Genomic DNA, 115,343 nt, shown 5'->3' on the forward strand with positions numbered 1-115,343 from the left:
CCTGACAGCCGGGGTGCAGACCTTCACCCTGCTGGTGAGCGATGCGACCACCCCTGCCAGCCAGACCCTCTCGGCCTCGGTGAGTGTGACGGTGAGTGAGGCCAACACCGCCCCTACCACCACCGGCATACCCAATCAGACCGCTACCGTAGGACAGGCGTTTAGCTTGGATCTGGCTACAGCCTTCTCTGACGCCCAGACGCCCAATAGCTTGACGCTCTCAGCCAGTGGTCTGCCTCAGGGGCTGAGCCTGACAGGCAGCACCCTCAGCGGGACGGCTAGCCAGACAGGCACTTCAACGGTGACCCTCACGGCTACTGATCCGGGCAGCTTGTCGGTAAGCACCAGCTTCACCCTCACCGTGCTGCCTCAGTCAGGTACAGCTACATCACCGTTCGCCATCACCGGTGTGAGCACTATCAGCTGTACACCCGTGGGTGATCGGATTAATCTGAGCTTCACCCCTCAGTACGCTGGCCTGAGTGGAGCACCGGTGAGCTTCTCAGTGGTCAATGAGCTCTTGCCTACCACCCAGCCCGGGCCTTACAGCCTGAGTCTGTACTCCGACAATCCGGTCATCACCTTGCAGGCTCAGCAGGCAGGGGTCACTACCAGCTTTGTCTACAACTGGCTAGCAGCTTGTCAGAACAATCAAGGTGGGCAGAACACCCCTCCAACGGTAGCCACGCCAGTGGCCAACCAGACGACCACCCAAGGGCAGTTCTTTAGTCTCAACCTGGGGGCTACCTTCACCGATGCTCAGACGCCCAACAGCCTGCTGCTTTCGGCCACAGGCTTACCAGCAGGGCTGAACCTGACAGGCAGCACCCTCAGCGGGACGGCTAGCCAGACAGGCACTTCAACAGTGACCCTCACGGCTACTGATCCCGGCAGCTTGTCAGCGAGCACCAGCTTCATCCTCACGGTGCTACCTCAGTCAGGTACGGCTACATCACCCTTTGCCATCACCGGCGTAACCACTCTGGGCTGCACCCCCGTGGGTGATCGGATCAATCTGAGCTTCACTCCTCAGTACGCTGGCCTGAGTGGAGCACCGGTGAGCTTCTCGGTGGTCAACGAGCTCTTGCCTACCACCCAGCCCGGGCCTTACAGCCTGAGTCTGTACTCCGACAATCCGGTCATCACCTTGCAGGCTCAGCAGGCAGGGGTCACTACCAGCTTTGTCTACAACTGGCTAGCAGCTTGTCAGAACAATCAAGGTGGGCAGAACACCCCTCCAACGGTAGCCACGCCAGTGGCCAACCAGACAGCCACCCAAGGGCAGTTCTTTAGTCTCGACCTGGGGGGCACCTTCACCGATGCCCAGACGCCCAACAGCCTGCTGCTTTCGGCCACAGGCTTGCCTCAAGGCCTGAGCTTGACAGGCAGCACCCTCAGCGGTACGGCTTCTGTGAGTGGGGTGAGCACTGTAACCCTCACGGCTACTGATCCCGGCAGCTTGTCGGTAAGCACCAGCTTCACCCTCACGGTGCTACCTCAGTCCATGACCAGCACGGCTCCCTTTGCCATTACGGGAGTAACCACCCTCAGCTGTACACCCGTGGGCGATCGGATCAATCTGAGCTTCACTCCCCAGTACGCTGGCCTGAGTGGAGGGCCGGTGAGCTTCTCGGTGGTCAATGAGCTCTTGCCTACCACTCAGCCCGGGCCTTACAGCCTGAGTCTGTACTCCGACAATCCGGTCATCACCTTGCAGGCTCAGCAGGCAGGGGTCACTACCAGCTTTGTCTACAACTGGCTAGCAGCTTGTAACAGTCAAGCTCGTGTAGGGGCTAAGGCGGAGGTTCCGCTCACAGTCACACTGCTAGGCAATCCGGTTGAAGATGAGTTTGTCGTTCGTTTGGAAGGAGCAAAAGGCCACCGAGTACAGTTATTGCTAACTGATATGAGCGGTCAAGTGGTGACCGAGCGATCTGTTGACGTAACCAGCACGAAACATCAGGAGCAATTCAACCTGGGTAAACGTTCGGCAGGACTATACCTGCTTCGAGTAAGTACAAAGCAGGAAACAATAACGGTGAAGGTTGTTAAGCAGTAAGTCTGATTGATCGGACACTTACGAAAGCAATCATTCATTAAGTAAAAAGCCGCGTTTTGGAATCGAACGCGGCTTTTTTATAAGAATATTCTTAAGCTAAATTACTAATTGACCGTCACCACTTGCAACTTATCAGTGACTCACGAGCTAATTTGAGTAAAAATTAGGGCAAAAAAAGCCGATTTGTCGCTTAGATAGTTGTGATAAAAGAACCAAAACAGTGCATTAACTTCTGTCATGAATATCACGAAACACAAAGTAGCGGCCATCCATTATACTCTGCGCGACAGCAACGGTAACGTATTGGACTCCAGCCAGGGCCGCGACCCATTGTACTACCTTCACGGTGAGAACAACCTTATACCAGGCATGGAAGAAGGGCTGGAAGGCCGTGCTAAAGGCGACAAGCTTCAGCTGAATGTTTCTCCCGAAAAAGGCTACGGTACCCGTGACCCTCAACTGGTTGAAGAAGTACCACGGCGGGCCTTTGGTGGACAGAATATCGAAGTTGGGATGCAGTTTGAGGCTAACGATGGTCAAGTTATTACTATAACTAATGTCGGGCCCGAGACGGTTACGGTGGATGCTAACCATCCGCTGGCTGACCAGAACTTACATTTCGACGTGGAAGTAGTAGACGTTCGCGATGCGACTCCCGATGAGTTAGCTCATGGTCATGTTCATGGTCCCGGTGGCCATCATTAATAAATAGTGCACACCGGCTGTTTAGAGCTAAATAGCCGGTGTGTTTAATTCCTACGTATCTTCGCGCCATACAATTATGGCACAGATCGGCACGGATAAGCAGGCAGCAAAGTCGTTTCTCGAAGCAGGTAAGGTGGTTGGGATCCCTACCGAAACGGTATACGGCCTGGCCGCCAATGCTCTCAGCCCCGACGCTGTTTTAACAATTTTCCGGGTAAAACAGCGTCCGGTCTTCGACCCCCTTATTGTTCATACCCATTCACTCGACAAGGTCCCACAGTTTGTCACTGACATCCCAGAGCCTGCCCGTAAGCTTGCCGAAGCCTTTTGGCCCGGTCCATTGACCTTATTGTTGCCTAAGCGCGATTTGATTCCCGACCTTGTCACATCGGGTCTGCCAACCGTTGCGGTGCGCATTCCTGGTCACCCAATGACGCTCGATCTCTTGCGTTCGATTGACTTTCCATTGGCAGCTCCAAGCGCGAATCCATTCGGGTATATAAGCCCAACGACAGCTCAGCACGTCGCCGATCAGTTAGGCGACCAAGTTCCTTACATTCTGGATGGCGGTCCATCTTCCGTTGGTCTGGAATCGACTATCGTTGGTTTTGAAGCCGGAAAGCCAACTGTTTTCCGGCTTGGAGGAATGGCGCTGGATCAGCTGGAAGCGGTTATCGGGCCAGTCGACGTACGCAATCACTCAACGTCCAACCCCAAAGCGCCGGGCATGTTAAGCAGTCATTACGCTCCGCGCAAATCACTTATCTTGTTAGCCCCTGGACAAAGCCCTCAGCCGGGCGAACGCGTTGGTGCGTTAGCGTTCCGCGAGCCGTTTGGCGGTATTAACGTCAATTTTCAGCGCATCCTGTCCCCCACTGGCGATCTGAACGAAGCGGCTAAGAATCTATTTGCCCACCTTCGATCGCTGGATGCGATCGACGTGGATGTCATCTACGCTGAACCATTGCCCAACCAAGGTCTGGGTTGGGCGATGAATGACCGGTTAAGACGGGCAAGTACCCGGTAATTAGAGCCTCCCCTGCTCAATTGAACGTACCGCTTTGGTAGCCAATTCAATAATCATGGGTAGCAGGTGGCCAAAACGAGCGTCCTGGCTATGGCCTTGTTTCCAACGGGCGTAGATCTGCTGGGCAATCACGGCATTTTTGTATAGCCCAAATACGTAATAGAACAGAATGTTCGACACATCACGGCCACTTCGTTCGGCGTAGCAGGTCACCACCTCTTGCCGGGCAAAATTACCAGGAAGCCACGTCAAGTTGAAGTTTTTGTACGCTGGGCTATCCGAATCCTCTGACCAGTAAGCCAGAGTAGCGCCCAGATCCATCAGCGGATCGCCAACGGTCGCCATCTCCCAATCCAATACCCCTTTAATCATTGGCGTTGGCTGACCACTAACTTCATCAGGAGCAAATAGTACGTTGTCAAATTTGTAATCATTATGTAAAAAGGCCGGGGCCTGCTCAACCGGGTAATTGGCAGGCAGCCACTCACCAACCTCGTCCATAGCCGGAATTGAGTCGGTTTCAGCAGCGCGATACCGTTTCATCCACCCCTCCACTTGGCGTTGTACGTAACCTTCTGGTTTACCTAATTCAATAAGTCCGATTGTTGTAATATCCAACCTATGAATAGCCACTAAATTGTCTACCAGCGCTTCGGAGAGTTGCCGCATCAACGGAGGAGAGATCGCCAGTTTAGGAGCCATCGCTGCCCGCAAGATCAATCCCGGCACTCGCTCCATGATATAGAACGGCGCACCCAGCACGTCTGGCGTTTCACAGTATACGCGTGGAGCCGGAATTTTATCGTAGTGACCTTTCAACAAGGATAGCACCCGAAACTCACGGCCCATGTCGTGCCCGCCTTTGATATTGGCCCCGAATGGTGGGCGACGTAATACGTACTCTCGTTTACGTGTTTTAAGCAGATACGTTAGATTAGAAAAACCACCCGGGAATTGCTGAATGTCCAGCACTGTGCCTATTTCAGGTGCGTTTTCACGCAGGTATGCGTTGAGTATGTGTATATTGAGTTCTTCGCCCGTGCGAACCGGACGGGCAGCGTCAAGTGCAATCATGTACTTTTGAAATGTATACGGTATGATAGAGAGTGCATATTGCCAGAAAATTCATGTATTCACTATCAATGAGACGCTAATTTTTATGAACCCTATGATTTTCATGTTTGAATTCAATCATCCAAACCTATTCCCCTTCAAAAACACAAAAAATCACATCAATCTTAATGACCATAAAAATCAGCGTTCTATTGCTCCATCATACTTCTCATAGAACTCAGACTTGTTCGGCAGCCATCATCCGACGGAACTCCTGTAGTTCACGAGCTTTCTTCTTAATATCCAGGCCGTATTTCTTTAGAATACTGGCCGCCAGATTCTGCTTATGCACTTCGTCGGCGCCATCCCAAATACGGGCGCCCCGCTCGTGGCGATAGACCGCCGACAAGATCGTATCGTCGGTAACGCCTAAAGCACCGTGTACCTGAATCGCCCGGTCCAGCACGCGCAGAAACGCATTAGCTACATAAAATTTAATAGCCGAAACTGCATCGCGGACGTTAACGACCCCGACCATATCAATCATGTGAGCTGTGTTCAGGACATACAACCGGCTAGCATCAATTTCGGCCCGGCTTTCGGCGATAAAGTCCTGAATAAATTGCTTCTCGCCCAGCATCACATCATCCTCGATCTCGCGGGTAGCCGCCCGTTTGCACATGAGATCCATGGCCCGTTCGGCATTTCCAATCCACCGCATGCAATGGTGAATCCGCCCTGGCCCAAGTCGTTCCTGTGCCAGTCGAAAGCCCATTCCTTCGCCCCCAATAATGTTGGAAGCAGGAACCCGGCAGTTGGTGTATGTCACTTCAGCGTGGCTAAACCACCCGGCCCCTACTTCGCCGAAGATGGGTATGTTCCGCTCGATGGCAAACCCCGGCGTATCCGTTGGCACAACAATCATAGTGGCTCGTTGATGGGGAGCGGCATCAGGATTTGTGACCACCATCACGATAGCAAAGGCAGCGCCATCGGCCGACGACGTAAACCATTTATGCCCATTGATGATGTACTCGTCTCCATCGCGCACCGCCGTAGTCGCCATTCGAGTTGGGTTTGATCCGGCGTATTCAGGCTCAGTCATAGAAAAGCACGACCGAATGTCACCCGCCATCAGCGGTTTGAGATAGCGTTCCTTTAACTCCGCTGAGGCAAACTTGTGGAGCAGTTCGGTATTGCCAATGTCAGGTGCCTGACAACCAAATACGTAATGACCAAAAAACGGAGAATAGGCTAGTGCTTCGCTGATTTGGCCAAATTCTACCAGGGTCAGGCCGTGCCCACCATCTTCCGCTGATAAGTGTAAGCCCCAAAGGCCAGCCGCTTTAACCTTCGCCCGTTTTTGATCGAGAACAGGAAGCAGCTCACCAACTCTATTATGCGAAAAGCCTTCTTCGAGCGGAATTAGCTCGGTTTCAACAAACTCGCGAACCCTCGTTAGTAAGGGTCGTACTCGTTCGGTGGTGAATACAGTGTCCATCTTTTTATCTATCCTTCACCAATTGGTGATAGTATAATTCAAATCTAAATTAGCTCTTTTTTAACGATTACCTGAGTAACCTTTTCGTGAACGCTTTTGGCCGTTAATGGCAAAGGGCAAGCTATGTCTGTGAGCAACAAGTATCGTTAATATGACTAAGCGTTTTTGTAAACGAAATTAAAGTTGTCTATATATTGTATTTTTCTAATAAAACTTCATTATTCTACTGCAAAGTTGGGCTTAAGTTCAATTGTACCTTCACTCAACTAGGGCAGAATTCAATTTTAGTTTTGTCTAAGACTTCCATGAAGTGGGCTAATTTGAGATGCGAAACTCAAATTAGCCCACTTCATGGAAAGTCTTTTCTATTGTACTAAACAGCTTCTATATTTATCCGCTACTTATAATTCATCGCTCAAACACTTTTGACTCCCCAATGGATGAATGTCCAGTAATCTGAAAGTTTTGTACCAGTTATACAGTTTACCCCAACTACGTCTTACGATTAGGTGCGCTGAATTCATTCTTTAGGTGTCTATAGGCCTACCTGGTATGCTTGTTTAAACCACCACCAAACGTAATATCATCGTGTGAAGTCGACAGGGAGTTTTCGGATTCGCTTGCTGGTGGCGGCATAGATAGCATTGCACAAAGCCGGTATGGCTGGTGGTAAACCTATCTCACCAAGCCCGGTAGGGTGTTCCTGACTGGGCACAAAATGCACCTCAATTGTTGCAGGAGCCTCCGGAAACCGCATGATTTTATACTCGTGAAAGTTAGTTTCTCGAACGCTACCCCCGTCAATGTGAATGGCACTGTTGAGGGCAACGCTTAGGCCATCAATGATACCGCCTTCCAGTTGAGCAGCGGCTCCACTGGAGTTAATCACTCGGCCGCAGTCTGCAGCCGCCACCACTGACTCTATCTTAATTGAATCCACAGTTGGCCTTGAGATCGTCACAATTTCAGCCGCGTAGGAGCCCATCGTGTAGTGAGCCGCAAAGCCGCGGTACCGATTAGGAGGAGCCGGTTGAAACCAGCCCGCCTTGTCAGCAACTAAATTGATAACGTTTCGCATACGCTCTGTACTGACCAGTTTATTGCCGTAGCTATTCTGCGCAAAGACTTTGTTGTCATCACCCAGAAGCTCCAGTTGAAACGTAACGGGATCTTTACCGGCCAGGTAAGCCAGTTCGTCCAGCAGCGATTGATTGAAGAAGGCCGTTACGTTATGGCCAGGTCCTCGCCAGGCTCCAATTGGAATTTTTGTTTGCACCCAATGGCCGTCCACCCGGTAGTTAGGAATCAATCCCGCCGGAAAGCTGTCCGGCCAGTACATACCGGTTGTCTTGGCGTGCCAGGCAGTCAGCCGACCTGTTTCGTCAAGCCCGGCTTTACCACTAAAACGAGCCGTTGGGTTATAAAAATCATGGCGCAAATCGTCCTCCCTCGTCCAGACTACCTGAACGGGCTTACCAATGGTTTTGGATAAATGAATAGCTTCCAACGCATAATCAATCTCCAGACGCCGGCCAAAACCACCCCCTACCCGGGTCATCGTAACTGTGATCTGGTTAATTGGCAAGCCGGTAATCTGGGCTGCGCGGGTCCGGATGGCATCCGGGGATTGGGTTGGGCCGATTAGCTCCGCACGGTCCGCCCGAACGTCGGCTACATAGTTCATGGGCTCCAGCGTGGCGTGGGCCAGGTAAGGCACTTCCAGCACAGTCTCACATACGTTCTTACTGGCTACCAACGCCTGTTCCACATTGCCATCGTTACGCCGGTGCGAGTCGGGTACTTTCTGGAACAAGTCGTTTGTCTTCTGCTGAATCGTTTGGTCGGATTCCGTCTCTCCTTCGCGAAAATCCCACTCGACTTGCAAGACTTTTTTCGCTTTCAGGGCGGCCCATGTATTGGTCGCTACAATGGCGACCCCAACCAGCGTTAGATTTTTTTGTGTCGTACTAATGTCGATAACCTGCAGGACGCCCTCAACTTTCAGAGCCGCGGTGGCATCAAACCGCTTGACGGTTCCTTCAAAAACAGGACACCGCTCAATAACCGCCACTAAGGCTCCTTTAGGCCGTGCGTCAATACCAAACACCGCCTTTCCAGTGACTAGTTTAGGATTTTCAACGCCCGGAATCGGTTTCCCAATGATCGAGAAATCGGCTGGGTTCTTCAACCGGGGAAAGTCTGGATTAATAACCTTTTTGATCGTTTCGTCGACTAACTCAGCGTAGCGGAATCGTTGATCAGACCCTTTGCGGTAGACGTAACCTTGCCTGGTGTAGCACTCGTTTAACGGAACATTCCAACGCTTGGCCGCTACTTCGGTCAGGATTTCGCGGGCTGCGGCTCCGGCTTTACGGAGTTGATCGTAGTTGTTTTTTATGGCATAGCTACCCGCAGCTGACTGTTCGCCATAACCACTGTCGAGCGGTGCCTGCTGCACTTCAATAGATTGCCAGTCGACATCCAGCTCCTCGGCTATGATCATCGGCAGCGACGTCATGACACCCTGGCCGATCTCCGGATTTTTAGCCAGAATGATAATTTTCCCCGTATTGGTTAGTTTGAGATAGAGGTTAGGTTCAAACGTGATTTCGGTTGGAGTTGCTTTCGCTGGGTTGGAAACGAGTTGTAAACTGACGACCAGTCCTAAGCCAGCAACTGAACTAGCCCGGATAAAATCCCGGCGAGACAGCCCCGTTTTCAGGCCATTCTGTGCGAGGGATGCTGCTTCCGTTTCTAAACGACGGTTTTTCATGGGCGTTCTTGTTTCGAGATGGCTACGTGAATGGCCTTTCTGATCCGCACGTAGGTGCCGCACCGGCATAGATTACCCGTCATGGCCTGATCAATTTCCTTGTCGGTGGGTGTTTTCTTTTCCGCCAGCAGAGCAGCCGCGGCCATGATCTGACCGGCCTGGCAGTAGCCACATTGCGGAACATCTATCTCCATCCAGGCTTGCTGCACGGGATGACTTCCATCAGTTGAAAGCCCTTCGATGGTGGTAATCGTCATGCCCACAGCGGCCGAAACCGGAAAAACGCAGGACCGGATCACTTTTTCGTTGACATGAACGGTACAAGCCCCGCAAAGCCCTTGTCCGCATCCAAATTTGGTGCCTTTCAGGTTCAGCTCATCCCGAAGGACCCATAGCAGCGGGGTATCGGGGGCGACGTTGACCGAATGGTTTTGATGATTGATAAGTAAGTTGATCAGGGCCATTGCCAATAATTAGTCGTGCGCAAAGTCGGCGAGCCGTTTGTTGCCCAGCCATTGGCACGAATTAATCTAATGTTGCCCGACAAGCCTATACTTTTGCAGAGAATCGTCCGGATTACGCAGGGAACAGCCCCGGACGATTACTTGATCACCACTGACCGCCTATCGTGTAATCCGCTAACTTACTGAGCCAACCGCTGCATAAAGTAACGCAGTTTGGTGCTGCCGGCCTTGCTGATGGGCAACTGCTGGTTGGTAACGGTGATGAGCGTTTGGCCCAAAATTGTGGCAATCTGGCGAGTTGCCACAATGGCAGAGCGGTGAATCCGGACAAAATAACGAGGATCGAGTCGTTGCTCTAACTCATTCATCGACTGACGAACTAAGTATTTCTGGAAGCCAACATGAACAAGCGCGTAATAATCGTAGGACCGAATCAGGTCGATCTGCTCAACCGGGATCAACTGTTGACCACGTTTGGTCTTCGTTGTCAGGTGAGATGCATAATCGGCCGAAAGGCTTTCTAACGCCCATTGCGCACGAAGCTGTCGGCTTGCCCGCTCAAGGGCCTGAAAAATCTGCTCGTCGTCGAAGGGCTTGAGCACATAGCCAAGGGCCTGAATCCGGAACGCTTCCAGAGCGTGCTGTTCGTGGGCCGTTACGAAAACGACTAGCGGCTGCCCGTTCGTCGGCAAAGCACTCAGCAGACCAAAGCCATCTACCTGCGGCATGTGTATATCCAAAAAAAGAAGGTCGGGGCGCCATTGCCTGACCTGGTCAACAGCGTGCTGACCAATGGCGTGCTCGCCAACGACTGTAACCGACGACTGCTGATTGATAATCTGACAAAGCCCCTGGTAAGCGAGCGGCTCGTCGTCAATCACGCATACCCGCAAGGGCTGATGAAGGGATGGGTAGCTCATGCCAGCGAGACGGAATACGGAGAGTGCAGGTGGTTCCCTCACCTAATTTACTATCAACCTGAACACTGGCCTGGTGATCGTAGATTTTGACCAGGCGCTGCTGAACGTTGGATAAGCCGACACCATAGGTAGCTTCGGCTGGCGTGAAGCCCTGCCCGTTATCCTCAATTCGTATAATTAACTGGTCGTCCGCCAGGCTAGCCCGGATGAGTAGCCGACAGTCGGCCACTTGGTGTTCAAAACCATGACGAATGGCATTCTCTACGAGTGGCTGTAGCAGCAGATCAGGAACCAGTACGCTTTCAAGCTCGGGCGGTACTTTGATATGGTACGAAAAGCGATTACTAAATCGGATGCACTCAATGCCTAAGTATCGGCGTAGGTTGGTTAATTCATGGCTTAGCGGGACCAATTGAGTTGAGTGGGTCTTTATGTACTCACGCAGCAGATGACTCAACGACGTAATGGTCTGGGTAGCCAGCTGGTTGCGTTGTCCCCGCACCAGCATACTCACCGTATTGAGCGCATTAAACAGAAAATGTGGGTTGAGCTGCATCTTCAACACATTCAGCTCAGCAGCGGTTAGTTGTTTTTCCAGCAGCAACGATTGCTCACGGTTGGTTCGATACTGTTGGTAGGCCTGTAACGCATTGATCATAATGAAAACAGCACCGTAGAAAATGTATTGGAAGAAAAACCAGGTACGTGAGTAGGTCGTTATAACCTGAGCCCAGGTACTGGCGTCGCAGCACTGCCACCACAACCATTGAAGGGAACCTAAAAATAAGCTGTGTAAACTGGCAAGGACGGTGGCTGTACCAACGTGAATGACTACCAAGGAGGGTTTAAAAGTGTCTTCAAGCGGAAATCGTACGTTGAGCTTAAAGATGAGCAAAGTGTATAAGCTCCAAAGCAGAAAAGTTGGCACCTGATGCACAAGGGTGCCCCAAAAATTGCAGGTTATGCCTTCCAACGCGTAGAATAGGTACTGCTGCATTCCGTAGAGCAAACCCAGCGCGACCCAGGATAGGGCAACCCATTTGTAAATATTTCGTTGACGACTCTTCATATTCGTTAACGACCAAGCCTTCCTTTTGCACTATCGGGAAGCCAATTGGCTCTGTAGACCATAACTAACCTATTCCCTGACCTGGTTTGCTTGTATGGCACACTCGTAACCAGGACACTTTTCTCCAATGAGATTCAATTTTCGGTAAAAGGGTAGTCTGATTGCCTACAGGTCGACCCTCAATAATTTAAGAACGCTTGGCCCCCAATAAAACATCTCCACTGCTACGTCCCAAAATTTTCGAAACAAGTACAGTAGAATGGATACTGAGGAGCTTCAGAAAAAAAGTTCTAGAGACTAAAAATGCCCGGTTCAAGAAGTTACCGGTTGACAAGGGCTTAGATCACGATTCAACCCTCCAAAACAGGTAAGCTAAACGCAGAGTGGATGAAATGGGTAAAATTATTAATACTCGGCGTCAGGCCTCGCTTCAGCAAATATATAAAGGGGTAAGGTACCATTGAGCGACCAGGTATGCTAAATCTCAGCGGGTCGATAAAGATAAACAAATTAAAGATAGGCTTAGTGTTCTGTACAAAGCGTAGTTAAGCTAAAGATTTGATTTACTGTTTGATATAACAAGTTGTCAGTCAGGCCGTGGGTGAAACTACAAACACAATACTTAGCAGGCACCTTGCCAGGCCACCCCTGTCGGGGGCAGTTTCGCTAACTTGTGCTTGGGCTTGGCTCCTGCTCTGGCTGGTCGATTAGCCCGTTAAACAGCAAACATAAAGGAACCAATAGTATTACTTTCATCGCTTACTCGATTTAGTGTAGTTACTGGAGAAATAGTAAGTGCCCTGGATATAGAATTGGCTGATGCGATCAGTTGGGGCGTCCGTTATCTGGAAAGCATCAGACTCCCAGGCTTTGGCGTGCACAGCGCGTCGATATCCCAGCCGGAGTACAGTTTCGGCTCCCTGTTTTCGCTTTTCGCGTTGTGTATATTCCAGATTAAGATCTAAATACGTGTTGCGTAACTGTAATGAGGGAATAGTGCCGGACTGATTAGATTGTAGTACGTCTTGAAAAGTAACAACCTGATTCGTTCGGCGATAAATACTGTATTCATAACTGATATTGCCCAAACCGGCATTGATGTACAGCCGTCGGTTTCGGGCATTAGCGACATCGTAGCCAACCATCATCCCGCCGTATCTTGCATCAGTCTGCCGAGCAATTGCGGTAGCCTCCTGGTTGAATGGATAAATTAAATTAATACCGTATCCAGCCTGTAGCATAGCTTTGAACCGGGCATACCGAGTACCGAAGCCAAGATTAAGCATTGGATCAATATGGACATCGGGCTTTATCTGGTTGTTTCTAAAGAACGACCGGATGATAGGCACACTAGTAGAAGCTACTGTTACACCTAACTCTGTAAATAAGCTGTACCTAAAGTCGCTTTTTGGTGCAAGATCTACAGGATTGGCCGTCGTATTTGGCGTTTGGCCGAAGGCGGTATACCTAATTGCTAGCAGGAAGAAGATGAATCGTTTCATACAAGGTTGTTTTCTGTTGGGTTAATAGCTCACAACAAACATTGCTCTGTCAACCAGCGGAAAGCGCTTGAGCAACTGGCAATGTATATGGTAAAATATCTGGTGAAAACATTGTGGTATTACGCCTTGATGGCCCTATGCCAATCGCACTGACATTCACTCTTACCACTGCCTTTTCCAACGTGAGTTTTGTGGACGATAAATAATAACGCCAATAAATGCCGGCTTAACGACTGGTCGATTTGGCTCCTTAGATGATTTGCTGGCGTTTATCCGATTATTAGGCAGATTGCCAGTTCATTTTTGACCAGATTACTCTCGTTTAGCGATGTAAAGGCCTGTTTCAGGGCGAGCAGCCTTTGAAACAGAGCATGGTAATGTATACTTCGACTGAGTATAATGAATTATGAAGTGAATAGTATATCTTGTTTTTGCTTATTGATCATCTAGTTTGTAAGAGATAAACGGCTTTACTTATCCCACCATAGTGGCTGGTAGATGTCACTGACAACGGTGGCATTTTTGTTATAATTCCGCTCGGTCTGCGGAGTGGGTAACCGGACTGGAATTACCTTCTGCTGCGCAACCTGATTGGCTTTCAGTTGCGGCAACCCCGTCCGCCGGTAGTCATTATAGCCTTCCAGTTGCGAAAACAAAGCAACGTATTTCTGCTGAATGATCTTGTCCAGACTAATGCTGCCCGCCGTTTCACTGGCTATGGCCTGTTTGAATGCCGATGCAATGGGCTGACCCGTGACCCGCTGCACCGACGTTGACACCGCGTCATTGAAAGCGGTCGCGGCTTCGGCCCGTTTGCCCAGGCGGAGGTTAGCTTCGGCTTCAATAAACTTAGCTTCAGTCAGCGTAGCCAGTGGAATAGGCGCATCGGGAGCCGCAATACCAGGGCCGGGATCAGACGTACCCGTAATGTCCGACTCTTCGGGGGCTATGCCGGTGTAATTACCCTGCTCATCTTTGGCAACAAAAAACGGCAGACGAGGATCGTTAGTGGATTTCAGGTACTCGACGAAGTATTTTCCCATCTTAATATAATCGACGCGCGACGATAGAAAGTCGTACCATTGATTGAAGTTGCCCGCCGAGTTATAGAACACCGCGTTCATCTCAGGCTGGTCGGCCTTCACTTTCGCGATGTTTGTCAAGGCCACGGTGGCGCTACCAGTTGCATCGACCTGGCTTAGCCGATTGGCATAGCGGGCTTTGATGATATAAGCCGCGTTAATCCAGGCGGCAGCATTCCCGTTGAAGATGATGTCGTCGGCTCCCGGCACGAAACGATTGGCCGATTTTGGCTTGCTCAACTCTGCAATTGCTTCGTCTAGCAGCATTTGAATGCCCTTCAATACCTCCTCCTGTTTGTCGTACTTCGGCTGAAAATTACCCTCCTGCGCCCGTAGGGCGTCGTTAAACGGGATGTCGCCCCACATATCGGTGGCCGCACCGAAATTAAGTGCCATCAACACCTTCGCCATACCTAGGTAGTGCGGGTTATCATCGCCGTACCGGTCAATCAAGGTTCGGCAGCTTATTAACGCGCCCGAGTAAATCGTTGACCACTCATTGGGAATCGTTCCTTCGCCGATGACGTACTCCCCGATGGTTTGTAATTGCGCCTGATTTCCGGCCGTTTGTTGCACCAGAATGCTGCTGATACGGGCCAGTTGCCCGCTGTAAGTAGCGAACGTAGACACTTCAGCACCCGAAAGCAGCAGGGGGGCCGAGGCCGTTTCTGGAGCGTTGGGGTTAACGCCGTATTCGTCAAATTGCTTGCTGCAGGCACTGGCCATCAGCACCAGCACAGCACAGAGTGTTGTTTTCATATGATGCGATTAAAGAAATTAAAAACCAAGGCTGACGCCAAACAGGAAAGACCGCGTACCTGGGTTGTTGAAGTAATCGAAGCCCTGTAGGTTGGAACCCGCACCCGTCAGGCTGGTTTCGGGATCTACACCTTTGTAGTTGGTAGTTAAATACAGGTTGCGGCCCGTAAAGGTCAGGTCAATGTAGTCGAGGTATTTCTTGGGTTTGATACGGTAGCTTAGGCTTAGTTCACGCAGACGCACCCAGTTCACCTGCTCAACAAACTGTTCAGCGGCTGCGCCGTTATCACCCAGATAGCGTGAGAAATAGTCCAGCGCCGAAATAGCCTGCGTGTTTGGTGAGCCGTCCTGGCGAACACCCGGAATGACATAGGTCCGCTCCCGGTCCACCGATTCCTGCGTCCGGCCTAACCGTTGTAGACGAGCATACGTACCGTTCCAGATGGCCCCTCCTTTGCGTATGTCGAGCAGTGCCGATAGCGTAATACCTTTAAAAGTGAATGTATTGCGTAGGTTACCAATCCAGTCAGGATACGGGTTACCAATATTTCCCTGCACGTCTTCCAGTAGTGGTAAACCATTCGTGCCAATGATTAATTGTCCCTGGTTATTGCGTTTCCAGCGTGTGCCATAGAACACACCCAGCGGCTGACCCACAATCGCGTAGCCACCAATGCCCGTGAAGGCTGCTTCCAGGCTTAATTCATTGACGCCTTCGGTTAGCTTCAATACTTTGCTACGGTTCATCGACCAGTTCAGGTTCACATCCCAGCTAAACGATGGCACTTTGACGGCATTGATGCCCAGACTTACTTCAACACCTCGGTTTTGCAACGATCCGGAGTTGGTGTAGCGGCCCGCAAAGCCGGAGCCGGGCGCAATGGGCTGCACCAGCAGAATATCCACTGTTTTTTGCTGATACACCGTTACGTCGAGGTCAATGCGGTTTTGTAGCAGCTTCAGGTTCATACCGGCTTCCAGCCCCTGCACCCGTTCGGGTTTCAGGTCGGGGGTTCCCACAATCTGGTTGTAATAGGCGTAGCCGTTGATACCTCCGTACGGAAAAATCAGACCATTGGTGAAGCCGTCCGTGAACGAAGGCTTACCGAAATAGGTGCGTGTCTGATAGGAAATCGGCGGAATACCCGACTCGGCATACGCCAGCCGTAGCTTTCCGAACGAAACAGCGTTCGACTTTAGCAGCGACTCCGTAAATACCCACGATAGCGACGCCGATGGATAAAAGAAATTATTCCGTTTACTACGATCGAAGGTTGACGACCATTCGTTACGGCCGGTCAGCGATACGTACAATTGGTTAGCGTAATCGAAATCAACCTGACCAAACAGGGCGGTTGTCAGTCGGCGGTTGGCCGTGTTTGATGCGTAGAGTTCGGCCGCATTGCCAAGGTTGTAGAAATTCGGTACCGACAGGTTGCGGCCCCGCGCAAAGTTCTCGGTGAAGTTATACGACGTCAGGTTGTGGCCCGCTGTATAGTTGATGCCAAATTTTTCGTTTACGCGATGCTCTCCCCGCACAATCAGGTCGCCGTAGATGTCGCGGCTGGTGAGGTTGTCGTAGTTGACCTGGCCATACGTCTGGGCATTATCGTCGCCGTTCGAGCTGATCGAAACGGCTTGTCGGCGGGCGTCCGAGTAGGCATCAACCCCAACTTTATACGTAACATCGAGGTACTTCGACGCGTGGTAATTCAGGAACACATTACCCAGCACCCGGTTAATATCATCCGTAAATGGATTTTTGTAGGCCGAGTAAAATGGGTTGTCGTAGGCAGCAAAATAATTCCGGTTGAAGCCGTTCTCGTACTGGTAATTACGCAGGTCGAACGAGGCCGGCGCCCGCAGCAGACTCAGCATGATACCCGCTACGTTACTACCGTTCTGCGCCTTAATGCCGCCTGATTTAATGTAGCTAACCGTCCCACCAATTTTCAGGTTGTCGCGCATGGCGGCCTCACCGGTCAGGCGTACCGTGTTCCGGGTATAATCGGTATTCGGGATGATGCCGTTCTGCTTCAGATTGCCGAACGCCAGCCGGAAGTTCGCCCGCTCATTACCGCCCGTTAAGGCTACGTTGGTCGTGTGGGAAATGGCCGTTTTGAAGAAATTGCCCGGATTATCAAACGCCTGTAAGCTCGGATCGCCTGAGATTTTTGGTCCCCAGCTATTGGGTGTCCCTGTGCTCACATCATCGTCGGTGTTTAACCGATTATCGGGCCCCGGATCGGCTGTCTGGTATTTACCACCTGTACCCTGCGCGTATTCTGATTGCAGCTTAGGGAGTTTGTTCACCTCCGACACTTCGAGCCGATAGCTGACCGTCACGCCAATGCCTTTCTGCTTACGTCCTTTTTTGGTGGTGTATACAATAGCTCCGTTACCCGCGCGTGCCCCGTAAAGTGCAGCGGCAGCCGGTCCTTTCAAAATGGAAACCGACTCAATGTCATCAGGATTTAGATCGAGCGCCCGGTTTGAGTTGTTAACGCCTTGCAGATTCGGGTTGAATGGGTAATCGGCTGAAGCCGACGTAAACGTTTCATTGTTGATCGGCACCCCATCGACTACAATCAACGGTTCCTGCTCGCCCGTAAAGGTCGACGCCCCCCGTAGAACAATCTTACTCGACGCACCCGGTGTACCCCCCGATCCCGTAACGATAACACCCGCCGTTTTGGCTGCCAGCCCCTGAATTACGTTGGCCTCCCCCGACCGGGTGAGTGCGTCGCCTTTCACATCAGAAACGGCATAGCCTAAGGTGCGCTTTTCACGTTGTGCTCCCAGCGCCGTAACTACAACTTCCTGGAGCTGCTTGGTGTCGGCTTTCAGCGTTACGTTCAGCGTGTTCGACGTACCAATGTTGATTTCCTTTGTTTCCAGGCCGATGGAGCTAAAGATAAGTGTACTATTGACCTGAACGGTAATCTGGTAGGTGCCTTCAGCATTGGTGGTTACACCCAGCGCCGTGCCTTTCACTACCACGTTCACTCCGGGTAGTGCAGATCCATCTTCTGCCGCCGTCACTTTTCCCGTAATCGTACGGTTTTGCGCCAACAAACTGAAAGCGAGGCCGGTGAGCATGAAAATTGTGAGTAAAGTTCGTCTTACCATATTGGTATGAAGTTTTAGAGCCGTGGACATCGGCCAAAGCGAAGTTTGCCGCTGCGCTTGCAGATCCAGCCAATTGATTATGCCAGCTGATGGATTAATTCTCTGACTGCTGCTTTTTTACACGTCTGTGACAATTCAAACGGGATTTAATCAAAACGACGCCTTTTACCGACGTTTTCACTACCGGGCAAACAGGCGGATGTTATACAGAGGCTCGCTACGTGCGTAGGGAGAAGCAACGTGGCAGGTTAGAGAAGAAAACTGGCGTATGACTTCACACTTGGGTAACTTAGATTTGTGTTGTTCTGCACGGCATATATTCCTCCTGGCTGTCGTCCTGATAGCCGGTGGATATACTTAATTTGTTACTTTACAGTGATCGATCCGTTTTACCGGCTCTTACAGCGGCTGTTTCAGCAATCCGGCATTCCGCTCACGCCCAAAACCTTCTGGCGCTACTCAGCCTGGTTCTGGGGCGGTTTTGCGGTGATTTCGTACGTACACTACACCATCTGGGAACTGCTTACTCAGGGATCGATGTACTACACCGAAACATGGCACTGGCTCGTCAAATGGATACTCTGGTGGGCAACATCGCCCGTTATTCTGTGGGCCGCCAACCGGTACCCCATTTCTACTGATCAGGGCTGGTTCGTCCTGATTCGGCGCATTGGTACGCACCTGCTCATTTTGTCGCTGCTGAGCTTGGGTATGATCTGCCTGGAGTACCTGGCTGTCTGGCGATTCTACGAGCTGGAAACCAGAAAAGCGATGCCGCCTGATCAGATCATTATCTGGTTTTTTTCGCGCTACAGTCTGGTCATCGCCATTTATATGCTGGTCGTGGTTGGCTATCAGATCATTGTGGCCAGTTACCGCTACCAGGCATTGCAGAAACAGGCACTTCAGATTGAAATGACGGTTGAGCAGTTACAGGCACAACTTGATCAGGCTCAGCTTCAGGCGCTGAAAATGCAGTTGAATCCGCACTTTCTGTTCAATACCCACCACACGATTATTGGCCTGATTGTGCAGCACGAAAATAAGAAAGCCATTGCCATGCTGACGGCTCTAAGTAGCTTGCTCCGCAGCATCGTCGACCATACCGACGTGCAGTTTGTGACCCTGACCGAAGAGATGGAATTTATCAAAAGCTACCTGCGCATTCAGCAGATTCGGTTTCAAGATCGACTCGACGTGGCCATCGATCTAATGCCCGAAACGTTAGATTGCACCGTACCCCAGTACATCCTACAGCCACTGGTTGAAAACGCCTTTGTACACGGCCTGGAGAAAATAGCGTCGCAGGCGCAGTTGGTGATCTCGGCTTCCCGCGACGATGACCAACTCATCATGAAAGTGCAGGACAATGGTCCGGGTATTAAAGGTGAAATCTCACGGTCGGGCGTTGGCATTCAGAATACGCAACGGCGTCTGGCGCAGCTCTACGGCGAAGCAGCTGAACTCAATTACTGTCAAACGCTCGGCGGTGGCACCACCTTCATCGTCAGCATCCCACTAAACTAACTATACGTTTTCTTGCTATGATTCTGACCGCACTCATTGCCGACGATGAGTTAATTGCCCGGCAATTGATCAAGTCCTATCTATCCGACGCACCACACATCCAGATCGTTGGTGAAGCCAGCAACGGATCAGACGCAGTATTGCAAACCATTCAGCACAAACCAAATCTGCTGTTTCTGGATGTACAAATGCCCGAACTCAACGGCTTCGAAGCGCTGAAAGAACTCTGGCCCCACCACCAGCCCTACGTTGTTTTTGTCACCGCCTATGATAAGTACGCGCTAAAAGCGTTTGAAGTTAACGCCATCGATTATTTGCTGAAGCCATTCGACGAAGAGCGCTTCCGGCAAGCCATTGACCGGGTAGTCAGCCGAATTGGCCCACAACCGCCCTCCGAGCTAACCAGCTTACTCAACGAACTGCTCCGCGACAAAGCGGATGAACGTGAGACGTATCTCAAGCGGATGCTGGTTAAAGACGGTCGGCGGATGAGTTTCGTAAAGCTCAGCGATGTGCTGTATCTGCATTCCGACAGCAACTACATTACCCTGCAAACCCGCCAACAGGGCCATATCGTCTACGAAAGCCTGACGCTCCTTGAACAGCGACTCGACCCGTCGACCTTTGTGCGGATTAACCGATCCTATATCATCAATCTGGATTACGTTGTGGAGGTTGAGACGTATTTCAACGGGGAGTATCACGTAAAAATGACCAACGGCCAGGTGCTAAAATGGACGCGCTTCTACCGCGACAACATCAAAGCATTCTACGCTAAGAAAGAATAGTTCGCCCACTACATCTTGGTTAGCCAGTTCCTTTATTGCACTGGGATAAAAAAACGGTCAGTTCGGATAAATAGTAGTCTGAGCGGCTATCGGGAGCAACAACTTTGTGAAGCGTTTGCAACGCATATACCTGTTAACCCTTCATCATTTCGTTGTTCAACTCTTCCCTGCGTAAAGGCAACATGAAACGGATTCTTTTAGCCTGGTTTGCGGTGTCAGGCTCGCTGAGTATGGCTCAGGCTCCCTTCGACACGATGATTTCCACCGAACGGTCGTTTGCCAGCCAGGCCCTGCACGTCGGCAACAAACAGGCTTTCCTGACTTTCATGGCAGATTCGGCCATTATGTACAACAAAGGTCAGCTCACCTACGCCAAGCCCGTTTGGCAGCAGCGCCCCGAATGGACCGACAAACTGCACTGGGGTCCCGCTTTCGCCGATATCTCGCAGGCGGGCGATATGGGATTTACCACCGGTCCGTGGTACATTGAGAACGATAACAAACGGGCAGGCGAAGGCAGCTTCCTTACCATCTGGAAACGGCAACCCGACGGGCACTACAAATTCCTGTTCGATCTGGGCATTGACTACACCAAGGCTGACCAGTCGATACCCAATCAGGTTGAGCGGGCAGTGGTAGCTACGCAGCGGACGGCGGCCATACCGAAAACGATTCTCGAAGCCGATCAGCAGTTTGCCGGGCGCTTACTGACCGATGGAACGGCTAAAGCGTACGCATCCCACCTTAGCCAGGACGCCTATCTATTCCGTCCAAATCGTATTCCGATGCGGGGTCCCACTATCCACACCTACCTCACAACCGAGTCTCCGCTTCGCTATCAGGCTGAACGAAGCGAAGTAGCCGAATCGGGTGACCTGGCCTACGTTTACGGCTCGTTTCAGTCGGACAATGACGTAAAGCAAAAGGGTGTTTACATCCGCATCTGGAAGAACGAAACCAACAACGGCTGGCGCATTGTAGCGGAGTTGTTGTATGGGGCTTCGTGAAAGAATGAAGCGAGCTCCTTTGTTACCCAATGAAATCTGTCAGTAGTTTCATCACTTTCTTCATTTGTCTCTATACAGCTGCAATTGCCCAACACCGGTCGATGGTCGTTAACCTGATCAAGCCGTATTACGCCTATCAGCAATCCGCCTTGGCTAACCCGAACGTGGATAAACTGGCGCTATTTCGCCAACATGTACTAGGGGCTGATTCAGCGTTTTATCAACAGGTCATCGGCTCCAGAGATAGTGCCTCATTGGCTTCTTTTCTTACGTTGGTCGATGGCAATCTGAACGGGCGCATTCGTCGGCTGGAGGCTGCGTTTAACGGACAGTATGCCAAAGCGATGCAACAGATTACGTCGCGATTTCCCATTGCCCGCCAGTTCTCAAACAAGGTGTACGTCTGCCTGTCGCTGTTTTCATCGAACGGGCAGGTAAGAAAGTTGAATACAAAGTATGTGGTTTACTACGGGCTCGATGTGGCGGCCTACTTTAAAGCCGAACACGACGATCTGCTGCCACTGATCGAACACGAATACTTTCATTTATTACAAGCTAATCTAAATCCAGCCGTGTACGATCAGATCAACGCCAGCTTTTCGAGCGCTGACACCTGCCCTATCTACGTACACCTTTTCTCAGAGGGCCTGGCGACGTATTTCCCTAAACATTTGAATCCGAGTATGGCCCTGGGGAAAGCCCTGTTTAATGACTCGCTGGCAACGCAATGTAAACCCATCCAGGGTCAATTGGCTGGCCAATTGCTCCGCGTTATCGACTCGAAAGACAAGACCGACCTGTACCAGTTTTTCTCGATTAAAAGCGAAAAAACAACCGTACCTGATCGGGCCGCTTACTACATCGGTGCCGAGGTTACCCGACGACTGCTTGGCAAGGGGTATAGCTACAAAAGATTACTCCGGTTGCCACCTCTCAACATGCGTGCTTTGGTGCACAGGGAGTTGCGGGCCATGCGGGATGAATAAGTGGCTCAGATGAAACCTGCACAAGAGAACGTGTTTTTTTTCTCGAAAGCCTGTTGCGTTCTCGTCCTTACGTCCGTCATGTGGGTAAAACCAACAAATAGTACGTATGAAAAGACTTATCAAAACTCTATCGTTCGCCTTGTTTGCAACCGTATCGACCGCATTGATTTCCTGTAATCATGCCAACGAAGCAACGCCCAAACAACCATCGGGCACGGCAACGCAAACCAACCAGGCCGAGTACCAACGGCTGATGAACGCCCGCCAGCAGTACACCGGAGTCACGTTCGACATCACCAGCGTACAGCGGCAGGGCGACGTATTAACCATTCAGGTAAAAGGTGGCTGCTCAGCGGACAACTACAAAGTCGTTTGGAATGGCTACCTGATGCAGAGTTACCCCATGCAAACGAATCTGGTGGTTGCCTACGAAGGCAATAGCAACTGCTCAACGCCGGGCGCTTATACACTAACGGTAGACCTGAAGGCCCTATTAGGCTCGGTCGCTAGTCCGTCGGAGACGCAGGTACAGGTCTCAAACGGGTCGAAAGTTAAAGACGTTGTGGTTGATCCCAGCGGAGTTGTTTCCAATAAATAATTCACTCCATCGACCAGTTGGGTACCCAGGCCTGGGTACCCATTTACGCTCTTATCCGTGTGGAAGTGTACAACGATTGTTCTGTCCAGGAACGGCAATGGCTCGACGGGTGCCGTCATAAAGACCCGCGCGCCCAAGAGAAGCTGTTCAAACACTTTTACGGATTAGTAACCGGTATTTGTCTACGTTACGCCCCTTCGCGCCACCAGGCTCAAGAGATCGTTAATGATAGTTTCCTGAAAGTATTTGAGCGTATTCCTCACGAAGAGAATCTACTGAATTTCCGATGCTGGCTGCGCCGGCTGGTCGTTAACACGGCCCTGGATCATTATCGAAAGGAGAAACGGTATTCGTTGGCGGAGTCGCTGGACAACCTCGATGAGCATTTGCCTGCCAACGACGCCATCTTTGACCAATTGAGTGCCGAAGAACTATTGAGATTGCTCAATCAACTTCCTAACCAACATCGGCTGGTATTTAACCTGTACGAGATTGAAGGCTACAGCCATGACGAGATTGGAACCATGATGGGCATACCAGCTGGATCGAGTCGCATGTATTTGTCCAGAGCCAAAAATCGCTTGCGGAAGCTGGTGCAATCCGATGACCTGCGAACACGATGAAGAACGATAAATTGTCGAACGCCTTCCGGCGGGAGCTTGCCGATTATGAGCCTCCTTACTCGCTGGGAGCCTGGGAGGCTTTTGATAAATCGCGCAAAATACAGCAAAAACGGCGGGTCATTTTATGGTGGAGCCGGTTGGCGGCCTGCCTGTTATTGGCACTGCTCGGCACGGTTATGGGGCTTCGCTGGCTGAGTAACAAACCCTCGATTGGTCAACCCATTGTGGGGGCTACAACGCGAAAAGGGCAGTCCCGGCCGCACCACCCGGAATCCCTGCCGACGCTATCCCGACAATCTTCATCGTTGAGTCTAACCGACCGGCCGGGCGAGTTCGCAAACCATATGAATCACCCGCAGCCTACCAGCGAACAAGTTACGTCCCCTCGAATCCCAACAAATGACCCGTACGCTCGCAGGATTAACGACCGAATGAGCATTCTGGAACCTGGCAAAGCAGGCAGGCAACCTAGTCACACGAATTGGCAATACAACGCGTCTGATGAGCTGAACATATCGAGTTTGCAACTAGCGCAGGTTGTTCATCCATCAGCTAGACCAGTTATCGAACGGATAGCCATTCGCCCATTTAGTCTGTTGGCAGTGCACCAAGCCGTACGATCTGTCTCGTACGAACCCGCGTCAGTTCCCCGTCAACGCCTAAAAGCCAACCAGCCCATGCGGTTAGGGTTGTCGTTGCTCCCCCAGTCTAATTACGCACAGGCCAATCAGCCATTAACAACGGTCGGGGGCGGCTTATCGACTGAACTGCCACTTTCCAAGCGGTTGTCGCTAGTGAGTGGCGTTACGTTGGCTCATCAGTCCGTGCAGTTTCAACCAACGCAAACGGCCGCGGCTACCACCGCAGGCATGCGCCAATTAGTCGATACCAGATATGCCTGGTGGGGGCTCGACATTCCGCTAAACTTTCGTTATAAGTTTAGTAGAACGGCAGACCGCAACTGGTTCCTGACGGCGGGGACGTCGTCGGTAGCAACGTTCGGGCAAACTTATACCCGGCGATACGAAACCAATCAGGTGATTACAACCCAAATCACCTTGCTGAACGGCCAAACGCAGGAAGTTCAACGATTAGTAACCACCCAAGAAACCCAGGCGGGCCAATCGCCGATGAGCAGTGCCATTCAACCCGCCCGACTACTCAACGTTTCGGTTGGGGTCGACTATAGTATTGGCCGGTGCCAATCGCTCACGGTCGAACCGTACCTTAAGTACCCGCTAGGTAGGGTAAGCAAAGAACAGCTTCGGTACACAACGCTGGGTTTGCAGCTGCGTTGGATGCTATCCGTTCGGTGAGGTACACAGTCAATTGGCAAGAAGTTTCTCAAGTTGTCGCTTATAAAGCCACCTCACCGGAATGTACCGGCTTCCTATGACCGCCCGCCCGAATGGCCTCAATCCAAACTTTTATACCACCCCACTTTTAGCTAAATGTAACTCACATAAAGATAAGCTCGTCTCAGACTAAAGTTATTGTCTTACCCCTAGACATGATCCTTATTTACGTCTTGAGTTAGCCAGGAATTCAAGCTAACCTACCATAACCTTACTTGCTTTCATTATATGCTCCTCAAACTGTACACCTCCAACCGCGTTGAAGTCTTGCTTTTAGTAACGTTGGGTTTCTTTAGCTACTTCTTTGCCCCGTTTTCACCCTGGCAGCAGCGTATCAACGCTACTACTTTGGTAGCAAGGCCGGATTATGACCTGGTTTTTGTTTCTCGGCCGATCGCCGACTACGGTAGCTTCTACGTGGGCAACTACGCGAATTTTGAAGGGCTCGGCCGTGCTATGCCCAAAGACATGCCCGGCGTTGGCGCTCGGAGCCGATTCCGCGTATGTCCAGGTGGAAAGCTAATGGTCCGGCGCGTTGATGGTACGTTGGTAACACTCATTGATGGAAGTAATCCAGCCTCAACCCCGTTTCGGCTAGTCGACGTCAACGCGCCGGATGTATCCTACGATGGCCAGCGGGTTATATTTGCGGGGATACCCGAAGGCCCGTATGAATCACTGAAATACGACCCAGCGAACCCTACACGGCTAGGACATGCCAAGGAGCCCGGTGCCTGGCGGCTTTACGTTGTCAACGCCGACGGAACCGGATTGCGGCAACTAACGACATCTGATCAGCAGCTTGACGTCAGCCAGTTCCGCGGCCCTTACGGTGATAATGTCGAGTTTAGCGGGTACGATGACACTGATCCAGCCTGGCTACCCGATGGTCGGGTGGTGTTCTCGTCCACGCGCTTTCCAGTCAAAGCACAGTACACAGGGGTGCGGGCTACGCATCTGTACGTAGTCAATGCTGATGGTACCGACCTGCACCGTATCACCACCGAGCGTAACAGCGCCGACCGGCCAGTCGTTGATCCGATCACGGGCCGTATTGTTTACGCCCGTTGGTGGCGTAATTTCCACTATCCTCATCACTCGTTAACAAGTGCAGAACTCGCCGAACAGCCATATACAGAAGGAGTTGGCCAACCAGCCAACATTGCCAAATCGGGTTATGATACCAAAGCAGGTCTCACCGGACACCGCCTGAAAGCCGCCGGTGAACAGGAAGGTATCTTACCGCGTGATAACTTGTTCCGGAACTCCTGGCAGCTTCAGTCAGTCAACCCCGATGGCACAGACCTCCGTATGTTTGCCGGAAACTTCCGCGAAGAAGTCAGTAACCATGCCTACGGCGGAAGTTTTTCGGACAACGGTACCTTCTTTGCCAATTTCTTTCCCATGTTCAACATGACGGAGGCTGCAGGCTTCGGCGGCATTCGAGTCTACGGCCGTGGCCCTGGTGCCCCCCGAAAGCTCATCGGCGTTACGGAGCTTCAGTTAAATAACCTCGTGTTACCGACCTCGCACGGCATTTATAAAAGCGATTATGCGGGTGAGCCGTACGTTCTACCCAATGGCAACTTGATTATCTCATACGTGCCCAACACGCCGGAGCGTATCTTACAAGATTACGGCCTATACCACTACGACCCCATTAGCCAGTCGCTGACGCTGCTCTATAACAACGCTGGTACGGCTGAGCTACGGGCTAAAGCACTACGTCCGCGGCCTGTACCTCCCATCATCGCTGACCGGGTAACCAGCACCCCGAAGCCCTTGCCACCATCTATTACCGCCATTAAAGGTGATTCTGTTGAAGCGTTACATGCCGATGGCAGCTTTACGTTCGCGAATCCGAATGTGTTTTTCAACGCTCCGGTCGACGTACCAATTGTGAGTGCGCCCAAGGTCGGTGAAGCCAGCAGCATCCGTTTTTACGCCAATCCGCAACGCGTCAACCCCGGCTCATTCAGCAACGTCGATTGGCCAATTCCGTTCGCCGAGACACTACTCGATGCCTACGGTGGGGTGCCTGTCACACGTGTTCCGGCTAACATGCAGTTGTTTGAACAGTTGCGGACATCGAAGGCAATGGGTTATAAAGTGCCGTTCACGGGTGGTCCCAACCCCGACGGTGCCGCGCACGTAACGGGCCTGAATTTTGACCGGCCGTTGACGACAACCCGGTGCATCGGCTGTCACGCTGGCCATACGATGTTACCCATTCCCGAGGGTAGAGAAGACCAGATATTCTCAAATCTGGCTCCTGGTGCCGATGTGAGCGTGTCGAGTTCATTGGTGGATGGCACCCGCAACCACGCGCGCTACGTAGCATCGCTGATCGACCGGAAGGTAAACACCGTTCCCAACGAAAATGCGTATAAAATATGGACCAGCGCATCGGGCCAAACCCGTAATCAGTGGGTTCAATTAACGTTTAAAGTACCCATCTGGGTGAAGAAAGTGCGCCTTTACGACGTAAAAACGACGAATAGCGTCGCCAGCCAGATTAACCGCGCTACGGTACGGTTGTACGCCGATGCGGCTGCGACTGACTTAATCACCAGCCAGGAAGTAACCGGACCACTGGGCGTTAAAGGGGAAGAGGTAGTATTGACCACCCACTCGGGTAAGGCCGTTAAAGCGCAAGCTGTTCGGGTTGATTTGCACGACGGCACCGGTCGGCTTTTTCAGCACACGATTATCAGCTTGGGAGAGATTGAAGTCATTGCCAGCGCGGGCGATCCGGATCTGGTTAACGGCTCAGCCCGCCAATTGGCACCCGCCGAGTATATCACCCACGAGAACCAGACAGATATAAGCATCCACCCAAACCCGGCAGCCGATTTTTTGGAAATCCGGCTGCCCCATCAGCACTTCGCCCGGCCCGATATTTCCATCTGGAACGCAACCGGTCAGCTTCAATACGCCGTCCGCGATATGAACATAGCCGTTAATGCATCGATCCGAATCACTACCAGCAACTGGTCGGCTGGAATATACATTGTCCGCGCCAGCGAAGGCAGTAAAGTAGTTACCCGTAAGGTCTTGGTGTCTCATTGATGACATAGGAAACGCTCGAGATAGGCCGGGGAAGCCGTTGGCTCTACTTCTATAGAGACCAGAGCGCTTCCTCAACGCTTGTAGACGCTTTTACATCTTTAAGAAGTCAAGTCTACCCGACCAATGAATATAGGCTATGTACTTGGAAACGTACTGAATAGGAGCTTTAGTTTTGCAACTACGGCGGTGCCAGACAAAATCTTCGCGAATCATAAGTTAGTTAACAACTCATTCGCCTTAACAGACTATCTAGCGCGTTTGGATAGAAAAGGTTTCATCTAAGAGAATACATAGCCCTACAGTCAGGGGATTATTTTCTTTTGCAAGCCACTGGTTTACAGCAGCCTATCTCATGACCTTTTCAAATGAATAATCGCCAATCTCTATCCCGTTGGAAATTACTTACCCGGGCTGGGCTTCTGTTGATACTAAACGGGTTGACCTTCGTGGTCGTCAACGCTTTGATGCCTTCCTTTCGGCCAGCCTTTCCGACTATACCAGCCGGTGAGGCCGCCCAGCTTCCGGTGTTTTTGCTGGTGTACCTACTAATCAGAACGGCAGTGCTGGTCTATTTAATCAGGCATTTATCATCCCCAACGTATGGATCTGCGGTGTGGCTGGCGCTCATTCTCTTTGGCTTGGAAACGGTACTTATGCAACTGGAAACAATCTGGTTTCGGTCGGCCTTCCCCGCCCTGAGCTACCGAAATGTGGGAATCTTCCTTATGAGTAGCCTGCTCGAAAAAGCTATTATTGTGCCCATCGCCGTCTGGCTGCTACGTCCAAAAACGTCGCAAACTACATCGACCCAACCGTTTACTCCGGGGGTAATTGGCTGGCACCGCAGTTGGCTTTTACTGGCGCTGGTCTACGTTTGTATCTATTTCCTTTTGGGCTATTTGATTGCGTGGCAGTCGCCGTCCCTTCGTCAGTTCTACACCGGTTCGACCCGCCTGGACGGTTTCCTGACGCATATGCTGGACGTTGATCCCTGGTTGATTTTGTTTCAATACGGGCGTGGCCTTGGCTGGCTGGTTCTGGCGAGTTTATTAAGTCATCTCTTCACTAACCACAGGAAATTGTTCCAGATTAGTATTGTCCTCATTGGGGCAGTGTTAATCCCAGGGGCCTTACTGCTGCCAAACCCGCTCATGCCCGAACCCGTACGGTACGCTCACCTTTGGGAGCTGGTATCTTCGGGGACACTTTGGGGTTGGCTGCTGGGACGTTACGTTCACGTAAAGCAAATGGGCTAAATCCCTTTGAGTTAATCCTCGCTCTTGGATAATATCACGTCAACTTTATTGTCTGTCGTTCTCATCACGTGTTAACACAGTCAGGATTTTGCCTAAATCTTTTGCTAAAGCGCAATTCATCGGCCTATTCGTTAACAACCTGGATAACATGGTAGATTACTACACCGAAAAGCTTGGCTTCTCGTTCATTCGTTAGGAAATTAAAGAAAACAAGCGGATCTTTTTCGTGCCGGTAGACGACATTCAATACGTCGAAGCCGACGGCAACTACCTCTGGATTTATACGGGTGCCCGACGTCACCTGCTGAGCGAATCCATCCGTTCGCTGGAGCCCCGGTTGCCGCCCGCTCAGTTCATTCGCATCAACCGGTCTTACATGATCAACCAATACGCCATCAGGAGATGGAGCCGTATTTCAACGGGGAGTATAACGTAAAGCTAACGGGTGGCGCCATTCTCCGCTGGAGCCGGTCGTACCGCGGCCAGCTGGGCCAACTCGTCGGCTGGTCGTCGTAAGCAGAAAGCAGCCCGGTATACCTGTACTTATCTGTCCGCAGCCTAGCCCGGCTAACTTACCCTGAAAGGAACACACTGCCGAATTATCGGAGTATTGGCTCTACTTCACTCCCGAATTACTCTACTTCAGTTTTTTCCTGATGTTGTTCTGACAATGGGGGCCAGTTGCCCCTCTTTCTTTGCTGCCGGTTCAGACAACAAGTCAATGAAAAAAATAGCAGTAGCCTTCACCGCTTTCTTTTTAATGATGGGCTTTGCCGCGCAGGCCCAGATTGACACGACGGTCCGTCGAGTGCTCATTCCCAATGGCGATGTAGTGTTAGACGGCTTACTCATTCTGCCCAGGAAGCAGACCATGCCAGCGCCAGCCCTTATCTGGGTAGGCGGCTCGGGTGACTGGGAAATGATCAGCAACTACAAAAACGAGCCGGACATCTTGTACCGCTACTACCTCGAACACGAGTTGTTAGCCAAAGGGTATGCCATCCTCTACATGAATAAACGCGGCAAGGGGCGCTCGACCGGTAACTGGCAAAAAGCCGGATTTCAGGACTGGGCCGCCAATGCCAATGCGGCTTTCCGTTACCTCGCGTCACTGCCCCAGATCAACGCCAATCAGATCGGTATGGTTGGCCATAGTCAGGGAGGCTGCATTGTGCAACTGGCGGCTACTCAAAATCCGAACGTAGCCTTTACGGTGTCTCTCTGTGGGGCAACGGTTGATGTGTATACGCAAACCATGCAAACGTACCAACGACAGTACGAGTGCGAAGGCCTACAAGGCAACCGCTTAACCCGCAAACTGCGCTGGAAGAAACGAGAATTAGCCCTCGGTACTGTTGTGGGGCGCGTTTTCAACGGGGGCGAGGCTGGTCAGTGGGCGCGCATCCGACATTATAACCACGATGCCGTGTTGAAAAAGGTAGAAGTGCCCTCGCTGATGGTCTTTGCTGAATTAGATGCGTATGTATGGTCTGAAGCCAACCTAACCCATCTGCGTTCGTTATTTCCGGAGGGCGTACCAACCCGTATGCAGACGTATATGCTGCCCCAGGGCGAACACATACTGCATATAGTGCCTAATGGCTTTGTTCTGGCTTGGGACGAGCTGAAGGATAGCACAAAACATTCCTACTCGGAAGCATTACGCGGCTACCTGGTAAACTGGATTACGGCGGTTTCGGCTCAACCCACCACAGCTAAACAATGAACGCCATGACATCGAACGCGCCGTTTCAACCTACTCAGCCACACGAGCGTATACACCTGATGGATGCTTTGCGTGGCTTCGCTCTGTTTGGCATTCTAGTCGTCAATATCTGGTCATTTTCACGCGTTGAGTGGTTACCAGCCGAGCAGCAGACTCAGCACTGGCTCACTGATTCACTCAAGATACTGATCGAGACTAAGTTTGTGACCATCTTCTCCATGCTGTTTGGGGCAGGCTTCTATCTTCAGCAGCAACGGGCACTGGCGAAGGGGGTAAACTTTCCCGCTTACTACACCAAACGGATGCTGATCTTGTTCGGCATTGGTTGCCTGCATGCTTACCTGTTCTGGTTCGGTGATATTGTCCGTAATTATGCCTTGTTGGGGGTGGCTTTACTTACGGTACGACATCTGTCGGCCAAGGCAACGCTACGGCTTGCCCTGCTCTTCATTGGGTTTTTAACGCCGGTAACGTACATCCTCCGTGACGCAATTGGCATACACACCAACCCAGATCAGGTTGACGGTATGCCGCTGGCTACGTATGTCTTCAACGCTTTCACAACCGGGTCGTATCCCCAGATTCTCCGGGCCAACTGGATCATTGATCCCTGGCACAACTTTATGCAGGACATGCCAATTGCCTTAGTGTTAATGTTTGGCCGAATGCTGCTGGGCGTTTGGCTGGCGAAAATTGGTTTTTTTCGTAATCCGGCAACTTATCAACGACTTATCCGAAGATGGCTCTGGTGGGGCGGCACGGTCGGCGTTAGCAGTAGTGTGGCTTTCTGGGCAATTGGCACCGGGCGATTGGCGATGGATGAGCTTTACATGATTCCAGTTATTTTTCTGGTGGCCGGAGGTCTGGTGCTCCACAGTCTTTTCTACGTTGGTTTGTTTATCAAAAGCTATTCTGGCTTTCTAGGGGCGTTATGGCAATGGAGTTTAGTTCCGGTTGGACGAATGGGCTTGACTAACTACTTTAGTCAAACAGTGCTGGCCTTTGCTTTTTTTTATGGCACCGGAGTGATTGGCCGCCTAGCCCCAACGACAATGTTGGGCTGTGCTTTGGGCTTGTTTATCGTTCAGGTATTGCTGAGCCGGTGGTGGCTCTCAAGCCATAAATCTGGCCCCGTTGAATGGGCCTGGCGGGGTTTGTCTTACTGGGTAGTCGGCGCCAAATCCGCGAAGGCCGAACCCACTGAATCATGAGCGGCTGGCAATTCTTTGTTCGATTACTAAATCAGATCATTAATGACCCGTAAGCGCTGGATACAACTGGTTGGGGCGGTCTTTACGGCTGTCTTTCTGGTAACGTTTGATAACGTTCCGCTGGTTGATCTTCTTCAGAAGCCTACTTATTACCGCGACTTAAGCCTTACCTTCATCGCTTCATTTCTGTTGTTTAGCTACGTTAGTTTTATAACAAGTCAGCTTGATAGACGGCCCGGCTGGGCGGGTAGTGGGCTGTGGCGGTTAACGGCACAGGGTGTGTTGGGCGTAGTGGGGGCTTCGGCGCTGGCGTACGGAATGGCTTATGCTCAGTATCGATTCGTTGACCGGGAGCACGTTTTTGGAACGGATTCGTTTTTGCAGGTCGAGCTCCCGGTCATGGTTTTGTGCCTGCTGTTCGTTAACAGCCTATATGTGGGAGGTTCCTATTTTCGATGGCGAGAGCAGTCGCAGATAAGGCCGTATCAGGAACAACCGAGCCCGCCCGAAACGTCTTACGTAACAACGGTCATTGGCATTCATGGGCATAAAAGGATAAATGTGCCTACGGATAACATAGCCTTTATCTGCGTAGAAAACGGTATAACGTGGCTATTCACCTTTGATAATGCCCGGTATCATCTCGATGAGCCCTTGCACCAACTCATGGAGCGACTCAATCCGACCCAGTTTTTCCGGGTTAATCGTCAATATATCGTTCAGTTGTCGGCTTGTTTCTCGTATGAACCCGCTGATTTTAGTAAACTGACGCTACGGTTGATTCCTCCGTTCAATCTTGAACTAACGATCAGCCAAAAGACGGCTGCTGGTTTTCGTCGTTGGATCGAGCGACAGCCAGCAGCAGATTGACCATGTGCCTTTATTGCGCTCTACTACGTCAAGCTTGCCTCTCAAGTCACGTGCATCGTTAAGAGGTACTCCTGGAGGAAAGAGACCTCTTCATGGATAGAACCCGCGCGTTAATCGAATAGTCGGGACGCTTGCAAGCGTCCCGACGTAGCTTAGGCCTATACCTTATGATGTAAGTCTATGTTATTTATCAGAAAACTCTTTGTTTTATTGCCAACCGAGTTGTTGAGTCGACTCCATAACCAATTCTGGACTACCCTATTTTCGCTGATAGTTTCAGCCGTACTTCCGGTCTGTCTGACGAGCTGCGAGCCTAAGCAAGATCCCGCTCCCGATGCCGTCGTTGTATCAACGAAACCGGTTGATGCGGCAAAAGGAATTGTATCTTTATTCGATCAATACCAGGTCGTTGCCCTCTCCGAGCTTCACTATAATCAGGAGATTTGGGACATCGTTGAAGCAGTATTAGACAATTCCCGTTTTCAAAGCACGGTTCAGAATATCGCCCTGGAAGGAGGCAATGCACGGTATCAGCCATTAATGGACCGTTACACAAATGGAGAAAGCGTAACCGAAGCGCAGATCAAACAGGTTTGGCGAAACAACACGCAGGTGAACACTACTTACGATGCGCCAGTGTACCTTCGGATGATTAACCACGTCAGACGTATCAACCAGAGCCGCGCGACTGGCCAGAAGTTGCGGGTTATTCTGCTCGATCCAGCCATCGACTGGTCGTCGATTAAGGGCGAAACCGACTACTTCCCGTTTTTGCTGGATCGCGAGCCGAGCATGGCCCGGGTTATTGAAAAGGAGGTCTACGTCAATAACCAAAAAATACTATTTATTGCTGGCGGACCTCATGTCGAACGGAATTTACCAACCGCTCCTGTGAAAAGTGCACTAACCCAGTTAGAAGAAAAGCATCCAAAGACTACGTTCAACGTAGCATTCTATAGCGGCTTTGGGCTAGACCAGCAGCAACTTCCCCAGGTAGAAGGTCTGTTTTCTGGTTGGTCGAAACCGGCTATTGCCTTGCTGGAAGGTACTCCGCAGGGCGAGTTGGCAGCAGGCATCAACACGGCGGCCAAAGGACCTGATGGGCAGCTGATTGATTTATACCCTGGCCTTAAGCTCAAACAACTTTTCAACGCTATTATTTTTGCTGGTAAGCGCGGGGAGCTCTCCACGTCAAGCCCCTCACTCGGTGTTTGTACGGGTAAGCCTGAAGATGAAGCCTGGAAGCAGGAACTGCTGCAACGCCAGCAATTGGTGAATGTGCCCCCGCCATTACGGACAACGGCCGAGGACATGTGTAAGCCACTGCCAGTGCGCTACTTTGATCAATCCATTTTCAAATGAACGATACTCATAAACCAAATCAGGAACGGCTACGAGTAACGGCAGGACTCTTTGTTCTGCTGTTCTTTTTGTTTCTGGGGTGCGTTTGGAAGCCGTATTGGGAAATGCGGGAACTGACTCGCCATCTGGCATATTCCCTTAACCCGCCAATGCCCTTTGGGCGTTACGGACTACTTTTTTTGAGCATCTACGCCTTTTCGCTGTTTCACCATTTCTACCTGCTCCCTAATGACCTCCTGCGCAAAAGATACAGAAGATACTGGCTGAGCGTCATCATCGGCCTGCTTCTTCTGTTGGGCGTTGATCAACTGCTGTGGCAAGTCAGCAGCTCAGATCGCATGATGGTATCACTGAACCTACCAAAAGGTCAGCCGCATATCATTCCTATCACCAGTTCTTCGTTTACCCCTGAGCTTTTACATCGGCTGGACGTGATGCCCTTATTAATCACACTGTTCGTGTTGGGGTTAAGCGCTGGCTATGGGCTGGGCCAACGGTACTATCAGGAGCAAATTGCACGGCGTGAACTAGAACGGGATCTGGCTGCAACGGAGCTAACGCTGCTTCGTAACCAAATTCAGCCGCACTTTTTCTTCAACGTACTCAACACGATTTATGCCATGATTGACCGGGATTCAGATTTGGCAAGGCAGGCCGTTTATCGGTTTGCCCGTCTCATGCGTTATACGCTCGAACTAGGCGAAGGACTGGTCCGACTTGACGAAGAGATTGAGTTCCTTGAACACTACATCAGCCTGCAGCAGCTTCGGTATGAGCAGAAGGTTGTTGTTACCTGGCATCGACACATAACGACGACCGACGTTCGTCTACCGGCCATGCTCCTGCAACCGCTGGTCGAGAATGCCTTTAAGTATGGGGTGCATCCTCAGGCCGAGTCGTTCATTACACTATGTATAGAGGAAGCCCCTTCTCAGATCAGCTTTAGCATAACTAACCGTGACTTCTCTTCTGGTTTGAAAAAACGCGAAGAATCCCTGGGCGTAGGCCTTCAGAACGTAAGGAGTCGCCTGCAACGGCTTTATAGGGATACCTTTGCCATGCATACCGAAACCACCCAGTCATTATTTACCATAACCGTAACCATTCCCAAGTGCCATGAGCCCGAGCCACCCATTCCGTTGTATCGCCCTGGATGATGAGCCATGGGCGCTTACTCAGACAGCCAGTTACATTGAAAAAACGCCCTTCCTGACGCTGGTTGATCGTTTTACCAATCCTGTCCAGGCGCTGGAGTTTATACAAAGTCAGCCGGTTGATGTGCTTTTTCTGGATATTGAGATGCCCCTGCTCAATGGCCTTGATTTAGCCCGTTGCCTTGTTCATAAACCAATCATTCTAATTTTTACGACCTCTTACCGGGAGTATGCTTACGAGGGTTTTACCTTGGAAGCCCTGGGTTATTTGCTGAAGCCGTTTAGCTACGAGGATTTCCTGAAGGTCACTTTGCGCCTAAGCCGCGTTCCTGGCTTAAATACGGATACGGAGGCAAGCTTAAGTTATCTGTTCGTGAAAGTAGGTTCTGATTGGAAAAAGTTGAAACTGGACGAGATTGTGCTGATTGAAGCCCTGGGCGATTTCGTCAAAATCTTTACAACCCATCGAAAACAACCTTTAATCGTAACGAGCCGTATTCACCGGCTGATGGAAAAGCTGCCGCCAAGCCAGTTTATGCGTGTACACCGATCCTACGTAGTAGCTTTGGATAAAGTACAAGGCGTCGTTCAGGAGCGAATCGTACTCGAACCTAATCATTATATACCTGTTGGAGAGACATTTAAACCGGCTTTCGATGAGTTTTTAAGAAGGACCTGCCTTCGGTAATTTGTGAATAAGCCAAGCCTGTTTGCTTATAGATCCGTAAATAAGACTATAGTACTTCCCATAACAATTCTACTGACCAATAGTCACTTGTACACAGGTTATCAGAAACTTACTCAGGTTTCTGTCACCAAAGTATCGATTTGTCCCTATGTAACCGCTTTCAAGACGATATACATGTTGTCTGCCCCTCAATAGAAAAGCGAGACACCTAATTGGGGTTATTCAGACGATGAAAGTTGCGGTATTCAGTGGGTGTAAAACCCGTTTTGGCCTTAAAGACAGCATTAAAAGAGGATAACGTATTGAACCCAGTCTCAAAGGCAATCGTGACTACTTTAGCGTTTTCAAATTCAGCAGACACCAACTTTTGTCGGGCGACCTCAATCCGGTAACCATTGATCCAATCCGAGAAATTGGTACCAGTTTGTTCATTCACCACCTGCGAAATATCCCTCAGTCGGATACTGGTCCGTTGGCTGAGCAGTTGCAACGTCAATTCTGGATCTAAATACAGTTGCTGATACTCAACCGACTCCTTTATCTTGTTAAAAAGCGTAGTTTTCTGATCGGCTTCGATCGTTGAGTTTTTGTATTTGATAGGTATAGGATCGGCAAAAACCAGCTTTTTGCCAGCAAGTAACCACACTAAACCACACACAATCACCGAGTAGGAAAGAGTAGACGTGGTACACATGAAAAAGATACTACCATCATAGACATACGCGAATAAATAGCTTCCAATAATTACGCCAATGGCCGCAACCAAGGTGATTGACCATTGATAGGTGGCTTGTTGCTGCGCTTGGTAATGGGCAGTAACTAAATAAACACACGCTCCCCAATACACAAGATTCTGGGCTAGCACAAACGGATATAAATGTGAATTAAAACTGAAATCCGGGAATGAAAGAAAGATATAGAAAAGCCCACCACCCAAATGCAGGAAGTCAAAAAGCACCAGTCGTTTTTTGTTTTCGAGCAGGGCTTTCAGGTGCAGGAATAACAATACAGGTGCGATAAGCATCGCTATGATCCCACATTGCTCAAGCCAGAGCGGAAGTTCGGCATAAAGCAAAAAAATAGGCTTCATTACGCGCAGATTAATGGCGAACAATAGGCCTGCAAGCAATTTATTAACAAAAGAGTTTGGCCGTTTGTATCGGAATAAAAAAAAGGACAGGCCCAAACTCAGCAAAAGCCCTAAGCTGGTCAGGCTTGATAGTAGGTAAGTAGGTAACGACATACGACAGTGAGTAGAAAAATGGTCATCGAAATGATTATGATGGTTAAAGATTTAACCAGTAATTGAATTTCAGGACAAGCGCTCGATTTTTATTCTTGAGTAACGGATCGACAAAATAATTATCGGTATAAACCAAATATACATCGGACATCGGCTTGTAGCGCCATTGAAAACGGCTATTAACGTTTACGTTATTGAGCTGCGTATTATATTGTAAAAAGGTGGTCCAGAATAAGCTCGTCGAGAAATTGATTTCCACCTTAGGGCTAATCAGCCAGATTGTTTCGGTAATACCGTACCGGGTGAGTTGATTGTACTCCGTATTGAGCCCCATATTTCCCCAAGGCTGTACTCGGTAGGTCAATCCAGCTTTCACCGTTTGGATTGTACCACCATAGTAGCCTCCTCTTCCAACATTTATGGTATAGTATATGGGTTTGATGTTAGACGAGCTGTACTCTGCTTTAAGCATTGAAAACCGGTAGCTTCCCTTGTCAACCATCAGTGCGTCTGTCACCCTGAACGGATACCTGATGTTGACGCTACTGTGATTGACGGTGAGGTTTAAGTAGCTGCGATTTTTAAAGTCGAATTGGGTGCCAAACTCTTTAATAATCTCATTCTGACTGCCGTCTGGATTCCAGACGTGGCTGTCCCAAATCTTGAAATTGATGGTATTAAGCACTGACCTTTTGGGACGAATAAAATAGTCGAACCGGTTATAAAACTCGCTGAAGCCCACTTGAAAAGTCGTATCCCGTTTCAGGTCGTAGGTTTCCAGACGGGTTGAAAAACCCATATCGGCGTAATAGTTGGTTCCTACCCGAATGAAATCCGAAAATAATTGCATATTTCGACTCCGGTATCGACCCTGTAAGTTATAGAACCAATTGTCAGTCCTGATGCCTGATTTAGCCGAATAATGCACACTCGGCGTGAAGGAGAGTTTACCTGACTGATTGATATACTGGAATTCCAGTCCTGTATTGCGACCATAGGCATCAACAGCTGACACGTTTTTTTCTTTTTTTGGGTCAATCGCGACCCGGCTCAGCACATAGCCTTTTAAGGTTGACCGTTTCAGCAACCGATAATAGGCAGAGATGGCCGTGTAGTTTTGTCCCGGAACTATCTCATTGGCCCTCGTGTGCATGTTCATAGCACCAATGCGCAGAGCACTAGTTACATTCCCGGAAAGTCTGACGCCGTACAAAATGGGCACAGCGTTTCCTGCTTTGTCAAGGCCAATTCGTCGGGAGAAAAACGGCGTCATATACCAGGGAATGGCATAGCTACCAAATATGTCGCCATTTTCCAGGAAAAAATTCCGGCGTTCGGGATAAAACAGACTAAAACGTCCCAAGTTGGTTTGCTGAGCGTCTACTTCAATCTGCGAAAAGTCAGGGTTCAGGGTGATGTCAAGATTAAGCGCTGAGTTCAAAGCCACTTTAGCATCAAGTCCAGCGCTAGGTGTGTGGCGCGTCTGTAGGCTATCAGCTTCAATCTGTTCGGTCAGGTAAGGAATCAGAGCTACGTTTTTCGATTGGATTGGCGGGGTCTCCTGCCAGCGTAATGTTCCGGTATAGCCTAGGTCGATGGGCCAGAAGTTAACCGGTACTTTGGTCCAGGTTGTAATTTGGTTATTGCCAAAGTCGACCCTTAAAAAGTTTATGCCCCAAGCCAGATTCTGGGATTTATAAGGAAGAATTTTCAACGGGATCGCGATTTCTACCGTCCAACAAGTATCATATCGTTGTGTCGCTGACAGCCATTTGTTATTCCAGGAGAACGACATCTCATTGAACAATGTACTGGTCAGGTTGTCGTCTGACTGAACGTTGTTAACAGACACGCCGAAGAAAAAGCCATTCGACTTTCGATTCATGGGATCTAGAATCACAGCAAAGCTTTCGCTCTCCCAAAAAGCCTGATCTCTCTTCCGAGTTTGTGCTGTAAAGTTGGAACAGACAATATGGGCCGCGATGTAGAGGTACTTATCATCGTAGGTTGTTTGAACCCTAGTTTGGGCTTTGGCCAGTTCTTTATCATTCGGTTTACTTTCCCAAAAAGGCGATGTTTTTTCGGCCTGTTGCCATGCGGCTTCGTTTAGCACACCATCCACATTAATCTGGGTCATGGTATGCTGAATAGTCAAATGAAATTGTTGGCTAAAATCTACGTTCTGGGCTAGTGCCCACGGTGCCAAAAACAAGCAGACGAGTGTAACAAAGTATGGAAGCTGAAAAAGGAAGCGCATGATTAGATGGATGTCCGGTCTTGGGACAAACGTCTAAGGAAAGCCTTACCTTTGCTTCCAAATTCATGATATTGGAGGTAAAAGTTTTTCAAATTGCTTTACATAGGAAAGTGATTGGATGTTACGAGCCGTAACATTACAGAAACATGCCTATTTATGAAGGTTTGTCTGTATACATCAGTTTTGCATTCGGGTAAGCAATGCTGTAATCATGGCAACCGAAGAAATCACTAAATAGGACGCACCATGTGAACGGGCGTTAACAACGTTACCTCAGATGGTAGCTAACAAGCGGGCAGAAGGCGATTGAGGAGTATAGAAACGACCCGAAGAAACAATCACTTATTGCCCGACTTGACCGTAAAAATGCCGAACGAGGAACAACCGATAAGTTATAAGTAAAGGCTTAATGAAGCCAAGTAACTAATCAAGCGCCCGACTTCTCCCCTGCAAACCACCGGTATGCACGGCCACAACCGTTGCGCCATCGGCAAAATAACCTTGCCGAGCTAAATCATAGATACCGTAGAGCATTTTACCTGTGTACACTTGCTCCAGTAATACCCCCGTTCGGCGCTCAAACGTTTTTATAAAGGTCAGTAAGTCCGGAGTTGTTTTTGCGTATCCCCCAAAAGAATAATCAGTCAACAATTGAACCGATGGACTTGATATGGGTAACTGAAAATCGGGGGCCTTTATCGATAAAAAGCCTAGCACAGTTGTTTGGTCTGGTGCTGTTCTCGCCAGTCCCGCTACAGTGCCCCCGGTTCCGACCGGGCAGCAGATGTAGTCGGATATCTGCCCTAATTGCGTTATTATTTCGGGCACAACTTCGGCTGTTCCCTGCATCGCCAGCTCATTGGTCCCGCCTTCCGGTAATACGTAACCCGTTCCGAACATATTCTGTAGCTCCCGTAAATAATCGGGTTCGTCCTTACGCCGGTAGTCTGTGCGATTAACGAAGTGAAGACGCATACCGCAGGCTTCGCAGAACGCTAAGGTCGAATTCCGGGGAGCAGTGGCCAGTTCGTCGCCCCGAACGATACCGATTGTCCGAAAATCAAACACCTGACCAGCCGCGGCCGTGGCATACAGATGATTTGAGTAAGCTCCCCCAAACGTTAGCAACGTATCATACTCCTGCTCTTTAGCTGCCAACAAGTTGTACTTAAGCTTACGCCACTTATTGCCCGATACCAGCGGATGCAACAGGTCATCACGCTTGAGAAACAGCTTGATATCCACCCGTTCGGGGAATGGATCGGCTAGTAACTGGAGGGGTGACTCGGCCGCAAACGTGGCGAATCGCTGCTTTATATTCGGCATCTGTGTATCTTCGTGACTTGATTAACGGCCTAAATCTGCGTTAATCGGGGGAATCTGTGACAGACGAGCGCGAAGAAATTTTAGAAGAGGACGACGATTTATACGAGCATCACCGCATTGTGGTGGACAAAGGCCAGAGCCCGCTACGTATCGACCGGTTCCTGATGGATCGGTTGCAAAACGCAACGCGCACCAAAATTCAGGCAGCTATCGATGTCGAATCAGTCCGGGTCAATGGTAACGTGACCAAGGCCAGCTACAAGATCAAGCCGTCGGATGTGATCACGATTTCGCTGCCGCATCCCCCGCGTGATACTGATATCAAGCCCGAAAATATTCCGCTCACTATTCACTACGAGGACGATGATCTGCTGGTGCTTAACAAACCGGCGGGTATGGTTGTCCATCCGGCCCACGGCAACTGGGAGGGCACCCTGGTAAACGCTCTGGTGTATCATTTTCAAAACCTGCCCACGTCGCGAAACGGTGATATTCGACCAGGTTTGGTCCACCGAATTGATAAAGATACATCGGGGCTCATGGTTATTGCCAAGACCGAATACGCGATGACCCACCTGGCGCGGCAGTTTTTTGAGCACAGCATCGAGCGTACCTACAACGCGCTTACCTGGGGCGTACCCGAACCAGCCGACGGTACCATTAAAGGCTACATTGGCCGTTCGGCAAAAGATCGTAAAGTGCAGACGATCTACGACGATGAAACCAAAGGCAAATGGTCGGTTACCCACTACAAGACCCTTGAGCCGTTACGTTACGTCGCCCTGGTACAGTGCAATCTGGAAACGGGCCGTACGCACCAAATTCGCGCTCACTTCAAGCACATTGGTCACCCGTTGTTCAATGATGTCATGTACGGCGGTGATCGTGTCCTGCGAGGCAACCCCGTTGGCAGCTATAAAACCTTTGTCGAGAACGCCTTTAAGCTTCTGCCACGGCAGGCCTTGCACGCTAAATCGCTTGGATTTATGCATCCGAGTACCCAGCAGTGGCTCCAATTCGACTCCGACTTACCTGACGATTTTCAGGCCGTCCTCGATAAATGGCGCAAGTACGTAGTACCGTGAGTGAGCTCACTTAACTAACTGCACCAATCTACCACCAACTACACCTAACACAACCATGATTTCAATTCGCCCTGGCACCCGTGCCGATATTCCACAGGCCTTTGCCCTGGTTACTGAACTTGCCGTCTACGAAAAAGCCGCTGATCAGGTTACCAACACCGCCGAGCAGATGGCCGAAGATGGGTTCGGGCCGAACCCTTTGTTTGGAATCCTCGTAGCCGAAGATTCTGACACGCAGAAAATCGTAGGCATGTCGATTTATTACTTTCGGTATTCAACCTGGAAGGGCAAGCGGCTGTATCTTGAAGATATCATTGTAACCGAAGATTTTCGGGGGTATGGCATCGGCAAACTTCTGCTCGACGCGACTATTGAGATGGCTCACGAAACCAAATGCACCGGTATGATGTGGCAGGTTCTGGATTGGAACCAGCCTGCCATTGGTTTCTATCAACAATTCGGTACCCGCTTCGACGACGGCTGGACAAATTGCCATTTAGACTTCTAGCATAGGGCTGGGGGCTCAGGGCGAAGGGGTTTTACGCTTCCTTGGCCCTATGCCCCCAGCCCTATGCCTAAAAACCCTATCTTTGCGCTTCCGACTAGAGATTAAGCATGACGTATCGTCAACGTAAGGCACTCCGCATTGCCGGATGGATTTTCCTGGGTATTTTTTTGCTGGCTGTTGCAGGGGTTGGCATTGCCTATTCCAAGCGTGAAAGCTTGCTGCAAACCGCCTTAGACCGGGCCATTCGCAAGGCAAAGCGGGATTACACACTCAACGTTCATATTGGTTCAGCCAGGTTTACAGGCTTCAGTTCGTTGGCCTTCTCCGATATTTCGGTCGTACCTGATAACCGGGATAGCCTCGCACGTATCGAAAAAGCCGAAGTAAGCGTTCGTTTCTGGCCACTCCTCATGGGTAAGGTAGCACTCTCGGGGCTAACCCTCGATAATGGTCTGGTACAGGTTGTCAAACGTGACTCGCTCACGAATATTGATTTCTTGCTACGCCGTAAACGCAAGGACTCTACGGTAACGTCGAGTCGGAGAACGGACCTGTCTGATGTTGCCGAAAACATCATCGACAATGTGTTGTCCAAGATTCCAGATGACCTCAACGTCCGCAATCTGGAGTTTAGAGGTATGGACAACAAAGACACCGTCAGCTTACTCACGCAGACAGCCTACATTGCGGATGAGGCCGTTAACTCGACCCTTAAAGTCAATGGAAATCAGGCTACCTGGCACGTAACCGGAACGGCGGACCCGGCCGACCGCGAATACAACGTTGCGCTCTATGCTGAGGGGAAACCACTCGAACTGCCTTACATCTTCGAAAAATACAAGCTGAAACTACAGGCCGACACGCTGCGGGCCGAACTCCGCGATGTGGGTCGCTCTGGAGGGGAGTTCCGGCTTGAAGGCGCTGGTTCCGTGCGTAACTTACGCATCAACCACCCCGCCATTGCCCGTACCGATGTATTGGTACCTGAGGCTTCCATGGACGCCAATGTATTCGTTGGAGAGAACTACGTCGGCATCGATAGCTCCTCAACGCTCCGTTTAGGTCAAGTCAGCGCCCGACCGTTTCTGAAATACACGCTTAAACCCACTAAAGTGTATGAAGTGCAGTTGCATACAGACCCAATGGACGCCCAGGCCCTGTTCAACTCGTTTCCACAAGGCTTGTTCGAGTCGCTGGAAGGCATGCAAGTGACTGGTAAACTTAGATATGACCTGGCATTTCAGTTAGACACGTCGCTGCCCGACTCGGTTAAATTCAACTCCGGTCTAACCTCCGATGGTTTTAAGGTTCTGAAGATGGGCCGCACTGACTTTGCCGCCATTAACCGGCCGTTCGTTTATACCCCTTACGAAAAAGGCAAGCCCGTCCGGCCTATTGTTGTCGGCCCAGAAAACCCAGACTATACGCCCTTAAATCAGATTGCGCCCGATTTGCGCAACGCCCTCCTGACCTCAGAAGACTATAATTTCTTCACCCACAAGGGCTTCAATGAGAAAGCCTTTCGCGTATCAATTGCGACAAACTTTAAAGAGAAATCGTTTAAGCGCGGGGCCAGTACGATCTCCATGCAATTGGTAAAGAACGCTTTCCTGAACCGCAACAAGACTCTTTCCCGCAAGGTGGAGGAGATTTTAATTGTCTGGTTGATCGAAAACGAGCACATCGTTCCGAAGGATCGCATGTATGAGGTTTACCTGAACATCATTGAGTGGGGCCGTAATATCTACGGCATCGGCGAAGCATCGCGGTACTATTTCGGCAAGAGCCCGGCTTATCTGACGCTGGGCGAGAGTATCTTTCTGGCGTTTGTGGTGCCACGTCCGAAACGGGCGCTCGACTGGTTCTTGCCCGATGGTACTCTTCAGGTACGTAACGTACGAGGCTATTTTCGGCTTATTGGCCGAATTATGGCCCGACGCGGTTTAACAGCTCCTGACTCTGGCGCTTACGGCTTCTACGATGTTCGGTTGCGTGAAGGATTACGTCGGCAGGTGGCCCCCGTCGATTCACTCTCCCCAACGGATAGTTTGTTGATTGACCCGATCAACAATGATGTCGACGAGGAACAGGAGGAAACGAATGGTCTGGGGGGCTTCTTCCGGCGACTGTTTAGAGGTAATAGCGGGCGAACCGATAACCAACCCACCGTTCAGCCAGATCGCCCAAGCACAGACGCTCCCGTTGAAGCAGCACCAACGGACACGGTAAAAAGTCGCAGACAACTACGGCTGGAAAGGCGGGAACGGAAACGTCGCGAACGCGAAGAACAGCAGCGATTAGAACAGGAGAACGGTAGTCAATAAATGTACCGTTTTGATTATTTATTGGCGAGCGCTAATTTCTCAACCGTAGTGATAGTTGCATTGAACGCATCCACAGACGTCGGCTTCGTAATAAAGTCATCTGCCCCCAGCGCTAAGCAGTATTCACGATCTTCGCGCGCTGACGAAGTTGTCAGTATTACGACTGGGGTATCCCGATAGCCCTCCGCTTGTTTAATGAGCTTAAGCACCTCTCGCCCATGCACCATCGGCAAATTCAGGTCCATGACAATTACATCAGGCTGCTCAGTAGCCGCTGCCAGGTAAGGAGCTACTTCGTCGCCCTGCATGATAACGGCGAGTTTGCAGTGAACGCACTTCGCTTTTAACGCATAGCGAAACAAATCAATATCGTCCTGATCATCTTCGATCAGCAAAATGTGTAATGTCTCTTCCATAGAATGGACAGTGGTTAGCGTTTTACTAAGTTTTGTGCCCTAACCACCAGTTTGTCGAATGAAAGTTTAACAAACTGATGATCAGAATGATAGTACAATAGTAATTGAATGTTTCCTATCTTCCTATAGACGTAATTAACTAACATATTTCTTCGGGGCAAGCTAAAATATGTACTTTTGAAAGTATCCTTTTGTCTTTCAATATTTTGATACCTGCTCAACCGACCTCTTACAATCCTTTCCTGGCTGATGGTGGTGAAATGGGCCATCTTATCCGAAAGATGGATTGGACTAAAACGCCCATCGGTCCGCCGGAAACGTGGCCTCTTACGTTACGTACGGCCGTGAATATTATGCTGGATACCCGCTTTCCGATGGCCATTGCCTGGGGACCAGCGTTCACCATGCTCTACAATGATGGCTATCGGCCTATGATTGGCTTAAAGCACCCTCAGGCAATGGGTGCCAGCGCTCAATACATTTTAGCTGAGATATGGGATTCTATCGGGCCACTTTTCAATCAGGTCATGACAGGGCAGGCCGTTGTATTTGACGATTTCCTGGCTCCTTTATATCGTAACGGCTTTTTGGAAGAGTGTTATTTTGACTTCTCATACAGTCCAATTCGACTCGAAGATGGTCAGACGGGGGGCGTACTGGTAACCATTTCAGAAACTACAGACCGGGTCATTCGGGAACGTCGCTCTCAGACATTACGTGATGTAGCCGCCTATGTTGCCCATGTAAAAACAGACCAGCAGATAAGCGAAATGCTCAGGCATACTCTAGCGCACAACGCCAAAGATGTTCCCTTTGCGTTACTGTATCAGGTGCAGAAAAATTCGCAAGAAGTCAGACTGATCGATAGTGTTCGCGCGGAGAGTTACGCCATTGACGCTCCAGCTGTTATTGATTTGACCCAGGCCGCATCCACTCAATGGGCAGGCTTGGCGCATGCTCTCCACACCCGACAGCCCCAACGATTAACCAGCCTTTCAAACAACGCTGATACTCTGTTAACCAGGAATGAGCCATCAAAGGATTGGCCGGAAATGGTCTGCGAGGCTTATGTGCTACCAGTTTACCAACCAGGTCGAGACCAGGCTTATGGCTTACTAATTGTAGGCGTTAATCCCCATCAAGCTTACGATGGCGATTATCAGTTATTTTTTGAATCGCTAGCTAACTACATCGTAACGGCTTTTTCGAACGCAGCCGTTTTAGAGGAAGAACGCGCTCAGGCACAGGCCCAGTTAGAGGTGGAGCGAACTAAGTTCATGATCCAGACCGAGGCTAATAAGCAGCTTCGTTTATTGTTCGAACAAGCCCCGGTCGCCATTTGTATTCTTCGCGGTCCAGAATTCATTGTGGAGCTTGCCAACGAACGGCAGTACCAGATCTGGGATCGGGAAGCATCGCAAATGATAGGCAACCCCCTGTTTAAAGTCATCAATGAATCCCGCCAACTTGGCATTGAGGAACTCCTGCAGAACGTACTGCAAACGGGCCAGCCCGCTACCGTCACCGATCAGATGACGACGCTGTTCCGCAGGGGCACTTTAGAAACTGCCTATTTTAGTGCATCGTACCAACCCATTCACGATTCTGACGGCCGGGTAAACAGTGTGTTGGTGGTTACCAATGAAGTTACCCAATCTGTGGTTGCCCGCCAAAAGCTTGAAGAAAGTGAAGCCCGCTTCCGTACGGTGGCCGACACGGCGCCGGTTATGATCTGGATGTCGGGCCTTGACAAACTATGTACGTTTTTCAACAACAGTTGGCTTGCCTTCACGGGTCGGACTATGGAGCAGGAATACGGTAATGGCTGGACGGCAGGGGTGCATGAAGATGACCTGAAGCGCTGTCTAACTACTTACACAACCTCGTTCGACGCCCGTCAACCGTTCTACATGGAATACCGGCTTCGTCGGCACGATGGCGAGTACCGCTGGATTGCGGATTCGGCAACACCCCGTTTTACAGCCAACGGCCATTTTGAAGGATACATTGGGGGTTGCATAGACATTCACGAAAACAAAACGCTAAACGAAGCGCTCGAAGCGCGGGTAAACGAACGTACTGAAGCGCTCCGTAAAGCCAACTACAACCTGGAGCGCTCCAACTTCGACCTTATGCAGTTTGCGTCGGTCGCTTCGCACGATCTGAAAGAACCTCTTCGCAAGATTCAGGCGTTTGGTAATATTTTGCAGACAACAGCCGCGGACAAGCTCGATGATGTTGAACTGGATTATTTTAATCGAATGATCAATGCTTCGGGCCGAATGCAGGATTTGGTCGATGACGTGTTGAACCTGTCCAAGTTATCATATCAATCCCTTATTTATACTGATACAGATCTAAGCGATGTCATTCGGCGCATAACAGACGATCTGGAAATCAATATCCTTGAGAAAGGGGGCAAAGTGCAAGTCGGTGAACTTCCCACTATTGAAGCGAACACGGGACAGATTCACCAACTGTTCCAAAATCTGATTAGTAACGCGCTTAAATTTAGTGCTGGCGCCACACCACTAGTTCATATTGAGCAAGCACCCGTCAGCGAATCTGAATCAAACCGATTTCATATTAAAGCGTCCGATTACGTGAGTATTCATGTTCGGGACAATGGCATTGGCTTCGACGAAACCTACCGGGAAAAGATTTTCGGCCTTTTTCAGCGTCTCCACGGAGCGCGGTACGGCGGTACAGGAATTGGGTTGGCTATCTGTAAGAAAATTGTAGATAACCACCACGGCTTCATTTATGCCGATGGCATACCCAACCAAGGAGCCACCTTCACGGTTATTTTGCCCTTAAAACAAGATTAGCGAGTTATTCCAGCAAATCGGGGCGCCGTATTCGCGTCCGCTCCAGCGCCTGCTCATGTCGCCACTCATCAATCTTCGCTTCGTGGCCGGAAAGTAAGATGTCTGGTACCCGATGCCCTTCAAATTCAGCCGGTCGTGTGTACACGGGAGGAGCCAGCAAGTTGTCCTGAAATGAGTCGGTCAAAGCAGACGTTTCATCGTTTAAAACCCCTGGCAATAAACGAATGATGGCATCAGACAGCACACAGGCGGCCAATTCCCCCCCTGACAATACGTAATCGCCGATGCTGATCTCCTTGGTAATAAATAGCGCGCGAACCCGCTCGTCGACGCCTTTATAGTGGCCACAAAGGATAATCAGGTTTTGTCGCAATGAGAGTGCATTGGCTGTTCGCTGATTCAAACGCTCCCCATCGGGCGTCATATAAATAATTTCGTCGTAAGTCCGGTCAGCTTGCAGAGCACGAATACACCGGGCGATTGGCTCAATCTGCATAACCATACCGGCTCCTCCGCCAAACGCGTAATCATCCACACGCCGGTGTTTATCGGCGGTGTAGTCGCGCAGGTCATGCACGACTACCTCTACGTAGCCGCCCTGCTGCGCCCGCTGTAGAATAGAATGGGCGAAGAAGCTATCCAGCAGTCGGGGCAGGCAGGTGATAATATCAATCCTCATCCGTATCGTCAATATCGCCGTCTACCTCAGAGTGGGCCGCATCCGGCTTGTCGGTGTTGTCTTCCATATAAATCTCCAGCAAACCGTCGGGTAGCGCCACGTTCAACTTCTGCTTGTCGCGGTCCACTGTTCGAACGATGTCGCTGTTGATAGGAATCAACACTTCTTTGTCTAAGTAGTCCATGGCAATCAGATCCTGCGCGTTCATGGCGTACACGCCCCGAACGATACCTAATTCACCTTTTTCAGCATCGACAACCTGATAGCCTACAATCTCATGAAAATAAAACCGGGTTTCATCCGTGATCGGTTCTAATTCTTCCAGGGGTAGATAAGCTCCACAGTTGATAAGCCGCTCAGCTTGTTCAATGGTGTCTACGTCTTCAAAGGCGATAATAGCGCGGCTACCTTTTACAATGGCAATCGATTCAATGAAATAAGGAATCAACTCTCCCCTCACCTCCAGTAACACCGACTCCAGATCGGCATATTCGGCAGGGTTGTCGACATCTAAAAAAAGCACTAGTTCACCACTGACGCCGTGCGTTTTGGTGATATGGCCAAGCTGATAGCAGTCGTCTTTTGTCATGGGTAACGCGGCTGGAAAGCCGCATTGATTAATTAAAGTAGCGACCTTCCGGCCGCGCTACACAAAAAGAGCCTGCTCACAGGAGAACAGGCTCTTCATTAACAAATTTAGCCGAAAAACTATTCCGCTGCCGCAGCATCTGCGGTTGGAGTCTCTTCGGTGGCCGCTTCAGCAGCCGGAGCGTCTTCCGTTGCCGGAGCCTCTGCCACAGCAGTGTCCACTGTGGGCTCTTCAACCTTGTTTTTCTTGGCGATAGCCTCCGCGCGAGCGTCGTTTACTTTACGCTCAGCTTCCAAACGAGCGGCACGAGCCTGCTCTTTGGTTTGGGTTTTAGTTTCAGCAGCCCCCGCTTTGCGATTTTCTTTATCTTCTTTCCAGGCTGAGTATTTTTCATCGGCCTGCTCCTGCGTAATAGCGCCTTTGTTTACGCCCACCTGCAGGTGTTTGCGGTACATGACACCCTCGTGCGACAATACTGAACGAGCAGTATCAGTCGGCTGAGCGCCCACCATGAGCCAATAAACGGCCCGTTCCGACTTCAATGCGACCGTCGAAGGGTCGGTGTTGGGGTTATACGTACCGATTTTCTCAATAAACCGGCCATCGCGCGGAGAGGTTGATTCTGCCACTACGATGTCGTACATCGCCATTTTCTTGCGTCCACGACGCGCTAAACGAATTTTAACAGCCATTTGTGCTTGCTTGGTTTTGATGGGGGACGCATCCCCCGCGTAAAACGTGGCCGCAAAGGTACGGAAATTATTCTGACTTTAACGACTTACTTTGTAAGTAAACTGAATTTTTCGGTTCTCTTGTTCTAAACGATCCACAAAGACGTACTAACCCGTGGCACTTACTCAAACTACCAGGGTCAAATTTTCGAGAATAAAGCATGAAACAGCCCCCCAAATGGCGGAAAAGCCCTACTTTTCCGGTACAAAAGGGCAGCTAATACATCAACTCACAGCTTAACTGTCCATTCTTCGCTGACAATACACATCTGCTCAATGTCGACCTCTTTTAACAGTATACGAGAAAAAGGCTTACTAATAATCACTCAAGATTCGCGTTTACGTTGGCTGTTTCTGTTCTCTCTGCTTATTCAAATCGTCTTTTGTATTACACAGGTAGGTTACCTACATCCTGACCAGCATTTCCAACTCATCGAGTTTTCTTCCTGGCAACTGGGAGAGCCTTCTGGCGCTACCAGTGTGTGGGAGTTAAACAGTCATATTCGGCCAACGCTTCAGGTGTATTTGTTCTCCGGGTTTGTTGAAATTTGTCGCTTTTTTCATATCTACGATGCTTATGTACAACTAACAATCCTGCGGCTTATATTCGGGTTACTGGCATTTATTACGTTCAATGCAATCGGTATTTATTATTTCAAGCACAACCGGGAGTTACTGTATCCAGTACTGTTACTAATCAATCTGTCCTGGACGCTCCCCTACATTCGTACGCTGTTTAGTTCTGAAATGGCCTCGTCCATTGTCTTTTTCAGCGCTATTGTTTTGTATCAAAAAAAAGGAGAAAAATATCTGTATGTATTATTGATAGGTTTTCTGTTCAGCCTCGCGTTTTATCTTCGTTTTCAAACTGCATTCGGTATTCTTGGCTTTGGCGTATGGATGCTGTTCATTGAACGGAAATATATTCGTCTAATACCAATGGCCATTGGTTTTGGTTTTGGAGTAGTCTTTAATCTATTTCTGGATTATCATTTCTATAACCAGTTTGTTTTTACTCCGTATGACTACTTTAGGGTAAATATTCTAGAAGGTAAGGCAGCTGAGTTTGGTACATCCAGTTTTCTGGTATACATCTTCATGATAGCGCTGGTTATTGGTACGCCACCAATTAGCTTTTTTCTTTTTTATTATACATTGAAAGGCGCTATACAGCAGTATCGTCAACCGTTAGTTTTCGCAGTAGTATTTTTTGTTGTAGGACATTGCCTGGTCGCTCACAAAGAAGAACGTTTCATATTTCCAGTGCTGAATGTGCTGCCAATTATAACCGGTTGGGGCTTACCCTCATTCATTACCTATTATCAACACGCACAAAAAAGAATCCGCAGCTTTCTAAAAGGAGTACTGACTATTAGTATAGGCCTCACTATACTGGTGTTTGTGGTATTACCGCTCAATCCGTATTCGCAATCAATTGAGTTTTCCCGCAAGTTGGTTAACAAATTTGAAGGGTCAAACCCAACTATATACTGTCTGGCCCGGACGCCTTTTCAAACGGAAAGTGGCCTTCCTTTAACGTTTTATCGCAGAAGCGCGCCAAACATTAAGGTAGTTAAATTTTACAACGCAGATTCAGCCCAGTATCTAAAGAACGCTTGGCTGGTTACTACGTATAACGATGCTAAACCTAAACTGACTTACTTGGACAGCTTAGGCTTCAAACCACAGTTTTATTCTTCTACTATGTTATGGAATATCAACAGGTTTTTACAAGCAAAAAATGTAAATACTATTAATGAAATTTGGGTCCTTTATAAAAAAGATAATTGATGTACTGTAAATAGACCAGTAAATTTGATCAATAGTAAGCTAAATGTATCGCATCTGTTTAGGCTTAGGCCTTTATTCCGACAAGTAATGAAGTTCAAGATAGAGCCGACGTTATATGATTCATTTAAGCCAGCTTTTCGATGGACAGCTTTGTTTATACTTATCAAGTTTTGTGAAAATCTATTAATTAACTCAGCCTTTATTTTCTTATATGGGCCTTTACTATTTATTATGTATTTAGGTCAGGTCGCCTTTCTTATCTCATCAATAGTGTACTGGGCCCGGCGCAGGAATCAAGTGGATAAGCCCTATGCTCCTTTTTTGTTTAGTTTGTCGGCATTTGTTTTTATGCTATACTTTCCATTCACAAAACTTACACTGGGCATTGATTTCCTTTTAAAGAAAGGCGACAGAGAAAAGGTAGTTAAAATGATTACAGCCAGAGAGATATACTATGATGTAAATAAATCTTCTAGTGTTCAAATACCTAATGAGTACGCAAACTTATCCGCCGGTGAACCCAATGTAGTTGTAGAAGAAATCAGCGAAAAAACATGCGTATTCTTTTTTACCTTTAGAGGAATTTCAGATAATTTTTCCGGATTTGTTTATGTACCTAATGAGCAGGTTATCAAGAAAATCAAATCAGGGCAACACAGAGGAAGTTATATTTTCTACGATCCAATAGAAATAACAAAAGTTACAAACCACTGGTATTTCGTAGCCAACACTTGATGAAACAATACCTTACTGCTGATGAGCGTCTTCAAGAATGCATCAACTCTTATTGTTTCATCCCGCAAAACCCAATAATGATAAAAAATCCCTCCCAATCCAGGCCTATAAGCCGGGTTCTGTCCTCCGATTTGCATCGAATGGCTTATCATTTATCTAGGATGCCGGTCACCCGACACCTCGTTCGACCTACCCGCGTCGGTGTTGGCCCTTACGGACCGCTGGCGACGAGCAGCCGCGCGTCCGACGCTTATTTGGTCTTTCAGCCCCTAAGGGTTGCCGTGCCCCGTTGGTCACCCACCGGGCGGTAGGCTCTTACCCCACCGGTTCGCCCTTACCAAGTTTAAAGGCGAAAGAGTGAAAGAGTAAAAGAGTGAATTGGCTGCGGTAGCCTTTTACTCTTTCACTCTTTCGTCCTTTCACTCTTTAATTCTGGCGGTATGTTTTCTGTTGCCCTGTCTGTCGAACGGCCGTTCCCAGCCGTCCGCCTTCCCGTTAGGAAGTAGGGTGCTCTACGCTGCCCGGACTTTCCTCACCTGAATGGTCAGGCGCGACAAGCCAGCCTGGATTGGTTGGGGGCTACAAAGATACGGTCATTCGTCGTCATAAATAGTCATTTGTTGTTTTTCACTGCACAACAATTTGACGACGACCGATGATAATTACAAACCCTCAACTTTCACATCAACACGTCCTCTTGCATTAACCACCGCCAATAGAGCCGTTGGGGTCAAGTACACCTGGTCGGGCTGAATTTGATCAATACGGCCGTTGATCGTAATGCCTTTTGCCACCTGATTGTTCTTGAGCTGCTCCTGTAGCCGTTTTTGGAGATCGACTAGTTGAGAGCCGACCGGGATCGTAAGATTTTTTTCCAGTGTTTTCGTAAACGTCCCCTGCAGCAACCAGCTTGCCGATCGCTGTAGTACGTTCCGGGTATCGAGATCATATTTGAGGTCTTTGAGCGAGATAGTCTGTTCTTTAGGATCGTAATAGGGTCGTCCCCGCAGGTAAATGTCACCGTTGATGGTTCCTTTTAGGCCTGCTTTGATAATCAGGCTTTCGTTCTGCCCGAACATGTCCATACTTGTGATGGTGACATTATACCGATCATTATTGAACCTGTAGGTCTTCCCCACGAACTCCTCAGCCGCCAGTTTGGCTGCTTCCTGATAACTGGCTTCGCTTAACAAACCGATCTGAAAATCGTCGCGTACCTGTGACACTACCGTTAAATCTGGTAGCGATACGGCCGGACGAATGTCGGGTTTTGCGCCAGTAGTTGTCAGTGTGTAGCCTTCAATACCAATCGTAGCGCGAATGGTTCTTCCTTCAAAACGAAGCGGTGTAATCAGTACCCGCTTGGGAACTGCCTGCAAATACGTGCGGTATTTCTCCGAAATTAGGTAAGGTTCCCGCAGTATATTCCAGAGTTTAAGCACGGGCGTTCGCAAATTAACATTTCGGCGTATCTGCTGGTCGAGCGTTTTGGTAATAGTGCCCAGATTTTTATCAATAATTCGCCCTACGATGTTTGTTATGGGAATATTGATTCCTACGATACTAACCGTCGGTTTGCGTACCCAGCCGTAGCCGTCGGCTTGTGTCTGGGTATGTACGGACCAGTCGTGGTCGAGATCAAACTTTGTTTTGAACTGTAAATCAATATCAAACTCCGTTTCCTTGTATTGAGTAAAGCCCAATACTGATACGCCCGCTTTAGCCCATATTTTTAGTGGTACTGTGAAGTGAAACAGGCTGTCCTCGGCGTTGACAATAATGGTCCCGCGCTTCCAGACTTTTGCCATAAACGGTGTACCCTCGCGCTTGTCGTTGTTGTCTTCCAGGCTATTGTCTTCATAGATCAGACCGTTGACCTGCGCATTGATTTGTCGCTCAACGTCGCTTAAGGCAATGGACACGGGTACGTGAACGGTGGATAAAAAGCGTTCGTTACGAACTTCCATTTCGGTGGTAGTATAAGCTTCTTTGGGTGCTTTGGTTGTCAGTTTGTTCGTTGTTAACTGACAACTGACCAGCATAGATGTCCCAAAAAACAATGCAATGATTAAAGTTCGCCAAAGCGTAATCCAGTGGCATAACTGCTGATATAAAAGTGACCTGCGAGAACACAGGCCACTAAACTGAAAAAGCATGCTAATCAATCTATTTAATTGTAACCTTAGTGGCTCCATACCCAAATTTCTGCTTTTGGGCGTCTTCGAAGAATTTAACGTTAGGATGTTGTCCTAAACGGCGGTGTAATTCAGTACGCAATGCCCCGCTGCCAACTCCATGAATAAACGTAATGTTATTCATGCCACTGGCAATTGCATTTTCAAGCGCTTTCTCGAATGTTTCAAGTTGTAGGGCTAACAAGTCAGCTGGCGTGCGATTACCAGAGCCTTTCGGTAGCAGCGCTTCAACGTGCAGATCAACTACTGCCGACGGCCGCTCGACAGATACCGCTGACGGATCATTTTTGGGCTTTAGCATCTCCGCCTTTAATTCATCTGGGCGAATGGTAGTAGGACGGGGTTGCGCACTGCGGTTGCTAGAGGGGGCCTGAGACGGCTGTTCGGCTGGTGTTTCGGCATCTAATTGGGTTTGGAAACCGGGCTGGTTCAGTACCGGCACAGTTACTTTAGCCTTAAACAACGTAGCGGCTCTCGCTTTGAAGCGTTTAATCAACGGTTGGCGCAACGACGACTTACCCGACCTAAACCACAAGCCCTGCACCACAAACGTAGGCCAGTCTTCGAACTTAGCATGGACGTACAACTCGTTCATTTTCTGCTGCGACTTGGGCTTTAGCACTCCGCTTTGTAGGCCGATAAACTGCACCCCTCCCCCAACAGCCGCCGATTCCTCGCCAATCAGATAAGGAAATTCCCAGTCGGTATTATTAACCAGGTGTAAGGTATACTCCCGGTCGTTAACGGGTACGAATGCCAGATAGATCCCCTGATTCGACAGGATCGTCGGTGCCGATGAAGGTGCTGCTTTCTGAGGAGCATACGTACTCGTTTTCAGAAGCCGTTCAGCTTCCAGGGGAGAAACGGCGACTAACTCCGAGCGCATAACCGGAATCCGGAAACCATCTTCAATTTCGATTTCGATCATATCGCCGGGTAAAAACCGCGATACTACACCTTGTTCTTTCGCCCGTAGTAATCGGACTTTATCGCCAATATTCATAAAAGGGTCAGTCAATTTGTCAAAAGTACAACGTACGGGGACATAAATGAGTTTGGTTTATCCAAACGCTAAGCAATAGAGAAAATAAAGGATGTACTGAGTTTTTTCGGCTTTACTCTTGTTCACTCTATGTCTGTCTGTTTGCCTATTTTTGTTTGCTTTTACCTACCGTACTAATGTCCCTAAACGAAAAGCTAAACCTTGCCCACAACTTTGTTGTCCATACCAACCGGAACATCTTTCTGACTGGGAAAGCCGGTACCGGCAAAACCACGTTTCTTCACCAGGTCAAACAGCTTAGTGCTAAACGGCTGGCTGTTGTGGCACCAACGGGCGTAGCCGCCATCAATGCCGGTGGGGTTACCATTCACTCATTGTTTCAGCTTCCCTTCGGTCCGTTGGTGCCAGGAACGGTTCAACGCGAAGGCCGCAAATTCAATCGGGACAAAATAAACTTACTGCGTACGCTCGATCTGTTAGTGATTGATGAGATTAGTATGGTTCGTGCTGATGTGCTCGACGGCATCGACGATGTACTTCGGCGCTATCGGAACCGCCCCGATCCTTTCGGTGGCGTACAGCTGTTACTTATTGGCGACATGCAGCAGTTGCCCCCCGTTATTCGCGACGACGACTGGACGTTACTGAGCCCACATTACGAAACAGGCTATTTTTTTGGGAGTAAAGCCTTACGTCGGACGCCTTACGTATCCATTGAACTAACGCACATTTACCGACAGTCCGACGAACGGTTCATTAGTTTATTGAACAGCATTCGGGAGAAGACGGTAACTCGGGCTCAATTAGACGACCTGAATCAGCGTTACGTCCCGGATTTTTCGCCCAGCGATGATGAGGGTTATATTACACTATCGACGCATAACACCACGGCTCAACAGATTAACAGCCAGAAGTTACAGAGCCTCAAAGGTCGATTGCATACGTTCACGGCCGTTATCGAGAAAGAGTTTCCGACCCACGCCTACCCCACCGAAGCCGAACTGGATCTGAAAGTTGGGGCGCAAGTTATGTTCATCAAGAACGATATTTCCCGCGAAAAGCTATACTATAATGGCAAGATTGGGCGCGTAACCGAGATTGACGACGATCTGATCTATGTAAAAAGCCAACAAGACGGTGAAGTCATTCCGGTTGATCGGGTGAGCTGGGAAAATATCCGTTATACGTTAGATTCAAGCACGAAAGAGATTAAGGCCGAAGTGATCGGTACGTTTACCCAGTACCCGCTAAAGCTGGCCTGGGCCATAACCATTCACAAAAGCCAGGGACTAACGTTCGCGAAAGCCATTATTGATGCGTCGGCGGCTTTCACGCATGGGCAGGTGTATGTAGCGCTGAGCCGATGTAAAACCCTTGACGGGCTTGTCTTGCGCACCCCTATACCGTCGCATAGTATTAAAACCGAACAAACCCTGGAAGATTTTCACGAGCAGGTGCAACAGCAGACGCCCACGGAGCAGCACTTGCACGACGCTAAGCGTACCAATCAGGAAAACCTCCTGCAAGAGTTATTTTCGTTCGATCAGGCTCACTCATTGATTTACCGCTGCCGACGGGTCGCTACGCAATATCATAGCATCTTGGCCGACGAGCTGCATACAAACTTAGAGCAACTAGCAAACACACAGAGCACCAAAGCCCACAACGTAGCCCGCCGGTTTATACAGCAACTACCGACCTATTTTGGAAGCGATTCTTTGCCCGAGGCTAACCAGCCCTTACAGGAACGCATTCGCAAAGCCAGCGCTTATTTTCGGACACTACTAGCCGATGAATTACTACCTCTCGTGCATCAATGCCCCACTGACTGCGACAATAAGCAAGTGCGCGAACTCCTGCTGGAAGCCATGGATGAACTTGAAAAAGAGCTGTTTGCCAAACGACAGAGTTTTGAGAGCGTTCGCGACGGCTTTGATGCGCTGGTGTACTTACAAGCCCGCAACCGCGCTGAGCTAGATTTCCAACCCGAACGCAAAAAGAACGAAACGACAGCAACCAGCGACGGAGCGGCTAAAGGTGGGCTATATGGCGCGTTAATGAAATGGCGGAATGACCTGGCTGGTGAATACAGTACATCAGGCTACATGGTGCTGCCACAAAAAACGGTTCATGAACTGTCGCGGGTTCGTCCGACTACTACGGCCGAGTTATTGACCATAAAAGGCTTCGGCAAAACTAAAGTTAAGCAGATTGGCGAGGATATATTGCGTATCATTCAGGAATACGCAGGCCATACTACCCCTAAAGTTCAAAAAGCATCGAAAGAGCCAAAACCAGCCAAAGACCCTAAGGGGGTTTCGCCCGCCATTACGTTGGCTTTCTTTCGGTCGGGGAAGAGCATTGCGGAGATTGCCGCTGAACGCGGACTAGCCGTCTCTACGATCGAGAGTCACTTAGCTCAGTCTGTCAGCATGGGCGACATTTCGGTAGAAGACCTCTTACCTCCTGACAAGATTGCTGCCATTCAAACATACATTGACGCAAACGAGCCAAAAACGTTGGGCGAGATCAGGGCAGGTTTGGGCAACGAAGTTACCTACAGTGAGATCCGGTTTGTGTACAATGCCCTGCGGTCGGCAGAGTAAAAGAAGATAATTAACTAAAAGCGGAGGGGCCAAATGCATTTATTGGCCCCTCCGCTTCTGATTACTGATTAATCATGGCCCCGTTTCGATCCGCGTTATTGTAGAATGAGTAGCTAGCCCCATTGCCTGCTCCTATGTAGTTACCTGAGCTTTTAACAATTGTGTTGTTGTAAAAACTATTGTTGGTGGCAGCTCCCCCATTCATCCAAATAACAAACCAGTTATTAGGTACGCTCTCATTGCTGATGTAATTATTAGCAAATCGGAGGTTACCCACGTCATTTATTTCAATCACCTTGTTCTGAGTTGTGCTGATAAGCGTATTACCAACAAATTGCGCGTTATTGGTACTACCCGAAAGAGCCAGTACTCCGGTCATGTTGATGTAATTGTTCTCCATGATCATGTTGAAGCCATTACGAATTTCCCATTTACCGTTACAGGTTCCGACGGTCGAATTGCCATACATACGCGTTCCTTCGCCAACTGTCCCGTCGCCATCGTTTTCCCAGTTTCCCGAGAACATAGCAGCAAAGCTTCCTTCAAAGCGGTTATTCGCCAGGCGCGAGCTGTGTAGCCAGCCCGCAAACTCAACACCATAAGTCGGGCAGTTTTTCAGATAGTTATTATCCACGGCGGCATTCACAAAAGAACCTGCTATCGAAATACCGAAGCCACAATTATCCATGTAGTTTTCAGAAACGGTAATGTTCTTACCCAGATACGGAACGGGTTGACGCTGGCTCAGGAATTCGACGCCCATACGGGCCCCCGTAACCGAGTTTTTAGTCACCACAATATTGTCAGTCACTTTACCCGGCTGCACCTTCAGGAAAAAGAAGTTCACGCGAGCCGTTGGCGACGTATGAACGCTGTGGCAGTTTTGAACTAACAGGTTCTTAACAGAAGGTCCATCAAACGTAATCGGGCCATAAGAACCATCTACATGAGCCGTCGAAGCGACTAGCCAGTCAATGCCCTCGATCGTAATGTTTTCCAGATTTTGCTCCAGCCAATAGTTCTGAAACGAGATATAGTTGTCTCCAGTCAGTTTGAGCTTTACACGACCCGGATTTCCCCGGATAGCGAGGTTACTGTGAATGATAACCTTTGTTAGCTGCGTGTACTCGCCGTCGGGAATAATAACTTCATTCGACGAGTTTACCGCGTTCTGCAATTCGGGCCCAATGTCATTATCTTCCGGTGATACACCGAACCAGGAAGCATTCGCTGCGCCGACAAAATCGCGCTTGTAACGGAGTCCATCAACCGTTACTACGGTAGTTCCGGTATTATCGGGCGACTTTGTGTCGGTACTCTCTAATCTAAAAACGCCTTCTTTGCCAGGATCAGTGATGTAGATGCTGTCTGGAGCAGCAGCAACTCGCAACGACCGTAGCTGGTTCATGGTCATCAGCTTGCCTCGTATCTTGTTAATTGCCTGAGCTTTTGAAATCCCAGGCTGTGGGTCGGGAGCAAGGTTTGATTCTGAGCATTGGAAGAACACGGAGGGAATGATCGCTATACATCCCATACTGAGTACCTTAGATAGTTTCATCACATCAATGGAGGTTAGTTAATTAATAAAAGGACTATCTACCCACGACCTGCAGGTCTTCCTATTTAGTGAAGTGACAGCAGAGTTTCATGAATTGAACGTCAGTATAATTACTCCATAGATTAAGTTACTACAAGGGTTAAAAATTTTATAAGCCTGACTTACAGTGCTTACAAGAAATCAGTGTACAACCAAAAAGCGCTGATTAATAGCTAATTGAGCTTATACTTATTGAAGCCTTATCAAACAATTCCCTAAACTCAATTTTAAACAATGAGTTTTCAATAGCCTCTTTTAGTAACATAACTAAGAAAATAATTTTGCTTTGTTACTCATTACCTGTGAGCAAAGGTATGTACAACCTACCGTATAATAAATAACACTTCAAATAAATAAAATATATAAAACAATGATGGTAACTACATTTATATTAATAAGTAACCAAATAGGAATATAATATATAACAATTTTTAAAAGCCAATTTGGTTATTCAAAGTCGTAATACTACTTAATTTATAACTCTATAATTATATAGCTAAATAGATGTGATGATCTAAGATTATACTTAAGCGTTCTTTCAACTAAATTTTTTTGTCTTGTTTCGAGATTGGCGGTAATTATAAAGTGGAATTACTCTGTTTGGGATGTATCATAGGACAAAAACAAACCAGCCAACTACCCCACCTGGGGCAATTGGCTGGTAAAGCTTAAAAATAAAAACAGGGAAATACAGGCTACAACCAGAATCTGTATAAACGCCGGTATCACTTATTTACTAGTAGACTCCGGCGTTTTTAAACAACTAGAGAGCTAGCCTCCATACCGAAACTTCTTTGTCTAAAGATTATTAGCAGAAGTTGGCTTAATATCCTCCATAGAACTTACGCAAGCCCCATTCTATTGCCGCTATAGTTAGCACCACAAAGAAGAGCCATCGCCAGTTGATAATTTCGTTCATTTCCTCGGTACTTGTTAAGCGGGCCTGACGCGGTCGACTCGTTATGTTACGCACTAAATCGTCCATGCGATTGGCTTTGTAGAACTGGCCACCCGTTTGCTGCGATAACTGCCGAAGTAAACCGTGGTCGGCAGTTGTGTTGAGTGCTTCCAGCTGTAAGTCCCGGACGACAAACTGGCCCGAAGACTGCTCAGCCCGGTTATTCACCGTAACACTAGCTTTGAACCGGTACGCACCTTCAGGCAAACGGCTGATCTCAAACCGGCTGTTGGCCGCTGTCGGGGTGTAGTTGTAAGACCGAGTTACTCCTTTTTCATCACTGATTTCGAGCCGAACAGATTTGTCATACACCCGCTCGTAAATATCATTATAAAGCTCCGTCTCGAAGACAACCTTCTCCCCTGCCACGAACTCATTCCGAATCGGATAGACGCGCAACTTCCGCCGGTCTTCTTTCACAGATATCAACTGAATGACTTTCTGTATCAATTCATCAACGACTTCCTGTTTCTCGGTCAGTGCGAATTCTTCGAGCCGCCATGACCATAGCCCTTCCCCCGACAGCACAGCTGTTTTTCGTGGACTCGTTACGTTCAATGCCAACAGTGGCTTAGTTGTCCGGACGTTACCTACCTGCTGCCACAACACTACTTCACTCCCTGGCTGTAGCCGAAACTCGCCGTAGGGTACCGACATCGGTGGCAGTTTACTAAGTAGCTCCAGCCGCGCAGGATCGAGGTTAAGTTGCTTGAAGTCAGCATTGAACAAGCCGGTTACCTTATCGCTCTGGTTAGGCTGAGCCGCTACCTGGACTACTGAGTTAGACGTATTGAACGGTCCGAGCGCCGATTGGTTGCCAAGGATAAACAGAACCGGTGTATTCTTAGCCAGGTATTTCTGAACGAGTGCAGTGCCAACGCCACCGTTATCAGGAATTTGATGCAGGATGATCAGGTCGTAGGTCTTATCAGCAGGCGGGCGGTCCGCCGTTGCGGTGGCTTCGGCGGGTGTTGCGGTCAGAATGCGAATGTCGAGCTCGTAATTCTGGTTCTTTTCCAGAATATTACGCAAGGCCTTAATATCCGGATGGGGCGACAACGCGAGTAAGAGCACTTTCTCCTTACCATCAATTACGTCCAGATAAACATCCTGCCGGTTGTTCCGGGTGCTGAATTCACCGGCTTGCGGCAATACCTCTACCACATAATGCTGCACTCCTTTCTGGGTGGCCGTTGTCTGAAACGTCAGTTGATTGAAGGTATCGTTCTTGCCAAAACTTACCGACTGGCGTCCCAATTCCTTTCCGTTCTGACGCAGAACCACCGTTGCGCTTCGGCCCTGGAAGCCACTACTGACGATCTCGGCCTGCACCGGAAACTGATTACCCAGATAAGCAATTCGGTTGGCGATTACACCTTTTAGTTGAATATCTTTCTTGGGAATTGTGTCACCCAGACCAACCGTCTGTACCGCAAATGGATACTGTCCAAACGTTGGCGATAGTCCCTGGTTAAAGATGCCATCCGACAATAGCACTACGTCGGTCAGGTTTCGCCCTTCGTAATCGGAGCGGATGCTAGCTAACAGCCCAGACAGATCAGTTGTGCGTCTGGTGAACGGTATTTGAGTCAGATCTGCATCGGTTACCGTGTCGCCTAACGTTCGGATGGATACGTCTAATCCTTTATCCGTTAACTGCTGACGAATGGTTTGTAGGCCAGCCAGCGCTTGATTTAATGCAGGTCGCCCTCCGGCCACAATCGACTCAGAGTTATCAACGGCCAGCACAATTTTAGGCTTTTCGGTCAGCGTCCGCAAACTACGGATGAGTGGATTCAGCAGCAAAAGGCATAACAAACTGACAACAAAAAATCGCAGGGCTGCTAGTCCATACGTTGTTCGTTTATCAAACCCTCCAACGGTTGCTCCGCCAACCAACTTCGGCAACGGCTGATACATGGCAAATGCATACACCGCTCCAACCAACAAACACACTACAACCCACCAGGGCGAGGACTGAAAGATAAAATTCATAGTTTATGATGACCGGGTCGCCGGTGCGATGATAAATGATGAATGATGCACAAATGCCCCTAACTAATCTGACATTCATCATTCATTACTCATCATTAGGTAAGCATTCCCCCGTCTACCTGCAACACTTGTCCAGTGATATAGCGAGAAAGATCAGAAGCCAGGAAAACAGCGCAATCGGCCACTTCGTCGGGTTGACCTCCCCGCTTCATCGGGATTTGCTGTTTCCATTCTTCAATAGCTTTTTCGTTAATCTCCCCGGTCATTTCCGTTTCAATGAATCCCGGTGCAATCGCATTAGAGCGGATGTTACGTGACCCCAATTCGAGCGCTACCGACTTAGTGAAGCCAATAATTCCCGCCTTAGAAGCCGCATAGTTAGCCTGCCCCGCATTGCCCCGAATACCAACTACCGACGTAAGATTAATAATCGAACCGGCTTTGGCTTTCATCATTGGTTTGATAGCTGCCTTAGTGAGGTTAAAGACTGACTTTAGATTAACGTTAATGACGGCGTCCCATTGTTCTTCGGACATACGCATTAATAATCCGTCTTTGGTGATTCCCGCATTGTTAATCAGTACATCAAGTTTGCCGAAATCAGCTACTACCTGAGTTATTAGGTCTTCAGCGGCTTTGTGATCCGACGCGTCGGAGCGGTAGCCTTTCACTTGTCCGCCAAACGCCTGGAGTTCTTGCTCCAACGCCTGCCCTTTGTCAACACTCGATAAATACGTAAAGGCGACGGTGGCACCTTCCTGAGCAAATTTCTGAGCCATAGCTCGTCCGATCCCGCGCGATGCGCCGGTAATCAAAGCAACTTTTCCTTTCAGTAAATCCATTGGTTAACTAAACACCCCAAATAGCGGGTCATTATAAACAAGAAATGAGGCCAAAAATAGCGCATTAGGCCCTAACAACAAGTTGCGTGCTGGCGTCAATCGATCAGGGTAAATCAATTAGCAGCAGCCTCCCCCGTCGTAAAAGTAGGTTGAAGGCGAAATAAAGATGTCGTCGCGGTTCAACCGGGCCAGGGCGCCCGCTGTTTTATCACATACCGACAGCGGTTGATTCGGCAGCAGCACATGACCTTTCCCATCATCGAAATGAGACTCATCGCCGAAATAAATGGCGGTTCTGCCCGTAAACACGCAGGGGCCATCGGCAGGCATCGGATCTTTGATAGCGCACACTTCAACACTTTCAATATACAGCAGCTCCGCCGTAGCGTAATGCCGGGGCGATAGTACCCGGTAAGCGCGTTTGGCCCGCACTTCCACCGTTCCGAAACCTACGCCTGTAATAAGATTAAGATACTCGTTGAGCGGCACTGAACCCGTCAGACAAAGGGCCCGTAACCGATCATCGTTCCGGAGTTCGTCGGACATGGGTTGCTCGCAGATAGGGTCCGACATTACCAAACGACCGTGTGGTTTCAGTACGCGATACGTCTCATGCAGCGCCCTCTTCAGATCATCGGTTTTGAAGATATTGAACAGACAGTTCTGGGCTGCAACGTCTACGCTATTGTCGTCAACGGGCAAGTCCAATGCACTGCCAGCTCTTAGGTCCATGAATTCTGGCCTAAACCAATCGTTTTGTTGCTCGGCCTCAACAAGGTTCTGACGGCAGGCATCAATCATTTCCGGTACCACGTCGACGCCGATGATTGCTCCTGGACGACGGCTGAAATAAGAGAATTGCAGCAACTCCATGCCGCCCCCAACACCGACATACAGCACAGTGGGGTCATTAACCAGATCGCGTGGATTTACGGTGCTGCCACAACCATAATTCATTTCGAGCATCCGCTTAGGAATGCTTAAACCAGGCAATTGCCAGACGGGATTCGTTGTGCAACACAGACCTACTTGGGGCTCTTCGGCGGCCTGCCGGTACACGTCAACTGTGGTTTCGAGGTAACTCATATTGATAAAAAGTAATGCTGACCAAAAATAGCGTTTCCGCTGCGAAGGGCAAGCTACTTTTGGTTTTGGTTTCGTTAATATGCTGTGTTACTTTGTCTCAAACTAAAGCCCTGCTTTATGCTTCTCCGCTTACTTGTCTTACTTCTACTGACGACCCACCTTGCCTCTGCCCAAAAAATCCATGCGCATAACGACTACGCCCAACCTCGCCCATTTGTAGCGGCCTACGAACAACGGGCCGATTTTATCGAAGCGGACGTTTGGCTGCAAGACGGCAAACTTGTTGTTTCTCATGACAAACCACAGGCGAATGCCCCAACGCTTGATTCGCTATATCTCAACCCGATCGTAAAACTTTTTGAAGAGCATAAAGGCCGAGTTAGTAAGGATCGGGATTATACGTTCTCGTTGGTGATCGATGTTAAAGACAATCCGGCAGAGGTGCTCCCAAAGCTGATAGCCAGTTTACAGGAGAATCTGGTCTGCTTCAATCGTTCTACCAATCCAAAAGCAATTCAGGTTGTTATCAGTGGTAATCGACCGAAGATAAATACGTATTTCGACTACCCGGTTCTTGTTCAGTTTGACGGGCGCCCCAGCGAAGTTTACGACGAGGAAACGTTAAAGCGGGTCGCCCTGATTAGTGATAGCTTTCTTTCGTACTCTCGCTGGAATGGTACAGGCGACTTGTCGGACATCGACCGGGAGAAGCTCAAGCGCGTGATTAAACGAGCACACAACGATAACAAACCAATTCGATTCTGGGCCATTCCTGATATGCCTAATGCCTGGAAACAACTTCGCAAATTGGGTGTCGATGTGATCAATACGGATAAAGTGGCCGAGTGTGCGCAGGCGATGCGGTAGCCGTTGACTGGTTGGTAGTCAGGCGCTAGCAGTAAAAGCAGATAGAATTTTGCTTTCAACCGTAACCAGCATCCCAACCACCTTCACTTCTTCTCCGGATGGTTACTCCACAACTTAAAAAGGCCCCTCTTGTTTACGACGTTGCCATTGTAGGCTCCGGAGCCGGGGGCGGCATGGCTGCGTATCAATTAGCCAAAGCAGGTGCCAAAGTCGTGCTACTCGAAGCAGGTGGCTATTACGATCCGGCCGATCCGAAGTACATTACCCAATTAAAATGGCCCTGGGAGTCGCCCCGACGTGGTGCCGCCACAGCCGCCCGTTCGGGTGGCGACTTCGACGCGGCCTGGGGCGGCTGGGACATTGATGGAGAACCTTATTCGGCTAAAGATGGCACGGAATTTCACTGGTTCCGATCTCGTATGCTCGGCGGGCGCACCAACCACTGGGGGCGTATCTCACTTCGCTTTGGACCCGACGATTTCCGGCGCGGTTCACTGACGGGTGTTGGCGATGACTGGCCCATTGGCTACGACGACCTCAAGCCCTTTTACGACCGGGTCGACCGACTGATTGGGGTATTCGGTTCAATTGAGAATTTTCCGAACGAGCCGGATGGCATCTTTTTACCCCCGCCAAAGCCTCGTCTCCACGAATTAATGATTCGTAAGGGCGCTAAAAGCATCGGTATTCCAGTAATTCCATCGCGATTAAGCATTCTAACTAAGCCCATCAACAAAGAGCGAGGTCAGTGTTTTTACTGCCATCAGTGCAACCGGGGCTGTCAGGCCTACGCCGACTTCTCGGCCTCGTCGGTACTGTGCATTCCTGCTGTCAAAACCGGCAATGTAACGCTTATTAATGGGGCCATGGCGCGTGAGGTACTGACCGATCCTAACACCGGCCTGGCCACAGGCATTAGCTATGTAGATACCCGCACCCTACAGGAAGTAACGGTGCGAGCCAAAGCTGTTATGCTGGGCGCAAGCACCTGCGAGTCAGCACGAATCCTGCTCAACTCCAAATCGGCTCGCTTCCCAAACGGATTAGCTAATAGCAGTGGTGTCGTGGGTAAATACCTGAATGACTCAACCGGTGCCAGCCGCTCGGGGTTTGTCCCCGCTTTAATGGATCGCAAGCGTTATAACGAAGACGGCGTAGGCGGCATGCACGTTTTCACGCCCTGGTGGTTAGACAACCGCAAACTCGACTTTCCACGCGGTTACCACATTGAATATGGTGGTGGTATGGGGATGCCAGGCTATGGGTTTGGCGGAGGCATTGAGGCCATGCATGCGTTAGTCCCCGGCCGTGATGGCAAAATGAAAGCCGGTGGAGGCTACGGTGCAGGATTGAAAGACGATTATCGGCGCTTCTATGGGGCCTATATCAGTATGTCGGGACGCGGTGAGCCGGTTCCCCTTGCCAGTAATTACTGCGAAATTGATCCCAACGCCGTTGATAAGTACGGCATTCCGGTATTACGTTTTCGTTATAAATGGTCAGACTACGAAGTCAAGCAGGCCAAGCACATGCAGGACACGTTCGAAGAGATAATTCATTCGATGGGTGGTATTCCACTTGGTCCCAAACCTGGCCCCGACACGGCGCACGGCTATGGCTTGGCTGCTCCCGGACGTATCATTCACGAAGTTGGCACGGTTCGGATGGGCAACGATCCTAAAACTTCAGCCCTGAACAAATATCAGCAGGCGCATGAAGTTAAGAACCTCTTCGTGGTTGATGCCGCTCCGTTCGTTTCGCAGGGCGACAAAAACGTAACCTGGACAATTTTAGCCAGTTCGATGCGTACATCAGACTACTTAATCGAGCAAGTGAAACAGCGGAATCTGTAGTCGTATGTATGCCACAGTACCAACCTCGAAACTTTCTAATGAATACTATTTTCGTAATCAATTATAGACTAGTAAACGAAATGACATTCGTCTCATGACAACGAATAAACCCAAAGACATTGACGAATACATTGCCGGTTTTCCGACAGACGTCCAAAAAGTTTTAGAACAAATCCGTGCGACTATTCATGAGGCCGCGCCAGATGCGAAGGAAACCATCAAGTACGCCATGCCAGCGTTCACACTGAGTGGTAATCTGGTTTTCTTCGCTGGTTTCAAAAACCATATCGGCTTTTATGCCACCCCCACAGGGCATGAAGCGTTTAAAGATGAGCTTTCTGTTTATAAACAAGGTAAAGGCTCTGTTCAATTTCCGCTGAACAAACCAATGCCTTTACGTTTGATCGCCGAAATTGTAAAGTTTAGAGAAAAGCAAAATAGAGAGAAAAATAGCACATCATAGATTGCCGATGAACTCAAAACATAAAAAAGGCCGGACAGTGGTGTCCGGCCTTTCGCTATCAGAATCTATTAGTGTTACTCAACCACTGCTTCGCGCTTCTTCACCGTAATGGTTAAGGCTTCACCTTCACCAGCATAGTCAGCCAGAATCACATCGCCCTCTTTCAGCTCACCTTTCAGAATTTCTTCTGCAACGGGATCTTCCAGATAACGCTGGATAGCGCGGCTTAGCGGACGAGCACCATATTGCGGGTCATACCCTTTCTCCGACAGGAAGTCTTTCGCCTTCTCCGTCAGCTCAACCGTGTAGCCAAGGTTGGTCACACGACCGAGTAGTTTGCCCAGCATCAGATCGATGATCTTATGGATGTCTTCGCGTTGCAGCGAGTTGAAGACAATCACGTCGTCCAGACGGTTCAGGAATTCTGGCGAGAATGCCTTCCGTAACGCACTCTGAATCGTATTCTTCATCAACTCGTCCTGGCTTTCGGCCGACTTACGCGTTGCGAAACCGATACCAGCACCGAAGTCTTTTAAGTCACGCACACCGATGTTCGATGTCATGATAATGATCGTGTTCCGGAAGTCAACCCGACGACCCAGGCCGTCCGTTAGAATACCATCATCGAGCACTTGCAACAAGATGTTAAATACATCTGGGTGCGCTTTCTCGATCTCATCCAACAGCACAACGCTGTATGGCTTCCGACGAATCTTCTCGGTCAACTGACCCCCTTCTTCGTAACCAACGTAACCCGGAGGGGCACCAACCAGTCGGCTGACGCTAAACTTCTCCATATACTCCGACATATCGATACGCACTAAAGCATCGTCTTTGTCGAAGAGGTAGGTAGCCAGCACTTTGGCCAATTCGGTTTTACCAACCCCCGTTGGGCCCAGGAAGATGAATGAGCCGATTGGCTTCTTCGGATCTTTCAAACCAACACGTGTCCGCTGAATAGCTTTTACTAGTTTATCGATAGCCGATTGCTGACCAATAACGCGACCTTTCAGCTCTTCGCCCATGTTGACCAGCTTCTTGCCTTCATCGTTCGATACGCTGGTAACGGGAATACCCGTCATCATCGCTACCACTTCGGCAACGCTTTCTTCGTTGACCGTGTAACGACGCTTCTTGGTATCTTCTTCCCATGCTTGCTTAGCACGGTCGAGTTGATCAATCAGGCGCTTCTCCTTGTCGCGGAGTTGAGCAGCCTCTTCGTACTTCTGGCTCTTCACCACCTGGTTCTTCTCCTTCTTGATATTCTCAATTTGCTCTTCGAGCTTGAGGATATCTTCAGGAACGGTGATGTTCGAGATGTGTACGCGAGCACCCACTTCGTCGAGTACGTCGATGGCTTTATCGGGTAGGAACCGGTCCGAAATATACCGCTCCGACAACTTTACCGCGGCTTCAATAGCCTCCTGAGTATAGTTAACGTGGTGGTGATCTTCGTACTTGTCCTTGATGTTATTCAGGATTTCGATGGTCTCATCGATAGACGTAGCGTCTACCATAACCATCTGGAAACGACGGGCCAAGGCGCCATCTTTCTCAATATATTGGCGATACTCGTCAAGCGTTGTTGCACCGATGCATTGAATGTCGCCCCGGGCTAAAGCTGGTTTGAACATATTTGAGGCATCAAGCGAGCCCGACGCGCCACCTGCACCCACGATTGTATGCAACTCGTCAATGAACAGGATCACCTCGGGTGATTTCTCCAATTCGTTCATGACGGCTTTCATACGCTCTTCAAACTGGCCACGGTATTTCGTACCAGCCACCAGCGATGCCAGATCAAGCGTAACAACGCGTTTGCCGAACAACACCCGCGATACTTTTTTCTGCACAATGCGCAGGGCAAGACCTTCGGCGATAGCGGTTTTACCAACGCCCGGCTCACCGATCAGAATCGGGTTATTTTTCTTCCGGCGGCTCAAGATTTGGGCCACACGCTCAATCTCTTTCTCACGACCCACAATAGGATCTAGCTTGCCGACTTCGGCTAATTTGGTCAAGTCACGGCCAAAATTATCCAACACCGGTGTGCGCGACTTCTCGGAGCCTTTAGGATCTTTACCAGATCCAGAGCTTCCGCTACCGCCAAACATGCCCCGGTCGTTGTCGTCATCATCGGTTTCGGGGCCCATCACCGGACGGCTTCCCGAAGATTGATATTCCAACATCTCCTTAATGACTTCGTAATTAACATTAAACTTGTTCAGAATCTGCGTGGCGACATTGTCTTCATCGCGCAGAATCGACAGCAACAGGTGCTCGGTTCCAATGAGCGGGCTTTTGAAAATCTTAGCTTCCAGATACGTGATCTTCAGCGTTTTTTCCGACTGACGGGTCAGCGGAATATTGGCCAGATTCTTCACGTTGTTGGTTGCGGTGCCTTTCGTTGCCTGTTCGATGGTGACCCGGAGTTCGTCGAGCGAGATGCCGAGTTTTTTCAGCAGCCCGACAGCCACACCCTCACCCTCACGAATCATACCCAGCAACAGGTGCTCCGTGCCGATGTAGTCGTGGCCTAAGCGTAAGGCTTCTTCCCGGCTGAGCGAGATAACTTCCTTAACGCGGTTTGAGAATTTTGCTTCCATTCGCTTTGGGGTCTCCTTAGGTAAGCGTAATACAGGCTTAACGAAGAGTTTTAGGGATTTGTTCACTCCTGAAGGCCTGCTTTCAACACGTCCCTTGCGGTCGGTCCCTGGCAGAACAACAGGTCTATGATACTAAGGTTTGGTACAAAATCAAGGCCAAAGTTTTGTGAATATGCTACTGAATTATAGAATATATACGTTTCTGGCTTATTTCGCGGATTCAACCTCGACCGGGCGTCAAATAGGCCGACTGGCGGGGTTTTCTCATACCATTCTGTCAGGCTTATTTGAGGTTTCACCCCCAATAATCTCAGACAAATTGTCAGCAGTTCTTGATTCAAATCAAACAAAAAAGTCCAGTTTTTAGAATATACTGGTTCAAAGTCAGGCGCGTAATATTCAAAAAAGGGAGCTTTGCCGTAAGCCGCCATCAGGCATCTCCAGTGATGCATCTGCCAAGGCTGCCTGTTATCTACCTTTAGTTCACGAATGGGTAGATGATGCGTTCCTTGCTGTACGGGTACTGTTAGGGCATCTACTTTATTTGCCGTCAGGACGTAGCAGCGATTTCTGTAACTTTGCTTCTGGTAATGCTCGTTCGCTTCTAGCTTAACCCGCTCAAATTGCATCAACCCCGATATATAATCCAAACAGGGCAAATAGTGTAATTCAATGAGTAATTCGGGTAAGTTAAGCTCTGGCTGGTACTTTTTCAATAACAACAAAGGTATCTGTTCACAAGTAAAGCAAAAAAACAATACCACCAACTCGTTTTACCAATTTTTTAATTTTAGGGTATCGTCTGAGCAGAACATAGCTTTGACTCATCGGTAGCTTATTTCTCAAATGGTCTTTTTTCGTTTGCTGTCTCGTTTACCACTCGGCTTGTTGTATGGTCTGTCCGATTTTCTCTATTTCTTATTGCTTTACGTTGTACGCTACCGACGCACAGTTGTGGTAGAGAATTTAACGCGATCGTTCCCCAAAAAGTCTGTCTCTGAAATCAATTCAATTGCGAAAGGGTTTTACCGTAACCTTAGTGATCTCATTGTTGAAACCATTAAAATGTCGGCTATGAAGCCCGACGCATTAAGGCAACGGGTCCGATTTACCAATTCGGCCTTAGTTAAAGAGCGATTACAGGCCGGACAGGTTGTGATCGGCATGGCCTCCCATTCGAGCAACTGGGAATGGGTCCCTTTGGCATCGGTATTACACCAGATGCCGACGGATAGCATCTACAAGCCGCTCAATAATCCGTTTTTCGAGAAACTGATGCGGGAGGTGCGGTCGAGCTTTGGCGCTGTTCCTGTCCCTATGCATACCCTTCCGCGTCGGATGGTCGCTCAGAAAGATGTACCCCGCATTATTGCTTTAGTTGCCGATCAGGTACCTGACGTGCCCGAGCAGGCCTACTGGACCAACTTTTTACACCAGGACACTCCTTTTTACCCCGGCACCGAGCGGTTAGCCCGCAGTCGGAAGTTATCTGTTTTTTATACGGAATTAGTCCGGGTTAGCCGGGGGCATTATGAAGTAACCTTTACCTTAATTGGTGAACCCCCTTATGATAACCTCCCACCGGGGACAATTTTGGAGCGCTACCGGGATCTACTGGAAGAAACCATTCGAAAGCACCCTTCCGACTGGCTTTGGTCGCATAAACGATGGAAACATTGGCGGGGTAAGTATCCGAAGATTGAAGTGAAGCTAGAATAAGCAAACGCCCGAAACCAATTTCGGGCGTTTGCTTATTCTAAGCCATCAATAGCCAATTAATGCTTCACCAATTTGATCGCTTTATGCTCAGTTCCTGCTCTTACGTTCAGCAGTACGAGCCCTTTCCGGTCATTGATAGGTAAATTTATTCGTTCGATTGGCGCGGCCTGATCGATGATACGCTGTTCAAACACTCGTCCCTGCGTATCCATCAGTTCTATTTTTACCAGCCGCCCCAAAACGCCACTGATTTCTATTTCCGCGTTTTCTTTTGCTACCGGATTACCCAACACCCGTACCTGAAGGCCAGCAACCGGTTCAGCTCCCCTACGAGCCCCATTAGCCCCACAGGTTACTAGCCAGTTGTACGTATAGCTTACCTCGCCCTCGGTACCAGCTTGGGTAGCCTTGAGAGTAATCACCGGATTGTCGGTGTATAAATTAAGCGAGTAAGGACCAGGGTTAGTTGTGGGTAAAGTTTCGTTGACCACCAAAAACGTTATAGCCTGCCCGTTTTGCCCACTGTATTGAGGAGTGAAGGTAAGGGTTCTCTGCCCGGCTGAAGCTACAGTACAACTTACGGTTGTTACACCTGTAATGGCAAAAACACCTGGATCAGGCCCGCTAGCAGTATTATCGCAGGCAGCTAACCAGTTATAAGCGAAACTGGCTTCGCCGGGTGTACCAGGTTGGGTAGCCTTAAGCGTAATGACTGGATTATCAGTATAAAGGTTAATCGTATAAGGTCCTGGATCGGTTGTTGGCAGGATCTCATTAACAACCGAGAATGTAATAGGCTGGCCATTCGGCCCGGCGTATTGGGGAGCGAAGGTAACCGTACGTAGCCCGGCTGTTACAGTCACGCAACTTACAGTCGTTACGCCAGTGATGGACAAGGGAGCTGGTAGCTGATCGCTAACCGCTTTTAACGCCTTGTCAGCCTGAATAAAGCCGTAGCCCGTGCCGAAATCGAAGCCGGTATCGAAGCCCGGCGTAGCGGGATCATTCATATCCAGCGCTGTCTGTTCCAGAATCGACAATATAGTACTGGATGACAAATTATTGCTGGCTTTTTCCTGCATGAGAGCCGCCACCGCTGCGGCATGTGGAGCTGCAGCTGATGTACCAAAGAAATTCGGAAAATCATCCGGATCTGACCGGGAGTCGGCAACGAAGAACGTAGTATTTGTACCATCTACTGCCGTTATTTCGGGCTTTTGCCGGACAATTGGCTGGGATAGCCGCTGCCCGTTTATATCAAACAAAATTGGGGTTCCGCCCGCCGAGGAAAACGGTTCGATGGTAGCGGTAGTTAGCGTAGAACTAAAGGCTGGTGTATTGTAAAAAGGGGCGGCTCCAACGGCAATAGCGCGAGTTGAGTTGGCGTGGCCTACTGTCGTTGAACTCTTCGTGTCGTATTCGGTAGTTACCGAGCTGCCGAAGTTCACCCACTTGATTATGGATGGATCAGGCCCTGCATACTTAACAAGAACCAGATCAACAACAATAGGAAAACCCAGCGTGTTGGTGAAACCAAAAACCTCAACAGGGTCAGCCCCAACGTTTGAATCAAAAGCACCGGACACCAATAACCCGCCACTGTACACCAGCAGATCCATATCCGTTTGAGCGCCCGCTCCTCCACTAACTGAATAAAAGGGATCGTCCCATTGGAAGCTGATAATTACCTCCGCCCCAGGCGGCACCACGAGTGATTGAAACCGGTCGCCGTTGCTAAAATTATGAGCGGAGTAAGTGCCTGCGTCGTAACGCGGATCACGGAATGGAGTACTTTGGAATTGGCTTTGGTAAGAAGACCGGCCAGCATTACCGGCTGATGAAAAATAAGTCACACCGTTACTATTCACCACCTCGTCGACAGCCTGGGCAATGGGCCCGTCCTGAAAGAATGGCTCGGCAAAGTAAAAAATATCATCGGTTATTATTTTGCAACCAGCGGCAGCCAAGTCCCGAATGCCCTGAGCGAAATCGAGCGCGCTTTCGAATGCAGTATGAAACGCTAAAGGCGACCCAGGCGCTACATCGTGAATAAGTTCGGCCATGGCTCGCCCTTCGTCGCTACCACTTTGATCTGACAGATCAGCCAGCACCTCTACATTGTCTGGCAAATCACCAGAGGCAACCCCGCCCGGCGCTCCTCCTAAATTATTATACGAGTCAGACAGGATTCCAACCTTCACGCCTGCTCCGCTGACGCCATACGTCGTACGAGCCGCATTAGAGCGCATGGCGACATCCCCCTGCGACGTCACTGCACCGACGTTATGGATTGGCTTGTAAACAGGACGAGCAAATTTTAGGGTTGGTACGTTTTCCAGTTCACTCAACTTATCCATGGGCAAATAGCCCGATACTTGCTGTTTAAAGACAACACCCCTCGCGAGTCCTAATGCCTGCAATTCGGTTAGTAGTGCCCGACCATCCTGCCCTGGCACGGCCAGCGCTTCAATAGCGATGGTATTGCCTGATGTCTGAAACAAGTTTAGCGTTTTTAGCCCAGCAACGGGGGCGGCATTGTTCGGTAAACCGTTTTGCTGAACCCCTAATAAAGCTGACGAAATTTTGGCGGCCTTAACAGCTTTTTTATCAGGAATTTGAGCGTTGCTCAACGTCGGTTGGCACAATAAGCCCAGTGCAACTAGCCCTGTTGCACACCTGCTACGTAATGTTTGTAACATAGTCAAGTTAGTTTGAAGTAATTGTAAAGTGTTTATCAACTACGCTACACAAAATACTGATCAACCAACCAAACCTATTATTAATGAATAACTTACTCTGCTTGAGTGGGCCAACCCGTTTTTGTGCTGCCATCAAAAGTGCTGCCTATATTTTGTATCGCAAGACCTTAAAAGAGCCTTTTAAGCGAGGGAATTGTTATCCTATTTAATGGCCGTTTAATAAACAATTTGATCAAATTGTTTTACATAAATTTATGTGTGGATTTTGTATATTTTTATAAATAAATTATGGAGTTAAGCACTAGATTACCTGCTGTAGAATGGCAAAAGGGTGCTCTGGAGCACCCTTTTGCCATTCATCTTTGTTACCAGATACTTATAACGTATCCCGCTTAGCGGCTTTTGACGAATCGCGTTTCGCTTTGAGTTTGTCGGCCTCAGTTTCGATGGCATTACCTACTTTCTTAGCCCCTTTCTTAATGGCTTCGCCAGCTACTTTGGCATTTTCTTTGGCTCCCTGGCCGATTTCTGAAGCAGCCTCACCAACACTTTGTCCGGCATTCTTCAATTCAGACTTGACCTTAGCTTTTCGTTCGGCGCGCTCCTGTCTGCGTATTTCTTTCTTGCTCATGGCTGTGGTATCCTGAGCATAAGCACCGGCTGTCAACAACATAACGAGCGCAAAAGCGCTCAACAAATTAGTTTTCATAACACGTTATTTTGAGTAAATGACAGGTTGTAAGAATAATTAAGTCCTCAAAATGACAGAGGATAACTTGTTAAAATAACTCATTCTAAAACCTATTGTTTTTCCGTATCTTGAACGGCATGTAAATCTATCTACCTGTTCAACGGCTGGCAATGAGGTTTTTAGCGCTTACTTCACTAATTCTGCTCAGTTACCTTTCGGGGGTTGAAGCCAGCAACTTAAGGTGTGTACAGGATGATTCGTTGCAAACAGATGATACAATTCATTTGACTATCCGGCGCTATTTCCTTAGCACGATTCGCCAGTACAACTACCACTACGCCAGCTACCTTTCCGATGCGCAACTTATTCCGTTGTTACGCCGAACACCTGACCCATCGGTCCGACAAATAGTACGTCGCGGTGAATGGAAACGGGGCATTGCCACAACGATGAGCTTTGTTGGCGCAACCCTTGCTTTTTCTGGTTTATTAATGCCTGCTTATCGCCTGGAAACGAGGGGTGGTTTGCTCTTATCAGGCGTAGGCCTGTTTTATGGCTCACTGATTCCGGCGGGGCGAGCAAAACAACAGTTTCAGCAGGCGGTAGCTCAGCGCAACCTAGTTATTCGCAACCATACTGGCGATTATTATGCTCCTATTACTGGTCTATCGTCGCAACCGTTAACCCTGTCATTGTCCGACACAGTATCCATCATTCGACGGGGATTTACTTCTTATTACAGTTACCGTCAAATACGGGTTCAGCCAGCCTGGCAGTTAGTTAAGTTAGCAGACCGACTCAACAATAAAGACGTTAAAGATGGCCTTCGATACAGCAGGCATGTGGGGGCCATCGCCGGATTTATCGGAAGTTTTGGAGCAGGTTACATGACAACATCGTTGCTTTTTTACGGCACCCGCCGAGCTAATGGCGGTTCTGCCACACTCAATACGCCTTTATTTTGGGGGTCGCTGGCAGCTTTGTCGGTAAACGTTGGCTTGCGAATGCACATCAGTCGGGTTCAACAGCGAACCGTTCAACTCCTGAACGAACGATTACGAGATCAATACGGCCCTTCGGCCACGAACGAACATTTCCTGCGGCCCTAACGTTTTCTAAATGGGCGGATAACGATCCGAAACGCGGCTTTTTCCGTACCTTTGTCTTTGTCAAACGGCCCCGCCGACACTCGTATGCTTGATTCGCTGCTCACCCCATCTATATCGGCCGCAACACCCGATGCACCGGTTCTGTACACCCCTTCGTTGACCCAATACATCCGCCGAAAAACCGTCACCGTCAACATCGGTGATGTGCCAATGGGTTCAGACTACCCTATTCGGGTACAGTCCATGACAACGGTAGACACGATGGACACTCAGGGTTCGGTTGAGCAAACGATTCGCATGATCGAAGCGGGCTGTGAGTATGTCAGAATTACGGCACCCAGTGTTAAAGAAGCCCAGAACCTAGAAAATATCCGTAAGGAATTACGGGCCAGAGGCTACACTACGCCCCTAGTTGCCGATATTCACTTTACGCCGAATGCGGCCGAACTGGCAGCGCGAATTGTTGAGAAGGTTCGCATCAATCCGGGCAACTATGCCGACCGCAAACGCTTCGAGTATATTGATTATACCGACGCAGCTTATGCTGCTGAACTTGAGCGGATTCGGGATAAGTTTTTGCCCTTAGTACGTATCTGTAAAGAATACGGTACAGCCATGCGCATTGGCACAAACCACGGTTCGTTGTCGGATCGGATTTTGAGCCGCTACGGCGATACGCCCGTTGGCATGGTCGAGTCGGCGCTGGAGTTTTTGCGAATTTGCGAAGATGAGCACTATTATAACATAGTGCTCTCGATGAAATCCAGCAATCCGCAGGTCATGGTGCAAGCCTACCGCCTGTTGGTTCAGCGGCTGGATGAAGGGGGACTGAAACCCTATCCTCTGCACTTAGGGGTGACCGAAGCGGGCGAAGCCGAAGACGGCCGTATTAAGTCTGCGTTGGGGATTGGTACGTTGCTTGAAGATGGCATTGGCGACACTGTTCGTGTTTCGCTGACTGAGGAGCCCGAACGTGAGGCCCCCGTAGCTCAGGCGTTGATTGACCGGTACACGAACCGAGCCGCCGACAGCCAACCCATTCCGGGCATCACGACTTACCCCATTAATCCGTTCCAGTACACCCGTCGAACTACACATGAAGTTGCCAACTTTGGGGGTCAAAACGTACCGCGTGTCATTGCCGACTATAGTCAACTGACAGTTCTTGACCATGACATCCTGCAACCGATCGGCCATTTTTACTTACCTGTGCCCGATAAGTGGCGCATGAACGATCTTGGTGCTGATTATATCTACACAGGTTCGAAACCAGCGCAGTTCATGCTGCCTAACGGCCTGAAAGAAGTTCTGGATTATGCAGCCTGGAAAACAATTGCCGATCAGATCAACGCGTTTCCGGTGTTGACCGCTGAGGAGTTTTTAGCGGCTCATTCACAATCGGCCCAGCTGCACACACGTCTGAACTTTGTGCGGTTGTCGCTACCTGAATTATCAGACGAATTGCTCAACTTATTACGTGTTGATAAAACGGTTGTTCTGCTTGTTAGTACCACCAACGCGCACGCCATGCCCGAACTACGTCGGCTGTTTGTGCAGTTGATGAACCAGACAATCACTACACCGGTCGTCGTACAGCGGAGCTACGCTGAGGTGCCACAGGAAGACGAGCCGCTGTATGCATCTACCGATGTAGGTGGCTTGCTGATTGATGGTTTAGGCGACGGTATCATGCTATCATCCTCGGGAGAATTGGGTAGTTTGAAGCGACTGAACAGCTTGGCTTTCGGCATTTTGCAGGCGGCTCGGACTCGCATAACAAAGACAGAATACATATCCTGCCCATCGTGCGGTCGCACCCTCTTCGACCTGCAGGAAACGACTGCTACAATACGCCAACGGACTGATCACTTAAAAGGCGTTAAGATTGGTATCATGGGCTGCATTGTGAACGGCCCTGGCGAAATGGCCGACGCCGATTACGGTTACGTGGGCATTGGTCGGGATAAGATTGCGCTGTATCGGGGCCAGCAGGTCGTTAAAAAGTCAGTGCCGGCCGACCGCGCCGTCGATGAACTGATTGAGCTAATCCGGGAAGATAACCGCTGGATTGAGCCTGAAAAAGTTGAAACATTTTGACTGAACAGGCTGTAAATTTTGTTAGATAAATAGGACGGGATCGTTAACAGTCACATCACATACCCCTCGTTCTTAATTCCTATGAATCGCATCCTGGATTATTTAAAAATAGGGCCTGTTTTTGCGTACTTCCTTCGCGTATTCCGCAAGCCAGATCCAAATCACCCAACAAACGTAAATCTGCGCATGATGCATGGCATCAACCGGATTTCGATTGTCATGTTTCTGTTCTGTATCTGCGTCATGATTTTTCGGGCTTGCACTCGGTGAATAATTGGTCATTAGTGGTCATTCATTGCGGAATCGACAAGTGTCTATGCTTGGTAATCGAATGACTACTAATGACAATGTAATAATATGAATCCTGAAACGCTACGGGAGTATTGTATTGCAAAACCAGGCGTCACTGAATCGTTTCCGTTTGATGAAGTGACGCTCGTTTTCAAAGTAGGCAATAAAATCTTCGCTTTACTAGATACAGAAGGCCGTCCTACAACAATTAACCTAAAATGTGACCCCGAACGGGCCGTGGAGCTACGAGAAGAATACCCAGTTGTGAAACCGGGGTTCCATATGAATAAGAAGCATTGGAACACCATTACGCTGGACGGAAGCGTCCGGTTCAGCGAAGTTCAGGAATGGATTGACCATTCATACGAATTAGTAAGAAAAAGCCTGCCCAAAGCCGTGCAGGCCCAATTAAACTGAATGCGTTACTTGCCCGAACGGGCCTAAAAGTTGTAATTTCGCGGAGAGTAAAACCAGACTAGGTTATGGAAGTTGCGCTGTTGAGTCTGTTGTTTGTGCTGTATCTAACTATTCGCTATTACCTAATGGATCACGATACACCGGCGGATAAAGACCGGAAGCGTTTTCGTAAGGGTATCGATCTAGTAAAGAACCGAGACATTTCTGAAGCTCATTCTTATTTTGATGAGGCTGTTCGGCAGTACCCAAAGTCAGCTATCGCCTATGCTTACCGGGGCAAGTGTCAACTAGCGCAGGAAAACTATTATTCAGCCATCTACGATTTAACGCAGGCCGTCAACCGCGACAATACATTAGCAGAATGTTATCTGGATCGCGGCATTGCTTTTTATCAAATAGAAGAGTTTCAAAACGCCTTTCGGGAGTTTGACAAAGCCGTATGGCACTTCCGCGACGAGAAGCCGGATGCTTACCGCTGGCGAGCACTAGCCCGGATTCAGGTGCGCCAGTTACCACAAGCAGAAAATGACTTACGTCGGGCCGTTTCGCTGGGCGACGAAAATTCGTTTCATCTCCTCCTCAAACCGCCGTTCACCCGACCGGTTTATCAAAAATAATCTGAACCGGGATTACACAGATTTATGGATTAATCTGATTTTGCTAGTTGTCGTAACAAGCAGAATCCTGTAAATCCATAAATCTGTGTAATCCCGGTTCAGACTTACCTTCCTGCCAATTCTTTTGACTTTTGAGCGGCTTTCTGAGCGTCGTCGGCTTTACCGCTTCGTCGGTACGCATTGGCTAATTCAGTGTATAAGTCAGCTTGTTCTTTAGCCGTTGGCTTCAGAGCTAGGGCCTTGTTTACCCACTTGATAACCGTTGGTGCATCGGTGGCGTCGGGGCTGGCTCGGTTGAACAAGCGAGAGATGTACAGATACTCCGGCACCGACAACTGATTGGCGTTAACCTGATTATCCATTCGTTCGACAGCTTTCGCCGTCTGACGCGCCCGGAAATAAGCATTTACTTCGGGAAGCAGTGTCCGGTTGGCTGCTACTTTTGACTCAATACCAATCTTGACCAGACCCTGACGAATCTCCAGAATCTTACTAACCGGAAATTGCGCTCCTCTCCCACTGTACAACGACGACATCAGGATGTTTTCGGCAACTTGCTGCGTTGGCTGAGCCCCGTACGCTTTACGATACGTATCCAGATGCGTGAGCATATATTGAAACATAGGGTTCTCATAATCCAATACTAGTTTCTGCAACGCCAGCCAGTTTGTCTGATTGGCAAACGTTGCCGGTGTCTGCTGCTGAGCATAGTCGTTCATAGCCGATATGTTAGCCACGGTATCTTTAATAACCCGGCTAAACATCGCATAGTCAATCAGAAAATTAGCGGATCGTTCGCCCTGCTGATAACGCGACTTCATCGTCTGGCTGCGCAGTTTTGGGTCTAGCGCGTTGGTTCCGTGACGGATTACTTCGTCGGTTGAATTATTACTCATGGCAAAGTGAACCAAATTCTGTTGCGGATCGAAATACAGGAACAGCGGCAACGACGGCACAAACAAACGACGGCTATTCAGAAACGCCTGGGTCGACGGTTTGGCGATGTCCAACTTGGTGCTGACAAACTTACCGTTATAGAATTTACCCACCCGGGCGTCAGCCAGCGTTGGCATAAAGCTTTGACAAACGTGACAGGTTGGCGAAAAGATCTCAACAAATACGGGTTTGCCCGTCCGCCGGGCTTCCTGAAATACCTTTTCAACCGGTAGTTCTTTAAACTGAATCCCCGCCTTTTGAGCCAACGCTACGTTAGCGATCAACAGCAGTAAAAAAATCTTTTTCATAGTAAACATATATGCGCTTAGAACGAACGTAAGCCGTAGTAACGTCTATTATTGCTGCTTCTGTTGTTCCTTAATTTCTTCTTCTAGTCGCTTGCTCAGAATGCGGCAGGTGTTCTCAATATCAGTAGCCATTTTCTTATCACCCGTTGCGTTAATAGCGGTATCAGCAATACCACTCATCATCTCAATCAGGAAGCGCTTCATATCAACGACTTCCATGTCTTTTGTCCAGAGATCGATCTTCAGGGTGCTATTATGGTAGTGATCCCACAGGGCAATGGCAATGGCTCGGGTGTCACTCAGGCCTTCGTTCGGGTTATCAGTAGCATCCCAGTAAATTTTATCGGGAACGTTTTGATTATCTAATTCAACGGAAAAATGAATGTCTGATTTTTTCATAGTCTCTAAAAAAGGGGCCAATTGGCCCCTCAAAATTACGAATTTATGCCGCGTGGACGATTAGCCTGTACGACATTATTGCTTGCTAAACACCCGCTTCAACAAATCTGTCACTCGGGCCGCAGGATTTTCACGGATACGTTTCTCTTCCTGCGCAACCAGCACAAACAGACCATCAACGGCTTTGTTAGTCGCATACCCGGTCAGATCAGGGTTGACCTTCTGCACCAGCGGAATCTTGTTGTAGGTGTTCACCAGGTCACTGTAGTAGCGTGTCGCATTATTTTTCTTTAATGTACTATCAATGATCGGCGTAAATTCGGCTACTAGTTGCTGTCCCGAAGTCCGGCGAAGGTATTGCGTTGCGGCATCGTCCTGACCGCGCAAAATACCTACGGCATCCTGAATGCTCATCGACGTAATGGCTTTAACGAAAACAGGTTTTGCTTTTTTAGCGGCATCTTCGGCCGCCCGGTTTAACGATAATTCAAATTTGTCGACCTGTGCCCCGAAGCCAATCTGACGCAGTTTGCTGGCTACTTTCTGTGCTTCGGGTGGGAAAGCAATCCGTAACAATGGGTTTTTGAAATAACCATCTGTTGCCGACGCCTGATCGGCTCCCTTACTGATACCTACCTGCAACGCTTCTTTTAAACCAGAAGCAATCTCGAGAGGGGATAAACTACCGGTCGCTCCACTAGGCTGTGTAACAGCCTCCAGAACTTTTCCGAAGAAACCACCGCCCGACTTCTTACGGGTAGAGTCCTGAGCGTGTAGTGTAGTGCTTATTGAAACAGCGATGAATGTGGCTATGAATGCGATTTTCTTCATTTCGACTAAATCAGGTTGATGACTAGCTAACGGCCAAAAAGCCTAAAACGTTTTTCGTACTTTTGACCACGCTAGCCGTCATTGGTTTAAGACTCGTCGGCGACATTTACTTTAGCGGCCTTCTAGCCGCATTACATATGAATAATTCCATCCGGGCCGAAGTGATTACAATCGGCGACGAAATCCTGTTCGGGCAAATCACCGACACGAATACGCAGTGGATCGGGACCGAACTCACTAACATTGGCATCCGCCCTGTTCGAAAATCTTCAGTAGGTGATCAGGCCGATGCCATTCTACAAATATTGCACGAGGCTCATGAACGGGCCGATGTCATTATCATCACGGGAGGCTTAGGCCCAACGAAGGATGACATTACCAAGAAAACGCTTTGTCAGTATTTCGGGGTAGAACTGGTTCGCAATGAGCAGGCGCTGGCACTGGTCACTAGTTTCTTCGAGAAACGAGGCCGCGACATGACGGATCTTAACCGAGGTCAGGCTGATTTACCGGCCAATGCAATTTACATGCAGAACGATTGGGGAACCGCCCCAGGCATGTGGTTTGAGCATCAAGAACGTGTCTACGTTTCGTTACCGGGCGTACCGTTTGAGATGAAGCACCTGATGACCAACCGAATCCTGCCTAAGCTAAAAGAGCATTTTAAGACACCAATTATTAAGCATAAAATCATTCGGACGGTCGGTATTGGAGAATCATTCCTGGCCGAGCGAATCGAAGCCTGGGAAGACGCTTTGCCGGCGCACATCAAATTGGCTTACTTGCCCCACTTTGGTCAAGTCAGGTTACGTCTGACGGCTACGGGAGATAATGAAGTAACGCTTGACAGGGAACTGGACGAACAGGTGCAGAAGGTCTTACCCCTCATTGAGAAAAACGTATTTGGCTATGACAACGACGAGCTTGAAACCGTTGTTGGAAATTTGTTAAAGGAGAAAAACCTTACGCTGGCAACCGCCGAAAGTTGTACGGGTGGCTACGTAGCCTCGCGCATTACAAGCGTGCCGGGCTCGTCGGCTTATTTCCAGGGTAGCATTGTCAGTTATAGCAACGACATCAAGATAAAGCAATTAGGCGTTCGTCCAGAAACGCTGGAACAGTTTGGAGCCGTCAGCGAAGAAACCATTCGGCAGATGGCCGAGGGCGTTCGCAAAGTCCTCAATACAGATGTCGGTATCGCGACGAGCGGGATTGCAGGACCCGACGGTGGCACGCCTGATAAACCCGTCGGTACGGTTTGGATCGCCTGCGCAACGGATCAACGTACGGTAACGCGGCTATTGAAGCTCGGGCAATACCGCGATCAGAACATTCAACTCACGTCAACCTATCTGCTAAATTTGCTGCGGGAAACAATGATTGAAAGAGTAAAAGAGTGAACGTTTAACAACGCTCCCTTTCACTCTTTCAATCTTTCACTCTTTGATATATGCTCATCGACATGGTTATGCCCAAAATGGGCGAAAGTATAATGGAATGTACGGTTATTACGTGGCTTAAGCAGCCCGGTGACCGTGTAGAAGCGGATGAATCGGTGCTGGAAGTAGCTACGGATAAAGTAGATACTGAAGTCCCTGCTCCACAGAATGGCATCTTAAAAGAGATTTTGGTAAAAGATGGCGACGTAGTAGCCGTAGGTGCCCCCATTGCCCGGATCGAAACTGAAGAAACTGTTGGTAGCCACGCCAGCTCATCGCCCGTTGAACCTTCGTCAGCAGAAGGGAATCAGGCATCGGCAGGAATCGGCGACGTAGCGAATGCTCCAGCGGAGGCTGATACTGAAGAGTTAGCCGTGACGGCTGACTTAGCTGCCCGCGAGCTGGAAGCTAGTATCTCGGCTATGAGTAGCCGTCCGGCAACGCCCGAAAAAGCAGCTCCAGCGTCAGCAACGGCTCTCGCAGGGGGAACTGGCCAAAGTGAAACATCTTCCTTCGCAGGTCGATTCTATTCTCCGCTAGTGCTAAACATAGCTAAAGAAGAAGGTGTATCGCGCGACGAACTCGACCGTATTCCGGGTTCCGGCGCAGAGAATCGCGTCACCAAGAAGGACATTCTGGCCTACGTAATTGACCGGGCCGAAGGACGAGCCCCCGCTCAGCCAACACAGCCCAGCCCGCAAGTAGCTCCTACCCCAAAAGCAGAGCCTCAGCCAAAGCCCCAACCCGTTGCTCAAAACGGCAAAGTAAACGGCTCGATAAACGGTCAGTCTGACATCATTCAGATGGATCGGATGCGGAAAATGATTGCCCAACGAATGGTGGAGTCGAAGCAGATTTCACCCCACGTTAGCTCGTTCGTGGAGGCTGACATGACACCCATTGTACAATGGCGAACGCGCATCAAAGATCAATTCAAGCAGAAAACCGGCGAAAATCTGACCTACACGCCCATTTTGATTGAAGCGGTGGTGAAAGCCATTAAGGACTTCCCGATGATTAACGTATCGGTTGAAGGTGACAGCATCTTAGTCAAAAAATCCGTTAACATCGGCATGGCAGTTGCGTTGCCAACCGGTAATCTCATCGTGCCGGTCATTCACGACGCCGATCAGTATAATTTGGTTGGCCTGACCAAAAAAGTCAATGACCTGACCAAACGCGCCCGCGAAAATAAATTAACCGCCGACGATCTGGCCGGTGGCACTTACACCATCTCTAATATTGGTACGTTCGGCAATCTGATGGGAACGCCCATCATTGTGCAGCCTCAAGTAGCCATCATGGCGTTTGGAGCCATTGTCAAAAAACCCGCGGTTATTGAAACGCCCCAGGGTGATCTGCTTGGCATTCGGCAATTGATGTTCCTCTCTCACTCGTACGACCACCGCGTCGTCGATGGTTCATTGGGCGGCCAGTTTGTGAAGCGGGTATCAGATTATCTGGAGCAGTTTTCCGAACCGAACTTTTAACAAGATTTGACTGTGTGCTCGTCATTTCTTCCAAGCACGGTTAATCCTTGTAATCCTGTTAAAACCACGGTTTAAGACGATATGAAACAACGCATTGCCATCGACATGGATGATGTCATGGCGGACACCCACGCCAAGTTTATTCGGTTGTATCTGGAAGGCGAAATGCCCCGGTACACGCTGGAAGAATTAAAGGAAAAATCGTTTCACGAGCTCTTCGACGAGCACGAATACCGGGCGCTGTCAAACCGGGTATACGAGCCCGGTTTCTTTCGGGACATTCCGGTCATGGAAGGAGCTCAGGACGTAATTGCGGATCTAATGACCAAGTATGAGATCTTTATAGCTTCGGCCGCTCAGGAGTTTCCAAACTCGCTACGCGAAAAGTGGGATTGGTTACAGGAACACTTCCCGGCAATCTCCTGGCGCAACTACATTTTCATGGGCGACAAAAGTGTCTTGAACACGGCATACCTAATCGACGATATGCCCCGAAATCTACGTACGTTTCAAGGACAGGGCCTGCTCTTCGACGCTCTTCATAACCGGGACGAATCAGCGTTTCAACGTGTAAAGTCCTGGCAAGACGTAGCATCGATTCTATTATAAGGCGAGCGTTCTGAATAACTCCTTAGCAAACAAAAAAGCATCGGTCGACCGATGCTTTTTTGTTTATGAACTTGTGCTGATAACTAAGCTTCTACTTCTCTATCCTCTTCAATTAGCCGATCATGACCAACCTCTTGCTGGGCTTTCTTAGCTTCTGCCGATGGTCTCAACCGAACAATGTGAAGCTTATGAAGCAAGCCGATTACTGGGTACGTTGGATCAAACTCAAACCACTTTGCACCAAAGTTAGCCGCATTCGGACGCTTATGGTGATTGTTCTGAAATAATTCACCCATCATCACTACGTCGAGAATCAGCGAATTTTTCGACTCATCGTGGTTGTCGAAGTTGGAGTAACCGTACTTGTGGCCGCTCCAGTTGATGATTGCACCGTGAACAGGCCCCATTACGAAGTGAACTGGTAACAGGAAAAAGAACGCCCAGTGCATATCCAGGTAAATGAAGGCAAAAATGTAGAACAGGCTATACAACACACCCCAGCCAGCTCGAGAGAACCACGAATCACCCACTTTTTCGATCAGGTTCCACTCAGGATAATTCCGGTCAAACTGGCGCTCAACAGGCTGTTTCCGGTGCAAAACTGCGTTGTAAATATCTTTCGTCTTCCACATCATCGTGAATATATTCTTCGTATGATGAGGAGAATGAGGGTCTCTTGGAGTGTCGCTGAAAGCGTGGTGCATCCGGTGCAATACAGCATAGGCACGCGGGCTCAGGTAAGACGAACCTTGTGAAACATACGTTAACGCATAGAAGAACCGCTCCCAAAACTTGCTCATCGAAAACATTTTATGAGCCGAGTAACGGTGTAAGAAGAAGGTTTGGCAGAACAGAGACAGATACCAATGTCCAATGAATGCGGCCAGTACTATCACAATATGGCTTGGTTAGATGGTAAACAACTGGTGACTAAAAATACTACTACAAAACTAACGAAATTTAAGCCGTTTTGGCTTGCTTTCTTGTAATAATATAGTAATTAATTTGTAGTAGTTGCGTATTGCAGCAAATTAGCGCCCATTCGCAGGGCTTGCTGACGGACGGGTTCGGGGTCATTATACACGCTCTGATCTTCCCAGCCGTTGCCCAGGTCGCACTCGTAGCTGTAAAAGCAAATTAGTCTTCCCTGATAAATTAGTCCAAACCCCTGGGGAGCTTTACCATCATGTTCGTGAACCTTGGGCAGACCGCTCGCGAATTTAAATTTTTGCTGATAGACAGGATGGTTGAAGGGCAACTCCACAAAGTTCAATTCCGGAAATACCTTCTTCATCTCGCGCCGGATGAATTTATCCATGCCGTAATTATCATCGACATGTAAGAAGCCGCCCGACATCAAGTACCGACGCATGTTCTGGGCATCGGCATCGCTAAAGCTCACATTGCCATGCCCAGTCATATGGACGAACGGATATCCGAATATGTCAGGGCTACCGGGCTCGACAATATCCTCTTCGGGGAAGATATTCATCCGCAGGTTTGCATTAGCAAACTTGATCAGATTCGGCAGGGACGTTTTATTAGCGTACCAGTCTCCCCCACCGTTATATTTTAGCTTAGCAATTTTGTAGGCGTACTGAGCCTGAGCGGCCGATCCAACACAGCCAACCGCTATTAATAAAATGAGTAACCGTTTCATAGTCAATTTTTAATGGAACCCAGATGGCACAGCTTTACGAATTCCCGCTAATGGTTGTCCGCACAATCTGTGTCCATCATGCATTTACAAAATTCAATATCTGACAGGCCGTTAATGCTGCTGTTTCGGTACGTAGGCGATTCGAGCCAAGCGTTACTATTTGAAAACCGCCCCTAACAGCCTCTTCAATTTCTTTATCCGAAAAATCGCCTTCGGGGCCAACCAGTACTGCATACTTTCCTCCTGCCGTAGCCGCTCTCGCCAAATAATCGGGTAACGATTCGGGCGGCAGATGGGCTATAAACCGCTGTTCTTCATCAACTGTTTTTAGCATTTCACTGAACGAAACGGCCTCGTCTAGTTGTGGTAAAAAAGACTGTAGCGACTGCTTCATGGCGGCAATGGCAATTTTCTCCAACCGCTCTAGTTTCAGCACCCGACGCTCGGAGTGTTGCCCGTAAAAAAAACTGATTCGCTCAATACCGACCTCCACCGCTTTCTCCACGAACCACTCGATGCGATCTAAGTTTTTAGTCGGCGCTACGCCGATTCGGATGGAAAACGGACGTTCAGGAGTCGTTTCAGTTTCCGTAATCCGAAATGTGCACTGGCGGGCATCGGCCTTTGTAATAACGGCTGAATGGCGGTTTCCGTGTCCGTCTGTCACGGCAATAGCGTCGCCAATACCTAGTCGTAGCGTCTTGACAGCATGTCGCGAATCGTCTTCGCTAAGATACGTAACTCCGCCTGGCTGATAAAATAGATGCATACGTAAAGAGAACTCTACTCCGAGACGGGTTGGCTAAAAATCAGCAATCAGATTGGTCTTAAACAGCTTAATGGCAATGGCTAGCAGGATAATGCCAAAGATCTTACGCAACACATCTAAGCCGCCGGGGCCAATCCTGGTTTCGAGCCACTCCGACGATTTCAGAACGGCATAAATCAGTATGAGGTTAATGATGATGCCGATAATGATGTTCACAATCTGATATTCTGCACGCAGTGAAATAATGGTTGTGAGTGTACCGGCCCCGGCTATCAACGGAAAAGCGATGGGCACAATGTGCGTTGCTCCGCCCGTACTCACTTCCGACTTGAATATGGTGCGCCCCAGGATCATCTCAAGCCCAATCAGGAAAATGATTAAGGCGCCGGCCACCGCAAACGACGCTACGTCGACGCCAAATAGTTTCAGAATTCGTTCGCCTACAAAAAGGAAGGCTATCATCAACGCTCCGGAGACAAACGTAGCTCGCTCCGATTCTATTTTACCCACTTTTTTGCGCAGGTCAATAATTACTGGCAGTGAGCCGATAACGTCAATAACTGAAAAGAGGATAAGTGTAACCGATACACTTTCTTTAAGATCAAACATGGTGGTGAGCTTATCATTCTACTGCTGAGATGACAAGAGAAATTGCATTAAGGTTTCAATCTCCTTTTGCGCAATAGCCGGAAAGTTCGCAATCCTGAAGGTGGTGTATTTCCAGTCGCCATAGCCATTGCCGAGTGTGATGCCGGCCTGTTGAGCAGCCACCTTAACTGCTTTAATATCAGCTTCGGCCCCTTCAACGGCGATGACTGTATCCGAGCGAACGGCCGGATCGGTGATGAGGAGTTGAAACGGTGAGTCGCTCATTTCGTACTCGAAGAAGGCATACCAATCGGCCGCGCGCTGGCGAGTAATGACATCGACTTCGGCAATGGGCGGCACTTGCTGCAATACACGCATCAGGCAATAAATACCTAAGCCATTGGGTGTGTAGGGTGTCTGAAACTTTGAAAAATTTTCGTGCATGAACAGCAGGCTATTGTAATGGGCATTCTCCCCTATTTGCTGCGCTCGTTCCAGTGCCGCTGGTGAGTAGATAAATACTGCCAAGCCCGCCGGAAGACCGAAACATTTTTGCACTGATGCAAACCAGACGTCGGCCAGTGGCCAATCGAACGTAACACCGGCCATCGACGAGACCGCGTCGACGGCAATCAGGCCCGAAAATTGTTGCCGGTATTGTGCCAGCGCTTCCATGCGAACCTGCGTACCATTGGACGTTTCGTTCTGGACAACGCATAAAACATCTTCGTTCTGACCGTTGCCCGATGGTTTGATACGATGCGCATACTCCATCCACTTTTTCCCGAACGCGCCCGTATACGGATGTGAACTCGTCTCAATTGTTAGTGATTGCGCTACGATCTCCCAACACTCCGTCGCCGACGACACAAAGGCAATGTGATAGTCGGACGGCACATTTAGTTTTTCGTGAAGAAGCTGAATCGTCTCTTTCACTACGTCCATGAAGCCCACACTGCGGTGATTCTGGCTTACAATGCCCTCACGAACCGCTTGGGCCGCATAGTCAGCCACTTGGGGATATACTTTCGAGGGCCCCGGATAAAACGTAATCATAGCAGTGAACAGGTATCAGCCAACAGTCAGCAATTAATTGATTTGAATTACTATTAGGTTATAGCTGGTGGTTGATAATTGAGTAAGTATCGAATGGCTAATTCATAGCCTGTTAACCCAAGACCGACAATAACGCCCTGGCACTTGGCAGACAGATAACTATGGTGTCGAAACGACTCGCGGGCGTGAACGTTTGAAATATGAACCTCAACAGCGGGCGCCGTCACAGCCGAGAGCGCATCGGCAATGGCGATGGATGTGTGCGTGTAGGCACCCGCATTGATAACAATACCATCTACATCGAAGCCCAGTTCATGAATCTTATCTAACAGTTCGCCTTCGTGATTCGACTGAAAATAGCGAAGTTGCACGTCGGGAAACATAGCCTCAATGGTTTGCAGATAATCGACGAATGATCGGTTACCATAAATACCGGGTTCGCGCTTGCCCAGTAGGTTCAGGTTAGGGCCATTGATAATCAGAATCTGTTTCATCTTGTGTATCCTGGGTAATACGGCACTCCGGCGGCCACGTCCGGGTAGTACAAGTCTAAAATTATTTATTCCCCGGACGTGGCCGTTCGGGCTACTGCTTATGTGGCAAAGTTATATAAACGCCTTTAAGAACTACCTCAAATTAGAACGGTCGCTCGCTGAAAACTCGGTGGAAGCTTATTTGCACGACGCCGAAAAGCTATACCAGTATATTTTGCTCACAGACCCAGCCTGTACACCTATGAGCATAACAGAAAGAGAACTGATAGGCTTTCTGACGTATCTAGGCGAACTGGGTCTCTCAGCTCACAGCCAGGCACGTATATTGTCGGGGTTAAAATCATTTTTCAAGTATCTACTGCTCGAAAACTTAATCCAGCACGACCCCACACAGCTGCTGGAAGCGCCAAAGCTTGGTCGTAAGCTGCCCGACACACTTAGCTTTCCCGAAATTGAAGCCATGCTCGATGTGATCGACCTCTCAACGCCAGGCGGCACTCGCGACCGGGCCATGCTTGAGGTGCTCTATAGTTCGGGCCTGCGCGTATCCGAATTGCTTAACCTACGGCTCACCAATTGTTACTTCGATGCTGGGTTTGTTCGCGTATTGGGTAAAGGTGATAAAGTACGATTAGTACCGATTGGGCGGGATGCCATGCATTATACCCAAATCTACGTAGAGCACGTTCGCAGCAAACTAGATGTTCAGAAGGGTGACGAAGACACAATATTTTTGAACCTGCGGGGCAAACAGCTTTCCCGTATTTCGGTCTTTACAACCATCAAAAAGCTGGCGTCTGAAGTAGGTATAAAAAAAACGATTAGCCCACACACCTTTCGGCATTCGTTCGCAACGCACCTCATTGAAGGTGGGGCTGACTTGCGGGCCGTGCAGCAGATGCTTGGCCATGAGTCAATCACAACTACCGAAATCTATACCCACCTCGACCGCGACTATTTACAGCAAACCCTGCGCGAGTATCATCCAAGAGCAAAGGGGGTAGGGCGCAGGGGGTAGGGCAGAGAGTCAGACCCTTATCGCTATACCCTCTGCCCTACCCCCTGCGCCCAAAACAAAAGTCCCCGCCGTCAAATTAACAGCGGGGATCTCTCCAACCTAACTAACCCAAAACTACATGAAATATCTTACGCGTCAACGGTGGCTTTTTCGCCGACGAACTGCTGGTGCTGATGCTTGAACAACAGATTAAACGAGGTTAAACTGCCGTAAATCTTCGTTATATATTGTTGAATATTAACTTTCTCCTCATCATCCAAAGCGCTGGCATTAACGCGCTGTTCGAGCACTCGTAGTCGATCTCGTACCATTACGATCTTGTGAAAAAACGCATCGATTGGCATTTCTTTTCCCGTTAGATCTGGACGACCGGGCTTAAATATCAACTTACCACCTTTCCATTTATCGCCCAGCGGAACAACCTCCGTCTGATCGCACCAGCGCTGCAATACTCGAGTTAAAGCCTGCTCTACATCAAACAGACTAACTAGATCACTGTCCGGTTCAACGACCTCAATAATGGTCAGGGGTGCATCAAATTTGAGTATCTTCACGCCATGCTGGAGAAACGTAATGGTGTAACCAGATGCTTTTAGATTAATGACGACGCCATCGCCAAATTCGGCGTGACTAACGCGGGAGCCTATTCCCAACAGAGTAGTCATAGTTAATATGGTGTTTAGGATTTGTTAGTATTGCAAACAAACCTTATGCCAGAATAAACAATACGTTAATTATTAATTCATATTTGCTTTTTTGTATGCTTGCTACTGATGTTCGTCTGCTCACTGCTCAAACTCATTTGTTTACCCTACCCGAAGGCATTCATTATTTAAACTGCGCTACCCGGGCGCCCTTTAGCAAGATGGTCGAGAAAGCTGGGCACGATGCTCTTGATCACCACGCTAATCCATTTGGCTTACGACCTGATGATTTCTTCAGCGGGGCAGTTCGCGTTCGTGAGTTGTTTTCCGAACTTATCAATAATGCTGATCCTGAGCGCATTGCAATCATACCATCCGTTTCGTATGGCATGGCAGTAGTCGCTCGTAACTTAGAGCGCAAACCCGGCATCCGGCCGGGGCAACATATTGTGCTGGTTGGTAGCGAATTTCCGAGCGATGTCTACGCTTGGGACCGCGTTTGCCCTGAATTGGGCCTAACCATCACAACGGTGTCTATACCCAATGCATTTCCCAAGGGAGCGGTCTGGAATGAGCGTCTATTAGAAGCAATTGGTCCAGAAACAGCGCTGGTCGTTGTACCACCAATTCATTGGATGTATGGCATTCGCTTCGATCTGGAAGCCGTAGGTCAGCGAGCGCGCGAGGTTGGCGCCTGGTTGGCCATCGACGGTACTCAAGCGATCGGTGCCTTACCGTTTGACCTGGCAGCGGTCCAACCCGATGCCGTTATTTGCGCCGGTTACAAATGGCTGATGGGTCCTTACTCGCTTGGGTTAGCTTATTACGGTCCGGTCTTTGATGATGGCATTCCACTTGAAGAAGGCTGGATGAACCGACTCGATAGCAATCAGTTCCATCGCCTTATGGATTATCAGCCAACGTATCGTGCAAAAGCGTACCGGTATAACGTTGGCGAACACACCCATTTTCTGCAAATGCCGATGCTCGAAGCTGCCCTTTCACAATTACTTGAGTGGCAACCCGAACGCATTCAGGACTACACGAAAGCACTCCTGGCTGACGCCTGGCCAGGTCTGGAGCGGCTTGGTTGTCGCCTTGAACCAGAAAATGGAAATCGAGGTCGTAGTCACCATCTGGTTGGCTTGTGGTTGCCCGATCATGCTGACCCCATGACCGTACAGCAGGCCCTGCAAAGTCGTAACGTATCGGTATCCGCGCGTGCCCGAGCACTGCGTATTGCTCCACACCTCTACAACACTTCTTCCGACGTAGAAGCCCTGGTTGAGGTGCTTACAGATGTATTGAAGTGAAGTAAGTAGAATAAGTGCGGAGAGTACATTTATAGACCCACCCCACTTACTTCACCTGCTCGCCCACTTCATACAATTCCAGCGGCAGGTCGTCAGGGTCGGCGAAGAACGTGAACCGTCGACCAGTATGCTCATCAACCCGAATTGGTTCAGTCGCCACGCCGTGTTCGTTTAAGGATGTCACGGCGGAGTCGAGATCAGTCACCGCAAAAGCCAGATGACGTAATCCAAGGGCTTCCGGTCGGGAGGGTCGTTTAGGCGGGTTCGGAAAAGAGAACAGCTCGATCTGATAGCGTCCGTTTACGGCCAGATCGAGCTTACAGGATTGCCGCTCAGCCCGGTGCACTTCTCCCAGAATGGTTAAACCAAGAATATTCGTGTAAAAATGCTTTGACGTTTCGTAATCTGAGCAGATTATAGCCACATGGTGGACGGCAGCCAGTTGAAGCATGGGTTTTAAGGAGTAAGTAGCGTGTCAGCAGCCATTGTGTCAACAGCCGTACCGTCTTTTTCGGTCGGGAAAGCGCGTTCTACCTCCCGACGTTTATTCCAGGGCGCTGTGGTCCGACGGGCCATGTCGATAGCAAACAGGGCCACAATAGCAGTGAACACAATAAAAACAACAATGAAAATTCGGCGATTACGGTTCATAAGGTTCCTGAGGAGTAGCCAACACGAAATTTGAAGCAGCCTTTCTATAATGCCATCCTATAAAGATATTACCTATTCGGCTAGCTGTTTTGGAGCAATCTGAAAGGCCACGCTACCCGTCTGGCCCGACACTTCAGCCCATTTAATATCCTCAAACGTAACAGCTACAACCGCTCCTTTACTCATTGAGCCTATGCTTTGGTGCGTCAGAAATTCGGCGAAATACGACACATCAGGATTATGCCCCACGACCATAGCAGTATTAGTCGACTCTGGAAGCGCGTTTACGACTGACAGATAGGCTTTAGGCCCTCCTTCATATAACGTCTGATCTAATCGAATCTCTGCCGTATCGAAATTAATCTGCTCGGCTATAACCTTGGCCGTATCTTTAGCGCGTGGAGCAGTACTACTGACAATAACATCTGGTTGAACATCTTTCTCCTGTAGGTAGCGGCCAATTCGAGCAGCAGCCATAATACCATCGGCGGTCAGTTCGCGATCGTGGTCGGTCATGAACATCGTCCGGTCTTCCGCTTTGGCATGACGAACGATATATAGTGTAATAGGCATGAATCAATGACTAAGCTAAAATGATCAGGATTACTGATTATGATCTATGTACTCTCTTATTCTGTTAAACTTATTATAAACAAAAACAGATTTCATCAAGAAGAATCGTCCAAAAAAAGTTTACATTTACTGATTGCAAAAATAAGCCCGCAATCGGGATGTAACTAGCTGTATGCGTTTTCAGGGTGAAAATTGTACGTTGTCATTTAGCCTACATTTCGATAAGGGTCAAGTGCTGTTGTCGGGTACTATCTGGCCACGTCAGCACCGGTCGTTACCTGCTCAGCAACCGACTCGCCTGCGTTTCACCACTCTATTACCCGAAGCCGACGTTGCCAATCTTCAGCACTGGCTGGCCACCGGCACGCCTGAACCTATACCCTTACCCGATCCAATTCGTCAGGCCCGTCGAATCATGACTCACACCGACGATATTGTTCATCTGGAACTCGATTATCACCTTGACCCACTACCAACCTGGTGGGAGTGGGAAGTCACTAATCCGCTTAAAATTCGGTTGGACATACGCCCGAACGAGTTTACTTATCTGACTAAATCACTGAGCCGCGAAAACTGGCCCAACGACCTCACCTGGTAAGCATTAGCTATCAAGCTCGCAAGCGGCCATAGTCGCTTTAAAAATCTACGGGCTAGGTACACATGAACTGTCTAACGTTTTAGAACGCTTCATTGCACAAACGGCCGCTTCCGGGCGTATATACTTATTAACACCTATATACGCACCAAACAGCCGTTTTGTTTAAGCAGCCTTCATTAAAATGTTAGTGGGCGTTTCGCGCTACAATCCGTATTTTTGCGGACCAATCACCATCCGGTTGCCGTTTCAGCATGAGTTATTTACCCATTCAGCAATTATTAAAAACTGCCCCAGTTGGCACCGAAGTGACCGTTAAAGGCTGGGTCCGCACCAAGCGGGAAAGTAAGAACGCCATCTTTATTGCCCTCAACGATGGTTCTACCATCAATAATATTCAAGTTGTAGCTGAGGCAGGGCAGCTTACCGAAGAAACCTTAAAACTCATAACCACTGGTGCCTGCTTGGCCGTTACGGGCGAATTAGTTGAGTCACAAGGGGCTGGGCAAGCGGTGGAAGTTAAAATAAGTAACGTTCATATTTACGGTACTGCTGACCCCGATAAATACCCTTTGCAACCTAAACGACACTCCTTGGAGTTCTTGCGGGAGATAGCTCACCTGCGGCCCCGAACCAATACGTTCAGTGCAATCCTTCGTATCCGGCATGCATTGGCCTTTGCAGTGCACAAGTACTTTAACGATAACGGCTTCTATTACTTGAATACGCCCATCATCACAGCTTCGGATGCCGAGGGTGCTGGGGAGATGTTTCGTGTAACGACGCTGGATGCAATCAAACCACCCTTAACAGAGGAAGGTAAAGTTGATTACGCTCAGGATTTTTTTGGTCGGGAGACAAACCTGACCGTATCTGGGCAGTTAGAAGGTGAGCTTGGTGCTTTGGCGCTGGGTAAGATCTATACGTTCGGACCAACCTTCCGGGCAGAGAATTCAAACACAACCCGCCACCTGGCCGAATTTTGGATGATTGAGCCAGAGATGGCCTTCTTCGAGCTGGAAGACAACATGAACCTGGCCGAGGACTTCGTTAAAACAGTTATCCGGTATGCTTTACAGCATTGCGCCGACGACCTCGCCTTCCTGGACAACCGCTTAAAGGAGGAAGAAAAGACGAAAAAGAAAGAAGAACAGAGTGAATTGGGTCTTCTGGAAAAACTCCAGTTTGTCATCAGCAATGAGTTTGTGCGGCTGACGTATACCGAAGCTATCGATATTTTAGTGAATTCAAAACCTGCCAAAAAAGGCCAGTTTCAATACGAGGTTAGCTGGGGCGTTGACTTGCAGTCTGAACATGAGCGGTACCTGGTTGAAAAGCATTTCAGGAAACCAGTTATCCTGACTAACTATCCGCGCGAGATAAAGGCGTTCTACATGAAGCAAGATGAAGACTCATCGGCGTCTCCCGGCCCAACCGTACGGGCTATGGATGTCTTGTTTCCGGGTATTGGTGAAATTATTGGCGGTTCGCAGCGGGAAGATAACCTCGATAAACTCGTTGCCCGGATGCAGGAAGTTGGCATCGATCCGGAAACAATCTGGTGGTACCTGGACACGCGCCGGTTTGGCTCAGCTCCGCACGCAGGCTTCGGCCTTGGCTTCGAGCGATTGGTTCTGTTCGTAACGGGCATGGGTAACATCCGCGACGTCATTCCGTTTCCCCGAGCACCCAAAACGGCTGAATTCTAATGTAACCTGGACGGCCATGTCCGGGTGTGAATGGCATTTGTTTCTATAACCCCGGACGAGGCCGTCCAGGCTACTGATATGCTCCTCGCACTTCCTCTTTTCCTCATTATTGCCTCCGGATTTGTGGTTATCGGCGTTTACACCGAACGAAAGGTCTCGGCGTTTATGCAAGACCGGCTCGGTCCAATGGAAACGGGTAAATGGGGGTTGCTTCAGCTATTTGCTGATTTGCTGAAGCTGTTACAAAAAGAAGATATTATTCCCACAGCCGCCGACCGGCGGCTATTTATGCTGGCTCCGGCGGTCATTTTTGCATCGGTGTTTGCTGGTTTTGCGGTGCTCCCGCTTACTCCAGATCTGCAAGGATCAGGGGCGGCCGTTGGCGTGTTTTACCTGATGGCGATTGTCTCGTTCGACGTAGTAGGCATCTTGATGGCCGGGTGGGGCTCAAATAATAAATACTCGCTGTTTGGAGCCATGCGGTCCGTTGCGCAGATTATTTCGTACGAAATCCCACTTGGCCTGACGATTTTATGCGTCGTAATGATTTCTCAGACGCTTGACTTACAAGTCATCAGCTTTCAACAAGGCCTCTACAGCCAGGATACCAATTACTTGTTTGGCTTAAAGGGGTTAGGGATTGACGTAACCGGCTGGGGCGGTATCTTCAGCTGGAACATTTTTAGAAATCCGTTTTTACTAGTTGCCTACATTGTGTTTTTCATCTGCACACTGGCCGAAAGCAACCGGGCTCCGTTCGACTTACCCGAAGGGGAATCCGAAATTGTAGGCGGTTTTCATACGGAATACTCAGGAATGCGATTTGCCTTGCTGTATTTGTCTGAGTATGCCATGATGCTTCTGGTATCATTTCTCGGCGCGGTACTATTCTTAGGTAGCTGGAACACCCCGTTGCCCAATTTTGGTCCCGTGCGTCTGGCCGACTGGACCAGTGGTGCTCCCGGAACCGTCTGGGGCAACGTAACGGCTGTTTTTTGGCTATTATCGAAGGTCGCATTTGCCGTGTTTTTACAAATGTGGGTGCGGTGGACTTTCCCGCGTATTCGCGTCGACCAGATGATGTTTCTTTGCTGGAAGGTATTAACCCCGATTGGCTTACTGCTGCTCCTTATTTCGGGTGTTTGGCGGTTACTGATGGTTTAGCTCGAAATTGGTTTGGCGCTTGCCTAGCTCCTTTTGTACCTTTGCGGCCTTTTACGGTATAAATGGCTATACTCAATCCTGATCCTACTGGCAACTTAGCCTGGAAAGCGGCTTGGCAATCACCAATCTTCCGCTGGAAATTTATCCTTGGTTTGCTGGGGACCCTTGCGTTATTACTGACCTTCCCGTGGTTTTTTCAAACGATCGAACGTCACAAAGGTCCTGTTTTGAATGACTGGGTGCTAAACCAGTTACCTCCGCAAGATGTCTCGCTGGGTATTTTCTTAATCATTTGGGCTACGGCTCTCTTGCTGATTTTCCGCGCCCGACGTAGCCCGGCCGTCTTCATGATGTTTACTTATGGCTACATTATTGTTAGCCTGTCTCGGATGCTTAGCATCAATTTAGTGCCCCTCGACCCACCTGTTGGTTTGATTCCATTGATTGACCCAATAAGCAATGCCTTTTACGGTAAGACATACATTACTAAGGACCTGTTTTATTCTGGTCACACGTCGAGCATCTTTTTAATGTTTTTGTGCCTCAGACGATGGTGGGACCGGCTGTTTGCCTTAGTTGGATCATTGATAGTTGGTAGTCTTCTGCTTGTACAACACGTACATTACACTGTTGACGTACTCGGCGCTTTTGTCTTTACTTATCCATTATATTGGCTAGGTAAGCAATTTGCTCTTAGCGGCTGGAATAATGTTGAAACTTCTCCGAATCAGAAGACTCCAATTAACCAAAAATAGAAATTGTATAAAACCTTTTTGGGAGTAAGCCTGGGTGTTAAAGTTTCGTGTATAAACGGCCGTTCGGATCTTGTTTACCGTTGCTCATTCTTCACGAAGGACATGAAATTAAATATAACATTCGCTAGGTACGAAAGTGCTAACAGCTAGAGCAATTATCTCTGATGAACATACATAATCGGCACTCATGCCTTAAACATGGGCTTAACAATATCGTAACAATTGAGGAATAAATTGAAATGAGTACTGTAACTTTGGAATGGTCATTCCGCTGTTGTGGCCACTGCGCCAAAGGATTAATCGATGTTTTCAACTTACCCAAGACTTAATTTGACATTAATTTGAATAGTGAAAGATCAATGTCCACTAAGCTAGGGCAGTGACTAAAAGTCACAATAATTTACTGATTAACAAAGCTATCGGCCGTCTGTAACATTAATTACTTAAGTAATTATAAGAAGCCGTTAATTAAAGTCTCATTAATTAAATGCCGACAAAGTAATCCTAAAATTGTAAATTTTGTAGATTTGGGGCTTTATGAAACCGTTAAGTCTGCGCCCATCGGACAGAGCGTGGTCGCCGGTAGGCATTAATACGGAACCCCCGATTTGTAAACCACCGATATGAGCAAATTAAACTTGCCGCCCTTTACGTTGGGCGAGACCATTACCCCAGAGCAACGTCAATTTTTCAATAAGAATGGCGTTATTGTTTTCCGTAATTTTATTGAGCCTGAAACAGTAAAATTATTTATTAGCGAAGTAGAGCGCATTGAGAGAGAGTGGCTAGCTGAAGGACGTGATAAAGTCAATGGCGTTCCTCTTAAGTTTGGCCAGGGAGAGGATGGTAGCCCTATGATTCAACGAATGTGCTTTCTGTCGCAGCACAGTGCCGCTCTGCATGAGTTTTTGCAGGACCCACGCCTACAGGCTGTAGTCGACTTACTTCAGCCCTATGAAGGGCGTATTGCCGAAATCGAAAAAGACGGACTTATTCTTAACCATTACATTCGCACTCCTAACAGTAAGTTCTCGCAGATGGGCTGGCACACCGACAGCCCCCGTGATATCTTCCTGGGTCAGCGCATCATGCCAATGCTAAACGTAGGCATTCACCTGAACCCCACGCCTTACGAAAATGGTGGTCTTCGGGTCATTCCGGGTACGCACAAGCAGGGGCTGTTCAAGATGTTGTTTCGCAAGAAATACTTCGTGGATAATGATCCTGACAAACACGAAATTGGCTTCGACATGAACGCTGGTGATTTATCGGTTCACGACGGACGTCTTTGGCACCGGGCTCAGCAGTCGCCCCACTTTGGCGAAGCCAGCCGTCGGCGCGTAATGTACGTTCCTGTTGTTACGGGTAAGTACATGCCGAAGCACGAAAACAGCAAAACCCCGTTCTACCATCGATTCATTTCGAAAGTAAATATTTAACCAGTTATAAAGTCATAAAGTTGTAGCGTTGTAGAGTGGTCTATCTGCTTTATAGCGCTACAACTTTATGACTTTATAACCCTATAACTTATTATGGCGTACGCCCTCATCACAGGTGCTAGTAAAGGAATCGGATTAGCCATTGCAGAGGAGCTGGCCCGGAAGAAGTTTGATTTGTTATTAGTGGCCCGGTCTGAACCTCAGCTTCGCGAAGAATCCAGCCGTATTGCATCTCAATACAGTGTAAAAGCGAGCTATTATGTACTAGATCTAGCCAAGCCAGGTGCCGCCCAGGAACTAGCTGATTACTGCCAGGCACAAGGCTACTCCATTACCATGCTCGTCAATAATGCGGGATACGGCCTCAGTGGCCCATTCGAGCAGCACGCCCTCTCCGAACACGTTGATATGTTGACGGTTAACAATACGGCGCTCGTGCAACTCTGTTATCTTTTTCTTCCTCAGCTTCGGCAACAGCCTAAAGCGTATATTTTAAATATTGGTAGTTCGGCCGCTTATCAGGCGGTCCCTGGGTTAAGTCTCTACGCAGCTTCTAAAGCGCTTGTCCTGAGCTTTAGTCGTGGCTTACGTCAGGATCTAAAACGCACATCTGTTTCAGTAACCTGCGTGTGTCCCGGCTCAACTGACACTGATTTTGGCGCCCGCGCTCAGATTGGAGAGAAAGCACAAAAAGCCGCTGAGCGTGTAAATATGACACCGGCGGAAGTGGCCCGGCAAGCCGTTGACGCTACATTGGCCGGTAAGGCCGAAGTAGTAACGGGCGTTATCAATAAAGTTGGCAAGCTCATGGCCTGGCTAATGCCCAAAGGCCTTGTGGAAACCGCAGCCGGAAGCATATACGAATAGCCTCACCGAATTGTGGCACTTTATTTGCCACTGTAAGGTTATATTCATATAACTTCCATTTAGACGTTGGACGCTGGACTTAATAAACAACCTATTCCACTGCCTGCCGACGTCCAACCAACACATGCAATTTTCCGATTTATCATTAATTGATCCTATCCTGAAGGCACTCGCCGAAGAAGGATACGCTACCCCTACCCCTATTCAACAACAAGCCATTCCAATTCTGCTAGGTCGCCAAGATCTGCTTGGTTGCGCTCAGACGGGGACGGGTAAAACAGCCGCTTTCGCTATTCCGATTTTACAACTACTGAACGAAGAGCGTAGCAAAAATCCAAATGCTCCACGTCGCATCAAAACACTGGTTCTGACGCCAACGCGCGAGTTAGCCATTCAGATCGACGAGAGTTTTGCCGCGTATGGCCGCCATTTAAACCTGCGTCATGCGGTTATTTTCGGTGGTGTTTCGCAGCACTCGCAAGTAAACGCCCTCAAGGCTGGTCTTGACATCCTGATCGCGACACCCGGTCGTTTACTCGACCTGATGAACCAGGGCTTTGTATCGTTACGTGACGTGCAATTTTTTGTGCTGGACGAGGCCGACCGGATGCTCGACATGGGTTTTATTCACGACGTAAAGAAGGTCATTACCCGTTTGCCAGAACGTCGGCAGTCGCTTTTCTTCTCGGCAACCATGCCGCCTGATGTAGCAAAACTCGCTGATACAATCCTGCACAAACCGGCAAAGGTTGAAGTAACGCCCGTATCGTCGACGGCTGATACCATTCAACAAGCGATGTATTTCGTTGGGAAAGAAGACAAGCGGAAGCTGCTTGTCCATATCCTTGATGACAAGAAGATTAAGTCGGCGCTGGTATTTGCCCGTACGAAACATGGAGCCGACAAAGTCGTTAAGGATTTGATCAAAGCCGGTATCCAGGCTGAAGCTATTCACGGCAACAAATCGCAGAATGCTCGTCAGCGCGCTTTGTCGAACTTTAAAAGCCGCGAAACACGGGTTCTCGTTGCTACGGATATTGCCGCCCGCGGCATCGACGTTGATGAACTCTCGCACGTAATCAATTACGAGCTGCCGAACATTCCTGAGACGTACGTTCATCGGATTGGGCGGACAGGTCGGGCCGGCCACGATGGCATCGCTTTATCCTTCTGCGACGCGGAAGAAACCGCGTATTTGAAAGATATTCATAAATTGATCGGCAAGCGCGTTCCGGTTGTTGAAGATCATCCTTACGTGCTCGACACTGCTGTGGCCGCAATGGCGCCTGCTCCGGCGCAACGCCAGGGCCAAGGTCGGAACGGCAACCGAAGCGGGGGAAACGGGCGCCCAAACGGTTCGTCGAATAACTCGTTTCGACGTAGTGGGTCTACAAACAGTAGCCGAAGCGGAGAAAACAACCGCCGGTTTGGCAACTCTCGCTCCGACCGAACGGCAAACTGACATAAAACGTCATAAAAAAACTCGCTACGTTAGGTAGCGAGTTTTTTTATTTTAAGATATGACAGATTATGGCTTAGCCGTTAAGACTTCGGCCAGTTTCTTACCTAGATCTTCGCCCCGAACATTTTTAGCAACAATCTTTCCATCGGGCCCAACAAGAAAATTTTGTGGAATTGCTCGGATGCCATATTGCTTCGCCACTTCGTTGTCCCAGAATTTCAGATCCGATACCTGCGTCCAGGTTAACCCGTCCTTACGAATCGCATTCAACCAGGCTTCTTTCGCGTTAGGGCGGTCTAACGATACGCCAAGTACGGTGAAGTTCTTGTCTTTGTAAGCGTTATAGTTCTTAACCACATTGGGGTTTTCCATTCGGCAAGGCCCGCACCAGCTCGCCCAGAAATCAACTAAGACGTACTTACCCCGAAAATCGCGGAGAGCTACGGCCTTTCCGGCGGTATCAGCCTGAGTAAATTCAGGCGCCATGGCCCCGACTGATGTCGCCTTGATAGAAGCCAGCGTTTTAGCGTATTCCTGCCCAGCCTTGCTATTCTTTACAGCATCAGACAGTCCCTCAAAGACCGGCCCCACTTCCTCGTACTCAGGAGCGTATCCACCCGATGCTTTAAGCGCGTCCAGACTCACTAAACTATTTGGGTTAGCTTTTACAAACGCCAGCTGGATCTTCTTCTGATCGGCTTGAATATCCTCATACCGTTTTTCAATAGCTTCCCCAAACGCTTTGTCTTTGCGTTGTTCCGGTGTGGCTCCCTGATACTCCTTCATCAGCGATGCCATCTTGTCAGTAGCAAACTTGAGACTAGTCTTTAATTTTTGATAGTCTGTGTTCAGCGGTGTCCCATTCACCACGGCGTTATCGAGCGAGTCAGGACTAGTTACGGTAATCGTACCGGGTTCCAAATAGACGTTGGTAGCCGCGCTAGGCCGAGAACGACTGAAGCCCGTGCCTTTTTTGTCGACAAACAGGGTGGCTACTGTAGGATTATCAACAGTGCCTTTAAAAGCAAATACACCGTTCTGAATTTGAGCGGAGTCCATTTTTTGCGTGGGTCCACTACCATACCGTAGATAGGCTTTGGCAGGAGCCGACACGCTGCCCAGTTTACCGTTAAGCGTAAAGGGTCCTGTTTGGGCCAGCGCGACCGCAGGAAGCAGACTTAACATTGAGAGCACGTATTTCTTCATGGGAACCGTTGGTCTATGGTTTATTGACAATCAGACAAGTAAAGATAGCATCAGATCGTTATAACCGGCAGAACATCCAACCATAAATTTGTAGTTACTGAAAGTATCGCTACGGCTATAAACGCCAATATTTACTAGTCTGTACCACTTTTTTTCCTTGCTGCATCATGGCTCGACACCCAATCGAGTGAGGAGATGGCCGCAGCCAACGACAATTCTCCAGCAGCAACCACCCCCGCCATGATTTCGGCTAGTTTATTGACTTGGCCGTCTCCGTAGCAGCCCATAATCTCCAGACACTCACGTTGTGTTGGCAAGCCCGTGCCGCCCCCAACTGTACCGACAATGAGCGACGGGAGTGTAACAGATCCATATAAGTTGCCTTCGGGGGTTATTTCTGAATAAGTAATCGCAGCCGACGATTCGGCCAGGCAAGCTACATCCTGCCCCGTGGCAATAAACAGGGCTGCCAGTCCATTCACAGAATGCAACCCATTGTTATTTGTCCCGGCCAAGCGGGCACCAACGTCGCCAATGCGGGCGTGTTGCACTAACTGCTCCGGTTCAACCTGTAGCTCGCGAATGAGCAGCTCACGCGGAATACGTATCTCTGCCGTTACGCGTTTTCCTCTCGTACGCAGTACGTTTATTTGTGAGGGTTTCTTATCAGTCGCCATGTTCGACTCAAGAAAGAAATGCTCAATTTGACTTTGAGACTTCTCCGGATACACCTGTAGTATGTAGTTGCAGGCCGCTAACGTGGCCTTGCTGACCATATTCTGACCGGCAGCGTCCCCGGTATGATACCCAAAGCGTAAGAAAGCCAGCTTACCATTCAAATACGTATCAATGTAACGAAGCTTTGCGAAACGTGAGGTTGCCTCCGCTTCAGCGGCTAACTCAGCCTGGCGATTTTCTACCCAACGAACGAAGTCACGCGCCTGACGAGCATCGGCAAACTGAAAAACGGGCGCCCGTTGCATAGCATCGTCCTGAACAGTGCAAAGCACTCCCCCACTCAGATTAATCAGCTTTATGCCTCGGTTATAGCTAGCCACCAGTGTTCCCTCAGTGGTAGCCATCGGAATCAGAAAGTCGCCTTGAGCATGTTCGCCGTTAACGCGTAAGGGCCCTGCCAGGCCAATAGGCATTTGTGCAACACCAACAAAATTCTCACAATTACCCCGCACCCGATCCGGATCGAACGAGTTTTGGGTGATATGCTGAGGGGTGGTACCTGTAAAATCGTTCAGGAATTGTCGACGGTGTTCAATCGCTTCGACGGTGTAATCGTTGACAGTATTGCGCGGAATGCTAGCCTGACGATTTGTATTCTGGTAGCGTTCATCAAGTTGCAATTCATCTTCCATCGCTAACGTAATTGTCCCGAAGGGCTGCGTATGCAGTGTAAGTTCTAGCTTATGTTTTCCCGGTGCTAAGGGTTGTGCTACTGCGTGCACTCGTACTGTTCGGCGTAGTGGAAAAGCTAACGGAGAAGCATCGGAAATGGCCTGAACGGCAACAGCTTCTCCCCCATCCGGCTGAAGCGTAAACGCATCGGCTGGATAGTCCTGACCATCGATCCGGGCCCGTTGTAACCCAGTGAATTTAGCATCAGCCAGGCGATTCTTGAGGGAAAAGGTAAAACCGCCAGTTGTGTTACGCAGACTGTTACGCGTGTATAACTGCTTGAGCAGAACGTTAGGAATAAATTGGAACACGAGGTCGGATCAGGAATGATAAATGATGAATGGGATACTAACAAGTAGCCTGGTATAAAGCATTCGACATTGTTTCAAACCGTCCTGTGCCGGATTGGTTTATGAAGTCTATGCTCAACGTTTCCATAATTATTCCTACCCTTAACGAAGAACATGCGCTGCCCCGGACGTTACGGCTGCTGCAACGACTGTCCCCTGAACCACTCGAAATCATTATTGTTGACGGAGGCAGTACCGACCGCACTGTTCAATTAGCGGATGCAATGCGGCCCTGCTTTCGAACCCTGCGAGTGATCCGCTCTCCGCAAGCGGGCCGGGCCTATCAAATGAACGCCGGGGCCACTAAAGCCTCGGGCGAAATCTTGTGTTTTCTCCATGCCGATACGACCTTACCCGACGATGCAATTCGCATCATTCAGCGTACGCTCAGTGACCCCAAAACAGTAGCGTGCGGTTTTATTTCGATCATGCGGGGCCCTGAAACAACCCAATGGCTCACCTCATTTCATAACTACATAAAGACTTATTACGCCCCGCTGCTTTTTCGACCACACTTGTTTTTCAAAGGAGCCCGACTACTTTTTGGTGATCAGGCCATCTTCTGCCGGCGAGGGCAATTCATGACTGTGGGTGGCTATACCGATACAATGCCGATTCTGGAAGAGGCTGATCTACTGCTTAAACTAATTCGGTTTGGTCGGATAAAACAGATCAATCGCCTGGTGGAGTCATCAGACCGGCGCGTAGCCAAGTGGGGAGTCTGGAAGGCGAACGCTATTTTTCTTACAATCGGCTTTTTATGGGGTATTGGTTATCCTCCTGAACGATTAAAGCGGTGGTTCCACGATATTCGGTAACAGTGACAACCTACTTAGCAGTAATCTAAGTCAGATTAACAGATAAGAATTTCACTTTTAGTGTAAATTTGTTGCACTCTGCCCCTATGCTCCATGAAACAATTGCTCTTGCTACTCGTTGCTCTAGCTATTATAACCCTTGGCTGGTCTCACTTCCGTCAAAATCCTACCGATACCAAACCTAACGACTATACCAACTGGGGCGAATACCTGGGTGGCCCCGACCGTAGCCACTATTCAGCCCTGTCTCAAATCACGCCCGATAACGTTGGCAAATTGAAAGTTGCCTGGACGTATGTGTCTCCCGACAGTGGCCAGATTCAGACGAATCCAATTGTAGTCGATGGCGTCTTGTTTGGCGTAACGCCGACCGTGCAGGCCTTTGCGCTTGATGCGGCCACGGGTAAAGAAATCTGGCGGTTTGGTAACCCACTTAAGGTCTGGCACAGCACCAGCCGGGGTGTTGCCTACTGGTCACCGAAAGCGGGGACAGCAAGTAACGAAGCTGCGCGCATTCTGTACACGGTTGGGCCACTGCTGTATGCGCTCGATGCCAAGACAGGGCAGCCCATTGCCAGCTTTGGCGATAATGGTCACGCCGATTTGCACGAGGGGCTGGGTGCGCAAGCGAAAGACAAGTTTATTATTTCTAACACACCCGGCACCATCTTCGACGATTTGATTATCATGCCCGTTCGGGTATCCGAAGGCGCCGATGCCGCTCCGGGCTATATCCGGGCGTTTAACGTCCGCACGGGCAAACTAGCCTGGACGTTCCGCACGATCCCGAAACCCGGCGATTACGGTTACGACACCTGGCCCAAGGAGGCCTATAAGAACTTCGACGTGGGGGGCGCTAACAACTGGGCGGGTATGGCCATCGACCGCCCCCGCGGCATTGTTTACGTACCAACAGGCTCGGCATCCTACGATTTCTATGGCGGCAATCGCAAAGGCCAAAACCTGTTTGCCAATTGTCTGCTCGCGCTCGACGCCCGCACCGGCAAACGGCTCTGGCACTTCCAGGCGGTACACCACGACCTCTGGGACCGCGACTTTCCGGCTCCGCCTAACCTGGTGACCATTACACAAAACGGCCCTGACGGAAAGCTCCGAAAGATTGACGCCGTGGCACAGGTTACCAAATCAGGCTTTGTGCTCGTATTTGACCGCGTAACGGGTAAGCCCCTGTTCCCAATCAAAGAAGTGCCCGTACCGGCATCCGACATTCCGGGGGAAGCCACCTGGCCAACGCAGCCAATTCCTCAAAAACCGGCTCCCTTCGCCCGGCAGGTCATGACCGAAGCCGACGTTAATCCGCACTCCGCGGATCGTGATTCGCTGCGGACAATTTTGCGGAGTATTGGCACCCGACTGTATGAACCCATTAGTAAGCGCGGTTCACTTATGTTTCCGGGTACAGACGGCGGGGCTGAATGGGGTGGTGCAGCCGCCGATCCAGATGGCATTCTCTACGTTAACGCCAATGATGTGCCCTGGATTTTCACTATGGTCGACGCGCCTAAAGATGATGAACTAGCTCACCTCAGCCCCGGTCAGCGTATTTACACTCAGAACTGCATTGGCTGCCACGGGCCCGAACGAAAAGGCAATGCCCGCAGTGGCTACCCGTCGTTAGTCGATATCAACCAACGGCGCGACCGTCCTTACGTAACCCAGATTGTGAGTAATGGCAAAGGTATGATGCCAGGATTCACCGCTCTTTCTGCCGAAGATAAGCAAGCCCTGGTTGCCTTTTTGTTCGGCGATGAAAAACAGGAAGTATCGAGCCGTTCGCCTTATCCATCAAAGGCTAAAGAGCCGCATTTACCCTATAAAGTGACAGGCTATAACAAATTTCAGGACAGCAAGGGCTATCCGGCGGTAGCTCCCCCCTGGGGAACGTTGAACGCCATTAACCTCAACACCGGTGAGTACCTCTGGAAAATTCCGCTGGGTGAAGAGAAAGAGCTTAAAGCGAAAGGCATTGGCAACACAGGCACGGAAAATTACGGCGGTCCGGTCGTGACAGCGAGTGGCCTGCTGTTCATTGCAGCGACGAAAGACGAAAAGTTTCGGGCGTTCGACAAGAAAACCGGTAAGCTGCTTTGGGAAACCGACCTTCCGGCAGCCGGTTTTGCTACGCCCGCAACGTATCAGGTAGGTGGCAAGCAATACGTCGTTATCGCCTGCGGAGGAACGAAACTGGGAACAAAGAAAGGAAATCAATACGTAGCCTTCGCCTTGCCCTAACGTTCACAGAGGTGAATGCTCTCCGATTATAGAGCTGGACGATTGATTGCTTTTCTACGTTCAGTTGAAATGGTCTAGCCGATTAAGGTCTTCTTTGATCTTGTTTACAGTACCGATTGTCTGGCTGAGGATGTCGTTTGCCTCCTGCGGTCGAGAGAGTTCATTCTCTAGCAGCTGAATCGTGTCACTCAGCACAAGTATGTTGGGTTTGACATCGTTTCTGATGACATGGACCATTTGATCCAGTTCCGTATTTCGCTGTTCCAGAATGCGGGTTATAGTCGTGAGCGCTTTGTTTGATTTTCTGAGCTCTAAAAGATTGACCACTTGCTTTGCCAAAATTTTCAAGGCACTTAGCTGACCAGAGGTCAACTCCTTAACTTCCTGATCGATTACACACAGCGAGCCCAGCGCGTAACCTTCGGAATCAACCAGGGGTACGCCAGCATAAAACGTAACATACGGGTCGCCTAATACGAGCGGATTGCCAGCAAAGCGTTCATCCGTTCGTGAGTCAGTAACGATTAGTGTTTCATAGGGATTAATGATAGCATGCGAGCAAAAAGCATACTCCCGAGGAGTTTCTCGAACGTTTAGCCCATGATTGGATTTAAACCATTGCCTGCTATCGTCAATCAGGCTGATTAATGAGATCGACGTCTGACAAATTTCCGAAGCCAGCTTCGTGATATCATCATAGTCTTGCTCTGGTAGCGAATCGAGAATGTCGTAGCTTTTTAACGCTTCTACTCGCTTATCTTCTTCGGGTGGCGGAATAGCCATATTCTGTAGTCAAGGTTGAACCAAATCTAACAGCTTACACTGAATTGTTTCGCTATTGAATAGTAGTCAGATACTGAACTGACAAGCAATTATTTTCTCTATGACGTAGTAACCGCTGACTTGTTACATAGGCGCTGACAAAAGCATTGTAAACCAGCTAATCATCTGTAATATTGCTAAAAATTACACGAAAATGACCATCACTTTTGAACCCCTTACACTACCTTTCAAAGTAGGCGACATCGTTTTCGTTGATGAAGAGCATGGCCAGCGTCTGACGGACAAGAAAGGCCCTGTTTATCCTTACTTTCAAGCGCAGATCGAACGTATTTTTTTCGACGGTCGATTAGAAGAGATGAGTGTTATTGATAAGCCTTTGGATACATACGAACTAAAAGTATCCACTGCGGTCTATGAACTTAAGCCGATAGGTACCTATCAGGATTTAGTAAAAATGCCCCTCAGGCTTAGCCTTCCCATTAAAGAGCCTAAATTGTTTGGCAGCGAACAGGAATTGAAGGATTACCTCCAATCGAAAGAGTACATTGAGAAGACCATAACGCCAGCTAATTCTGATTAGGTAACCGCACAGTCTTGAACCAATATTCCCGAACGCTCATGACTATATCGACTAGCTGGCTTTGCGTGCTGGGTTTATTAATGACCGACTGAGCCCCTAACTGGTAGGCTAACGAAATCTGCTCCTGGTCTTCGATACCCGTTAGCATAATAACCGGAATATCCGCCCACTGCCTGTTGATCTTCAAATTCATCAAGATCTCCAAACCATCCGGGTACGGCATATGCATGTCCAGAAAAATAAGGTGAGGTCTGTCTTTAGGATCAGCCAGCACTTCTAACATGATGAGGCCATTGGAAAAGATACGTAACCGGCAAAACGGCATCACTTCCTGAACCGTTAACTCAAACAGGAACGCATCTTCCTCATCATCATCTACCAGATAAACCAGTCGTTCCGGGATACTTTCAGGCGTAAAAGTTAAAGCCATAATACACTACAAACTATTACAATTGGCTCTTTGGATTTATGGATAACAATCGCTAACCCATAACTTCTTAAACAAAACCAATATTTATTCTATTTATGTACCTCCGCCTGGCGTAAATAGCACCAATAAAGCCTGCTGATAACACGAAAGGCGGTCAAAGACTTTACTTTATTTGCCAGGTTTGGCAAAGCTACACGTCTATTTTTAGGAATGTACGCATGTGGCAAACGCTTAAGTCAATACGTAACGAATTTACCTGATCAATCCAGCCCACTCCACAAACCAACACCTAAGTAATTCGGCAGGTGAAAACCTATCTTAAAGACTTGGTAAGTATGTCGCCAGGTGAAAAAACAAAACCGGCAACCCTAAAAAAGGCTACCGGCTCAACTAAGTTTATTCGGCTGTATCAGGTACCAGCAACTTATAAGGTTTACTTCGCCGTGGTCAGCACCTTCTGCATCTGATCGGCTACGAACTGATTACCGACGTCGTTTAGGTGAACACGGTCGGTTGTTAAAATACCCCGGTCTTTGTTTTCGGGATTGTTTTTAAGGTCGTACTCCTGAAACGCTTTACGCAGGTCGACCAGGGGCAGATTGTATTTCTTTGACAGATCACGGATAAACTGGCTGTATTGGTTCAGGTCGCCGTCTTGCTGATTCGTCATATCCGTTTTTTCGCCGATGGCAGCCGGTGTGCAAAGCACGACGCGGACGTTGGCTGCCTGTAACTTCTTGATCACGGCTTCGTAGAATTTAACAAACTTGTCAGGATCAGTACCGGTGCCGGACGTAGCCTTGTGCCATACGTCGTTCACGCCTACCCAGATGACAACCACATCGGGTTGCTTGGCCAGCACGTCGTCGTCCATGCGCAGAAACAAATCGTATATTTTGTTGCCACCAATCCCAGCCCCCATGAGTTCAAACTGGTCAGCGGGTAGTACTTTTTTGAGTCGGTCGATGTAGCCACCGGAATTTACGCCAGCCTGCGTGATCGAATCACCGAAGAAGATGACCCGGGTAGGTTTAAATGTGAAGGCCGTTAGCGCCAAAACGAAACCAATGGCTGAAGTAAGCAGAAGACGCATAATTATAATTCTATTTTTAATAAACAGATGCTGCAGAGATTGTCCGCCGAATATAGCGATTGTCTGTGTATCGCAGGTGCACAGGGAGGGTGGCCGCCTTGAATTTATTCGGGATATCCGGATGAAGCGGGCCGCTCAGCTTTTAGCAACTTCGTCGCTTCGGGTTTCGGAAATCGCCAACCAGGTCGGCTTCGACGACGTTAAATATTTCCGTAAAACATTCCAGAACCTATACGCCTTGTCGCCATCCGATTACGCCCGACAACACCGGGACAACGCTAAAGTTGAGTAACCCATGGTAGATTGATAAAAGCGCAAATCATACGTGCTGCCCACGATAGGGGTTGCATTACACCACTAAATTCAATGCCAGCACCCCAATCAGGCCCACGATCGACACGATCGTTTCCATCAGCGACCAGGTTCGGATGGTTTGCGGAATGGTCAGGTTGAAGTACTCTTTGAACAGCCAGAAGCCACCGTCGTTGATGTGCGAAAACATCAGGCTACCCGATCCAATGGCCAGCACCATCAGCTCGGGTTTTATGGCCTGTGACTGCAGCAACGGCAAAATAATTCCTACCGTTGTCAGCCCCGCTACAGTGGCCGAACCCACGCAGACCCGAATGAACGCTGCGATGCCCCACGCCAACACCAAAGGCGGAATGTTGGCATCGGCCAGTAAACTACCGATGTACTTGCTGGTACCACTGTCGCTGAACACCTGCTTTAACGCACCAGCACCAGCAATCACCAGCAAAATCGGTGCAATGGCTTTAACAGCCTCCTCTAAATCCTTCGTAATGGCTTTCATTGATTGCCCCCGCCGGATGCCCAACGCGTAAGCTGCTGTTAGTACTGACACTAACATGCCAATATACGGTTCGGCAAGCAGGGCCACTATGGTTTGCAGAGCCGACCCATCGGGCAAGGCCGTTTTCAAAGGCCCAAAAGCGGTTAAGAGCAATACGGGTAACAGAGCGACAAAAAAGCTGATGCCGGTGCCCGGCAGGTCACTATCGGGTACTTCGCGAATATCAAACAGTTCATTGTTAGGCGCTACTTTAAGGTTGACGAGGGTTTTCCCGAAGATAGGCCCCGCAATGACGATGGCAGGAATAGCCACAATGAGCCCGTAGATGAGTGTCTGGCCAATATCGGCATTTAATTGACCAGCAACCGCCGAAGGCGACGGATGCGGAGGCAAATACCCATGAGCGACCGATAAAGCCGATAACATGGGCACCGCGATTGATAACAAGGGTAATCTGGATGAGGCTGCTATGGTGAAAATTAGGGGTACTACAATAATGAAACCGGCATTGTAGAACAAGGGAATACCAACAACAAAGCCTGCTAAGGCCAAGCCCCACCTGATGTTTTTAATGCCAAAGAGTTTAATCAATACATTTGTAATACGCCGTGCGGCCCCGCTTTCGGCCACTAAGCGACCTAGCATAGCTCCAAAACCGATAATCAGCACCAGGTCGCCAAGCGTACCACCAATACCTGTCTGAATAGACTTCCCAACGGCTGCTACGCTCATCCCTGACGCTAATCCAATACCCAGCGAGACGAGTACGAAAGCAATGAATGTATCAAGGTTGACAAAAACAATTAAGCAAATGAGAACGAGGATACCAAGTAGTGTGAGAACGAGGGGCATAAGCGGGTTACAGTGTGTTATTTCGGGCAAGATAGATGCAAAGAACGTACGAATTACCTGACAAGGGCAAAGGAATCTGTTAGCAAACTCGCCCTGGGTTTGAAAGTCCTTCTTTTTACGTCTTACCGAAAAGCGTAACTGGCTAATTTTTCTACCTCATCCGATAACGGAGCCGCCAGATCAAACGGCACGACATGCAAACGTGTATCAGGATCATAACTGAATACGGGTAGCGGCTGACGAAAGCCTTCGTTAGCCGGGTAGACCAGAAACAGGTCCTCAGCTGCGTATTTCTTACCATAGGCGTACAACTGATACAGATCTACCTGATCAATGCCGTAATTACTCGCAGTCGCCCCTGCTTCGTTGCCCTGGAGCTGTTTCCACTTAGTATCGATTATGAACGTTCGATCGTTATGTCGAATCAGAATGTCGGGACGTAATTTGAACTTAGGCCCCCCAATGTGTTCATCGACAAGATGCGCTGAGGATTCCTGAACACTCACCTGATCTTTTTCGGGCCAGTACGCGCGAATGCCATGGGCGACGTAATCTTCGAATACGCGTTGCATCGGAAACAAAAGCGACAAGTCTGGTGTGTGACCAATTTTTACCCCAAAGCCTTTGCCCCCAAGTAGAGCTTCGGCCCAGCGCAAGGCTATGCTGTAACGAGCGAATAAACGACCAGCCCGCTGTATAGCAAGTAAATCATTAGGTATTGATTCTGAAGCAGGTACTTCGTCGAGTACACAAATTAACTGTCGGATTCGGCGCAGGCTCGTAGCATTCGAGGTTCGCTCCTGTAAGTGTAACAGCGTTGTTTTCAGAATACGATTGGGCGGCACATCAGCAGTTAGTGCGTCGTATCGTACGGCTAGTCGTTCGGCGTGATACGCGTTCTCGCGCTGCTGACGCGTTGATTGAAGCTTACCTTTCCAGAAGCGTTCGTTATTATCGACGGATACATAAGTACGTTGTATTCCCTGCTGAACGAGCGGCTCCACGGCATCCAGAAAAGTCGTTATAAACACGTCCCAAAGCGGAAGATGCGTGGCATTCGTGTAGGCATCCGAGAATGTTTTGAATGGACTTTGCCGTAGACGTCGTAGCATTTTAAGCAACGACGCTCTTGTCTGTTTTATGGTTGCAAGCTGGTCAGGCTCTTCCTCTAACGCCCTCGTAAACAGAATTTTGGGAAGAATTTCCAATTGTGTACCATCCGCAAGCGCCAATAGTCCAACGTAATTACGAACGCGAACGTACTCGCCCCCTTTTTGCACAAAGTAGCTCAGTAAGTTATCTACGCCTTCAGCATCAAAAGCTAGCTGACGAAGTGACTGAAATGCAGCCTCCGAAACTATGGTCGTGCCTGGCATTGGCTCACGCCCCGCCTGAGCACTACTGATCAAACCGTATTCAACTACTGAAATAACGTTGGGCATACCAAAACAGCAACTCTCTTCCAAAGTTAATCTATATGCCGATTAGTCTTTTACTAG

At 49.2% G+C, this 115,343-nt stretch carries 98 protein-coding genes and 1 other RNA gene (1 of these 99 only partly in view); 52 read left to right on the plus strand and 47 right to left on the minus strand.

All coding sequences use genetic code 11. The features are described 5' to 3' along the window. The 3 genes from ACFSUS_RS01320 to ACFSUS_RS01330 all read left to right on the plus strand — a co-directional run. Positions 1 to 2,059, plus strand: the end of a protein-coding gene (locus ACFSUS_RS01320; protein ID WP_381517991.1) for a putative Ig domain-containing protein. It extends 6,410 nt beyond the left edge of the window; the window shows 2,059 of its 8,469 coding nt (coding positions 6,411-8,469); its start codon lies off the left edge, out of view; it ends in the stop codon at positions 2,057 to 2,059. 237 nt (positions 2,060 to 2,296) lie between these two features. After that, positions 2,297 to 2,764 carry an FKBP-type peptidyl-prolyl cis-trans isomerase gene (locus ACFSUS_RS01325; protein WP_381517993.1) on the plus strand — a complete coding sequence of 156 codons (468 nt, stop codon included), beginning with the start codon at positions 2,297 to 2,299 and terminating at the stop codon, positions 2,762 to 2,764. Positions 2,765 to 2,840: 76 nt separating this feature from the next. After that, positions 2,841 to 3,791: an L-threonylcarbamoyladenylate synthase gene (locus ACFSUS_RS01330; RefSeq protein ID WP_381517996.1), complete on the plus strand. Its 951-nt coding sequence runs from the start codon at positions 2,841 to 2,843 to the stop codon at positions 3,789 to 3,791. On the opposite strand, the gene ACFSUS_RS01335 is transcribed toward ACFSUS_RS01330, so the two are convergent. The 9 genes from ACFSUS_RS01335 to ACFSUS_RS01375 all read right to left on the minus strand — a co-directional run bounded on the left by ACFSUS_RS01335 (position 3,792) and on the right by ACFSUS_RS01375 (position 18,043). Then, positions 3,792 to 4,865: a phosphotransferase family protein gene (locus ACFSUS_RS01335; protein ID WP_381517998.1), complete on the minus strand. Its 1,074-nt coding sequence runs from the start codon at positions 4,863 to 4,865 to the stop codon at positions 3,792 to 3,794. Positions 4,866 to 5,082: 217 nt separating this feature from the next. Continuing rightward, positions 5,083 to 6,345 (minus strand): acyl-CoA dehydrogenase family protein, encoded by a 1,263-nt coding sequence (locus tag ACFSUS_RS01340; RefSeq protein WP_381518000.1) that lies wholly within the window; start codon positions 6,343 to 6,345, stop codon positions 5,083 to 5,085. A 583-nt stretch (positions 6,346 to 6,928) separates the two neighbouring features. Beyond that, a complete protein-coding gene (locus ACFSUS_RS01345; protein WP_381518002.1) occupies positions 6,929 to 9,118 on the minus strand; it encodes a xanthine dehydrogenase family protein molybdopterin-binding subunit in 2,190 nt (729 codons plus the stop codon). After that, positions 9,115 to 9,582, minus strand: coding sequence for a (2Fe-2S)-binding protein (locus ACFSUS_RS01350; protein WP_381518005.1), 468 nt, complete (start codon positions 9,580 to 9,582; stop codon positions 9,115 to 9,117). The genes ACFSUS_RS01345 and ACFSUS_RS01350 overlap by 4 nt, the downstream gene beginning before the upstream one ends. 179 nt (positions 9,583 to 9,761) lie before the next feature. Next, positions 9,762 to 10,502, minus strand: a complete 741-nt coding sequence (locus tag ACFSUS_RS01355) for a LytR/AlgR family response regulator transcription factor (protein ID WP_381518008.1) — start codon at positions 10,500 to 10,502, stop codon at positions 9,762 to 9,764. Beyond that, positions 10,456 to 11,571, minus strand: a complete 1,116-nt coding sequence (locus ACFSUS_RS01360) for a sensor histidine kinase (protein WP_381518011.1) — start codon at positions 11,569 to 11,571, stop codon at positions 10,456 to 10,458. The genes ACFSUS_RS01355 and ACFSUS_RS01360 overlap by 47 nt, the downstream gene beginning before the upstream one ends. Before the next feature lie 752 nt (positions 11,572 to 12,323). Next, entirely contained in the window at positions 12,324 to 13,073 is a 750-nt protein-coding gene (locus ACFSUS_RS01365; RefSeq protein WP_381518014.1) for a hypothetical protein, read from the minus strand. A 470-nt stretch (positions 13,074 to 13,543) separates the two neighbouring features. Next, positions 13,544 to 14,914 (minus strand): SusD/RagB family nutrient-binding outer membrane lipoprotein, encoded by a 1,371-nt coding sequence (locus ACFSUS_RS01370; RefSeq protein WP_381518017.1) that lies wholly within the window; start codon positions 14,912 to 14,914, stop codon positions 13,544 to 13,546. Positions 14,915 to 14,932: 18 nt separating this feature from the next. After that, entirely contained in the window at positions 14,933 to 18,043 is a 3,111-nt protein-coding gene (locus ACFSUS_RS01375) for a SusC/RagA family TonB-linked outer membrane protein (RefSeq protein ID WP_381518020.1), read from the minus strand. A 375-nt stretch (positions 18,044 to 18,418) separates the two neighbouring features. Between ACFSUS_RS01375 and ACFSUS_RS01380 the strand changes: the two genes are divergently transcribed. The 17 genes from ACFSUS_RS01380 to ACFSUS_RS01460 all read left to right on the plus strand — a co-directional run bounded on the left by ACFSUS_RS01380 (position 18,419) and on the right by ACFSUS_RS01460 (position 36,263). Then, positions 18,419 to 19,570 (plus strand): sensor histidine kinase, encoded by a 1,152-nt coding sequence (locus tag ACFSUS_RS01380; RefSeq protein WP_381518022.1) that lies wholly within the window; start codon positions 18,419 to 18,421, stop codon positions 19,568 to 19,570. Positions 19,571 to 19,587: 17 nt separating this feature from the next. Continuing rightward, positions 19,588 to 20,358: a LytR/AlgR family response regulator transcription factor gene (locus ACFSUS_RS01385; protein WP_381518025.1), complete on the plus strand. Its 771-nt coding sequence runs from the start codon at positions 19,588 to 19,590 to the stop codon at positions 20,356 to 20,358. A gap of 182 nt (positions 20,359 to 20,540) precedes the next feature. Continuing rightward, complete coding sequence (locus tag ACFSUS_RS01390) at positions 20,541 to 21,365, plus strand: DUF4440 domain-containing protein (protein ID WP_381518028.1); 825 nt, start codon at positions 20,541 to 20,543, stop codon at positions 21,363 to 21,365. 29 nt (positions 21,366 to 21,394) lie between these two features. Beyond that, positions 21,395 to 22,351 carry a hypothetical protein gene (locus ACFSUS_RS01395; protein ID WP_381518031.1) on the plus strand — a complete coding sequence of 319 codons (957 nt, stop codon included), beginning with the start codon at positions 21,395 to 21,397 and terminating at the stop codon, positions 22,349 to 22,351. Positions 22,352 to 22,457: 106 nt separating this feature from the next. Beyond that, a complete protein-coding gene (locus tag ACFSUS_RS01400) occupies positions 22,458 to 22,949 on the plus strand; it encodes a hypothetical protein (protein WP_381518034.1) in 492 nt (163 codons plus the stop codon). Positions 22,950 to 23,008: 59 nt separating this feature from the next. Next, positions 23,009 to 23,572, plus strand: a complete 564-nt coding sequence (locus ACFSUS_RS01405; protein ID WP_381518036.1) for an RNA polymerase sigma factor — start codon at positions 23,009 to 23,011, stop codon at positions 23,570 to 23,572. Continuing rightward, positions 23,569 to 24,888, plus strand: a complete 1,320-nt coding sequence (locus ACFSUS_RS01410) for a hypothetical protein (RefSeq protein WP_381518039.1) — start codon at positions 23,569 to 23,571, stop codon at positions 24,886 to 24,888. The genes ACFSUS_RS01405 and ACFSUS_RS01410 overlap by 4 nt, the downstream gene beginning before the upstream one ends. A 267-nt stretch (positions 24,889 to 25,155) precedes the next feature. Beyond that, a complete protein-coding gene (locus tag ACFSUS_RS01415; RefSeq protein WP_381518042.1) occupies positions 25,156 to 27,996 on the plus strand; it encodes a T9SS type A sorting domain-containing protein in 2,841 nt (946 codons plus the stop codon). Between the two features lie 365 nt (positions 27,997 to 28,361). After that, entirely contained in the window at positions 28,362 to 29,252 is an 891-nt protein-coding gene (locus ACFSUS_RS01420; RefSeq protein WP_381518044.1) for a hypothetical protein, read from the plus strand. 88 nt (positions 29,253 to 29,340) lie between these two features. Continuing rightward, positions 29,341 to 29,448, plus strand: a complete 108-nt coding sequence (locus ACFSUS_RS01425; RefSeq protein WP_381518046.1) for a VOC family protein — start codon at positions 29,341 to 29,343, stop codon at positions 29,446 to 29,448. Positions 29,449 to 29,469: 21 nt separating this feature from the next. Next, positions 29,470 to 29,688 (plus strand): LytR/AlgR family response regulator transcription factor, encoded by a 219-nt coding sequence (locus ACFSUS_RS01430; RefSeq protein ID WP_381519145.1) that lies wholly within the window; start codon positions 29,470 to 29,472, stop codon positions 29,686 to 29,688. Between the two features lie 285 nt (positions 29,689 to 29,973). Beyond that, positions 29,974 to 30,978 carry an alpha/beta hydrolase gene (locus ACFSUS_RS01435; RefSeq protein ID WP_381518048.1) on the plus strand — a complete coding sequence of 335 codons (1,005 nt, stop codon included), beginning with the start codon at positions 29,974 to 29,976 and terminating at the stop codon, positions 30,976 to 30,978. Then, the gene (locus ACFSUS_RS01440) at positions 30,975 to 32,189 is read left to right on the plus strand and encodes a DUF418 domain-containing protein (protein WP_381518051.1); all 1,215 of its coding nucleotides are present in this window, start codon (positions 30,975 to 30,977) and stop codon (positions 32,187 to 32,189) included. The genes ACFSUS_RS01435 and ACFSUS_RS01440 overlap by 4 nt, the downstream gene beginning before the upstream one ends. A gap of 42 nt (positions 32,190 to 32,231) precedes the next feature. Further along, the gene (locus ACFSUS_RS01445; RefSeq protein WP_381518054.1) at positions 32,232 to 33,059 is read left to right on the plus strand and encodes a LytTR family DNA-binding domain-containing protein; all 828 of its coding nucleotides are present in this window, start codon (positions 32,232 to 32,234) and stop codon (positions 33,057 to 33,059) included. A gap of 180 nt (positions 33,060 to 33,239) precedes the next feature. Next, a complete protein-coding gene (locus ACFSUS_RS01450) occupies positions 33,240 to 34,421 on the plus strand; it encodes a hypothetical protein (RefSeq protein ID WP_381518056.1) in 1,182 nt (393 codons plus the stop codon). Next, entirely contained in the window at positions 34,418 to 35,578 is a 1,161-nt protein-coding gene (locus tag ACFSUS_RS01455) for a sensor histidine kinase (RefSeq protein WP_381518058.1), read from the plus strand. The genes ACFSUS_RS01450 and ACFSUS_RS01455 overlap by 4 nt, the downstream gene beginning before the upstream one ends. Further along, positions 35,538 to 36,263 (plus strand): LytR/AlgR family response regulator transcription factor, encoded by a 726-nt coding sequence (locus ACFSUS_RS01460; RefSeq protein ID WP_381518061.1) that lies wholly within the window; start codon positions 35,538 to 35,540, stop codon positions 36,261 to 36,263. Before ACFSUS_RS01455 ends, ACFSUS_RS01460 begins: the two co-directional genes overlap by 41 nt. 208 nt (positions 36,264 to 36,471) lie before the next feature. Here the strand turns inward: ACFSUS_RS01460 and ACFSUS_RS01465 are convergent, their stop codons facing one another. The 3 genes from ACFSUS_RS01465 to ACFSUS_RS01475 form a co-directional block, all read right to left on the minus strand. Further along, on the minus strand, positions 36,472 to 37,353 hold the full coding sequence (locus ACFSUS_RS01465; RefSeq protein WP_381518064.1) for a helix-turn-helix domain-containing protein: 882 nt from the start codon (positions 37,351 to 37,353) through the stop codon (positions 36,472 to 36,474). 196 nt (positions 37,354 to 37,549) lie between these two features. Then, positions 37,550 to 39,763, minus strand: a complete 2,214-nt coding sequence (locus ACFSUS_RS01470) for a carbohydrate binding family 9 domain-containing protein (RefSeq protein ID WP_381518067.1) — start codon at positions 39,761 to 39,763, stop codon at positions 37,550 to 37,552. A gap of 423 nt (positions 39,764 to 40,186) precedes the next feature. Next, a complete protein-coding gene (locus ACFSUS_RS01475; RefSeq protein ID WP_381518070.1) occupies positions 40,187 to 41,089 on the minus strand; it encodes a 1-aminocyclopropane-1-carboxylate deaminase/D-cysteine desulfhydrase in 903 nt (300 codons plus the stop codon). Between the two features lie 56 nt (positions 41,090 to 41,145). On the opposite strand from ACFSUS_RS01475, the gene ACFSUS_RS01480 reads away from it, so the two are divergent. From ACFSUS_RS01480 to ACFSUS_RS01490, 3 genes are all read left to right on the plus strand, one after another. Then, positions 41,146 to 42,174: an RluA family pseudouridine synthase gene (locus ACFSUS_RS01480; protein ID WP_381518073.1), complete on the plus strand. Its 1,029-nt coding sequence runs from the start codon at positions 41,146 to 41,148 to the stop codon at positions 42,172 to 42,174. Between the two features lie 55 nt (positions 42,175 to 42,229). Further along, positions 42,230 to 42,682, plus strand: a complete 453-nt coding sequence (locus ACFSUS_RS01485) for a GNAT family N-acetyltransferase (protein WP_381518077.1) — start codon at positions 42,230 to 42,232, stop codon at positions 42,680 to 42,682. A gap of 107 nt (positions 42,683 to 42,789) precedes the next feature. Next, complete coding sequence (locus tag ACFSUS_RS01490) at positions 42,790 to 45,006, plus strand: transglycosylase domain-containing protein (RefSeq protein WP_381518081.1); 2,217 nt, start codon at positions 42,790 to 42,792, stop codon at positions 45,004 to 45,006. Between the two features lie 14 nt (positions 45,007 to 45,020). On the opposite strand, the gene ACFSUS_RS01495 is transcribed toward ACFSUS_RS01490, so the two are convergent. Next, positions 45,021 to 45,422 (minus strand): response regulator, encoded by a 402-nt coding sequence (locus tag ACFSUS_RS01495; protein WP_381518083.1) that lies wholly within the window; start codon positions 45,420 to 45,422, stop codon positions 45,021 to 45,023. Between the two features lie 191 nt (positions 45,423 to 45,613). Between ACFSUS_RS01495 and ACFSUS_RS01500 the strand changes: the two genes are divergently transcribed. Continuing rightward, a complete protein-coding gene (locus tag ACFSUS_RS01500; protein ID WP_381518086.1) occupies positions 45,614 to 48,250 on the plus strand; it encodes a PAS domain S-box protein in 2,637 nt (878 codons plus the stop codon). A 4-nt stretch (positions 48,251 to 48,254) separates the two neighbouring features. Here ACFSUS_RS01500 and trmD read toward each other — a convergent pair whose 3' ends face one another. The 3 genes from trmD to ACFSUS_RS01515 all read right to left on the minus strand — a co-directional run bounded on the left by trmD (position 48,255) and on the right by ACFSUS_RS01515 (position 50,210). After that, positions 48,255 to 48,929, minus strand: a complete 675-nt coding sequence (trmD, locus tag ACFSUS_RS01505) for a tRNA (guanosine(37)-N1)-methyltransferase TrmD (protein WP_381518089.1) — start codon at positions 48,927 to 48,929, stop codon at positions 48,255 to 48,257. After that, positions 48,919 to 49,518 (minus strand): ribosome maturation factor RimM, encoded by a 600-nt coding sequence (gene rimM / locus ACFSUS_RS01510; RefSeq protein ID WP_381518091.1) that lies wholly within the window; start codon positions 49,516 to 49,518, stop codon positions 48,919 to 48,921. Before rimM ends, trmD begins: the two co-directional genes overlap by 11 nt. Positions 49,519 to 49,637: 119 nt before the next feature. Further along, positions 49,638 to 50,210, minus strand: coding sequence for a 30S ribosomal protein S16 (locus tag ACFSUS_RS01515; RefSeq protein ID WP_381518094.1), 573 nt, complete (start codon positions 50,208 to 50,210; stop codon positions 49,638 to 49,640). A gap of 315 nt (positions 50,211 to 50,525) precedes the next feature. Here ACFSUS_RS01515 and ACFSUS_RS01520 point away from each other — a divergent pair, with 315 nt between their 5' ends. Then, positions 50,526 to 52,040, plus strand: a complete 1,515-nt coding sequence (locus ACFSUS_RS01520) for a glycosyltransferase family protein (protein ID WP_381518097.1) — start codon at positions 50,526 to 50,528, stop codon at positions 52,038 to 52,040. A gap of 87 nt (positions 52,041 to 52,127) precedes the next feature. Beyond that, positions 52,128 to 52,775 carry a hypothetical protein gene (locus ACFSUS_RS01525; protein ID WP_381518100.1) on the plus strand — a complete coding sequence of 216 codons (648 nt, stop codon included), beginning with the start codon at positions 52,128 to 52,130 and terminating at the stop codon, positions 52,773 to 52,775. A gap of 92 nt (positions 52,776 to 52,867) precedes the next feature. Here the strand turns inward: ACFSUS_RS01525 and rnpB are convergent. The 3 genes from rnpB to ACFSUS_RS01540 form a co-directional block, all read right to left on the minus strand. Continuing rightward, positions 52,868 to 53,345: RNase P RNA component class A (gene rnpB, locus ACFSUS_RS01530), an RNA gene on the minus strand. A gap of 92 nt (positions 53,346 to 53,437) precedes the next feature. Further along, positions 53,438 to 54,817: a DUF4403 family protein gene (locus tag ACFSUS_RS01535; protein ID WP_381518102.1), complete on the minus strand. Its 1,380-nt coding sequence runs from the start codon at positions 54,815 to 54,817 to the stop codon at positions 53,438 to 53,440. 124 nt (positions 54,818 to 54,941) lie between these two features. Continuing rightward, positions 54,942 to 55,973: a Smr/MutS family protein gene (locus ACFSUS_RS01540; protein WP_381518104.1), complete on the minus strand. Its 1,032-nt coding sequence runs from the start codon at positions 55,971 to 55,973 to the stop codon at positions 54,942 to 54,944. Between the two features lie 176 nt (positions 55,974 to 56,149). Here ACFSUS_RS01540 and ACFSUS_RS01545 point away from each other — a divergent pair, with 176 nt between their 5' ends. Continuing rightward, the gene (locus ACFSUS_RS01545) at positions 56,150 to 58,579 is read left to right on the plus strand and encodes a helix-turn-helix domain-containing protein (RefSeq protein WP_381518107.1); all 2,430 of its coding nucleotides are present in this window, start codon (positions 56,150 to 56,152) and stop codon (positions 58,577 to 58,579) included. A gap of 61 nt (positions 58,580 to 58,640) precedes the next feature. Here ACFSUS_RS01545 and ACFSUS_RS01550 read toward each other — a convergent pair whose 3' ends face one another. The 4 genes from ACFSUS_RS01550 to arsM form a co-directional block, all read right to left on the minus strand. Next, positions 58,641 to 60,140, minus strand: coding sequence for a hypothetical protein (locus ACFSUS_RS01550; protein ID WP_381518110.1), 1,500 nt, complete (start codon positions 60,138 to 60,140; stop codon positions 58,641 to 58,643). An 859-nt stretch (positions 60,141 to 60,999) separates the two neighbouring features. Further along, entirely contained in the window at positions 61,000 to 63,129 is a 2,130-nt protein-coding gene (locus tag ACFSUS_RS01555; RefSeq protein ID WP_381518113.1) for a VWA domain-containing protein, read from the minus strand. A 95-nt stretch (positions 63,130 to 63,224) separates the two neighbouring features. Next, a complete protein-coding gene (fabG, locus tag ACFSUS_RS01560) occupies positions 63,225 to 63,971 on the minus strand; it encodes a 3-oxoacyl-[acyl-carrier-protein] reductase (RefSeq protein ID WP_381518116.1) in 747 nt (248 codons plus the stop codon). Positions 63,972 to 64,088: 117 nt separating this feature from the next. Continuing rightward, a complete protein-coding gene (gene arsM / locus ACFSUS_RS01565) occupies positions 64,089 to 65,057 on the minus strand; it encodes an arsenosugar biosynthesis arsenite methyltransferase ArsM (protein ID WP_381518118.1) in 969 nt (322 codons plus the stop codon). A gap of 117 nt (positions 65,058 to 65,174) precedes the next feature. On the opposite strand from arsM, the gene ACFSUS_RS01570 reads away from it, so the two are divergent. The 3 genes from ACFSUS_RS01570 (at position 65,175) to ACFSUS_RS01580 (ending at position 68,240) form a co-directional block, all read left to right on the plus strand. Beyond that, entirely contained in the window at positions 65,175 to 65,924 is a 750-nt protein-coding gene (locus tag ACFSUS_RS01570; RefSeq protein WP_381518120.1) for a phosphatidylinositol-specific phospholipase C/glycerophosphodiester phosphodiesterase family protein, read from the plus strand. Between the two features lie 98 nt (positions 65,925 to 66,022). Then, entirely contained in the window at positions 66,023 to 67,777 is a 1,755-nt protein-coding gene (locus ACFSUS_RS01575) for a GMC oxidoreductase (RefSeq protein ID WP_381518123.1), read from the plus strand. A 94-nt stretch (positions 67,778 to 67,871) separates the two neighbouring features. Next, positions 67,872 to 68,240 carry an iron chaperone gene (locus ACFSUS_RS01580; RefSeq protein WP_381518126.1) on the plus strand — a complete coding sequence of 123 codons (369 nt, stop codon included), beginning with the start codon at positions 67,872 to 67,874 and terminating at the stop codon, positions 68,238 to 68,240. 74 nt (positions 68,241 to 68,314) lie between these two features. Here ACFSUS_RS01580 and ACFSUS_RS01585 read toward each other — a convergent pair whose 3' ends face one another. Further along, positions 68,315 to 70,846, minus strand: coding sequence for an ATP-dependent Clp protease ATP-binding subunit (locus ACFSUS_RS01585; protein WP_381518129.1), 2,532 nt, complete (start codon positions 70,844 to 70,846; stop codon positions 68,315 to 68,317). A 62-nt stretch (positions 70,847 to 70,908) separates the two neighbouring features. Then, a complete protein-coding gene (locus ACFSUS_RS01590; RefSeq protein WP_381518132.1) occupies positions 70,909 to 71,610 on the minus strand; it encodes a WbqC family protein in 702 nt (233 codons plus the stop codon). Positions 71,611 to 71,692: 82 nt separating this feature from the next. On the opposite strand from ACFSUS_RS01590, the gene ACFSUS_RS01595 reads away from it, so the two are divergent. Beyond that, positions 71,693 to 72,565 carry a lysophospholipid acyltransferase family protein gene (locus tag ACFSUS_RS01595; RefSeq protein ID WP_381518135.1) on the plus strand — a complete coding sequence of 291 codons (873 nt, stop codon included), beginning with the start codon at positions 71,693 to 71,695 and terminating at the stop codon, positions 72,563 to 72,565. Positions 72,566 to 72,621: 56 nt separating this feature from the next. Here the strand turns inward: ACFSUS_RS01595 and ACFSUS_RS01600 are convergent, their stop codons facing one another. Beyond that, positions 72,622 to 75,264 (minus strand): S8 family serine peptidase, encoded by a 2,643-nt coding sequence (locus tag ACFSUS_RS01600; RefSeq protein ID WP_381518137.1) that lies wholly within the window; start codon positions 75,262 to 75,264, stop codon positions 72,622 to 72,624. Positions 75,265 to 75,640: 376 nt separating this feature from the next. After that, on the minus strand, positions 75,641 to 75,973 hold the full coding sequence (locus ACFSUS_RS01605) for a hypothetical protein (RefSeq protein ID WP_381518139.1): 333 nt from the start codon (positions 75,971 to 75,973) through the stop codon (positions 75,641 to 75,643). A 152-nt stretch (positions 75,974 to 76,125) separates the two neighbouring features. Between ACFSUS_RS01605 and ACFSUS_RS01610 the strand changes: the two genes are divergently transcribed. From ACFSUS_RS01610 to ACFSUS_RS01630, 5 genes are all read left to right on the plus strand, one after another. After that, a complete protein-coding gene (locus ACFSUS_RS01610) occupies positions 76,126 to 77,064 on the plus strand; it encodes a hypothetical protein (protein ID WP_381518141.1) in 939 nt (312 codons plus the stop codon). An 84-nt stretch (positions 77,065 to 77,148) separates the two neighbouring features. Further along, complete coding sequence (gene ispG / locus ACFSUS_RS01615; protein WP_381518144.1) at positions 77,149 to 79,161, plus strand: (E)-4-hydroxy-3-methylbut-2-enyl-diphosphate synthase; 2,013 nt, start codon at positions 77,149 to 77,151, stop codon at positions 79,159 to 79,161. A gap of 81 nt (positions 79,162 to 79,242) precedes the next feature. Further along, the gene (locus ACFSUS_RS01620) at positions 79,243 to 79,431 is read left to right on the plus strand and encodes a DUF6728 family protein (RefSeq protein WP_381518146.1); all 189 of its coding nucleotides are present in this window, start codon (positions 79,243 to 79,245) and stop codon (positions 79,429 to 79,431) included. A gap of 87 nt (positions 79,432 to 79,518) precedes the next feature. Continuing rightward, the gene (locus tag ACFSUS_RS01625; RefSeq protein WP_381518148.1) at positions 79,519 to 79,869 is read left to right on the plus strand and encodes an MmcQ/YjbR family DNA-binding protein; all 351 of its coding nucleotides are present in this window, start codon (positions 79,519 to 79,521) and stop codon (positions 79,867 to 79,869) included. 65 nt (positions 79,870 to 79,934) lie between these two features. After that, positions 79,935 to 80,486 (plus strand): tetratricopeptide repeat protein, encoded by a 552-nt coding sequence (locus ACFSUS_RS01630; protein WP_381518151.1) that lies wholly within the window; start codon positions 79,935 to 79,937, stop codon positions 80,484 to 80,486. A gap of 104 nt (positions 80,487 to 80,590) precedes the next feature. Here ACFSUS_RS01630 and ACFSUS_RS01635 read toward each other — a convergent pair whose 3' ends face one another. The 3 genes from ACFSUS_RS01635 to ACFSUS_RS01645 form a co-directional block, all read right to left on the minus strand. Next, the gene (locus ACFSUS_RS01635; protein WP_381518153.1) at positions 80,591 to 81,730 is read right to left on the minus strand and encodes a thioredoxin family protein; all 1,140 of its coding nucleotides are present in this window, start codon (positions 81,728 to 81,730) and stop codon (positions 80,591 to 80,593) included. A 48-nt stretch (positions 81,731 to 81,778) separates the two neighbouring features. Continuing rightward, positions 81,779 to 82,129 (minus strand): gliding motility protein GldC, encoded by a 351-nt coding sequence (gene gldC, locus ACFSUS_RS01640; protein WP_381518156.1) that lies wholly within the window; start codon positions 82,127 to 82,129, stop codon positions 81,779 to 81,781. A gap of 75 nt (positions 82,130 to 82,204) precedes the next feature. Continuing rightward, a complete protein-coding gene (locus ACFSUS_RS01645) occupies positions 82,205 to 82,960 on the minus strand; it encodes a DUF4197 domain-containing protein (protein ID WP_381518159.1) in 756 nt (251 codons plus the stop codon). A gap of 137 nt (positions 82,961 to 83,097) precedes the next feature. Here ACFSUS_RS01645 and ACFSUS_RS01650 point away from each other — a divergent pair, with 137 nt between their 5' ends. The 3 genes from ACFSUS_RS01650 to ACFSUS_RS01660 all read left to right on the plus strand — a co-directional run bounded on the left by ACFSUS_RS01650 (position 83,098) and on the right by ACFSUS_RS01660 (position 86,498). Next, positions 83,098 to 84,360 carry a competence/damage-inducible protein A gene (locus ACFSUS_RS01650; RefSeq protein WP_381518162.1) on the plus strand — a complete coding sequence of 421 codons (1,263 nt, stop codon included), beginning with the start codon at positions 83,098 to 83,100 and terminating at the stop codon, positions 84,358 to 84,360. Between the two features lie 50 nt (positions 84,361 to 84,410). Next, entirely contained in the window at positions 84,411 to 85,889 is a 1,479-nt protein-coding gene (locus ACFSUS_RS01655; RefSeq protein WP_381518165.1) for a dihydrolipoamide acetyltransferase family protein, read from the plus strand. 81 nt (positions 85,890 to 85,970) lie between these two features. Then, positions 85,971 to 86,498: a 5' nucleotidase, NT5C type gene (locus ACFSUS_RS01660; RefSeq protein WP_381518167.1), complete on the plus strand. Its 528-nt coding sequence runs from the start codon at positions 85,971 to 85,973 to the stop codon at positions 86,496 to 86,498. An 83-nt stretch (positions 86,499 to 86,581) separates the two neighbouring features. On the opposite strand, the gene ACFSUS_RS01665 is transcribed toward ACFSUS_RS01660, so the two are convergent. The 6 genes from ACFSUS_RS01665 to aroQ form a co-directional block, all read right to left on the minus strand. Beyond that, positions 86,582 to 87,394, minus strand: coding sequence for an acyl-CoA desaturase (locus tag ACFSUS_RS01665; protein ID WP_381518169.1), 813 nt, complete (start codon positions 87,392 to 87,394; stop codon positions 86,582 to 86,584). A 104-nt stretch (positions 87,395 to 87,498) separates the two neighbouring features. Beyond that, positions 87,499 to 88,158 (minus strand): DUF4159 domain-containing protein, encoded by a 660-nt coding sequence (locus ACFSUS_RS01670; protein WP_381518172.1) that lies wholly within the window; start codon positions 88,156 to 88,158, stop codon positions 87,499 to 87,501. A 76-nt stretch (positions 88,159 to 88,234) separates the two neighbouring features. After that, entirely contained in the window at positions 88,235 to 88,927 is a 693-nt protein-coding gene (locus ACFSUS_RS01675) for a 16S rRNA (uracil(1498)-N(3))-methyltransferase (protein ID WP_381518174.1), read from the minus strand. A gap of 33 nt (positions 88,928 to 88,960) precedes the next feature. Beyond that, complete coding sequence (locus ACFSUS_RS01680; protein WP_381518177.1) at positions 88,961 to 89,536, minus strand: MarC family protein; 576 nt, start codon at positions 89,534 to 89,536, stop codon at positions 88,961 to 88,963. Positions 89,537 to 89,554: 18 nt separating this feature from the next. Next, positions 89,555 to 90,571, minus strand: a complete 1,017-nt coding sequence (locus ACFSUS_RS01685; RefSeq protein ID WP_381518179.1) for an aminotransferase class V-fold PLP-dependent enzyme — start codon at positions 90,569 to 90,571, stop codon at positions 89,555 to 89,557. 53 nt (positions 90,572 to 90,624) lie between these two features. Then, complete coding sequence (gene aroQ, locus ACFSUS_RS01690; RefSeq protein WP_381518183.1) at positions 90,625 to 91,065, minus strand: type II 3-dehydroquinate dehydratase; 441 nt, start codon at positions 91,063 to 91,065, stop codon at positions 90,625 to 90,627. A gap of 100 nt (positions 91,066 to 91,165) precedes the next feature. Between aroQ and xerD the strand changes: the two genes are divergently transcribed. Then, positions 91,166 to 92,083: a site-specific tyrosine recombinase XerD gene (xerD, locus tag ACFSUS_RS01695; RefSeq protein ID WP_381518186.1), complete on the plus strand. Its 918-nt coding sequence runs from the start codon at positions 91,166 to 91,168 to the stop codon at positions 92,081 to 92,083. A gap of 128 nt (positions 92,084 to 92,211) precedes the next feature. Here the strand turns inward: xerD and ACFSUS_RS01700 are convergent, their stop codons facing one another. Beyond that, positions 92,212 to 92,748, minus strand: coding sequence for a hypothetical protein (locus ACFSUS_RS01700; RefSeq protein WP_381518189.1), 537 nt, complete (start codon positions 92,746 to 92,748; stop codon positions 92,212 to 92,214). A 95-nt stretch (positions 92,749 to 92,843) separates the two neighbouring features. Here ACFSUS_RS01700 and ACFSUS_RS01705 point away from each other — a divergent pair, with 95 nt between their 5' ends. Beyond that, positions 92,844 to 94,040 (plus strand): aminotransferase class V-fold PLP-dependent enzyme, encoded by a 1,197-nt coding sequence (locus tag ACFSUS_RS01705; RefSeq protein ID WP_381518192.1) that lies wholly within the window; start codon positions 92,844 to 92,846, stop codon positions 94,038 to 94,040. Positions 94,041 to 94,086: 46 nt separating this feature from the next. Here the strand turns inward: ACFSUS_RS01705 and gloA2 are convergent, their stop codons facing one another. From gloA2 to ACFSUS_RS01720, 3 genes are all read right to left on the minus strand, one after another. Next, positions 94,087 to 94,491, minus strand: coding sequence for an SMU1112c/YaeR family gloxylase I-like metalloprotein (gene gloA2, locus ACFSUS_RS01710; protein ID WP_381518195.1), 405 nt, complete (start codon positions 94,489 to 94,491; stop codon positions 94,087 to 94,089). A 5-nt stretch (positions 94,492 to 94,496) separates the two neighbouring features. Next, a complete protein-coding gene (locus ACFSUS_RS01715; protein WP_381518198.1) occupies positions 94,497 to 94,691 on the minus strand; it encodes a hypothetical protein in 195 nt (64 codons plus the stop codon). A 72-nt stretch (positions 94,692 to 94,763) separates the two neighbouring features. After that, positions 94,764 to 95,264: a SixA phosphatase family protein gene (locus ACFSUS_RS01720; protein ID WP_381518200.1), complete on the minus strand. Its 501-nt coding sequence runs from the start codon at positions 95,262 to 95,264 to the stop codon at positions 94,764 to 94,766. A 172-nt stretch (positions 95,265 to 95,436) separates the two neighbouring features. On the opposite strand from ACFSUS_RS01720, the gene ACFSUS_RS01725 reads away from it, so the two are divergent. The 7 genes from ACFSUS_RS01725 to ACFSUS_RS01755 all read left to right on the plus strand — a co-directional run bounded on the left by ACFSUS_RS01725 (position 95,437) and on the right by ACFSUS_RS01755 (position 103,255). Beyond that, entirely contained in the window at positions 95,437 to 95,862 is a 426-nt protein-coding gene (locus ACFSUS_RS01725) for a hypothetical protein (protein ID WP_381518202.1), read from the plus strand. A 251-nt stretch (positions 95,863 to 96,113) separates the two neighbouring features. After that, the gene (gene asnS / locus ACFSUS_RS01730; RefSeq protein ID WP_381518205.1) at positions 96,114 to 97,568 is read left to right on the plus strand and encodes an asparagine--tRNA ligase; all 1,455 of its coding nucleotides are present in this window, start codon (positions 96,114 to 96,116) and stop codon (positions 97,566 to 97,568) included. 78 nt (positions 97,569 to 97,646) lie between these two features. Beyond that, positions 97,647 to 98,732, plus strand: coding sequence for a complex I subunit 1/NuoH family protein (locus ACFSUS_RS01735; protein ID WP_381518208.1), 1,086 nt, complete (start codon positions 97,647 to 97,649; stop codon positions 98,730 to 98,732). A 62-nt stretch (positions 98,733 to 98,794) separates the two neighbouring features. Beyond that, the gene (locus ACFSUS_RS01740; protein ID WP_381518210.1) at positions 98,795 to 99,487 is read left to right on the plus strand and encodes a phosphatase PAP2-related protein; all 693 of its coding nucleotides are present in this window, start codon (positions 98,795 to 98,797) and stop codon (positions 99,485 to 99,487) included. Between the two features lie 623 nt (positions 99,488 to 100,110). After that, positions 100,111 to 100,926, plus strand: a complete 816-nt coding sequence (locus ACFSUS_RS01745; protein WP_381518212.1) for a phytanoyl-CoA dioxygenase family protein — start codon at positions 100,111 to 100,113, stop codon at positions 100,924 to 100,926. A gap of 93 nt (positions 100,927 to 101,019) precedes the next feature. Continuing rightward, a complete protein-coding gene (locus ACFSUS_RS01750; RefSeq protein WP_381518214.1) occupies positions 101,020 to 101,793 on the plus strand; it encodes an SDR family NAD(P)-dependent oxidoreductase in 774 nt (257 codons plus the stop codon). 124 nt (positions 101,794 to 101,917) lie between these two features. Beyond that, positions 101,918 to 103,255: a DEAD/DEAH box helicase gene (locus tag ACFSUS_RS01755; RefSeq protein ID WP_381518217.1), complete on the plus strand. Its 1,338-nt coding sequence runs from the start codon at positions 101,918 to 101,920 to the stop codon at positions 103,253 to 103,255. 66 nt (positions 103,256 to 103,321) lie between these two features. On the opposite strand, the gene ACFSUS_RS01760 is transcribed toward ACFSUS_RS01755, so the two are convergent. Both ACFSUS_RS01760 and ACFSUS_RS01765 read right to left on the minus strand, forming a co-directional pair. Further along, positions 103,322 to 104,461 (minus strand): redoxin domain-containing protein, encoded by a 1,140-nt coding sequence (locus tag ACFSUS_RS01760; RefSeq protein ID WP_381518219.1) that lies wholly within the window; start codon positions 104,459 to 104,461, stop codon positions 103,322 to 103,324. A 134-nt stretch (positions 104,462 to 104,595) separates the two neighbouring features. Beyond that, a complete protein-coding gene (locus ACFSUS_RS01765; protein WP_381518222.1) occupies positions 104,596 to 106,182 on the minus strand; it encodes a hydroxymethylglutaryl-CoA reductase in 1,587 nt (528 codons plus the stop codon). Positions 106,183 to 106,283: 101 nt separating this feature from the next. Here ACFSUS_RS01765 and ACFSUS_RS01770 point away from each other — a divergent pair, with 101 nt between their 5' ends. Together ACFSUS_RS01770 and ACFSUS_RS01775 are read left to right on the plus strand one after the other, a co-directional pair. Beyond that, positions 106,284 to 107,039 (plus strand): TIGR04283 family arsenosugar biosynthesis glycosyltransferase, encoded by a 756-nt coding sequence (locus ACFSUS_RS01770; protein WP_381518225.1) that lies wholly within the window; start codon positions 106,284 to 106,286, stop codon positions 107,037 to 107,039. Between the two features lie 93 nt (positions 107,040 to 107,132). Further along, complete coding sequence (locus ACFSUS_RS01775) at positions 107,133 to 109,292, plus strand: outer membrane protein assembly factor BamB family protein (protein WP_381518228.1); 2,160 nt, start codon at positions 107,133 to 107,135, stop codon at positions 109,290 to 109,292. 60 nt (positions 109,293 to 109,352) lie between these two features. Here ACFSUS_RS01775 and ACFSUS_RS01780 read toward each other — a convergent pair whose 3' ends face one another. Continuing rightward, positions 109,353 to 110,075, minus strand: a complete 723-nt coding sequence (locus ACFSUS_RS01780) for a GAF domain-containing protein (protein WP_381518231.1) — start codon at positions 110,073 to 110,075, stop codon at positions 109,353 to 109,355. A 193-nt stretch (positions 110,076 to 110,268) separates the two neighbouring features. Here ACFSUS_RS01780 and ACFSUS_RS01785 point away from each other — a divergent pair, with 193 nt between their 5' ends. After that, positions 110,269 to 110,655: a hypothetical protein gene (locus ACFSUS_RS01785; RefSeq protein ID WP_381518234.1), complete on the plus strand. Its 387-nt coding sequence runs from the start codon at positions 110,269 to 110,271 to the stop codon at positions 110,653 to 110,655. Here ACFSUS_RS01785 and ACFSUS_RS01790 read toward each other — a convergent pair. Both ACFSUS_RS01790 and ACFSUS_RS01795 read right to left on the minus strand, forming a co-directional pair. Continuing rightward, the gene (locus tag ACFSUS_RS01790) at positions 110,642 to 111,085 is read right to left on the minus strand and encodes a response regulator (RefSeq protein WP_381518237.1); all 444 of its coding nucleotides are present in this window, start codon (positions 111,083 to 111,085) and stop codon (positions 110,642 to 110,644) included. The two genes, ACFSUS_RS01785 and ACFSUS_RS01790, sit on opposite strands and share 14 nt — an antisense overlap. Before the next feature lie 433 nt (positions 111,086 to 111,518). After that, complete coding sequence (locus ACFSUS_RS01795) at positions 111,519 to 112,178, minus strand: SGNH/GDSL hydrolase family protein (RefSeq protein WP_381518238.1); 660 nt, start codon at positions 112,176 to 112,178, stop codon at positions 111,519 to 111,521. A gap of 76 nt (positions 112,179 to 112,254) precedes the next feature. Here ACFSUS_RS01795 and ACFSUS_RS01800 point away from each other — a divergent pair, with 76 nt between their 5' ends. Beyond that, on the plus strand, positions 112,255 to 112,470 hold the full coding sequence (locus ACFSUS_RS01800; protein ID WP_381518241.1) for a helix-turn-helix transcriptional regulator: 216 nt from the start codon (positions 112,255 to 112,257) through the stop codon (positions 112,468 to 112,470). A gap of 57 nt (positions 112,471 to 112,527) precedes the next feature. Here the strand turns inward: ACFSUS_RS01800 and ACFSUS_RS01805 are convergent, their stop codons facing one another. Both ACFSUS_RS01805 and ACFSUS_RS01810 read right to left on the minus strand, forming a co-directional pair. Next, positions 112,528 to 113,844 (minus strand): gluconate:H+ symporter, encoded by a 1,317-nt coding sequence (locus ACFSUS_RS01805; RefSeq protein ID WP_381518243.1) that lies wholly within the window; start codon positions 113,842 to 113,844, stop codon positions 112,528 to 112,530. Positions 113,845 to 113,966: 122 nt separating this feature from the next. After that, entirely contained in the window at positions 113,967 to 115,286 is a 1,320-nt protein-coding gene (locus tag ACFSUS_RS01810; protein ID WP_381518246.1) for an McrC family protein, read from the minus strand. Positions 115,287 to 115,343 lie beyond the last annotated feature (57 nt).

Origin of the sequence: Spirosoma soli, assembly GCF_042684525.1 — a bacterium.
GTDB classification, from domain to species: domain Bacteria; phylum Bacteroidota; class Bacteroidia; order Cytophagales; family Spirosomataceae; genus Spirosoma; species Spirosoma soli.

Bases quoted from the DNA above. Each gene is read 5' to 3' on its own strand.
- ACFSUS_RS01470 (WP_381518067.1), bottom strand. From the start codon at position 39,763: ATGCGCTTCCTTTTTCAGCTTCCATACTTTGTTACACTCGTCTGCTTG.
- ACFSUS_RS01345 (WP_381518002.1), bottom strand. From the start codon at position 9,118: ATGAAAAACCGTCGTTTAGAAACGGAAGCAGCATCCCTCGCACAGAAT.
- ACFSUS_RS01465 (WP_381518064.1), bottom strand. From the start codon at position 37,353: ATGAAGCCTATTTTTTTGCTTTATGCCGAACTTCCGCTCTGGCTTGAG.
- ACFSUS_RS01420 (WP_381518044.1), top strand. From the start codon at position 28,362: ATGAATAATCGCCAATCTCTATCCCGTTGGAAATTACTTACCCGGGCT.
- ACFSUS_RS01635 (WP_381518153.1), bottom strand. From the start codon at position 81,730: ATGAAAAAGATTTTTTTACTGCTGTTGATCGCTAACGTAGCGTTGGCT.
- ACFSUS_RS01540 (WP_381518104.1), bottom strand. From the start codon at position 55,973: ATGAATATTGGCGATAAAGTCCGATTACTACGGGCGAAAGAACAAGGT.
- ACFSUS_RS01385 (WP_381518025.1), top strand. From the start codon at position 19,588: ATGATTCTGACCGCACTCATTGCCGACGATGAGTTAATTGCCCGGCAA.
- ACFSUS_RS01630 (WP_381518151.1), top strand. From the start codon at position 79,935: ATGGAAGTTGCGCTGTTGAGTCTGTTGTTTGTGCTGTATCTAACTATT.
- ACFSUS_RS01595 (WP_381518135.1), top strand. From the start codon at position 71,693: ATGGTCTTTTTTCGTTTGCTGTCTCGTTTACCACTCGGCTTGTTGTAT.
- ACFSUS_RS01440 (WP_381518051.1), top strand. From the start codon at position 30,975: ATGAACGCCATGACATCGAACGCGCCGTTTCAACCTACTCAGCCACAC.
- fabG (WP_381518116.1), bottom strand. From the start codon at position 63,971: ATGGATTTACTGAAAGGAAAAGTTGCTTTGATTACCGGCGCATCGCGC.
- ACFSUS_RS01790 (WP_381518237.1), bottom strand. From the start codon at position 111,085: ATGGCTTTAACTTTTACGCCTGAAAGTATCCCGGAACGACTGGTTTAT.
- ACFSUS_RS01525 (WP_381518100.1), top strand. From the start codon at position 52,128: ATGAAGTTCAAGATAGAGCCGACGTTATATGATTCATTTAAGCCAGCT.
- ACFSUS_RS01795 (WP_381518238.1), bottom strand. From the start codon at position 112,178: ATGCGTCTTCTGCTTACTTCAGCCATTGGTTTCGTTTTGGCGCTAACG.
- arsM (WP_381518118.1), bottom strand. From the start codon at position 65,057: ATGAGTTACCTCGAAACCACAGTTGACGTGTACCGGCAGGCCGCCGAA.
- gldC (WP_381518156.1), bottom strand. From the start codon at position 82,129: ATGAAAAAATCAGACATTCATTTTTCCGTTGAATTAGATAATCAAAAC.
- ACFSUS_RS01685 (WP_381518179.1), bottom strand. From the start codon at position 90,571: ATGATTACGTTTTATCCGGGGCCCTCGAAAGTATATCCCCAAGTGGCT.
- rimM (WP_381518091.1), bottom strand. From the start codon at position 49,518: ATGACAAAAGACGACTGCTATCAGCTTGGCCATATCACCAAAACGCAC.
- ACFSUS_RS01475 (WP_381518070.1), bottom strand. From the start codon at position 41,089: ATGCCGAATATAAAGCAGCGATTCGCCACGTTTGCGGCCGAGTCACCC.
- trmD (WP_381518089.1), bottom strand. From the start codon at position 48,929: ATGAGGATTGATATTATCACCTGCCTGCCCCGACTGCTGGATAGCTTC.
- aroQ (WP_381518183.1), bottom strand. From the start codon at position 91,065: ATGAAACAGATTCTGATTATCAATGGCCCTAACCTGAACCTACTGGGC.
- ACFSUS_RS01760 (WP_381518219.1), bottom strand. From the start codon at position 104,461: ATGAAGAAATACGTGCTCTCAATGTTAAGTCTGCTTCCTGCGGTCGCG.
- ACFSUS_RS01620 (WP_381518146.1), top strand. From the start codon at position 79,243: ATGAATCGCATCCTGGATTATTTAAAAATAGGGCCTGTTTTTGCGTAC.
- ACFSUS_RS01365 (WP_381518014.1), bottom strand. From the start codon at position 13,073: ATGAAACGATTCATCTTCTTCCTGCTAGCAATTAGGTATACCGCCTTC.
- ACFSUS_RS01570 (WP_381518120.1), top strand. From the start codon at position 65,175: ATGCTTCTCCGCTTACTTGTCTTACTTCTACTGACGACCCACCTTGCC.
- ACFSUS_RS01455 (WP_381518058.1), top strand. From the start codon at position 34,418: ATGAACGATACTCATAAACCAAATCAGGAACGGCTACGAGTAACGGCA.
- ACFSUS_RS01355 (WP_381518008.1), bottom strand. From the start codon at position 10,502: ATGAGCTACCCATCCCTTCATCAGCCCTTGCGGGTATGCGTGATTGAC.
- ACFSUS_RS01755 (WP_381518217.1), top strand. From the start codon at position 101,918: ATGCAATTTTCCGATTTATCATTAATTGATCCTATCCTGAAGGCACTC.
- ACFSUS_RS01555 (WP_381518113.1), bottom strand. From the start codon at position 63,129: ATGAATTTTATCTTTCAGTCCTCGCCCTGGTGGGTTGTAGTGTGTTTG.
- ACFSUS_RS01650 (WP_381518162.1), top strand. From the start codon at position 83,098: ATGAATAATTCCATCCGGGCCGAAGTGATTACAATCGGCGACGAAATC.
- ACFSUS_RS01625 (WP_381518148.1), top strand. From the start codon at position 79,519: ATGAATCCTGAAACGCTACGGGAGTATTGTATTGCAAAACCAGGCGTC.
- ACFSUS_RS01700 (WP_381518189.1), bottom strand. From the start codon at position 92,748: ATGACTACTCTGTTGGGAATAGGCTCCCGCGTTAGTCACGCCGAATTT.
- ACFSUS_RS01740 (WP_381518210.1), top strand. From the start codon at position 98,795: ATGGCTATACTCAATCCTGATCCTACTGGCAACTTAGCCTGGAAAGCG.
- ACFSUS_RS01805 (WP_381518243.1), bottom strand. From the start codon at position 113,844: ATGCCCCTCGTTCTCACACTACTTGGTATCCTCGTTCTCATTTGCTTA.
- ACFSUS_RS01415 (WP_381518042.1), top strand. From the start codon at position 25,156: ATGCTCCTCAAACTGTACACCTCCAACCGCGTTGAAGTCTTGCTTTTA.
- ACFSUS_RS01325 (WP_381517993.1), top strand. From the start codon at position 2,297: ATGAATATCACGAAACACAAAGTAGCGGCCATCCATTATACTCTGCGC.
- ACFSUS_RS01715 (WP_381518198.1), bottom strand. From the start codon at position 94,691: ATGAACCGTAATCGCCGAATTTTCATTGTTGTTTTTATTGTGTTCACT.
- ACFSUS_RS01410 (WP_381518039.1), top strand. From the start codon at position 23,569: ATGAAGAACGATAAATTGTCGAACGCCTTCCGGCGGGAGCTTGCCGAT.
- ACFSUS_RS01675 (WP_381518174.1), bottom strand. From the start codon at position 88,927: ATGCATCTATTTTATCAGCCAGGCGGAGTTACGTATCTTAGCGAAGAC.
- xerD (WP_381518186.1), top strand. From the start codon at position 91,166: ATGTGGCAAAGTTATATAAACGCCTTTAAGAACTACCTCAAATTAGAA.
- ACFSUS_RS01495 (WP_381518083.1), bottom strand. From the start codon at position 45,422: ATGGAAGAGACATTACACATTTTGCTGATCGAAGATGATCAGGACGAT.
- ACFSUS_RS01435 (WP_381518048.1), top strand. From the start codon at position 29,974: ATGAAAAAAATAGCAGTAGCCTTCACCGCTTTCTTTTTAATGATGGGC.
- ACFSUS_RS01580 (WP_381518126.1), top strand. From the start codon at position 67,872: ATGACAACGAATAAACCCAAAGACATTGACGAATACATTGCCGGTTTT.
- ACFSUS_RS01605 (WP_381518139.1), bottom strand. From the start codon at position 75,973: ATGAAAACTAATTTGTTGAGCGCTTTTGCGCTCGTTATGTTGTTGACA.
- ACFSUS_RS01350 (WP_381518005.1), bottom strand. From the start codon at position 9,582: ATGGCCCTGATCAACTTACTTATCAATCATCAAAACCATTCGGTCAAC.
- ACFSUS_RS01655 (WP_381518165.1), top strand. From the start codon at position 84,411: ATGCTCATCGACATGGTTATGCCCAAAATGGGCGAAAGTATAATGGAA.
- ACFSUS_RS01520 (WP_381518097.1), top strand. From the start codon at position 50,526: ATGTCGACCTCTTTTAACAGTATACGAGAAAAAGGCTTACTAATAATC.
- ACFSUS_RS01770 (WP_381518225.1), top strand. From the start codon at position 106,284: ATGAAGTCTATGCTCAACGTTTCCATAATTATTCCTACCCTTAACGAA.
- ACFSUS_RS01720 (WP_381518200.1), bottom strand. From the start codon at position 95,264: ATGCCTATTACACTATATATCGTTCGTCATGCCAAAGCGGAAGACCGG.
- ACFSUS_RS01515 (WP_381518094.1), bottom strand. From the start codon at position 50,210: ATGGCTGTTAAAATTCGTTTAGCGCGTCGTGGACGCAAGAAAATGGCG.
- ACFSUS_RS01460 (WP_381518061.1), top strand. From the start codon at position 35,538: ATGAGCCCGAGCCACCCATTCCGTTGTATCGCCCTGGATGATGAGCCA.
- ACFSUS_RS01445 (WP_381518054.1), top strand. From the start codon at position 32,232: ATGACCCGTAAGCGCTGGATACAACTGGTTGGGGCGGTCTTTACGGCT.
- ACFSUS_RS01745 (WP_381518212.1), top strand. From the start codon at position 100,111: ATGAGCAAATTAAACTTGCCGCCCTTTACGTTGGGCGAGACCATTACC.
- ispG (WP_381518144.1), top strand. From the start codon at position 77,149: ATGCTTGATTCGCTGCTCACCCCATCTATATCGGCCGCAACACCCGAT.
- ACFSUS_RS01360 (WP_381518011.1), bottom strand. From the start codon at position 11,571: ATGAAGAGTCGTCAACGAAATATTTACAAATGGGTTGCCCTATCCTGG.
- ACFSUS_RS01450 (WP_381518056.1), top strand. From the start codon at position 33,240: ATGTTATTTATCAGAAAACTCTTTGTTTTATTGCCAACCGAGTTGTTG.
- ACFSUS_RS01600 (WP_381518137.1), bottom strand. From the start codon at position 75,264: ATGTTACAAACATTACGTAGCAGGTGTGCAACAGGGCTAGTTGCACTG.
- ACFSUS_RS01785 (WP_381518234.1), top strand. From the start codon at position 110,269: ATGACCATCACTTTTGAACCCCTTACACTACCTTTCAAAGTAGGCGAC.
- ACFSUS_RS01705 (WP_381518192.1), top strand. From the start codon at position 92,844: ATGCTTGCTACTGATGTTCGTCTGCTCACTGCTCAAACTCATTTGTTT.
- ACFSUS_RS01810 (WP_381518246.1), bottom strand. From the start codon at position 115,286: ATGCCCAACGTTATTTCAGTAGTTGAATACGGTTTGATCAGTAGTGCT.
- ACFSUS_RS01680 (WP_381518177.1), bottom strand. From the start codon at position 89,536: ATGTTTGATCTTAAAGAAAGTGTATCGGTTACACTTATCCTCTTTTCA.
- ACFSUS_RS01340 (WP_381518000.1), bottom strand. From the start codon at position 6,345: ATGGACACTGTATTCACCACCGAACGAGTACGACCCTTACTAACGAGG.
- ACFSUS_RS01395 (WP_381518031.1), top strand. From the start codon at position 21,395: ATGAAATCTGTCAGTAGTTTCATCACTTTCTTCATTTGTCTCTATACA.
- ACFSUS_RS01545 (WP_381518107.1), top strand. From the start codon at position 56,150: ATGTCCCTAAACGAAAAGCTAAACCTTGCCCACAACTTTGTTGTCCAT.
- ACFSUS_RS01780 (WP_381518231.1), bottom strand. From the start codon at position 110,075: ATGGCTATTCCGCCACCCGAAGAAGATAAGCGAGTAGAAGCGTTAAAA.
- ACFSUS_RS01400 (WP_381518034.1), top strand. From the start codon at position 22,458: ATGAAAAGACTTATCAAAACTCTATCGTTCGCCTTGTTTGCAACCGTA.
- ACFSUS_RS01535 (WP_381518102.1), bottom strand. From the start codon at position 54,817: ATGCTGGTCAGTTGTCAGTTAACAACGAACAAACTGACAACCAAAGCA.
- ACFSUS_RS01390 (WP_381518028.1), top strand. From the start codon at position 20,541: ATGAAACGGATTCTTTTAGCCTGGTTTGCGGTGTCAGGCTCGCTGAGT.
- ACFSUS_RS01490 (WP_381518081.1), top strand. From the start codon at position 42,790: ATGACGTATCGTCAACGTAAGGCACTCCGCATTGCCGGATGGATTTTC.
- ACFSUS_RS01485 (WP_381518077.1), top strand. From the start codon at position 42,230: ATGATTTCAATTCGCCCTGGCACCCGTGCCGATATTCCACAGGCCTTT.
- ACFSUS_RS01750 (WP_381518214.1), top strand. From the start codon at position 101,020: ATGGCGTACGCCCTCATCACAGGTGCTAGTAAAGGAATCGGATTAGCC.
- ACFSUS_RS01335 (WP_381517998.1), bottom strand. From the start codon at position 4,865: ATGATTGCACTTGACGCTGCCCGTCCGGTTCGCACGGGCGAAGAACTC.
- ACFSUS_RS01375 (WP_381518020.1), bottom strand. From the start codon at position 18,043: ATGGTAAGACGAACTTTACTCACAATTTTCATGCTCACCGGCCTCGCT.
- ACFSUS_RS01575 (WP_381518123.1), top strand. From the start codon at position 66,023: ATGGTTACTCCACAACTTAAAAAGGCCCCTCTTGTTTACGACGTTGCC.
- ACFSUS_RS01330 (WP_381517996.1), top strand. From the start codon at position 2,841: ATGGCACAGATCGGCACGGATAAGCAGGCAGCAAAGTCGTTTCTCGAA.
- ACFSUS_RS01660 (WP_381518167.1), top strand. From the start codon at position 85,971: ATGAAACAACGCATTGCCATCGACATGGATGATGTCATGGCGGACACC.
- ACFSUS_RS01775 (WP_381518228.1), top strand. From the start codon at position 107,133: ATGAAACAATTGCTCTTGCTACTCGTTGCTCTAGCTATTATAACCCTT.
- ACFSUS_RS01645 (WP_381518159.1), bottom strand. From the start codon at position 82,960: ATGAAGAAAATCGCATTCATAGCCACATTCATCGCTGTTTCAATAAGC.
- ACFSUS_RS01370 (WP_381518017.1), bottom strand. From the start codon at position 14,914: ATGAAAACAACACTCTGTGCTGTGCTGGTGCTGATGGCCAGTGCCTGC.
- ACFSUS_RS01725 (WP_381518202.1), top strand. From the start codon at position 95,437: ATGCGTTTTCAGGGTGAAAATTGTACGTTGTCATTTAGCCTACATTTC.
- ACFSUS_RS01585 (WP_381518129.1), bottom strand. From the start codon at position 70,846: ATGGAAGCAAAATTCTCAAACCGCGTTAAGGAAGTTATCTCGCTCAGC.
- ACFSUS_RS01735 (WP_381518208.1), top strand. From the start codon at position 97,647: ATGCTCCTCGCACTTCCTCTTTTCCTCATTATTGCCTCCGGATTTGTG.
- ACFSUS_RS01670 (WP_381518172.1), bottom strand. From the start codon at position 88,158: ATGAAACGGTTACTCATTTTATTAATAGCGGTTGGCTGTGTTGGATCG.
- gloA2 (WP_381518195.1), bottom strand. From the start codon at position 94,491: ATGCTTCAACTGGCTGCCGTCCACCATGTGGCTATAATCTGCTCAGAT.
- asnS (WP_381518205.1), top strand. From the start codon at position 96,114: ATGAGTTATTTACCCATTCAGCAATTATTAAAAACTGCCCCAGTTGGC.
- ACFSUS_RS01610 (WP_381518141.1), top strand. From the start codon at position 76,126: ATGAGGTTTTTAGCGCTTACTTCACTAATTCTGCTCAGTTACCTTTCG.